The sequence below is a fragment of the Streptomyces hokutonensis genome (assembly GCF_000376565.1).
Taxonomy (GTDB): Bacteria; Actinomycetota; Actinomycetes; order Streptomycetales; family Streptomycetaceae; genus Streptomyces; species Streptomyces hokutonensis.
Window position 1 is genome coordinate 1 of sequence record NZ_BARG01000086.1, and the last position, 101243, is coordinate 101243.

Annotated in this window: 93 protein-coding genes and 4 pseudogenes; 57 read left to right on the forward strand and 40 right to left on the reverse strand. The window is 69.3% G+C overall.

The annotated features are described in order from the left end of the window. The first annotated feature begins 671 nt into the window (after positions 1-671). From SSP08S_RS43715 to SSP08S_RS43740, 6 genes and pseudogenes are all read left to right on the forward strand, one after another. Positions 672-1574 (forward strand): expansin EXLX1 family cellulose-binding protein, encoded by a 903-nt coding sequence (locus tag SSP08S_RS43715; RefSeq protein WP_086022063.1) that lies wholly within the window; start codon positions 672-674, stop codon positions 1572-1574. 272 nt (positions 1575-1846) lie between these two features. Beyond that, positions 1847-2124: pseudogene (locus SSP08S_RS63860) on the forward strand (helix-turn-helix transcriptional regulator); the annotation flags it as partial. Between the two features lie 205 nt (positions 2125-2329). Next, positions 2330-3619, forward strand: a complete 1290-nt coding sequence (locus tag SSP08S_RS43725) for a bifunctional glycosyltransferase family 2/GtrA family protein (RefSeq protein WP_019073977.1) — start codon at positions 2330-2332, stop codon at positions 3617-3619. A 17-nt stretch (positions 3620-3636) separates the two neighbouring features. Beyond that, positions 3637-5898, forward strand: a complete 2262-nt coding sequence (locus tag SSP08S_RS43730; protein WP_019073978.1) for an ArnT family glycosyltransferase — start codon at positions 3637-3639, stop codon at positions 5896-5898. A gap of 49 nt (positions 5899-5947) precedes the next feature. After that, the gene (locus SSP08S_RS43735) at positions 5948-6691 is read left to right on the forward strand and encodes a response regulator transcription factor (RefSeq protein ID WP_019073979.1); all 744 of its coding nucleotides are present in this window, start codon (positions 5948-5950) and stop codon (positions 6689-6691) included. After that, positions 6688-8208: a sensor histidine kinase gene (locus SSP08S_RS43740; RefSeq protein ID WP_019073980.1), complete on the forward strand. Its 1521-nt coding sequence runs from the start codon at positions 6688-6690 to the stop codon at positions 8206-8208. The genes SSP08S_RS43735 and SSP08S_RS43740 overlap by 4 nt, the downstream gene beginning before the upstream one ends. Before the next feature lie 28 nt (positions 8209-8236). On the opposite strand, the gene SSP08S_RS57060 is transcribed toward SSP08S_RS43740, so the two are convergent. From SSP08S_RS57060 to SSP08S_RS43770, 6 genes are all read right to left on the reverse strand, one after another. Further along, complete coding sequence (locus tag SSP08S_RS57060; RefSeq protein ID WP_019073981.1) at positions 8237-9841, reverse strand: sodium:solute symporter family transporter; 1605 nt, start codon at positions 9839-9841, stop codon at positions 8237-8239. Further along, positions 9838-10089, reverse strand: coding sequence for a hypothetical protein (locus SSP08S_RS43750; protein WP_019073982.1), 252 nt, complete (start codon positions 10087-10089; stop codon positions 9838-9840). Before SSP08S_RS43750 ends, SSP08S_RS57060 begins: the two co-directional genes overlap by 4 nt. Positions 10090-10527: 438 nt before the next feature. After that, positions 10528-11211: an NADPH-dependent FMN reductase gene (locus tag SSP08S_RS43755; RefSeq protein ID WP_019073983.1), complete on the reverse strand. Its 684-nt coding sequence runs from the start codon at positions 11209-11211 to the stop codon at positions 10528-10530. Next, a complete protein-coding gene (locus SSP08S_RS43760; protein WP_019073984.1) occupies positions 11208-11723 on the reverse strand; it encodes a nuclear transport factor 2 family protein in 516 nt (171 codons plus the stop codon). Before SSP08S_RS43760 ends, SSP08S_RS43755 begins: the two co-directional genes overlap by 4 nt. Then, on the reverse strand, positions 11720-13057 hold the full coding sequence (locus SSP08S_RS43765; RefSeq protein ID WP_245608074.1) for an acyl-CoA dehydrogenase family protein: 1338 nt from the start codon (positions 13055-13057) through the stop codon (positions 11720-11722). Before SSP08S_RS43765 ends, SSP08S_RS43760 begins: the two co-directional genes overlap by 4 nt. A gap of 259 nt (positions 13058-13316) precedes the next feature. After that, a complete protein-coding gene (locus tag SSP08S_RS43770; RefSeq protein WP_019073986.1) occupies positions 13317-14594 on the reverse strand; it encodes an acyl-CoA dehydrogenase family protein in 1278 nt (425 codons plus the stop codon). 429 nt (positions 14595-15023) lie between these two features. Here SSP08S_RS43770 and SSP08S_RS43775 point away from each other — a divergent pair, with 429 nt between their 5' ends. Next, positions 15024-15551 (forward strand): nuclear transport factor 2 family protein, encoded by a 528-nt coding sequence (locus SSP08S_RS43775; protein WP_019073987.1) that lies wholly within the window; start codon positions 15024-15026, stop codon positions 15549-15551. A gap of 315 nt (positions 15552-15866) precedes the next feature. On the opposite strand, the gene SSP08S_RS58475 is transcribed toward SSP08S_RS43775, so the two are convergent. Continuing rightward, positions 15867-17333 (reverse strand): helix-turn-helix domain-containing protein, encoded by a 1467-nt coding sequence (locus tag SSP08S_RS58475; protein ID WP_019073988.1) that lies wholly within the window; start codon positions 17331-17333, stop codon positions 15867-15869. 278 nt (positions 17334-17611) lie between these two features. Here SSP08S_RS58475 and SSP08S_RS43785 point away from each other — a divergent pair, with 278 nt between their 5' ends. After that, on the forward strand, positions 17612-19030 hold the full coding sequence (locus tag SSP08S_RS43785) for an MFS transporter (protein WP_019073989.1): 1419 nt from the start codon (positions 17612-17614) through the stop codon (positions 19028-19030). Positions 19031-19216: 186 nt separating this feature from the next. On the opposite strand, the gene SSP08S_RS43790 is transcribed toward SSP08S_RS43785, so the two are convergent. The 4 genes from SSP08S_RS43790 to SSP08S_RS43805 form a co-directional block, all read right to left on the reverse strand. After that, positions 19217-19648: a VOC family protein gene (locus tag SSP08S_RS43790; protein ID WP_019073990.1), complete on the reverse strand. Its 432-nt coding sequence runs from the start codon at positions 19646-19648 to the stop codon at positions 19217-19219. A 234-nt stretch (positions 19649-19882) separates the two neighbouring features. After that, positions 19883-20560, reverse strand: a complete 678-nt coding sequence (locus SSP08S_RS43795; protein WP_019073991.1) for a transposase family protein — start codon at positions 20558-20560, stop codon at positions 19883-19885. Positions 20561-20567: 7 nt separating this feature from the next. Then, positions 20568-20996 (reverse strand): hypothetical protein, encoded by a 429-nt coding sequence (locus tag SSP08S_RS57070; protein WP_019073992.1) that lies wholly within the window; start codon positions 20994-20996, stop codon positions 20568-20570. A gap of 244 nt (positions 20997-21240) precedes the next feature. Beyond that, positions 21241-22212, reverse strand: a complete 972-nt coding sequence (locus SSP08S_RS43805; RefSeq protein ID WP_019073993.1) for an aldo/keto reductase — start codon at positions 22210-22212, stop codon at positions 21241-21243. A 148-nt stretch (positions 22213-22360) separates the two neighbouring features. Here SSP08S_RS43805 and SSP08S_RS43810 point away from each other — a divergent pair, with 148 nt between their 5' ends. From SSP08S_RS43810 to SSP08S_RS63870, 4 genes and pseudogenes are all read left to right on the forward strand, one after another. Further along, positions 22361-22966 (forward strand): TetR/AcrR family transcriptional regulator, encoded by a 606-nt coding sequence (locus tag SSP08S_RS43810; RefSeq protein ID WP_019073994.1) that lies wholly within the window; start codon positions 22361-22363, stop codon positions 22964-22966. Between the two features lie 200 nt (positions 22967-23166). After that, positions 23167-23559, forward strand: a complete 393-nt coding sequence (locus SSP08S_RS43815) for an ester cyclase (RefSeq protein WP_019073995.1) — start codon at positions 23167-23169, stop codon at positions 23557-23559. Continuing rightward, positions 23552-23857, forward strand: a pseudogene (locus SSP08S_RS63865) (Gfo/Idh/MocA family oxidoreductase); the annotation flags it as partial. The gene SSP08S_RS43815 and the pseudogene SSP08S_RS63865, both read left to right, overlap by 8 nt. A 193-nt stretch (positions 23858-24050) precedes the next feature. Then, on the forward strand, positions 24051-24770 hold the full coding sequence (locus tag SSP08S_RS63870; RefSeq protein ID WP_245608075.1) for a Gfo/Idh/MocA family oxidoreductase: 720 nt from the start codon (positions 24051-24053) through the stop codon (positions 24768-24770). Positions 24771-24921: 151 nt separating this feature from the next. On the opposite strand, the gene SSP08S_RS57080 is transcribed toward SSP08S_RS63870, so the two are convergent. From SSP08S_RS57080 to SSP08S_RS43845, 5 genes are all read right to left on the reverse strand, one after another. After that, the gene (locus tag SSP08S_RS57080; protein WP_019073997.1) at positions 24922-26307 is read right to left on the reverse strand and encodes an MFS transporter; all 1386 of its coding nucleotides are present in this window, start codon (positions 26305-26307) and stop codon (positions 24922-24924) included. A gap of 285 nt (positions 26308-26592) precedes the next feature. After that, positions 26593-27297 carry a TetR/AcrR family transcriptional regulator gene (locus SSP08S_RS58480; RefSeq protein WP_019073998.1) on the reverse strand — a complete coding sequence of 235 codons (705 nt, stop codon included), beginning with the start codon at positions 27295-27297 and terminating at the stop codon, positions 26593-26595. A 154-nt stretch (positions 27298-27451) separates the two neighbouring features. Continuing rightward, positions 27452-28144 carry a 3-oxoacid CoA-transferase subunit B gene (locus SSP08S_RS43835; RefSeq protein ID WP_019073999.1) on the reverse strand — a complete coding sequence of 231 codons (693 nt, stop codon included), beginning with the start codon at positions 28142-28144 and terminating at the stop codon, positions 27452-27454. After that, the gene (locus SSP08S_RS43840) at positions 28141-28803 is read right to left on the reverse strand and encodes a 3-oxoacid CoA-transferase subunit A (protein WP_043260227.1); all 663 of its coding nucleotides are present in this window, start codon (positions 28801-28803) and stop codon (positions 28141-28143) included. Before SSP08S_RS43840 ends, SSP08S_RS43835 begins: the two co-directional genes overlap by 4 nt. 5 nt (positions 28804-28808) lie before the next feature. Then, on the reverse strand, positions 28809-29999 hold the full coding sequence (locus tag SSP08S_RS43845) for a thiolase family protein (RefSeq protein ID WP_019074001.1): 1191 nt from the start codon (positions 29997-29999) through the stop codon (positions 28809-28811). Positions 30000-30083: 84 nt separating this feature from the next. Here SSP08S_RS43845 and SSP08S_RS43850 point away from each other — a divergent pair, with 84 nt between their 5' ends. From SSP08S_RS43850 to SSP08S_RS43875, 6 genes are all read left to right on the forward strand, one after another. Then, the gene (locus tag SSP08S_RS43850) at positions 30084-30986 is read left to right on the forward strand and encodes a LysR family transcriptional regulator (RefSeq protein ID WP_019074002.1); all 903 of its coding nucleotides are present in this window, start codon (positions 30084-30086) and stop codon (positions 30984-30986) included. Between the two features lie 153 nt (positions 30987-31139). Next, positions 31140-32087, forward strand: a complete 948-nt coding sequence (locus tag SSP08S_RS43855; protein ID WP_019074003.1) for a helix-turn-helix domain-containing protein — start codon at positions 31140-31142, stop codon at positions 32085-32087. A gap of 128 nt (positions 32088-32215) precedes the next feature. After that, positions 32216-34009 (forward strand): FAD-dependent oxidoreductase, encoded by a 1794-nt coding sequence (locus SSP08S_RS43860; protein WP_019074004.1) that lies wholly within the window; start codon positions 32216-32218, stop codon positions 34007-34009. A 5-nt stretch (positions 34010-34014) separates the two neighbouring features. Then, entirely contained in the window at positions 34015-35070 is a 1056-nt protein-coding gene (locus SSP08S_RS43865; RefSeq protein WP_026179353.1) for a maleylacetate reductase, read from the forward strand. Then, positions 35067-35954: an intradiol ring-cleavage dioxygenase gene (locus tag SSP08S_RS43870; protein WP_019074006.1), complete on the forward strand. Its 888-nt coding sequence runs from the start codon at positions 35067-35069 to the stop codon at positions 35952-35954. Before SSP08S_RS43865 ends, SSP08S_RS43870 begins: the two co-directional genes overlap by 4 nt. 189 nt (positions 35955-36143) lie before the next feature. Further along, positions 36144-36935: an MHYT domain-containing protein gene (locus SSP08S_RS43875; protein ID WP_019074007.1), complete on the forward strand. Its 792-nt coding sequence runs from the start codon at positions 36144-36146 to the stop codon at positions 36933-36935. A gap of 81 nt (positions 36936-37016) precedes the next feature. Here the strand turns inward: SSP08S_RS43875 and SSP08S_RS43880 are convergent, their stop codons facing one another. Beyond that, on the reverse strand, positions 37017-37424 hold the full coding sequence (locus tag SSP08S_RS43880) for a RidA family protein (protein WP_019074008.1): 408 nt from the start codon (positions 37422-37424) through the stop codon (positions 37017-37019). Between the two features lie 141 nt (positions 37425-37565). On the opposite strand from SSP08S_RS43880, the gene SSP08S_RS43885 reads away from it, so the two are divergent. The 16 genes and pseudogenes from SSP08S_RS43885 to SSP08S_RS43960 all read left to right on the forward strand — a co-directional run bounded on the left by SSP08S_RS43885 (position 37566) and on the right by SSP08S_RS43960 (position 52817). Beyond that, positions 37566-37946 carry a winged helix-turn-helix transcriptional regulator gene (locus SSP08S_RS43885; RefSeq protein ID WP_019074009.1) on the forward strand — a complete coding sequence of 127 codons (381 nt, stop codon included), beginning with the start codon at positions 37566-37568 and terminating at the stop codon, positions 37944-37946. Positions 37947-38137: 191 nt separating this feature from the next. Further along, positions 38138-39561 (forward strand): annotated as a pseudogene (locus SSP08S_RS57090) (IS1182 family transposase). 394 nt (positions 39562-39955) lie between these two features. Then, positions 39956-41611: an FAD-dependent monooxygenase gene (locus SSP08S_RS57095; RefSeq protein ID WP_043260215.1), complete on the forward strand. Its 1656-nt coding sequence runs from the start codon at positions 39956-39958 to the stop codon at positions 41609-41611. A gap of 41 nt (positions 41612-41652) precedes the next feature. After that, positions 41653-42111 (forward strand): VOC family protein, encoded by a 459-nt coding sequence (locus SSP08S_RS57100; RefSeq protein WP_019074011.1) that lies wholly within the window; start codon positions 41653-41655, stop codon positions 42109-42111. Positions 42112-42154: 43 nt separating this feature from the next. Further along, positions 42155-42898, forward strand: a complete 744-nt coding sequence (locus tag SSP08S_RS43905; RefSeq protein ID WP_019074012.1) for a dienelactone hydrolase family protein — start codon at positions 42155-42157, stop codon at positions 42896-42898. 11 nt (positions 42899-42909) lie between these two features. Then, positions 42910-43221, forward strand: coding sequence for a DUF6295 family protein (locus SSP08S_RS43910; RefSeq protein WP_019074013.1), 312 nt, complete (start codon positions 42910-42912; stop codon positions 43219-43221). A gap of 134 nt (positions 43222-43355) precedes the next feature. Further along, the gene (locus SSP08S_RS43915; protein ID WP_019074014.1) at positions 43356-44684 is read left to right on the forward strand and encodes an ABC transporter substrate-binding protein; all 1329 of its coding nucleotides are present in this window, start codon (positions 43356-43358) and stop codon (positions 44682-44684) included. A gap of 94 nt (positions 44685-44778) precedes the next feature. Continuing rightward, positions 44779-46026, forward strand: coding sequence for an acyl-CoA dehydrogenase family protein (locus SSP08S_RS57105; RefSeq protein WP_019074015.1), 1248 nt, complete (start codon positions 44779-44781; stop codon positions 46024-46026). Between the two features lie 29 nt (positions 46027-46055). Further along, a complete protein-coding gene (locus SSP08S_RS43925; protein WP_019074016.1) occupies positions 46056-48044 on the forward strand; it encodes an ABC transporter permease in 1989 nt (662 codons plus the stop codon). A gap of 2 nt (positions 48045-48046) precedes the next feature. Beyond that, positions 48047-48823 (forward strand): ABC transporter ATP-binding protein, encoded by a 777-nt coding sequence (locus SSP08S_RS57110; protein ID WP_043260216.1) that lies wholly within the window; start codon positions 48047-48049, stop codon positions 48821-48823. Beyond that, positions 48820-49578: an ABC transporter ATP-binding protein gene (locus tag SSP08S_RS43935; protein ID WP_019074018.1), complete on the forward strand. Its 759-nt coding sequence runs from the start codon at positions 48820-48822 to the stop codon at positions 49576-49578. Before SSP08S_RS57110 ends, SSP08S_RS43935 begins: the two co-directional genes overlap by 4 nt. Further along, entirely contained in the window at positions 49575-50225 is a 651-nt protein-coding gene (locus SSP08S_RS43940; RefSeq protein WP_019074019.1) for an NADPH-dependent F420 reductase, read from the forward strand. The genes SSP08S_RS43935 and SSP08S_RS43940 overlap by 4 nt, the downstream gene beginning before the upstream one ends. Before the next feature lie 47 nt (positions 50226-50272). Beyond that, positions 50273-50689 (forward strand): SRPBCC family protein, encoded by a 417-nt coding sequence (locus SSP08S_RS43945; RefSeq protein WP_019074020.1) that lies wholly within the window; start codon positions 50273-50275, stop codon positions 50687-50689. After that, positions 50682-51389: an SDR family NAD(P)-dependent oxidoreductase gene (locus SSP08S_RS43950; RefSeq protein ID WP_019074021.1), complete on the forward strand. Its 708-nt coding sequence runs from the start codon at positions 50682-50684 to the stop codon at positions 51387-51389. The genes SSP08S_RS43945 and SSP08S_RS43950 overlap by 8 nt, the downstream gene beginning before the upstream one ends. Positions 51390-51417: 28 nt before the next feature. Continuing rightward, a complete protein-coding gene (locus tag SSP08S_RS43955; protein WP_019074022.1) occupies positions 51418-52152 on the forward strand; it encodes a CoA transferase subunit A in 735 nt (244 codons plus the stop codon). Positions 52153-52154: 2 nt separating this feature from the next. Beyond that, positions 52155-52817, forward strand: coding sequence for a 3-oxoacid CoA-transferase subunit B (locus SSP08S_RS43960; RefSeq protein ID WP_043260230.1), 663 nt, complete (start codon positions 52155-52157; stop codon positions 52815-52817). A gap of 190 nt (positions 52818-53007) precedes the next feature. On the opposite strand, the gene SSP08S_RS58490 is transcribed toward SSP08S_RS43960, so the two are convergent. The 3 genes from SSP08S_RS58490 to SSP08S_RS43975 are packed head-to-tail and all read right to left on the reverse strand — an operon-like array spanning position 53008 to position 55269. After that, entirely contained in the window at positions 53008-53745 is a 738-nt protein-coding gene (locus SSP08S_RS58490) for a cupin domain-containing protein (protein WP_158697293.1), read from the reverse strand. Between the two features lie 43 nt (positions 53746-53788). Continuing rightward, positions 53789-54724 carry a fumarylacetoacetate hydrolase family protein gene (locus SSP08S_RS43970; RefSeq protein WP_019074025.1) on the reverse strand — a complete coding sequence of 312 codons (936 nt, stop codon included), beginning with the start codon at positions 54722-54724 and terminating at the stop codon, positions 53789-53791. After that, complete coding sequence (locus SSP08S_RS43975) at positions 54721-55269, reverse strand: flavin reductase family protein (protein WP_019074026.1); 549 nt, start codon at positions 55267-55269, stop codon at positions 54721-54723. Before SSP08S_RS43975 ends, SSP08S_RS43970 begins: the two co-directional genes overlap by 4 nt. Positions 55270-55472: 203 nt before the next feature. On the opposite strand from SSP08S_RS43975, the gene SSP08S_RS43985 reads away from it, so the two are divergent. Beyond that, the gene (locus tag SSP08S_RS43985; protein ID WP_158697294.1) at positions 55473-56303 is read left to right on the forward strand and encodes an IclR family transcriptional regulator; all 831 of its coding nucleotides are present in this window, start codon (positions 55473-55475) and stop codon (positions 56301-56303) included. 61 nt (positions 56304-56364) lie between these two features. On the opposite strand, the gene SSP08S_RS43990 is transcribed toward SSP08S_RS43985, so the two are convergent. Further along, a complete protein-coding gene (locus SSP08S_RS43990) occupies positions 56365-58806 on the reverse strand; it encodes a SpoIIE family protein phosphatase (protein ID WP_019074029.1) in 2442 nt (813 codons plus the stop codon). A gap of 302 nt (positions 58807-59108) precedes the next feature. On the opposite strand from SSP08S_RS43990, the gene SSP08S_RS62155 reads away from it, so the two are divergent. Beyond that, positions 59109-59408, forward strand: coding sequence for a hypothetical protein (locus SSP08S_RS62155; protein ID WP_158697295.1), 300 nt, complete (start codon positions 59109-59111; stop codon positions 59406-59408). Then, positions 59402-60985 carry a sodium:solute symporter family transporter gene (locus SSP08S_RS57120; protein WP_019074030.1) on the forward strand — a complete coding sequence of 528 codons (1584 nt, stop codon included), beginning with the start codon at positions 59402-59404 and terminating at the stop codon, positions 60983-60985. The genes SSP08S_RS62155 and SSP08S_RS57120 overlap by 7 nt, the downstream gene beginning before the upstream one ends. Before the next feature lie 55 nt (positions 60986-61040). Here the strand turns inward: SSP08S_RS57120 and SSP08S_RS44000 are convergent, their stop codons facing one another. The 7 genes and pseudogenes from SSP08S_RS44000 to SSP08S_RS44025 all read right to left on the reverse strand — a co-directional run bounded on the left by SSP08S_RS44000 (position 61041) and on the right by SSP08S_RS44025 (position 67931). Then, complete coding sequence (locus SSP08S_RS44000) at positions 61041-61829, reverse strand: IclR family transcriptional regulator (protein ID WP_019074031.1); 789 nt, start codon at positions 61827-61829, stop codon at positions 61041-61043. Between the two features lie 42 nt (positions 61830-61871). Next, positions 61872-62726, reverse strand: a complete 855-nt coding sequence (locus SSP08S_RS44005) for a fumarylacetoacetate hydrolase family protein (protein ID WP_019074032.1) — start codon at positions 62724-62726, stop codon at positions 61872-61874. Continuing rightward, complete coding sequence (locus tag SSP08S_RS64885; RefSeq protein WP_500809287.1) at positions 62717-63346, reverse strand: hypothetical protein; 630 nt, start codon at positions 63344-63346, stop codon at positions 62717-62719. The genes SSP08S_RS44005 and SSP08S_RS64885 overlap by 10 nt, the downstream gene beginning before the upstream one ends. A 33-nt stretch (positions 63347-63379) precedes the next feature. Further along, positions 63380-64315: pseudogene (locus SSP08S_RS64890) on the reverse strand (FAD-dependent monooxygenase); the annotation flags it as partial. Continuing rightward, positions 64312-64806: a VOC family protein gene (locus SSP08S_RS44015; RefSeq protein ID WP_019074034.1), complete on the reverse strand. Its 495-nt coding sequence runs from the start codon at positions 64804-64806 to the stop codon at positions 64312-64314. The pseudogene SSP08S_RS64890 and the gene SSP08S_RS44015, both read right to left, overlap by 4 nt. 45 nt (positions 64807-64851) lie before the next feature. Then, positions 64852-66363 carry a carotenoid oxygenase family protein gene (locus tag SSP08S_RS44020; RefSeq protein WP_019074035.1) on the reverse strand — a complete coding sequence of 504 codons (1512 nt, stop codon included), beginning with the start codon at positions 66361-66363 and terminating at the stop codon, positions 64852-64854. 104 nt (positions 66364-66467) lie between these two features. Further along, positions 66468-67931, reverse strand: coding sequence for a benzaldehyde dehydrogenase (locus SSP08S_RS44025; RefSeq protein WP_019074036.1), 1464 nt, complete (start codon positions 67929-67931; stop codon positions 66468-66470). Positions 67932-68071: 140 nt separating this feature from the next. Here SSP08S_RS44025 and SSP08S_RS60130 point away from each other — a divergent pair, with 140 nt between their 5' ends. Continuing rightward, complete coding sequence (locus SSP08S_RS60130; protein WP_019074037.1) at positions 68072-68956, forward strand: nuclear transport factor 2 family protein; 885 nt, start codon at positions 68072-68074, stop codon at positions 68954-68956. 62 nt (positions 68957-69018) lie between these two features. After that, complete coding sequence (locus tag SSP08S_RS57135; protein WP_019074038.1) at positions 69019-69636, forward strand: NADPH-dependent FMN reductase; 618 nt, start codon at positions 69019-69021, stop codon at positions 69634-69636. 114 nt (positions 69637-69750) lie between these two features. On the opposite strand, the gene SSP08S_RS44040 is transcribed toward SSP08S_RS57135, so the two are convergent. Then, positions 69751-70635, reverse strand: a complete 885-nt coding sequence (locus SSP08S_RS44040) for an alpha/beta fold hydrolase (protein WP_019074039.1) — start codon at positions 70633-70635, stop codon at positions 69751-69753. A gap of 89 nt (positions 70636-70724) precedes the next feature. On the opposite strand from SSP08S_RS44040, the gene SSP08S_RS57140 reads away from it, so the two are divergent. Then, entirely contained in the window at positions 70725-71231 is a 507-nt protein-coding gene (locus SSP08S_RS57140; RefSeq protein WP_051106099.1) for a MarR family winged helix-turn-helix transcriptional regulator, read from the forward strand. 124 nt (positions 71232-71355) lie between these two features. On the opposite strand, the gene SSP08S_RS44050 is transcribed toward SSP08S_RS57140, so the two are convergent. Then, entirely contained in the window at positions 71356-71895 is a 540-nt protein-coding gene (locus SSP08S_RS44050; protein ID WP_019074041.1) for a YbhB/YbcL family Raf kinase inhibitor-like protein, read from the reverse strand. A 100-nt stretch (positions 71896-71995) separates the two neighbouring features. On the opposite strand from SSP08S_RS44050, the gene SSP08S_RS44055 reads away from it, so the two are divergent. Next, positions 71996-72703 (forward strand): GntR family transcriptional regulator, encoded by a 708-nt coding sequence (locus SSP08S_RS44055; RefSeq protein WP_043260239.1) that lies wholly within the window; start codon positions 71996-71998, stop codon positions 72701-72703. Positions 72704-72753: 50 nt separating this feature from the next. On the opposite strand, the gene SSP08S_RS44060 is transcribed toward SSP08S_RS44055, so the two are convergent. After that, complete coding sequence (locus SSP08S_RS44060) at positions 72754-73683, reverse strand: LysR family transcriptional regulator (protein ID WP_019074043.1); 930 nt, start codon at positions 73681-73683, stop codon at positions 72754-72756. 80 nt (positions 73684-73763) lie between these two features. Between SSP08S_RS44060 and SSP08S_RS57145 the strand changes: the two genes are divergently transcribed. Both SSP08S_RS57145 and SSP08S_RS44070 read left to right on the forward strand, forming a co-directional pair. Further along, positions 73764-74870, forward strand: a complete 1107-nt coding sequence (locus SSP08S_RS57145) for a carbon-nitrogen hydrolase family protein (protein WP_051106095.1) — start codon at positions 73764-73766, stop codon at positions 74868-74870. After that, positions 74867-75814: a serine/threonine dehydratase gene (locus SSP08S_RS44070; protein ID WP_019074045.1), complete on the forward strand. Its 948-nt coding sequence runs from the start codon at positions 74867-74869 to the stop codon at positions 75812-75814. Before SSP08S_RS57145 ends, SSP08S_RS44070 begins: the two co-directional genes overlap by 4 nt. A gap of 108 nt (positions 75815-75922) precedes the next feature. Here SSP08S_RS44070 and SSP08S_RS58495 read toward each other — a convergent pair whose 3' ends face one another. Next, positions 75923-76624 (reverse strand): TetR/AcrR family transcriptional regulator, encoded by a 702-nt coding sequence (locus tag SSP08S_RS58495; protein WP_019074046.1) that lies wholly within the window; start codon positions 76622-76624, stop codon positions 75923-75925. A gap of 127 nt (positions 76625-76751) precedes the next feature. Here SSP08S_RS58495 and SSP08S_RS44080 point away from each other — a divergent pair, with 127 nt between their 5' ends. The 12 genes from SSP08S_RS44080 to SSP08S_RS44135 all read left to right on the forward strand — a co-directional run bounded on the left by SSP08S_RS44080 (position 76752) and on the right by SSP08S_RS44135 (position 90415). Then, positions 76752-78041 carry an acyl-CoA dehydrogenase family protein gene (locus tag SSP08S_RS44080; protein ID WP_019074047.1) on the forward strand — a complete coding sequence of 430 codons (1290 nt, stop codon included), beginning with the start codon at positions 76752-76754 and terminating at the stop codon, positions 78039-78041. A 35-nt stretch (positions 78042-78076) separates the two neighbouring features. Next, complete coding sequence (locus SSP08S_RS44085; protein WP_102133533.1) at positions 78077-78652, forward strand: flavin reductase family protein; 576 nt, start codon at positions 78077-78079, stop codon at positions 78650-78652. Between the two features lie 121 nt (positions 78653-78773). Further along, the gene (locus SSP08S_RS57155) at positions 78774-80072 is read left to right on the forward strand and encodes an acyl-CoA dehydrogenase family protein (protein WP_019074049.1); all 1299 of its coding nucleotides are present in this window, start codon (positions 78774-78776) and stop codon (positions 80070-80072) included. A 109-nt stretch (positions 80073-80181) separates the two neighbouring features. Further along, entirely contained in the window at positions 80182-81537 is a 1356-nt protein-coding gene (locus SSP08S_RS44095; RefSeq protein ID WP_102133529.1) for an acyl-CoA dehydrogenase family protein, read from the forward strand. Next, positions 81534-82049 carry a nuclear transport factor 2 family protein gene (locus tag SSP08S_RS44100; RefSeq protein WP_019074051.1) on the forward strand — a complete coding sequence of 172 codons (516 nt, stop codon included), beginning with the start codon at positions 81534-81536 and terminating at the stop codon, positions 82047-82049. Before SSP08S_RS44095 ends, SSP08S_RS44100 begins: the two co-directional genes overlap by 4 nt. 267 nt (positions 82050-82316) lie before the next feature. Continuing rightward, positions 82317-83642 (forward strand): acyl-CoA dehydrogenase family protein, encoded by a 1326-nt coding sequence (locus SSP08S_RS57160; RefSeq protein ID WP_086022064.1) that lies wholly within the window; start codon positions 82317-82319, stop codon positions 83640-83642. A 333-nt stretch (positions 83643-83975) separates the two neighbouring features. Further along, a complete protein-coding gene (locus SSP08S_RS44110; protein ID WP_019074053.1) occupies positions 83976-85334 on the forward strand; it encodes an MFS transporter in 1359 nt (452 codons plus the stop codon). Positions 85335-85422: 88 nt separating this feature from the next. Beyond that, positions 85423-87024: an MDR family MFS transporter gene (locus SSP08S_RS44115; RefSeq protein WP_019074054.1), complete on the forward strand. Its 1602-nt coding sequence runs from the start codon at positions 85423-85425 to the stop codon at positions 87022-87024. 140 nt (positions 87025-87164) lie between these two features. Further along, positions 87165-87722 carry a TetR/AcrR family transcriptional regulator gene (locus SSP08S_RS44120; protein WP_019074055.1) on the forward strand — a complete coding sequence of 186 codons (558 nt, stop codon included), beginning with the start codon at positions 87165-87167 and terminating at the stop codon, positions 87720-87722. Continuing rightward, positions 87719-88612 carry an aldo/keto reductase gene (locus tag SSP08S_RS44125; protein ID WP_019074056.1) on the forward strand — a complete coding sequence of 298 codons (894 nt, stop codon included), beginning with the start codon at positions 87719-87721 and terminating at the stop codon, positions 88610-88612. The genes SSP08S_RS44120 and SSP08S_RS44125 overlap by 4 nt, the downstream gene beginning before the upstream one ends. Positions 88613-88714: 102 nt before the next feature. Beyond that, positions 88715-89734 carry an NADPH:quinone reductase gene (locus SSP08S_RS44130; RefSeq protein WP_019074057.1) on the forward strand — a complete coding sequence of 340 codons (1020 nt, stop codon included), beginning with the start codon at positions 88715-88717 and terminating at the stop codon, positions 89732-89734. Positions 89735-89791: 57 nt separating this feature from the next. Then, positions 89792-90415 (forward strand): alpha-L-rhamnosidase C-terminal domain-containing protein, encoded by a 624-nt coding sequence (locus SSP08S_RS44135; RefSeq protein WP_369407116.1) that lies wholly within the window; start codon positions 89792-89794, stop codon positions 90413-90415. A gap of 196 nt (positions 90416-90611) precedes the next feature. Here the strand turns inward: SSP08S_RS44135 and SSP08S_RS44140 are convergent, their stop codons facing one another. From SSP08S_RS44140 to SSP08S_RS44155, 4 genes are all read right to left on the reverse strand, one after another. Beyond that, positions 90612-91397: an IclR family transcriptional regulator gene (locus SSP08S_RS44140; protein WP_019074059.1), complete on the reverse strand. Its 786-nt coding sequence runs from the start codon at positions 91395-91397 to the stop codon at positions 90612-90614. 65 nt (positions 91398-91462) lie between these two features. Further along, positions 91463-92302 (reverse strand): fumarylacetoacetate hydrolase family protein, encoded by an 840-nt coding sequence (locus tag SSP08S_RS44145; RefSeq protein ID WP_019074060.1) that lies wholly within the window; start codon positions 92300-92302, stop codon positions 91463-91465. After that, a complete protein-coding gene (locus tag SSP08S_RS44150) occupies positions 92299-93990 on the reverse strand; it encodes a bifunctional 3-(3-hydroxy-phenyl)propionate/3-hydroxycinnamic acid hydroxylase (RefSeq protein WP_019074061.1) in 1692 nt (563 codons plus the stop codon). Before SSP08S_RS44150 ends, SSP08S_RS44145 begins: the two co-directional genes overlap by 4 nt. A gap of 28 nt (positions 93991-94018) precedes the next feature. Continuing rightward, entirely contained in the window at positions 94019-94513 is a 495-nt protein-coding gene (locus tag SSP08S_RS44155) for a VOC family protein (RefSeq protein WP_019074062.1), read from the reverse strand. Positions 94514-94736: 223 nt separating this feature from the next. Between SSP08S_RS44155 and SSP08S_RS44160 the strand changes: the two genes are divergently transcribed. Continuing rightward, the gene (locus SSP08S_RS44160) at positions 94737-96398 is read left to right on the forward strand and encodes an MFS transporter (protein ID WP_019074063.1); all 1662 of its coding nucleotides are present in this window, start codon (positions 94737-94739) and stop codon (positions 96396-96398) included. 186 nt (positions 96399-96584) lie between these two features. Next, positions 96585-97136 carry an aldehyde dehydrogenase family protein gene (locus tag SSP08S_RS64825; protein ID WP_439654600.1) on the forward strand — a complete coding sequence of 184 codons (552 nt, stop codon included), beginning with the start codon at positions 96585-96587 and terminating at the stop codon, positions 97134-97136. Positions 97137-97196: 60 nt separating this feature from the next. On the opposite strand, the gene SSP08S_RS44170 is transcribed toward SSP08S_RS64825, so the two are convergent. The 4 genes from SSP08S_RS44170 to SSP08S_RS44185 form a co-directional block, all read right to left on the reverse strand. Then, entirely contained in the window at positions 97197-98009 is an 813-nt protein-coding gene (locus SSP08S_RS44170) for an amidohydrolase family protein (RefSeq protein ID WP_019074064.1), read from the reverse strand. Positions 98010-98217: 208 nt separating this feature from the next. Next, on the reverse strand, positions 98218-99354 hold the full coding sequence (locus SSP08S_RS44175) for a glycoside hydrolase family 12 protein (RefSeq protein ID WP_019074065.1): 1137 nt from the start codon (positions 99352-99354) through the stop codon (positions 98218-98220). Between the two features lie 228 nt (positions 99355-99582). After that, positions 99583-100605, reverse strand: a complete 1023-nt coding sequence (locus tag SSP08S_RS44180) for a LacI family DNA-binding transcriptional regulator (protein WP_026179358.1) — start codon at positions 100603-100605, stop codon at positions 99583-99585. A gap of 241 nt (positions 100606-100846) precedes the next feature. Beyond that, positions 100847-101243, reverse strand: a 397-nt coding sequence (locus SSP08S_RS44185; protein WP_026179359.1) for a glycoside hydrolase family 48 protein, incomplete at its 5' end; no start/stop codon positions are given.

The window sequence follows — 101243 nt, forward strand, 5'->3', positions numbered from 1 at the left end:
TTGCCTCGGACCGCGCGAGCTACCTCACCGGTGCCACCCTCGCGGCCGACGGCGGACGTACCGCCGTCTAGTACCGCGGCTGCGGAGGTTCACCGGGCTGCTCCCCGCTTCTCTGGGGGGAGAGAGGGGACCCAGGTGCGTCGCCGCCGACCGTCGCTCTGTCGCGTCGGCCGGCGGCGGTGGCCGCTGAAGTCGACGGTTGGCCGCCTCGTAGCAGCAGGTGTCCCGTCCTGTTCATCGGCACCGGCCAGTCGTCAATGGCCGCAGTGGTTGAACGTCCTGGCGCCCGCTCACGCACGGTTGGAGAGTGTGCGAGGACGTCTGGAGCCCATTTGCGGGCCGTGACCGGTGCTATTGGCTCTGGCGGGGAGCGCCGCCTTGGTCGCTTTCTGTCGTGCGGCGGACGGAGGCTGCTCGGCGAGGTGAACGCGTCCCGGAACAAGGCCCGTTGGAGTGTCTGGTGTCGCCGCGCGGGGCGGTCCTTTGCCGCGGCGTGAGGCTCGTGCGCCGGCTGTCGACCACTGGAGATCGAACTCGATGGAAATCGACGGCAACCTTTTCGCCTCGCGCGGCCACTGAGGAGCGGAACACCGGATCGCTCTTCCGAACGGACGCACATGCAGGGAACAAGACAGGCCGCGCGACAGCGCAGACGTCGACGCGGACTGATGATGGCCACTACCGCGGTGCTGATCACCGCAGGCTTTCTGGTCTGCCTGGTCGTGGCAATGAAACCCGACCACAAGGCGGACGAGGGGCAGGCCCGCGCCACGTCCGTCGCCGAGTACAAGGGGACCGTGCCGCCTACGTCGCCAGGGCGGAAGCCGTCCACACCGTCCCCGTCCGCCGCCTCCCCGAGCGCCTCAAAGAGCTCTTCGGCCACGCCGACGACCTCCGCCACCGCACCGACGGCGCGGTCGTCGGCTCGGCCGCGGACGGCTCCCGCCACACCGTCCTTGGCCGGGCGAATCCGGCCCAGGACCACGTACCAGGGAGTCGCGACCGTCTACCAGGCCGGGGTGGGGGACGGCGCCTGCTCGTACGGGCCGAGCGCCGACATGATGATCGCGGCGATGAACACCACCGACTACGAGACGTCCAGAGCCTGCGGGGCATACGTGCTCGTTCGGACGGCGAGCGGTGCCTCCGTCACGGTCCGGATCACCAACGAATGTCCGCTGCCTTGTGCGCCCGGTCAACTCGACCTCAGCGAACAGGCCTTCGCCAAACTGGTCCCTGTCTCGACGGGCCGGATCGCGATCACCTGGAGCCTGTTGAGCCCCGCCACGGCGGGCACGCTGTCGATCCGCTACAAGACCGGATCCAGCCCCTACTGGTGCGGCATCCAGGCAATGGGCCACCGCAACCCGCTGGCTCGGCTGGAGGTCCGCGCAGGCGGTGGCTGGCGCCAACTCGTCCGCACCGACTACAACTACTTCCTTTCCCCCGACGGAAGCGGATGCGGCGGCGCGATCAGGCTCACCGACATCTACGGGGAACAACTGACCGTCAACGGGATCGCGCTGCGGCCTGAAGTCGTGCAGCCCACGCGGGTCCAGTTCGCCCGACACTGACTCGCCCGCCGATTCCGTCGGCCTTCGGTGTTCCGACGGGATCGGCGGGGGTTTCCGGCGCCGAGTTCGAGGATGAGCAGGCGGGCGCCGGCGGGGGAATCCGGCCAGTCCTGGAGGCGGCGGCCCGCGGGGAGACAGGGGTCGTCGACGCACTCGGGGCCGATACGGACGTTGATCTCGACCCGGCCGCCGCAGTTCGGGCGGGTGGGCAAGGGGCCGGTCGCGGCGCCGGTGGTCGGGTCGTACGAGGCAAGTAGGTGTGCGACGAGGCGACCACGCCCGCCGGCGGCCCCGCCCCCGAACCCGACGCCACCTACCTGCGCTTCCGTGACGCGGCGGAGAGGGACTTCGCCCGCACCCGCCGGGTCGAGGACTGCGCCGAAGCGCTCGGCTACTCGGCCCGCACCCTCGCCGCGGCCGGCCGGGGCGCCAAGGAGTTCATCGACCGTCGCGTCGTCCTCAAGCCAAGCGTCTCCTGGCCCACAAAGATCACAAGGGCCAGATCCCGATCGCGTTCCGTGACACGGTCCGCGGGCACGGCCCGAGTTGAGAGCCGCGAGAGGCCGTACCGGTGCGCCGTGGTGCAGCTGTGCCCCCAGCGAATCGTGGGAGCACTTTCGGTCATTGATCTGACTCCCCGTCAGTTCTCGGTATTCTCCCCCGGCCCCCACAGGCGAGGCGGCAACAGTGAGGCTCCGGCCCAGGACAAGGGCCCGTGAGCCGCAGTCTGCCGTCCCCTCATGCCTGAGGAAGCCATGACTCCCACCCCCCACCTCGCCGAACACGCCGCTCGTGTGGAGCGTCCCGCCCCCTTTCAGCCCGTCGAACACTCGCTTCTCGCGCACGCCGGGACCACGACGGTGGACATCGTGGTCCCGGTCTACAACGAGGAACGCGCCCTGCCCGGGTGCCTGCGTACCCTCCACGCCCGCCTGTCCCAGGGCTTCCCGTTTCCCTGGCGGATCACCGTCGCCGACAACGCGAGCACCGACGAAACCCTGGCCACCGCCCATCGTCTCGCGGACGAACTGCCCGGTGTCTGCGTCGTCCACCTGGACCGCAAGGGCCGGGGACTCGCGCTGCGCACGGTCTGGGGGGCCAGCGACGCGGACATCGTGGCGTACATGGACGTGGACCTCTCCACCGGCCTCGACGGGCTGCTCCCGCTGGTCGCGCCCCTGGCCAGCGGCCACTCGGACCTCGCGATCGGCTCCCGGCTGGCTCCCGGCGCACGTACGGTGCGCGGGCCGCGCCGCGAGTTCGTCTCCCGCTGCTACAACGGCATCATCCGGCTCACCCACGGTGTCCGCTTCACCGACGCCCAGTGCGGATTCAAGGCGGCCCGCACGGAGGTGCTCCGGCCGCTGCTGGAAGTGACCCGCGACGACGCGTGGTTCTTCGACACCGAACTGCTGCTGCTCGCCGAGCACAACGGACTGCGGATCCACGAGGTCCCGGTCGACTGGGTCGAGGACATCGACACCCGGGTGGACGTGGTGAGCACCGCCAGGCAGGACCTGCAGGGCCTGTGGCGCATGGCGCGGCTCAAGGCGTCCGGCGACGCCCGGGTCGAGGTGGTGCCGCGTCCCGAGCCGGCCGCGGAGCACCCCGACGCCGTCCTCGCACCCTCCACGGGACGCGGTGCGCTGTCGTGGGAGGTCGGCTGTTTCGTCGCGATCGGTGTCGTCTCCACGGCCGGACAGGCCTTGCTGTACTGGCTGCTGCGCGGCTGGTGGTCTCCGGCCGTCGCCAACCTGATCTCACTGTTCGTCCTCACCGTCCTGAACACCGAGGCGAACCGGCGCCTCACCTTCCGGCACTCCACCTCCCCGCCCGCCCGTGTGCACCTCGGCGCAGGGGGCCTGTTCGTGCTCGGCTACGTGGTCACGTCCGCGGCGGTGCTGTGGTTCAAGTGGCTCGATCCCGGCGCCTCACCGGCCACGGAGACCGCGGTCCTCACCACCGCCTCCGTAGCGGTCACCTGCGTCCGCTTCGCCGTTCTGCGACTGGCGGTCTTCGCCGCCCCCCGTAGCCGTAACCGTTGACGAGAGCGAATCCCCACATGAGCAACCACGCGCACATCAGGCCCGCACCGGCGGCGTCGGCACCCGACGAGAAGCGCGCGCATACGACTACGGCCGTCCGCCGGCTCCCCGGCTGGGCAGCACCCGCCGCGCTCGGAGCCGTCCTCGTCCTCGCGGCCGTTCTGTACGGCTGGGCGCTGAACTCCCTCGGCTGGGGGAACAGTTACTACTCGGCCGCCGTGAAGTCGATGGGTAAGAACTGGACCAACTTCCTCTTCGGCTCCTTCGATCCCGCGGGCGTGATCACGGTCGACAAACCGCCCGCCGCGCTGTGGCCGCAGGTGATCAGCAGCAAGATCTTCGGGATGCACGGCTGGGCGCTGATCCTCCCGCAACTCCTCGAAGGAGTGGCCGGGGTGCTGGTGCTGCACCGCACGGTGCGCCGCTGGGCGGGGGAGGCGGCGGCACTCGTCGCGGCCCTGGTGCTCACGCTGACGCCCATCACCGTGGCCATCAACCGGGACAACAACCCCGACACACTGTTGATACTCCTTCTGGTGTCGGCGGCGTACGCGCTCACCCGCGCGCTGCAGGCCGAGGGCAGGGCCGCGACCTGGTGGCTGTGCGCGAGCGGGTTTCTGATCGGGTGCGGATTCCTCACCAAAATGCTCGCCGCCTGGATGGTCGTTCCCGCGTTCGCCGTCGCCTGGCTCGTGGGAGGAAGCGGCGCCTGGATACCGCGAGTGCGGCGTCTGCTGGGCGCGGCGGCCATCCTGGCGGCGTCCTCCCTGTGGTGGGTCGCCATGGTCGACTGGTGGCCGGGCGACCGTCCCTACATCGGTGGCAGCAAGGACGGCTCGGCCTGGGACCTCGTGATCGGCTACAACGGGCTGGGGAGGGTCTTCGGTTCCAGCGACGGAACGCCCCAGGGGATGGGCGGATCAGGCGGCGGATTCGCCGGCGGATTCGGCGGCCAACCCGGCCTCAGCCGTCTGTTCGAGGCGCAAGTGGGCGGTCAGATCAGTTGGTTGCTGCCGGTCTGCGGGCTGGCTCTGGTCGTCGCCGTCGTCGGCGCGGTACTGCACCGACGCGGCAGGCTGTCGGACACGGCTGTACTGCCGGCCTCCGGCTGGCTGCTGTGGGGGACCTGGCTGGTGGTCTGCGCGGCCGTGTTCTCGACCCAGAAGGGCATCTTCCACCCCTACTACACCACTCAACTCGCCCCGGCGATCGCCGCGTTGTGCGGCGGACTGACGGCCGCCCTGGTCCGTGTCCACCGCGCCGGCCTGCGCTGGGCGCCTCCGGTCGGTGTGGCCGCGGTCGTGGTGAGCGTGGCCTGGGCCGTGGTGCTGATCCGCCGGGAGCCCGACTGGAACGGCTGGCTGGTGTGGCCCGTGCTGTTGATCGCCTGCGCCGCGGTCGTTCTGCTGGTGCTCTCACGACGCCGTGGCCGGCTGCTGACGGTCGCCGGCTGTGCCGCCGTCGCCTCGGTGCTGCTGGCGCCGGGAGCGTGGGCGGTGACCGTACCCGCCTCGACCGGCATGGGGGGTTCCAACCCGACGGCCGGTCCGACGACGCTCGGATTCGGCGGTGGCGGCGCCATGCCCCGGCAGAGCGGGAACAGCGGCGACCTTCCCTCGGGCATGCCGTCCGGGATGCCGTCGAACGTGCCGGGCCTCCCCGGCGGTGGTGCCTCTTCGGGACAGACCGCTGAACCCCCGTCCGGCGGAATGCCCTCCGGCATGCCCACCGGGGGAGGGAACGGCATACCCGGTGCACCCGGGGAAGCGGGCTCGAACGATCGCGGCACACCCTCGTTCCCGGGTGCCGGTTCGGGAACGGCCCCTGGTGGGGGCCGCGGCTTCGGCGATGGAGACCTCACCGCCGACCAGCGCAAGATCATCCGCTACGCCGTCGAGCAGGCACCTGACGCACGCATCAAGCTCGCCGTCGAGGGCGGTGCCCTCAGCGCCAGCGCCTTCATCCTCGGCACCGACGAGACCGTCATCGCCATGGGTGGCTTCACCAACAGCGACAACTCGCCGTCGGTGGCCGAGTTGGAGAAATGGACCAAGGACGGCGAACTACGCTACATCCTGGGTTCCAACACGAACGGCGGCAGCGCGCCGGGCCTGTCCGGCGGATACACGAAGCAGCGCTCCGACTGGATCGCCGAGAACTGCACCAAGGTTCCGGCGTCGGCATACGGCGGCACCTCCGACACGTCGGCGCAGAACAGCGGCGGTGGTGTGATGGGGTTCGGAGGAAGCAACGTGCTCTACGACTGCGCCGCCAAGTAGCCGTCGCCCGAGCGACGGCCGCCGCACGGCAGAACGGACCAGCAGACGCATGACCGAGCAGCTCACAGCAGCGCGGCCGCGACGTCGACTCCTCGTGGTCGAGGACGAGCCCAGCATCCGCACCCTGTTGGAGGCAACGCTCCGCCTGACCGGATACGAGGTGCGCAGCACCGACACCGGACAGGCGGCCCTCCTGGAGATCGAACGCCTGGAACCGCATCTGGTGCTGCTGGACGTGATGCTGCCCGACCTGGACGGCTTCGAGGTGACCCGCAGACTGCGGGCGGCGGGCAACGACTGTCCGATCCTGTTCCTGACCGCCCGCACCGGCACCGACGACCGCATCACCGGACTCAGTGCCGGCGGGGACGACTACGTCGCCAAACCCTTCAGCATCGAGGAGGTGCTGCTGCGCATCGAGGCCATCCTGCGCCGCACCGCGCCGGCCACCGAATGGCAGGCGGTGGAGAGCGTTCTGCGCTACGCCGACCTCGAACTCGACGAGGGCGCGCACGAGGTGCACCGCGCGGGGCAGTACATCGCCCTGTCGCCCACCGAGTTCAAACTCCTGGCCTACCTCCTGTCGAACGCGGGCCAGGTGGTGAGCAAGGTCCAGATCCTCGACCACGTCTGGAGCTACGACTTCGCGGGCGACTCCCGGATCATCGAGACGTACGTCAGGTACCTGCGCAGGAAGATCGACTGCTTCGAGCCGCCGCTGATCCACACCGTGCGCGGTGTCGGCTACTGTCTCCGGCGTCCCCGCGACCACGCAGGGGCGCCGGACCAGTGACCCGCTTCCTGCCCCGGCCGCCCAAGTCGGTGCGGCGGCGCCTGATCCTCGGCGCCACCCTGCTCGCCACCGTGGCGGTCCTGACCTCCCAGGCGATCGGCTACGTGGTCCTTCGCTCCTGGCTGCTGGACCGCGTCGACGCGCAGCTCGTCGAGTTCCATCCACCGGATCCCGCCTACTACGACGCGCTCCGGGACACGCTCCCGGCCCCGGGAGCACGGCAGGACGTGCTCCCCTCGGACTTCCACATCTACTTCTACGACTCCTCCGGGGCCCACCTGCACAACTCCCTGGGCTCCGCGACCAGGCCAGGACCTCGGCTGGCCGATCACGCGAAGGACCTCGGGCTGCGGGACGGGCACCCCGAGACCGTGTCCGCCGTCAGCGGTGACGGCCGCTGGCGGGTGCTGCTGAACCCTGGTCCGGACGGCATGAGCGCGGTGGTCGCCCTTCCGCTCGACACCGTCGACGGCGCCACCTCGAAACTCCTGTGGCTGAACGCCGTGTTACTGGCCGTCACGGTCGTCGCCCTGATCGCCCTGGGCCGATGGGTGGTTCGGCTGGGACTCCTGCCCCTGACCAGGATGGAACGGACGGCTCAGGACATCACCGCGGGCCGGCTCGATCTTCGGTTGGCCGACACCGACGCGCGTACCGAGATCGGACGGCTCGGACGGGTCCTGAACTCCATGCTCGACCGCCTGCAGAAGGCGCTGTTGGCGCGGGAGACCTCGGAGGCCCGCCTGCGCCGGTTCGTCGCCGATGCCGGACACGAGCTGCGCACTCCGCTCACCGCCATCCAGGGCTACGCCCAACTCGGCCTCCGACCGGAACCGCGTTCGGCCCGCGAACAGAACGAGGCCAACCGGTTCATCGCCCAGAACGCGGAACGCATGAGCCTGCTCGTCGACGACCTCCAGTTGCTCGCGACCCTGGACAAAGAACCCTCCTACCGCAGGGAGCGGGTCGACCTGCTGTCCCTCGCGGCGGACGCCGTCAGCGCCGCCGCCGTCCACAGCGAGTCCCATCCCGTCGGCCTCGGCCCGCTGCACACCCCGGCGGACCCCACCGGGGCGGAGGAACTCGACGTCGCGGAGACTGTCGGCGACCCGCACCGACTGGGTCAGATCGTGGAGAACCTGCTCTCCAACGCCCGTATCCACACCCCGCCGGGCACCCGCGTCCAGGTGCGCGTCGGCACGACCGAGGCGGGTCCCGGAACCGGCGGTACGGACCGGCCCGGACGCACCACCGCCTCGCGTCCCCTGCCGGAGGGGCTGCCGGTCAGCGTGATCGAGGTGGCGGACGACGGACCCGGCCTCGAACCCGTCGAAGCCAAGCTCGTTTTCGAGCGCTTCTACCGCGCCGACCCCGCCCGCTCCCGCATCCACGGCGGCAGCGGCCTCGGCCTGGCCATCGCCGCGACCATCGCCGAAGGACACGGCGGCCGTCTCGAACTCGACACGGCCCCCGGGCGGGGCTGCGTCTTCCGCCTGGTCCTGCCCGCGGTCGACTAACGACAGGGGGCGACAGAGACCGCTGCGGTCAGCGGAACTCAACGGGTATGCGCGGAAGGACACTTGGGGATGCCGGCCCATCGCGGCGCCGTCCCACCAGACTGCCCGCCCACCCCAGCAGGAAGGCCGCGGGTACGGAGATCGTGGCGGGGTTGCTCGGACCGAACCAGGCGAAGTCGGCCGACGGGAAAAGTGCCGTAGGACTGCCCGACACCGCCGAGGAGAACAGGTACAGGCCGATCGTCAGCGCTGTTCCGCCGTAGATCGTCCACAGCACACCCGTGCGGTTGAACCGGTTCCAGTAGAAGGTGTACACCAGGGCCGGTGCCGCGGTCGACGCGGCCGTGGTCGTGGCGAGTTGGGCCAGGAAGCCGACGGAGTGACCCTGGGCGATCACCGCGAGTGCGATGCCGGCGGCGCCGAAGAGCGCCACGGCGAGGCGGGCGGTCTTGAGTTCGTCCGACGGGTCCGGCTGCCTGTGCCGCGCGACGTAGTGGTAGGAGTCGCGGGCGAGGGCACTGGCAGCCGCCAGTGTGGTGCCGCCGACGACCGACAGAACGCACAGGAACAGGGCGCAGGCCACGGTGGCGAACATCAGGTTGCCGAGTCCGTTCGCCGTACCGCCTGTCAGGTTCCGTGCCAGGAGCATCAGCGCGCCGTCGGCATGCGCCTGCCCGCTGAAGATCTCACGAGTGCCGATCCGTGCCGAGGCCGTGAATCCCAGCAGTATCAGCGCGACGCACAGGAAAGCGACGACACCGGCCGCGTATCGGATGGAACGTCGTGCCGTGGCGGGGTCCTTCATCGCGTAGACCCGGCTGAGGACGTGCGGCATGCAGGCGCTGCCCAGGACGAGCGCCAACTGCCCTCCGGCGAAGTCGAGGCGTGTGGTGCTCCCGACGCCGATCGTGCCGCCGGGGGACAGGTACCGGCCCTGCTGGGTGCTGCCCTCCGAGGCGGCGCTGATCAGGGCGTCGACGTCGCCGTGGAACGCGCGGACGGCGTAGGCGCAGAGCACGAACATCGCTGTGCCGATCACCGTGACGGCCAGTACCTGCACGGAGGTGAGCCCCTTGGCGCCGCTGAGCACTCCGCAGGTGACGACCAGACAGCCGATCAGTACGGTGCACAGCTTCTGGACGCCGATCCCGGTGAAGCCGAGCAGGGAGGCGGTGATGCTCCCGGCGGCCATCAACTGCACGATCAGGAACGGTCCGGCCACGGCGAGCGTGGCCACCGCGGCGGCGATCCGGGGGGCCGTTCCGGACGCCCGTAGCGACAGGAGTTCGCCGAGAGTGCAGGCGCCGCTCAGCTGGATCGGCCGGGCGAGCAGCAGAAGCACGCCGAGAGCCAGGAAGATGCTGCCGGCCGTGGTGACGCCGTCGAAGCCCGCGGTCGCCACCACGCCGGTGACGGTGAGCAGCAGGGAGGTCGACGCGAAGCTCCCGGCCAGCGCGAGTCCGCTCCTCCACGCCGGCAACGTTCGGTCGCCGATGTAGAACTCTCGCGCGGAGTGCTCGTCCAGGCTGGAGAAGACCGTCAGGAAGAGCGTCAGCATCATGAACAGCATGAAGCCGATCAAGACATGATTCGGGCTGCCGGAAGCGGCCGCCTGCAAGGTCCCACCGGTCATCTCGCGTCCTCCGGCCGGCCGTCGGCCGCTCCCGCGCCGGATCCCGCGTACGTCTGCTGCCAGGGGTCCAGCAGGTGGGTGCAGCGACGGTCGAAGCGCCGGGCTGTCACCAGCAGCAGGGCCACTTGGGCCAGGTACAGCGCCAGCCCGACCGTCACCTGCGTGCCGGGCAGCTTGTGGGCCAGCAGATCGCCGGCCGTCGCGCCGAGAACCAGGGTGGCGGCGAGAGCGATCGCGTTGGACGTCACAAAGGACCGGTCCAGCCGCAAGGCCTGTTGCCGCACGTGTTGCGGAGCCGACGCATCGCTCAGCGGGTCGCGATGATCCGGGGGTACGGACGGGTGGGGTCTGTGACGCATGGGGTCTTCTCCTGGTGGGTGACTGAATCGCATCGCCGTTGCCCAGGCAGAACGACCGCGCGCTCTGTGTACGCGTCCTCGTCGTCGAGGGTCACACGACCACAAAGCAGTCCAACTGCCTGGCTACGGCGGGTCGTGGGGTTCGCAGCGGGCGGCGGAGTCGGGTTCCGCAGTTGTCATCGCGCGCGCCAGTGCGGGCCTCGTCGCAGAGGATCTGTACTTCGGATCAGGAAGTGGCGCGGGTCCGAGCGGTGGACCCGCGCTCCTTGGCAATGGCCTGCCCGGAAGGCGTGTTCGAACTACTTCACGTCTTGGCGGGCGCAGGCTTCATCTCCGGGGACCGGGACCGGGACCGGGGCCAGGGCCAGGGGTCGGGCCCGGGCCGGACATCGGTGCCGCGGGACCGGGCAGTCGCGGCGGGGGCGGGGGCGGACCCTGACGGAGGGGGCGGAGCACCTCCGCCCAGCGAGCCAGTTCCGAGAGCATGGGCGCGACGGAATCGGCGACCGGCGGAGGCGGGGTGAAGACCCCGTCCCGGACGTGCTGCATGACGAAGGGGACCGCGACCCCATCGGGGATGGGCATCATGCGCAGGGTCGTGACGATCTGCTTCATCACCTGTACGGAGCGCAGGCCGCCGGCGATGCCGCCGTAGCTGACGAAGCCGACCGGGGCGTACAGCCACTCGTTGTGGAGGTAGTCCACGGCGTTCAGCAGGCTGGGCGAGGGACCGTAGTTGTACTCGGGAGTCACGAAGACGAAGGCGTCCGCCTCCTTGATCTTCGCGCTCCAGCGCCGCGTGTGCTCGTGCTCGTAGCGGCCCATCCGAGGGGGACCGGGTTCATCGAGGAGCGGGAGGGCGTAGTCGGCGAGATCGACCAGCTCGACCTCGAAGCCGCCGTGCTTCTCGGCCGCTTCCACCGACCAGTCGGCGACCGGCCGCGCCAGCCGGCCCGGCCTGGTGCTGCCCACGATGACCTGGAGTTTCACGGTGCTGTCCGTGCTGCTCACACCGACTCCTTCCCTGGTGCGGACTTCTTGAGGGGGCCCCAGTGCTCGGTCAACCGGCCGTCGCCGATGCGGAAGACGGCGAGGCTGTACCAGTCGTAGGTGCTGCCGGGGATCAGCGGGTCCGGGGTGGGCTGCTGCGTCATCACGCTCGCGAGTTCGCCCTCGGCGATGATGTTGACCACGGCGGGTGGCGGCCCGGCGTCGAGCGGCGCACGGCGGAGGTACTCGATCAGCTTTTCGCGGCCGTTTCCGGGGGCGTTGGGGTCGTGCTGGACGTAGTCCTCGGCGACGAAGCGCTTCACGATGTCGTGGATGCGGTCCTCGGCGGCGTCGTCGCGGATCATCCGGGCCAGCTCGGCCACGAAATCGATCACGATCCGCTTGGTCGCGGCAACGTCCGGGTCGGAAGACGCCGCGACCGCGTCGATGTAGTCGGGGCGGTCCATCCACGTCTGGTGGAGCTCGGGGTCGTCGATCTCGGCGATGCCGTCCACGATGCTGAAACCGCTCATCGCACGGGCTCCTTTCCCGGTACGGGGTTGCCGCGTTGCGGTACGGCGGCGCCGATCATGGGGAAGGGCTCGATCCCGAGGATGCGTCGGCCGTTCTGCTCGGCGAGCGGGTCGACGCGGATCGCCCCGTGCGAGGTGACCACACGGACGTCGCGGACGAAGCGCTGGATCGGGTTGGACAGCGCGATGGTCGAGGAACCGAGCGTCTTCTGGAGGAGGTTGATGGCGTCCTCGCACAGGTTCGCCGCGTAGGCGAGCGCGAGGCTGATCTCGGATTCCTCCTCGTCGGTGAACTCCAGACCGGCCTGGGTGCGTGCGTCGACCTGGTCCGCGTAGCGTTCGATCGTCGAGCCGGCCAGGACGATCATCGCCTGCGCGCGCCCGGCGGCCACCTGGGCCGAGGCCATCTCGGCGACGCTCGGGTAGGGCAGGGTGAACGGCTTGCGCCTGCCCGCCTGTTCGGCGAAGCACGACAGCGTGCCGCGCGCCATGCCCAGGGCGATCGAGGTGTTGCTGAGCGCCACGGTCATCAGCAGTGCGCGGCCGCTCTGCTGGAAGGCGGCGCCGGTGTAGTGGTGTCGGATCTGGTCGAGCCTCGGCGGGAAGTCGCCGAGGTCGAGGAAGCGGTAGTCCGGGACGAAGATCTCGTCGGTGACCCGGAGGCTGTTGCTGGACGTTCCGGAGAGCCCCATGACGTGCCAGTCGTCGAGGATCTCGAACTGCTCCCGTTCCAGCACCACCACGCCTCGGCCGGTGCCGCCGGCTTCCGCGGGGTCGAAGGCGACCCCGACCATCGCCCAGCGGGCGTGCTTGCAGCCGCTGCCGAACGCCCAGCGTCCGCTGACCATCCAGCCGTCGTCGACCTTGCGGGCGTCGCCGACGGTGGTCGCGAACACGGAGGCGCCGACGAGCGCGGGGCCCACCCAGCCCTCGACGTCCTTGCGGATCTCCTCGATCAGCTCGGGCTGGAGCCCGAGGAAGTTGCGCAGCCCGACACCGACGAAGGCGCTCCAAGCCGCCGAGCCGTCCCCCTCACCGAGCGCCGCGACGACCTCGACCAGGTCCCGTGCGCCCAGAGCGGTGCCGCCCCACTCGACCGGCATCGTCATGCGGTAGATGCCGGCCTCGTCGAGCGCTTTCAGTACGTCGGGAGTCAGCGCCCCGATCCGCTCTCCCTCGCGGGCCTGCTCCCGGATCAGCGGCTTGAGGTCGCGGATCCGGTCACGCAGCTCACGTCCGGCATCGGTCAGATAGGGCGACTCGACGGCCCCGAACTCCGGGAGCGGGCCCGGCGGAGGCATCGGTGGCACCCGGCGGGCAGTGGGCTGAGACATGGATTCTCCTTGATGGGCAAGGCGGTGAATTAATTGAACTGTACCGTGCAGTTCAATATGTCTGTCAAGGTAACCGCCACGGTCAGGGCGATACGGTGGCCAGGACGGACGCGCGGGGGAGTGCGGTGACGTAGGTGCTCAGCGCACTGCTGTGCGGCGCGTGGATACAGCGGGCGGCCTCGGTCGCCGGGCGTCGGGCATGGGGAAGCCTTCGCACGCGCCGGCGTCGGTGGTGCGGCTGATCGAAACCGGGGCTTGTCTAGATCGGCATGTTCATGAACGGCTCAAGCCCCAGAATGTCTCGTCCGTTGATCTCCGCCATCGGCTCCAGCCGCAGCGCGCCGTGCGTCGCCAGCACGCGGATGTCGCGGACGTACCGCTGGATCGGGTTGGACAGGGCGACGGTGGACGAGCCGAGCGTCATCTGCAGCGCGTCGATCGCCTGCGCCAGCATGTTGATCGCCCAGATCAGGTCCATCGTGATCACGGGCTCGTCCGGCGGTACGAAGTCCTCGCCGCGCAGTGTGCGGCGGTCCAGTTCGTCGGCGTATCCGTGAATCGTGGCCCGGGCGACGTTGATGGCCGCGCGCGCCTTGCCTGCCGCCACCTGGACCGACGGCATGTCGGCCACGGTCGGGTAAGGCAGGTTGAAGGGCCTGCGGCGCTTGGCCTGCTCCGTGAAGGACTCCAGACAACCCTCCGCCATCCCGAGGGCCAACGCGGCGAAGTGGACCGGGACGAGCAGCATCTGCGCCACCATCCCGAATTTGAAGGCGAGTCCTTCGTACCGGCCGCGCAGGGCATCCAGCCTCGGCGGCATGTCGGCCAGGTCGAAGACCCGGTAGTCGGGAACGAAGCCTTCCTCCCCGAGCGTCGTGATGCTGTTGCTGGAGGTCCCCATCAGACCCATCACATGCCAGTCGTCGAGTACCCGGAACTCCTCGCGCGGGAGCAGCGCCATCGCCCGGCGCGGCTTTCCGTCCTCGCCGGTGTAGTCGAGGCCCACCGTGGCCCAGGCCGTGTGCCTCGCCCCGCTGCCGTAGGTCCACTTGCCGCTGATCATCCAGCCGCCGTCGACCTTCCGCGCCTTGCCGACCACGGGTGAGAGCAGCGAGGCACCGATGATGATCGGCCCCTCCCAGGTGGCGATGTCCCGGAAGACCTCGTCGACGAGCCGCTGCGGGTAGGCGAGGCTGTTGCGCGTCGCGGTGGAGACGACCGCCAGCCAGCCGGCCGCGGCATCCCCGGCGCCCAGAGCCGTGATGATCTCGGTGATGTCCCGGGCGCCGAGTGCCGTGCCGTCGTATTCGGCGGGCAGGGTGAGTTTGAAGATGCCGACGTCGCTGAGGGCCTTGAGCGTCGACGGGGTGAGCGCCCCGATTTTCTCACCGTCTCCCGCGTTCGCCCGCAGGGTCGGAATGAGCTCCCTGACCTCGTCGCGGATTCGTCGGCCGGTTTCACTCAGGAACTCCGACTCTCGCCGCGGCGGAGGCGGCGGCGCGGAGCCCGGGAAGGCGGTAACGCTCGATTGGCTCATCTTTTCCTCGAATCACTAGGCCACGATGCGGATCGGCGCGCGTCGAGCGCCCCATCACGTCGGGTTGTCGTCCAGGCAGCGATCGGCCGGCCTTGAGGCGGTATCCGGACCGTCGACAGGCGGACCGGGCGGATGTCGGTGCAGCCGAGAATTCGCCGTCGATTTCGACCGGTGAGCCGGTCGGCAGCGGCGGGACCTGCTGAGCACCAAATCATACTGGACGGTACAGTCCTGTCAAAGGTCGGCGCGAAGTCCGCAGGTGGGGGAGGTGTGCGCGGCTGAGGGTGGTGGTCGGCGGTGGAGTCGTAGGCGGTGTTCCGCTCGCGCGGTGCCGGATCGCTCCAGCTCGTTGACAACGCTCAACCGTGCGTATTGACTGCACTGGACCGTACAGTACGGAAACAGTGTTGAAATCCCCCGGAGGCAACGTTGCAGGAGTACACGATCGTCGGCGGGGTCGCGCAGATCCATGACCCCGCTTTTTTCGACGTATGGATGTACCGGGATGACTTCGCCGAGGCGCTGTCGAAGTCGCCGACAGTCGAGGTGACCACGATGAAGCGCCTGGTCATCGAGTTCGAGGCGGCTCTGGCCCGGATGATGCTGAGCGGGCGTGTCGATGAGCAGGTCGACGGCATCCTCGAGAAGTTCATCGTCGACGACTACATCCAGAACGATCCGAACGTGCCCGGCAACGGGCGTGCGTTCCTGGCGGACGGATTCCGGAAAATCCCTTTGACCGGGGACGCACCGCCCCCTCCCGTCGCGTTGATCGTCGAGGATGACCTCGTCTGTCTGCTGATGCAGAAGCCCTGGCCCGACCCGACGGCCCCCGGATCGACCTACGACTGGTTCATCCCCACCGTCTTCCGGATCAAGGACGGGAAGCTGGCCGAGCACTGGGGCTCGTACAAGAAGGGTGGTCACGACGCCGGGCCCGGGCCGGCACCGGAGTAGGCACCGCCGCGCTCCGGGCTCGGGAAGTCCCTCGCCACGGTGCGCCCAGCAGCTGACGGTTTCGCCCGCGGGCAGTCCGAGGCCGTCAGCGGCGCCGTCGACGACTTGCGCGGAGTCGATCGCGGCGACCTCGGTCCTCCGCGTGTGTCGGGCGGTATCGGACCCGGGCCCGACGCTGACGAGTGGGACGTGGAGATCGCCGTACCACCTCTCGACCTGGCTCGTCCAGGAGCGGCCGGTCGGGGCGAAGCGGACGTGGACGCGGGCACGTCCGCCCGGCCGCGCCCTGCTCTCGGCGGTGCCGAACGCCGCGCACTACGTGTCCGCGACAAGCGGGTCGCCGGATGGTTCGGCCCCGTTGGTCCGGTGGGGTTCGAGGCCGAATTCCTTCCAGATCCGCCCGACGCTCGACGGTGACACCCCGGACTTCTTCGCCATCGAGGCGCGGGACCAGCGGGCGGCGTCTTCCGGGGCGGATTTCGACGTGGACACCAGTACGTCCTCCACCTGATCCCACGTGATCGAGGCGGGCCTGCCCGGGCGGTCCTGATCGGCCAGTCCATCCAGGCGGTCCGCTAGGAACCGAGCGCGCCACTTGCTCACCGTCGCTGCGGAACAACGCAATTCGGCAGCGGCCGTTTTGTTGTCCGCGCCGTCCGCGCACGCCAGGACGATCTTCGAGCGCAGCGCCGACGTGTGCGAGGCCGCGTCCCTTGCCCGGCGGGTCAGTTCGGCGCGTTCGCCCGGACTGAGCACCAGGTCCGTCGTGGGCCGTCCTGGCCGGGGCATGTCGAGCAGACCTGCCAGCCGATGCTCGGCGAACCGAGCCCGCCACTTGGCGACCGTCATCCCGCCCGTTCCGCACCGGGACGCGACCGCGGCATCGGACAGGCCCTCCCCGCACGCCAACACGACCTTCGCCCGGTTGGCCAGCCGGGGCGCGACCTCGCCACGCGCCCACCTGCGCAGCTCGGCACGCTCCTCATCGGACAGCACGATCTCCACGGCGCGGGGTCCCGGACCCGACGCGCCGACCTCGTCGGAATTTATTGAGTCAATTTCAGGCGCGGCGCCCGAAGCGGGTTCAGGGTGCGGCGACGGCCTCGTGTGCGCGACGTGGACGTCTGGCAGCTTTCCGGCGTCCCGGTTGCGCAGGGCCCGCAGGAAGATGTTCGTCGTCAGCTCGGCCTGGGCCTGGAGGAAGGCCGTGTCACGGTCGCGGCCCACGTCCACGAGCGCGTCGATGTGAACGGCCGACGAGGCCATCCGGATGAACAGCCCGGCGTAGGCCTCCGGATCGGGCAGGACGTATCCGTGCAGGTCCGCGTCTTCGCGGAGTGTCCTGGCGGCCAGTTCGACGATGTGGGGAACGCCGAGGGACCGGACGACCTTGGTCAGCTCCGGGCGGCGGACCGCTTCGGTGACCATGACCCGCGAGAAGGCGAGGAACTGCTGGGTTGTGGTGGCCTCGAGAACCTTGAACACGATCTGGGTGAGGCGCTGCTCAGGGTCATGGGTGGCGGCGAGCATGGCCTTGTCGAGGTCCAGGTCCACCGCGGCGCCACCACGTTCGGTCGCGGCGCAGAAGAGCTCGACCTTGTCACCGAAATGTGCGTATACGGTCGTCTTGGCGACGCCTGCGTGGGCGGCGACCGCATCCATGGAGGTTCCGTCGAAGCCGCCGGCCAGGAACAGCTCTACCGCCGCGTCGAGCACGGCCTCGCGTTTGGCCTGGGATGCCGCCCCGCGAGGGGCCTCCCTGGTCGTCTCGCTCGTCGTCACAGCCCACTCCTCCACCCTCTTGACGCGACCTGAACCCTACCGTACCGTCCAGATCACACTGGACGGTACAGTTCAGTTGATCGCGAACCCGTCCGAGACGGGAACAGCGCGCCTGGAGCCGCCGCGACAGCCCTCCCCATCAGCAGCACACACAACTGAATAACGCGGTCGTCAAAGCCGACGCCCGCTTCTACCGAGTTCAAGGAGTTCCGATGTCTCCAACGACGAATCCATCGGAAACACCGGGGTCTCCCCCCACGCTCGTCCCGCCCGTACCGATGTCGACGCGTGAAAGTGCTCCGCCGAAGACAAGCTGGAAACGCTATGCCGCGGACTTCATCAAGGCACCCCGTCAGGCCAAGGCGGCGCTCATAGGCAGTCTGCTGCTCGTGGCGGTCAGCCCGTCCGCCTTCTCGGCGCTCACCCCGTACGTCGCACCGGCGTACGCCATGAAAACCGGCACGACACCGTCGGACGCGATTCTTCTCTTCGTCACCGTGCCGCTCGTCATCGGCCCGCTCCTCCTGCCGGTCGTCGGACGCTGGGTGGACCGACGGGGTGCTCGGCGCGTCGCGATTCCGGCGGTGGTCCTTTACGCGATCACCACGGCGGCCATCCCGCTCGGCGCGGGGAGGGTCTGGCTGCTGGAGACACTCCTCATCGTCGCGTCGGTCTTTGGATTCGCCGCGAGCCTCGGGGTCGTCTTCAAGATCATCTCGACGTGGTTTCCCGGGCACCGCGGAATCGGGTTCGGACTCGTCGGAGTGACGTCGAGTGTGGCCGGCGCTGTCCTCTCACCGGTGTTCCAGTGGCTCGTGAACGGTGACACTCCTGCGGTTTCCTCGGCGGTGTCCGCCCACCCCGCGGGAAAGCCGAGCGGGCCGCCGCCGGTCTCCGCCGCCGACCCCGGGGTGTTCACGGGACTCGGCTGGGACGGCGTGTACTACGTGGCCGCGCTCGCGATCGCCGTCGTCGGCATCCCGGCCGTCCTCTGGCTCGTCTCCGAACCGAAGGTCACTCCGACGACCGGACCGAAGCTCCTTGAGGCCAATCTGCCAGGTGTGCCGTTCCGGCAGGCGATTCGAACCCGTGCCTGGATCTTCATCGTCCTGCTCCTCACGTTCGTCTCCACCGGCCCGGTGTCGATACGCCAGAACGCCGTGGATTTCTTCGGCCAGAACGGCATCGACTCCGCAACCGTGTCGCTCGGACTCTCCGTGCTCTTCAGCGCGTCGGTCGTGGGGCTCCTCGTCGCCGGAACCGTCCTCGACCGAGCGCGCCGTCCGTGGATCGTGGCGGTGCTGATCGCGACGGTCCCGGTCGGGCTGGCGCTCGCGCTCATCAACGGCGGCTCCCTCGCGCTCTTCTACGTCGCCATGGCACTTCTCGGCTTCGCGACCGGCGCGGAATCGGCCCTCGGCCCGGCGCTGATCGCCAAGTACCTCGGGCTGAAGTCCTTCGGATCGATGCAGGGGCTGACCCTCGCGATCACGGGTTCGGCGCTGGCGCTCGCCCCGTATGCGGTGAGTGCGATCCAGGCAAGTTCCGGTAGTTACACCCCGGCCCTTCTGATGCTCGTCGGGCTCACTGGCATCGCGGTCGTTCTGGCCGCTCTGCTTCCGAAATACCCGCGGCCGTGGGTGATGCCGGCGCCGGCCGGGGACGACGTGCCCAGTCGGCCGACGCCCGCCTCGTAGCCCCACCGCCGGCGCGCCGATGGTCGCAGCCGACGAGGCGCCTGGCCGATCTCGGCTTCCGCCCTCTTCGGCTGCATCGGCATCATGGTCCTGAATTGCGGGGCCGGATCCGCAAGGCCGTCGCCGAGTGGTTTTCCGCCACCGGGGGATCGGCCGTTGTCGCGCACACGCGACGCTGATGACGCGTCAATCGGCCGCGACGGACATTCCGCCCCACTCCTCCGGGGCGACGTCGGCGAGCGTCTCCGAGAACGTCCATTGATGGCCCGCGAGGTCCTCGACGCTGTACTGCCGTTCGCCGTACTCGAAATCGGTCGGCTCCATGACGACGCGTGCGCCGTGCGCCAGGGACCGCTCGTAGTGGGCGTCGACGTTCTCCACTCGTACCGTCACCGAGTGCGTGACCTCGCCGGGGCGTGGCGGGCGGCGATCATGCCGTACGTCTCCGACGATCACGGCACCGTCGCCGAAACCGAGCTGTGCGCGGTGGCTCTCGCCGATCCGCACCCGTTCGGCGAACCCGAAGGCCGCGCCGAGCCAGGCGACCGCCTCGCGCACATCGGGATAGATCAGGACGGGGATGACCGTCGACGCCGGAATGGAGCGGTTCGGCTTCATGGCTGACTCCAGGCGCTTGGGCTGAGCCACGCGACTCAAGAGCGTACCCGCCGGCCGGCGCCAGGGCTGCTCGTCACCGGAGACCCTCGCGGTCGCGGAGAGAAGGCCGTCCGGTCTCAGCGTCAATTCAATGAGCACTGTGCATCGTGAACTTGCTGGTCACGGGGCTGGTGTGCGTGCGGTTCCGGATGCTCGTGCTGGTCGTGGGTGGATGACTTCGGTGAAGGTCGTCGGTCACCGGGACACTTCGCGGTTCGTGAGGACGAGCAGGGCCCTGACCAGGGTGGTCGCCCAGGCCGGGTCGGTGCGGACTGTGACGAGCACGCGCCAGTTTTCGAGGTGGGCGAAGCCGTGCTCCACCGGTGCCCGGACCGCTGCCAGTGCGGTGTTCGACAGCTTCTGTCCTCGCGTCAGAGGCCGGTTCCGGGCGGCCTTGTAATCGGCGATCGCCCCGAGACCGGCCGCCCGCAGTTTGGCGCTGAGCTGGCCGTGTCGACAGGCGGTGATCTCCGAAATCCGTCCGGGACCGGCCGCCGAGACCCGGAGCAGCCGGCCGCGATCGTCGGTGAGCGCGATCACGAGCAGGCCATGGCATTTGCTCTTGCCGGAGTGGTTCTTCCGGTTCTCTTTGCCGGAGCGCCGGCGGGTGCGGATCGGCGTGCCGTCCAGCAGCACCATCCCGCCACCCTTGCGGGCGATCTTTTTGAGGGCGCGATCCAGGCGCGGGGCGCGGGCGGCCCGCACGAGGGCGGCGATCCGTCCCGGAGGCAGGGCCCGCCACAGTGACCTGATCTTCTTCAGGTGGCCGCGGATCAGGCCGGCGAGCCGGTTCAGGGTGGCACTCGACAGCGGCAGGCGGGCAGTGCGGACAAGGCCGTCAGGGCCCTCGACGGGATGGTTGTCTTTCTGCACACCAAACTCAACTGCCGTCGGGGGACCGCCAGTTGTGCCTCGTCGGCCGCCCGCCTCTCTTCGCCCGGGAGCGTGCGGCGTACCTGCCGTCAGGACGCTTGTGCAGCCGGCCGCGGTCGGCGAGCTTGGTCATCTTCGCCCGCAACGGTTGCAGCTTTCCGCGCGCCGTCACCTCAAGGCCCAGCTCCTCGCCGACGGCCCTGACCTGCACCGGGCCGTCGGCAGCCCGCACGATCGCCAGGATCTTGCGGTAGTCGGCGGGCGGCGCGGCCGCCACAGCCCGGTGCTGTTCGGCCGGCCGGTGCAGGACCCGCTCGGCGATCACCAACTCCTCCCGCTCGGCCTGGACTTCCGTCAGTTGCTTGGCCAACTCCTCGGCGAGCGTGTCCAGTTCATTCCGGCGAGCCGTGATCCGCTCCAGCTCCAGCATCGCCATGCCCTCCCCGCGCCCTCCCTGCACCGGCCCGGTCAGGGACCGCAGGAGGGGCACGGCGGTCGGCCGGCAACGGCCTTGGTGACAGGTCGGATGAACTTCACCATGGACACCCGCCGACGACCAGCGCGAGTACCCCGCACACCAGACCCGTGACCTGTGTACTTCATGTTGCACAGTCTCATCGGGAAGGCGGCACTCATCGCCCGGATGCCGGTGCGCGGCGTGTGTGGTGGTGCGTCTTCGATCAGCGGTCGATGGCGGCCATGTTGTCCGCGTCGTAGCGCTCGCCGGAGGCCCGGGGCAGGTCGTTCAGGCGGGCGGCGTGGCCGGCTGTGAGCTCGATGTGGTCGGCGGCGGCGTTCTCCTCCAGCCGGGCGACTCGCTTGGTGCCGGGGATGGGCGCGATGTCGTCACCCTGGGCGAGCAGCCAGGCCAGGGCGACCTGTGCGGGCGTGCTGTCGATCTCGGCGGCTACGGCCCGGACCTCGTCGACGATTCGCAGGTTGCGTTCCAGGTTGCCGTCGGCGAAGCGGTGGTTGGTGCGGCGCCAGTCGTCGGAGTCAAGATCGTTCAGGGAGCGGATGTTGCCGGTCAGGAAGCCACGGCCGAGCGGGGAGTACGGCACGAAGCCGATACCCAGTTCGCGCAGGACGGGGAGGATCTCGGCCTCCGGGTCGCGGGTCCACAGGGAGTATTCGGACTGGACCGCGGTGATCGGATGCACGGCGTGAGCGCGGCGGATCGTGGCGGGGCCGGCCTCGGACAGGCCGATGTGGCGGATCTTGCCTTCGGTCACCAGTTCGGCCAGCGCGCCAATGGTCTCTTCGATGGGCGTGCCGGGGTCCACCCGGTGCTGGTAGTAGAGATCGATGTAGTCGGTGCCCAGGCGCTCCAGTGATCCCTCCACGGCCAGGCGGATGTTGGCCGGGGTGCTGTCGGGAGCCGAGCCACCGGTGTGGGAGAGCAGTCCGAACTTGGTGGCCAGCACGACCTCGTCCCGGTGCCCCCGCACGGCGCGGCCGACCAGCTCCTCGTTGATGAAGGGGCCGTACCCCTCAGCGGTGTCGATATGGGTGACCCCGAGGTCCAGAGCGCGATGGATCGTGCGGATCGACTCGTCGTCGAACTGGCCGGCGCCGGTGTAGAACGCCGACATTCCCATGGCTCCGAGACCGATGCGCGAGACCTTGAGGCTGCCGAGCGAAATGGTTTTCATGGCGCGGACTTCCCTTCCCATTGGTTCAGTACCGATCGGTGCAGAACGGTAGCACATCAAGACCGAACGGTACTGAACTATGTTTGCCGCCTTGCGGGGACGAAGCTGCTGGTCAACTGGGATCTGTACCGAGTGGTACGCTTGTGGCATGGGTGACTCGCGCAAGGCCGTCATGGGTCGGCCCCGAGGATTCGACATCGACCAGGCGCTGGAACGGGCGATGCGGGTGTTCTGGGCGCGAGGTTACGAAGGTGCAAGCCTCGCTGAGCTGACCGGCGCCATGGGGATCACCAAGACGAGCATGTATGCGGCCTTCGGCAACAAGGAGCAGTTGTTCTGCAAGGCCCTCCAGCGCTACGGCGCGGGGCCGGCCGCCTACGCCACGCGCGCCTTGGAGGAGCCCACCGCGCGGGCTGTCGCCTTGGCGTTCCTCCGTGGAGCGGTCTGCACCACGACCCCTCCCGACGGCCCCTCCGGGTGCCTGACCGTGCAGGGTGCGCTGGCGGCGAGCGACGAGAGCCGGGCCGTCCACGACCTGCTCGTCGACTGGCGCAACGACGCGGGGGTCCGCCTCGAGGAGCGCTTCCGGCGCGCCGTCGACGAGGGTGATCTGCCGCGCAGTGCCGATCCTCGGCGTCTTGCCCGGTTCGTCATGACGATGGGGTTCGGCATCGCAGTGCAGGCCGCCAACGGCCTCGGTCCTGCTGAGCTCGATGAGATCGTCGACACGGCGTTGCTCGGCTGGCCCGCGTAGCGGCTGCACTCCTTCGCTCGCCCCGGTGAGACATGCTCCGCGCATGACGGCCGTGACGGTGCGGCAAAACTTCGGTACCGTCCGGGACGGAAGTTAGAGCAGTGGTTCCTCCCTGCCGGCGATCACCGGGACGAAGCCCGTCAGGGGCCGTCGGGAAACACCGAGCATGACCTCCGCTGCGGGAGCCGAAGAAGGGGATCATGTCCGACACCGACCTGCGCGAGTTCTACCTTCGCTACATCGAGGCGCTCAACGCCCACGAGATCTGCCGCATGGACGAGTTCATCAACGACGAGACCACCCTGAACGGCGAGCCGGGCACTCGGGACCAGGTCATCGCTGTGCTGAACGGCGACATCGACGCGGTCCCGGATTTCCACTGGAAGCCTCAGGAGATCGCGGTCGATGGTGATCGCCTGGCCGCCCGTCTGACCAACACGGGCACGCCCGCCAAGGAGTGGCTCGGCGTGGCTCCCACCGGCGCCTCGTTCGAGATCGTCGAGTACGCCATCTATCAGATTCGTGACGGGCGGTTCGTGCACATGACGGCCCTGCACGACGCCGAGACCCTGAGGCGGCAGCTCGGTGCCTGACCCCCGTAAGCCGATCGGCGTCGGCGTCGGTGTCGTCGGCCTGAGCGCCACGGGAGGCTGGGCGGCCGGGGCCCACCTGCCCGCGCTGAGAGCCGTCGACGGGATCGAGCTTCGCGCGCCGGCGGCGAGCTCCGAAGCCTCGGCCCGGGCCGCGGGAGCGGCGTATGGCGTACCCGCGTACACGTCGGTCGAGCAGCTCGCCGGCGACGAGAACGTCGACCTCGTCGTTGTCGCCGTCAAAGTGCCCCAGCATCGCGAACTCGTGTTGCCCGTGCTGAAGGCGGGAGTGCCGGTGCTCTCCGAGTGGCCGCTCGCCGTCGACCTGCGCGAGGCCGAGGAGATGGAGCGTGCCGCCGGGGCGACGCGCACCTTCGTCGGTCTTCAGGGACGCTCCTCGCCTACCTTCCGCCGGCTGGCCGACCTCGTGTCCGGAGGTAGGGGAAGTGCTCTCCGCCACCGTCGTGGAGTCTTCGACCGAATGGGGCACTCCGGTGTCTCCGAACATGGTCTATACGCTCGACCGCAAGCTCGGGGCCACGATGCTGACCATCGCGTTCGGACGCGCGATCGACCTGGTGTCGATGGTCGTCGGCGAGCTTCAGGAAGTGGTCACCACGACCGCGACCCGGCGCCGCCAGGTTCCCCTCGGACGCACCGGGCAGGTCGTTCCGATGACCGCCGAGGACCAGATCGCGATCTCGGGCACCGTGGCGGGCGGGGCGATCCTGTCCGTCCACCACCGTGGAGGCGCGGCATCGAGTGCAGGGTTCTCTCTGGTCATCGACGGCACGGAGGGGAGACTCGAGATCACCGCCGCCGAGTTCCCGCACATCGGTCCGGTCACGGTGCGTGGCACACGCGGCGGCGGTCGGCCTACGAAGGTCACGCTGCCCAGCGGCTACGACGACTGTCCCGGCCTGGCCGGAACAGTGATCCACAGCCTGGCGCGCGCCTACGCCGCGATTCGGGACGACCTCATCCACGGAACGGCTGTCGCCCCGGACTTCACCCACGCCGTCAGGCGCCACCGACTCCTTGACGCGATCGTACGGTCCGCCGCCACAGGCCGACGAAAAGCCCTCCGTCCTTGGGTGCGCGGCCAGTCGATTTCGACACTGCCCGACATCACTTCGCCACATCGGCCCCTGCCATGTGTGCCGGCATACTCAGCCGCGCGCCGACCGATCGAGAACGGACGCGAGCGACCCTGACCTGCGTACTTCATGTTGCACAGGTCTCAATGGCAGAGCCGACGGGTGCCGCGCGGGCGGGTCCGGATGCGGCCGGCGATCCGCCGCAGAGCACAAGTCTGGTCACGACCGTTCGTCGACCGTCGTGACCAGCACTTGTATGCAGGGCGCCCTAGTTGCCTATGCGCTCACCGGCGTTGCTGGGTTCCGGCTCGTCGACGGCCGGGCTCTCGGCGGGTTTCGGATAGCGGGGGAGGAAGATCGCCAGGGCGAGGACGATGAGGCTTCCGGCGGTGAGGGCGATGAGGGTCGCGGTGTATCCGCCGGTGCTCTCCGCGACTCCTTCCGCCACGACGGGGAAGAGTCCGATGCCGACGAGGCTGACGATGCCGAGGGTGATGCCCTGGATCTGGGCGAAGGCCCGCATGCCGAAGTAACAGCCGACGAAGTAGGGCCCGGTGGTGGATTCCGCGCCGGTCACGACGCCGAGCAGGGCCATGGTGAGGATCAGGGCCCACATGCCTCCCGTGGCCGCGAAGACCATGAGCATGCCGAGCACCAGGCACACCATGAAGGGTACGAAGGCGCGCGGGGTGCGCCACCGGTCGAGGGCGATGCCCGCGAAGATCTGTCCGGCGACGGAGGCCACCAGCATGACCGACACCGACAGCGACACCTCGGTGGCGGAATAGCCCCGGTCGCCGAAGAGGGACACCGCGTTGAGGCGCACGCTCATCGCCACGCCGGCCGCCACGGTCAGTACCAGCACCATGTACCACCAGGCCCGGGTCCTGAGGGCCCGGCCCAGGGGCAGGCCGGGCAACTCCTTGTGCGCCAGGCGGCTCTTTCCTGTCTGCGGAAGGGCGTCCCCGCCGGTGAGCGGTGCCGATGCGGGTTCGTACATCAGGAAGTACTGGGCAGGGAAGACGATCAGCAGGACGCATCCGCCGATCAGCAGGTAGGTCGTCCGCCAGCCGAAGTGGTCGATGGACAGCTGGCTCAGGGGCGAGAGTGCGGCACCGGCGAGGCTGGAGGTCGCGCCGATGAGCAGGGAGTAGCCCAGCCCGCGGTGGTGGGGGAACCACTCGGAGACGACCTTGTACACCACGCCGAGGATGGAGGTGTAGCCCAGGGCCGTGCTCACCAGCAGGATCGCCGTCAGTTCGACACCGTTCGCGCCCACGAGCGCCACCGCGGCCGTCGAGAGCGCGTAGAGGGCGGTGCCCGGAACGGCGACCGCCCGGGCGCCCCAGCGGTCGACCAGACGGCCGGCCAGGGGCAGCACGAAGGGGGCGGCCACGGTGGGGATGTTGAAGACGGTCAGCGTTTCCGAGTGGGACCAGCCGAAGTCCTTCGCGACCGGGTCGATGAGGAAGGTGACGGCGGTGACGAGAGCGGGGGGACTGAAAGCCATGGCGAGCACGCAGGCGATCGCCGCTTTCCAGGCCGGTGTGGGATAGGCGCGCAGCGCGGACAAGGACTCCCGCAGGGAGACGGTGGCAGGGGCATCCGGCTGGCCGGGTGGAGCGAATTCCGGTGGGGACTGGGGCGCGGACATCGTCGTCCTTCCTCGCGCAAGGAGATGGCGACCGCCGGCTGAGCGGGCGGGGCGGTCTCGTGCGGCCAATGGCTCGCTGAGGCGTCGAGCGCCGAGCGGCACTCCGATTAGTGCACTGTACGGTTCAGTGCATTCGATCGGTCAAGAGGGCTGCACGAAATCGAGTCGTCTTCGCCGCCCGAAGGGAGGCCGCAAGGAGGTCGGAGGGTGCGGTGTCCGGCGTCCCTCAGGGGCGCTCGGGAAGGCCGCGGCGCGGGAGGTCCCGTCTCCCGCGCCGCGGCTGCGTCAGGAGTTCGCGCGCGACATCCAGGGGAAGACCTGGCTCATCGCGGAATCGGGTACATCCGGCCGGTCGGCGGCGCTCAGGCCCCGCAGGAAGATGGCCGTCGTCCATCGGGCGTACGCCTCGAGGCGGGCCGGGTCGCGGTCGGCGTCCAGATCCAGCAGCGCGTCCATCTGCGGTCCGGCCGCCGTCATGCGTACGAAGAGTCCGGCGTAGGACTCCGCGTCGGAGAGGGTGTAGCCGTGCTGCCGTGCGTCCTCGCGGAGCGCCACGGCCACCAGATCGACGACATGGGGCACACCGAGAGACCGAAGTGTGTCGGTCAGCTCGGGGCGGCGGGCCGCCTCGACGGTCAGAACGCGGATGAAGGCCAGGTAGTTCGGGGCGGTCGTGGCCTGGAGGAGCTTCAGGGCGATGCGTGCCAGTCTCTCCTGGGGGTCGTCGACGGAGTCGAGCATCGTCTGGTCCAGATCGAAGTCGAGGGAGGCTCCGCCGCGGGCGATCACCGCCCGGAACAGCTCCAGCTTGTCGCCGAAGTGCGCGTAGACGGTGGTCTTCGAGACGCCGGCCTCCGCCGCCACGGCATCCATCGAGGTTTGATCGAAACCGAGTTCCAGGAACAGCTCGACGGCCGCGTCGAGAATGGATTCCCGCTTGCTCTGCCGCCGACTCGTGCCCGCGCGCTGGGGGCGCTCCTGCTCAGCCATCTCACTCCTCGCCGAATCCCGGCCCTGGTGGGAGCCGGTACACGTCTCATCACTTGACCTTCAGTGAACCCTACCGTACGGTACAAAGTTACTGAACGGTGCAGTACAGGTGTGAGTGGCGACGAAAGACCGCCGGCCCCGGATTCGGGAGCGCTCAGGTCCAGTCCTGGCGAGACAGGGCGACGCCGAGGCGGTGTGCGAGGTCGTCGTACGGAATGCCGAAGGTCTCCAGGACGGTGGCGCCTCCGGGACCGATCTGGAACGTCGCGACGTCGGTGTAGACGCGGTCGACGCAGCCGACGCCGGTGAGCGGGTAGGTGCACTCCGGGACCAGTTTGGGCGCGCCCTGCTTGGTGAACAGCGTCATCATCACGAACACCCGCTTGGCGCCGATCGCCAGGTCCATCGCTCCGCCGACGGCCGGGACGGCGTCGGGGGCGCCGGTGTGCCAGTTGGCGAGGTCGCCGGCCGCGGACACCTGGAAGGCGCCCAGTACGCAGATGTCGAGGTGACCGCCGCGCATCATGGCGAAGGAGTCGGCGTGGTGGAAGTAGGCGGCTCCGGGCAGTTCGGTGACCGGGATCTTGCCCGCGTTGATGAGGTCGGGATCGATCTGCCCGTCCTGGGCCGCCGGTCCCATGTTGAGCATGCCGTTCTCGGTGTGCAGTACCACCCCCGCCCCGTCCGGAAGGTGGTCGGCCACCAGGGTCGGCCGGCCGATGCCCAGGTTGACGTAGGAGCCGTGCGGGATGTCACGCGCCACCCGCGCGGCCATCTCGTGCTCGGTCAGCGGCCCCCGGTCGAGGTGCTCCACGAGGGGCGGGGGTGAGCTCGTCGGATTCGTCATGCTGCGGGCACCACCTGTACGACTCGGTCGATGTAGATGCCGGGGGTCACCACGGCCTCGGGGTCGAGTGCGCCGATATCGACGATCTCGCGCACCTGGGCCACCACCGTGGTCGCCGCCGTGGCCATGACCGGCCCGAAGTTGCGGGCGGTCCTGCGGTAGACGAGGTTGCCCATCCGGTCGGCCCGGTGGGCGCTGATCAGGGCGACGTCCCCCTTGATCGGGTACTCCAGCACATGCGTCCGGCCCGCTATCTCCCGGGTCTCCTTGCCCTCGGCGAGCAGGGTGCCGGCTCCGGTGGGGGAGTAGAACGCGCCGATCCCGGCACCGGCCGCGCGCAGCCGCTCGGCGAGCGTGCCCTGCGGGACCAGCTCCAGTTCGACGCGTCCCTCGCGGTACAGCCGGTCGAAGACCCACGAGTCGGACTGCCGGGGGAAGGAGCACACCATCCGCCGCACCCGCCCCTTGTCCAGCAGGGCCGCGAGTCCGGTGTCGCCGTTTCCGGCGTTGTTCGACACCACCGTCAGCCCGGTCGCGCCCTGCCGGACGAGCGCCTCGATCAGGTCGGCCGGCATGCCGGCCGTGCCGAACCCGCCCACCAGCACGGTCGAGCCGTCCTCGATGCCGGCGACGGCCTCGTCGGGATCCCCGCACGTCATGACGTTCACACCGCACTCTCCAGGACCACGGCCAACGCCTGTCCGACGCCGATGCAGATCGCGGCGACGCCCCACCGCTGTCCCGACGCGCGCAGACGCGCGGCCAGCGTGCCGAGGATCCGGCCGCCCGAGGCCCCGAGCGGATGGCCGACGGCGATGGCGCCCCCCTTGGTGTTGACGATCGCCGGGTCGATCTTCCAGGCGTCCACGCAGGCCAGCGACTGCACGGCGAAGGCCTCGTTCAGCTCGACCGCCGACACGTCGGCCCAGGAGATCCCGGCCCGCTTCAGCGCCCGCTCGGCCGCCTCGACCGGCGCGAACCCGAACATCTGCGGGTCGAGCGCCGACACCCCGCGCCCGGCGATGCGGGCCAGCGGCGCGCTGCCGATCCGGGAGGCCGCCGCTTCCGAGCCGATCAGCACGGCGGACGCGCCGTCGCTGAGCGGCGAGGCGTTGCCCGCCGTGATGCGGCCGTCGGGCCGGAAGGACGGCTTGAGGCCGGCCAGCTTCTGCGGCGTGGATCCGGGCCTGATCCCCTCGTCACGGGAGAGGACGGCCTCGCCGTCCACCACGACCGGTACCACCAGGTCGTCGTAGAAGCCCTCCTCCCAGGCGGCGTGCGCGAGGGTGTGGGAGCGGGCGGCGAACTCGTCCTGGCGCTCCCTGGAGATCTCGAACCGGTCGTTGAGCTGCTCGTTGGCCTCGCCGAGGGAGACGGTCCACTCCTTCGGCATGCGTTCGTTGACCTGTCGCCAGCCCAGGGTGGTCGACAGGGCGGTCACATGGCCCGCGGGGAAGGCCCGGGACGGCTTGGGCAGCGCCCACGGAGCCCGGGTCATCGACTCCACGCCGCCGGTCAGGACGATGTCGGCGTCGCCGCTCTCCACGGCGCGCGAGCCGATGATCGCCGCGTCGAGGGAGGAGCCGCAGAGCCGGTTCACGGTCTCCGCCGGCACCGTCGTCGGCAGCCCCGCCAGGAGGACCGCCATCCTGCCGACGTTGCGGTTGTCCTCGCCCGCACCGTTGACGTTGCCCCAGACCACGTCATCGAGGGCGGCGGGATCGAGCGTGGGCACCTTGCCCAGCACCGCCGTGACCGCCGTTGCGGCGAGGTCGTCGGGCCTGATCTCGGCGAGCGCCCCGCCGTAGCGGCCGAAGGGCGTGCGCACTGCGCTGTAAACGAAGCTGGCAACCATGGACGCGACGCTAGGTCCCTTCCATTAATCACGTCCAATACCTATTGGCGCATGATTTATCACCGAAACAGATAAGCTGCGGTCATGGAGCTCCGCCAGATCCGCTACGTCCTGGCACTCGCCGAGGAGTGCCACTTCGGCCGTGCCGCCGAGCGCCTCCACGTGGCCCAGTCCGCCCTCTCCCAGCAGCTGAAGCAGTTGGAGCGCGAACTGGGCACGACGCTGTTCACCCGGTCGACCAGGCGGGTCGAACTCACCGAGGCCGGCCGTCAGCTGGTCATCTACGGACGGTCGATCGTGGCCGAGGTCGGACGGGCCGAGGAGCAGATGGCGCTGCTCGCCACCGGCCGGGCGGGGCGGGTGTCCATCGGCTTCGTCGGCACCGCCACGTACGACGTCCTGCCGCAGATCGCCCGGCGGGTACGGGAGCAGCTCCCGAACGTGGCCCTCGAACTGCACGGCGAACTGCTCAACCCCACGCTGGTCGAAGGCCTCCGCGAGGGCGTCTACGACCTCGCCCTGCTGCGCTCCGACGCCCTGCCGGACGTCGGCCTGAGCTTCACCGCCCTGCGGTCCGAACGGCTGGTGGCCGCCCTGCCCGCCGGGCACCGGCTCGCCGACCGGAGCCGGGTCTCCCTCGCGGAACTCGCCGACGAGTCCTTCGTCGTCCACCCTTCCCAGGGCCGGTCCTCCATGCACGGCCGGGTCCTCGCGGCCTGCGCCCGTGCCGGCTTCGTACCCTCACCGCTGACGGAGGTGGGCGAGACCTCCACCCTGGTCGTCTTCGTCGCGGCCGGCCACGGCGTCGCGCTGGTCCCGGAATCGGTACAGAGCCTCCGCCTCGACAGGGTCGTCTACGTCCCGCTCGCCGAGACCGAGACCGTCACCCTCGGGCTCGCACGCCGACAACTGCGGAACTCGCGGGCCACCGAACGGATTGCGGCGATGATCGAGCAGCACATGTCGAGCAGTGCCGAACAGCGGTAGGCGACACGGCGGGGGACCGGTGACGGGGAGTCGTTGGGCGCCCTGTGCGCGCCCCGGCGCGCTCGGAGCCGGTGGTGCCGTCTCGACCCTTGGCCTACACGTTCCCCGGACGCACACTGTGGTGGTGTTGGTATCGAGCCAGGCAGGTGCAGCTTGATCGGCTCCGTCAGGATTCCCCGAGCCCATCGCTTCGCCACCGCGCAGATCGAGCCGGACCGTCAGGTGGAGCTCTGGGAGCGGCACAACGCGGAGTCCTTGATCGCCCTCGCCTGCCGACCGCCGGTCGCCGGGTCGTTCTCGGCCGCAGAGGTGAACCTCCAGCTCGAGCGGGTCCATCTCGCCCGGGTCCGTGGCACCCGACACGTGGTCGAGCGCTCGTCCGAGCTGGTCGAGGCCAAACCGACCGGGGCGATCGTCGTCTACATGGCCATCACGGGAGAGGCGGTCTTCGAGCAGAACGGACACCGTCGCGTGCTGCGGCCCGGGCAGCTCCTGGTCTGCGACGCCGACCGCCCCTTTGTCCGTGGGTTCGGCCACGGGCTGGAGGAACTGGCGGTGAAGGTTCCCCGTGCGGAGTTCTCCGCGCTCACCGGCCTGCCGAGCCTGCCCACCCCCGTCGTCGTCGACGTGGGCGTCGGCGAGAACCCGCACGGACGGGCCCTGGCCCGGCTCGCGGGACGGGCGGTCCGCCGCGACCGCCCGGTGCCGGCCGACGAGCAGGCGATCGTCGAACTCGTGTCGGTGCTCGCCGCCTGTGACCATGTCGGGCTGCCCGTGGCCCACAGGGCGGCGGCCCGGATGTTCATCGAGGAGAACTTCACCGACCCGTCGCTCCGCGCGGCCGACATCGCGTCCGCCACCGGGATCAGCGAGCGGCATCTGTCGCGTCTGTTCGCGGCCGCCGGCACCAGCGTGCCCGCCCACATCCTCTCGCGCCGGCTGGACACGGCGTACAGCATGCTGACCTCCGGCTCCGCGAGCGGCCTGCGCACGTCGGACGTGGCGGCACGGTGCGGCTTCACGTCGCTCGCGTACTTCTCCCGCACCTTCCACGAGCGGTTCGGCATCACGGCGGGCGAGGTTCGCGCCGGGTCCGTCTGATCGATCCGCGGCGCGCCATCCTCATTTCCGCCATCTCGGCCCGGATCGTTGGAGCCGCCGGGGTGTGACCGCCGACACTCGACGCACCAGCCCGGTGCCCCTGACCGGGACGAAGAAAGGTGTGTCACATGCCCGTGTTCGACGATGGCCAACCCGAGACCCGTCCGCCCGCGTCATCGGTGGTCGAGACCGACGTCCTCATCGTCGGCTCAGGACCGGCCGGCGCGTCGGCGGCGTTGTTCCTGTCGACCCTGGGCGTCGACAACATGGTGATCACGAAGTACCGGTGGACGGCGAACACCCCGAGGGCCCACATCACCAACCAACGGGCGATGGAGATCTTCCGGGACATGGGCATCGAGGACCAGGTCCTCGCCGATTCCACACCCCATCACCTGGTCGGCGACACGGTGTTCTGCACGTCGATCGCCGGCGAGGAGATCGGGCGCATCCACACCTGGGGGACCCACCCGGCCCGCGAAGCCGACTACCAGTTGGCGTCGCCCTGCCTCGTGGTGGACATCCCGCAGACCTATCTCGAACCGATCCTGGTCAAGAACGCGACCGTACGTGGCACCCAGACGCGGTTCTCCACGGAGTACGTCTCGCACGTGCAGGACGCGGACGGCGTGGACGTCCTGGCCCGGGACCGGCTGACCGGGGCGGAGTACACCATCCGGGCCAAGTACCTGATCGGCGCCGACGGTGCCCGCTCCAAGGTCGCCGCGGACATCGGCCTGCGCTACGAGGGCGCGATGGACATCGCCGGGTCGATGAACATCACGTTCAAGGCCGACATCGAGGCCTACGTCGGTCACCGGCCGTCGGTCCTCTACTGGGTCATCCAGCCGGGGGCGAACGTCGGAGGCATCGGGGCCGGCCTGGTGCGCATGGTGCGGCCGTGGAACGAGTGGCTGATCGTCTGGGGCTACGACATCAACGACGAGCCCCCCGTCGTCGACGAGGCCTCCGCGACGCAGATCGTGCGCGACCTCCTCGGCATGCCCGACATCGACGTCGAGATCACCGGCACCAGCCTGTGGGGCAACAACGAGATGTACGCCGAGCACCTCCAGAAGGGCCGCGTCTTCTGTGCCGGGGACGCGATCCACCGGCACCCGCCGAGCAACGGTCTGGGCTCCAACACCTCGATCCAGGACTCCTACAACCTGGCCTGGAAGCTCGCCCTCGTGCTGCGCGGCCAGGCCGACCCGAGCCTGCTCGACACCTACTCGGCCGAGCGGGCGCCGGTGGCCGAGCGCATCGTCCGGCGGGCGAACCGGTCCAGCCGTGAGTTCGTGCAGTTCTTCGAGGTGCTCGGACTGCTCGACGCCACGACCGAGGACGAGATGGTCGCGGCGATCGAGGAGCGGAAGGCCAACACGCCCGAGGGCGCGGCCAAGCGCGCCGCCCTGGTCGACGCGATGGAGCTGAAGAACTACGAGTTCAACGCCCACGGAGTGGACCTCGGACAGCACTACGAGTCGGCCGCGGTCGTCTCCGACGGATCCTCGCTGCCCGAGCCCAGTCGCGATCCCGACCTGTACTACGAGATGTCCACCGTGCCCGGCGCGCACCTGCCGCACGCCTGGGTCGGCGACACCATGGAGCGGAAGGCGATGATGGACCTCGCCCCCTACGACCGGTTCACCCTCGTCACCGGCATCGCCGGCGAAGCCTGGGCCTCGGTGGCCGAAAAGGTCCAGCACGAACTCCGGATTCCGCTGGAGACCGTCGTCATCGGGCCAGGTCAGGAGGTCACGGACCTCTACTACGACTGGGCGAAGCTGCGCGAGGTCGCCGAGAGCGGCGCCCTACTGGTGCGACCCGACAAGCACATCGCCTGGCGCTCGATGACGATGCCCGATGATCCCGAGGGTGCTCTGCGCACGGCGCTGCTCCAGATTCTGGGGAGGGCGTGAACAGCATGCGGTTCGCCCACGACACACTCGCGCAGCGTGTCCTGTTCGTCTCCGCTGCGGCAGCGGAGAATCTGGTCGCCGAGATCAAGGAACTCGGTGCGTCGCGGGTCATGGTGATCGCCGGGGAGGCCGAGCGCGAACTCGCCCAAGAGGTCGCCGCAGACCTGCCCGTGGCGCACTGGCACCACGAGGTGGCCATGCACGTGCCGGTCGAGGTCGCCGAACGGGCCAGAGAACAGGCCGAGGCCCATCGCGTCGACGCCCTCGTCTGTATCGGCGGCGGCTCGACGACCGGCCTGGCCAAGGCCGTGGCGCTCACCACCGGTCTGCCCATCGTGGCGGTGCCGACCACCTACGCGGGCTCGGAGGCCACCAACGTCTGGGGACTCACCGAGCACGCCCGCAAGACCACCGGCACCGACCCCCGGGTGCTTCCGCGAACGATCGTCTACGACGCGACGCTCATGCTCACCCTGCCGGTCGACCTGAGCGTGGCGTCCGGGCTCAACGCCCTGGCCCACTGCGTCGATTCGATGTGGGCGCCACGGGCCGACCCGATCGACCGGGCACTGGCCGGCGAGGGCATCCGGGCCCTGAACGTCGGACTGCCGCTGGTCGTCTCCGAGCCGGGCGGCCTCGACGGGCGTGAACACGCCCTGTACGGCGCCTATCTCTCCGCGGTGGCGTTCGCCTCGGCGGGCTCGGGGCTGCACCACAAGATCTGTCACGTGCTCGGCGGCATGTTCGACCTTCCGCACGCCCAGACCCATGCCGTCGTCCTGCCCCATGTACTCGCCTTCAACGTGCCGTCGGCACCGGACGCCGAGCGACGTATCGCCGCCGCCTTCGACGTCGGGTCGGCGACCGACGGGCTCGCCCGGCTGCGCACCCGGCTCGACGCGCCCCGGGCTCTTCGGGACTACGGCATGCCGGAATCCGGCATCGGCCCCGCCGCGGAGGCGATCCTCGCCGCTGTGCCGCCGGGCAATCCGACCCCCGTGACCGTCGACAACATCACCGGGCTGCTGCACGCGGCCTGGGAAGGAGCAGAGCCCCGATGACCGACACCGTCTCCGCAGAACAGGAGCGTCGCGAGGCGGACCTGGTCGAGCGTGTCGTCCGTTCGTTCGACGGCTGTTCCGACCCGCGGCTCAAGCAGCTGATGACCTCGCTCGTGCACCATCTGCACGCCTTCGCCCGCGAGGTCCGTCTGACCGAGGAGGAGTGGACCAAGGGCATCGAGTTCCTGACCGCCGCCGGCCACATGACGGACGACAAGCGCCAGGAATTCATCCTGCTCTCCGACGTACTCGGACTGTCGATGCAGACCATCGGCATCAACAACGAGGCGTACGGCGACGCGACCGAGGCGACCGTCTTCGGACCGTTCTTCGTCGAGAACAGCCCTGAGATCGCCCCAGGCGGCTCCATCTCCGGCGTCGCGTCCGGGGAACCGTGCTGGGTGGAGGGCACCGTCTCCGACAGTGACGGCGCGCCGGTCGCCGGTGCGCGCATCGAGGTCTGGGAGGCCGACGCCGAGGGCCTCTACGACGTCCAGCACGACGACGGCCGGACCGCGGCCCGCGGCCATCTCTTCTCCGACGCCGAGGGACGCTATTCGTTCTGGGGCGTCACACCGACGCCGTACCCCATTCCCCACGACGGCCCCGTGGGGAAGATGCTCGCGGCCGTCGGCCGATCCCCGATGCGGGCCTCGCATCTGCACTTCATGGTCAGTGCCGCGGGGCAGCGCACGCTGGTCACCCACATCTTCGTCAGTGGCGACGAACTGCTCGACGCGGACACGGTGTTCGGGGTCAAGGAGTCCCTGGTGAAGAAGTTCGAGCGCCAGGCTCCCGGCTCCCCGACGCCGGACGGCCGCGCGGTGGACGACTCATGGTCACGAGTCTCCTTCGACATCGTGCTGGCCCCGGCCGGTACGTGATCGTTCGGCACGGGCCGAGGGGGTCGGGCCGCTCGACGCGGTGAGCGCGTGCGCCCGGCCCCCTGGGCAGCAGTGCCCTCCACCCCAGCCGGTACGGGTCTCCCGAACGCGTGCGGCCGGGACCGGGCCCGGCGGCGTCCGGCCGCCGCGCCCGTGGCAATCCCGCCTTCCCGCACGGAGGAGAACCGTATGACGGGCACCGTCACCAACTTCAGTTACGGCGCCGTGACGCCGATCGCCGCCTACCTGATGGCCACGGTCGGGTCGGCACTCGGGCTGAGGTGTACGACACGGTCACTGCGCCGTCCACATCACAGAGGCAGATGGCTGGCTCTGGGCTCCATATCATTCGGCTGCGGTATCTGGGCCATGCACTTCACCGCCATGATCGGCTTCGACATCGAGGGTGTGGCGGTTCGCTACGACCGCGACCAGGTGTTCGTCAGCCTCGCGGTCGTCATCGTCTGCGTCGCCGCCGGCATGTTCCTCGCCGGCTACCGGGGCCGGTCCGCGGTGATCCTGACACTGGCGGGCATCATCACCGGCAACGGGGTGGTGACCATGCAGGGCCTCGGTATGAGTGCCATCAAGATCGACGGCAGCCTCCACTACGACGGCACCATCGTGATTCTCACCTTCGTCTTCACCCTCGTCATCACCACGGTGGCGCTGTGGGGAGCGGTCTCCATCCACGCCCTGTGGTCCAGCATGGGCGCGAGCCTGATCATGGGCGTGGCGGTGACCGGCATGCACTACATCGGCATGACCGCCCTCACCATCCGGCTCAACGGCCACACCACGATCGACGAGTCGACGAGCAATCTGGGGTTCCTCATGGTCATGCTCGCCGGCCCGCTCCTGGTCCTCCTGGTCGCCACGACCATCGTCATGTTCGACCCCGACATGCTGGACGCCGAGGGCGACGTGGACTGGGCGGCGCACGCGCCGCGCGGGTCCGGCTCCGCCCACCCCGTGCGCTAGGAGCGTGGGTCAGTAACTGTGACTGAGCACGCTGGTTGGCCGCTGAGCGCCGTAGTTGGCTCAGTGGCAAAGAGCGCCTGTTCAGTCGAGGACCGCGGTGGCTTCGATCTCGACCAGATGGTCGGGAACGTCCAGTGCCGCAACGCCTATCAGCGTGGTCGGCGGGGCCGGGGTGATCCCCAGCTGCGCGGCTGCCCGGGAGATCCCTTCCAGGAGCGGGGGCATCTTGGCGGGGGTCCAGTCGACGACGTAGAAGGTCAGCTTCGCCACGTCGTCGAAGGAGCCACCGACCTCGGCCAGGGCGGTGCCGACGTTGAGATAGCTCTGCTCGACCTGGGCGGCGAGGTCGCCTTCGCCGATCGTGACTCCCTCGGCGTCCCAGGCGACCTGCCCGGCGACAAAGACCAGCCTCGACCCGGATGCGATCGACACCTGCCGGTAGACGTCGATCTTGGGCAATCCGCTGGGGTTCATAAAGGTGATGGCCATGCTGCCTGTCTCCTCGTCCTGAGCGCCTGTGGGCTCGCGTCCGCGCCGACCAAGACGCTCACTCTCTTGTGGTTACTCAGGAACTGTAAGAGAGTGGCAGCTGACGTGGAAGAACGCACTTTTCAGTGACTGGAGAACCTTATGGTGACCAAGCAGTTCACAGGCTCGCCCGAGGATGCAGACCTGGCGCGTGCGGGCTCCTTGGCGCGGGAGATCTTCTCCGACGTCGCCAACAAGTGGGCCTTCCTCATCGTCGAGGGTCTCGGTGATCGCACCCTGCGCTTCAGCGAGCTGCGGAACGAGATCGAGGGCATCAGCCACAAGATGCTCACCCAGAACCTGCGCATGCTGGAGCGCAACGGCCTGGTCGAGCGCACCGTGCACCCCACCGTCCCACCGCGGGTCGAATACACCCTCACCGAGCCGGGTCAAGCCCTGCGCGCAACGGTCGACGGAATGTGCGGCTGGACCCACCAGTACTTCGGTCACATCGAGGCCGCCCGCCGCCGCTTCGACGCCTGACGGCTGGCGCACGCGCCGGCGGCCGGCTGCAATGCTCAGAGCGGCCAACCAGCGTGCTCAGTCACAGTAACCGGCAACCCGCGCGCGTCTGGTGATCACTTGTGCGGGATGATCCCGGTATGCGTGACCAGGAGGGGCTGTTCGAGGTCGAGCCAGCCGAGGGCAAACGGCCGCCACGTCGTGCGGCGGCGGTGGACAAGCGATTCAGGGCGTTCGACCCGCACCAGGTCCTGCTGCTGCCGCCGTCGCTGGACGACTGGCTGCCCCGGGATCATCTGGCCCGCTTCGTCGCCGAGCTGGTCGACGACGTTCTTGACCTCGGACCGGTCCTGGCTGACTACACCGAGAAGCGGGGCTACCCGCCCTACGACCCGCGGCTGATGGTGCGGCTGCTGATCTACGGCTACACCACCGGCGTCCGCTCGTCCCGGGCGATCGAGCGCAAGTGCGTGGACGATGTCGCATTCCGGTTCCTGGCCGCCAACCAGGCACCGGACTTCCGGTCTATCGCCCGGTTCCGCCGCCGCCACTTGGACGCTCTCGCCGACCTGTTCACCCAGTCCCTGCACCTCGCGCAGAAGCTGGGCATGGTCAAGATGGGCCGCGTCGCCCTGGACGGCACCAAACTCGAAGCCACTGCCTCCAAGCACAAGGCGATGAGCTACGGCCGCCTGGTCACCAAAGAAGAGCGCGTCGAAGCCGAGATCGCCGACCTGGAGGCCAAGACCCGGGCTCTGCTGGCCGACGCCGAGGCCACTGATGCGGCCGAGGACCAGGCATTCGGCCCCGACGGCAAAGACGTGGACCTCCCCGCCGAACTCGACCGCCGCGAGAAGCGCCTGGCCAGGATGCAGGCCGCTCGCGCCCAGATCGAGGCCGAGGCCGCCGACAAGACCCGCCGCCACGCGCAGGACACCGAACGCCGCCGCCAAGAACGAGCCGGTACCGGCGACGAGCAGGCCGTCACCGACGCCGGCGAGAAGGCCGCCGCCAAGGCCAGGCCCAAGCCGAAGGCCCAGGCCAACTTCACCGACCCCGACTCGCGGATCATGAAGAACAGCGACGGCGCCTACATCCAGGCCTACAACGCCCAGGCCGTCGTCGACGAGGCCCACCAGGTCATCACCGCCGCCGACGTGACCTGCAATCCCTCCGGCGCGCTGAACTACACCGCGATGCTCGACCAGTCCGCGGCCAACACTGGCGCCCACCCCGAGCAGGCCCTCGTCGACGCCGGATACTGCTCCGAGGCCAACCTGGAAGCCGCCAAGGACCGGCAATTGGCCTGCGGCACCGACACGTTCATGGCCACCGGCCGACTCGCCCACGACGAGCACGTCCCGCCCGCACCTCGCGGACGCATCCCCAAGGACGCCACGCTGAGCGCATGGCACGCAAACTGCGGACCAAGCCCGGCCGCATGGCCTACAGCCGCCGCAAGGCCATCGTCGAACCCGTCTTCGGCCAGATCATGACCTGCCAGAACGGACGCCAGCTCCTCCTACGCGGTGAAGACGGCGCCCGAGGCGAGTGGCGCCTGCTGGCCGCCTGCCACAACCTCCGCAAGATCTTCCGGCACGTCGGAAGCGCCGGCATCACCGCAGCGATTGCCTGACCAGCCGGGCCGACCGGCCCCAAGCACCGAAATCCCAGGACCGCCGCCCCACTCACCAGTCCCGAAGCCACTCACCAGGCGACCGCAGTGAACCGCCGACCGGTTGCCCGTTACTGACCCACGCTCCTAGGCGCCCCGTCGCGCCGTGTGCAAGTGCGTGCGCGCGCTGCCTGTCGTACCTCTCCACCGAGCAACGAGAACGCGGTCGCCGAGCACTCGCCCGGCGGCCGCGTCGTGGTTTGGCGGGTCCGTCGGTTCCTGGTCCGTGCACTCCTCCCCGGCGAAGTAACCCTCGCGACACACGGACGAAAGAACTGCCCGCCGAACGCTCGACATGGCGTGAGCTGAGGTCTATTTTGGAATCAGATTTCACCTGACGGAATGGAGGTCAAGTGTGAGCAGGGCACCTATAGAGGGGTCGGCCTCGGTGGCGATCGCCGGCGGTGGGCCCGTTGGCATGGCGCTCGCCATCGACCTTGCACAGCGCGGCGTGGCAAGCGTGGTCTTCGAAAGCCGTGCGGAAGCAGACCGCTTCTCGGCGCGCACCAACATGACAAATGTCCGTTCGATGGAGCATTTCCGCCGTTGGGGGATAGCCGACGCGCTGCGGGAGAACGACCCCGTGAGCCCGCGGATCCAGCGGGACGTGGCCTTCGTGACGCGGCTGAACGGGCATCTGATCCAGCACTTCCCCCGGGCCTACGAGTGGTCCGAGCGGCTGCCGATCGCCTCGGAGGTCGCCGAGTGGGCGCCAAACGAGGCCATCGAGAAGACCCTTCGAGCCCGGGCCGCGGAACTCCCGCTGATCGACGTGCGCTTCGGGCACACGGTCGAGTCGTTCGAGCAGGACGACGACGGCGTCACCGTGCACGTGACCGCACCCGACGGGCCGCAGGTGTTCCGCAGCGACTACCTCGTGGCCGCGGACGGCAGCCGGTCGCGGCTGCGCAGCCGGATTCTCAATGTGCGGTTGGAGGGCAAGGCCAACCTGGCGCGGAGCTTCCTCTGGCATCTGCGTGCCCCCGGGCTCGCCGAGCACTGGAAGGCCTCGCCCATGGTGTCGATGACGCTCTTCTACAACGAGGACCGCTACTGCGACAGCCTGGTACCGCAGTCCGGCGAGGACCAGTGGGCGTACTTCTGTTCTCCGGTGCCCAGTCACATAGACGGCGACGACTGGGAGGCGTGCCGCGACATGCTCTTCCGGTCGGTCGGCGCCGAGTTCGAGGTCGAGCCGATGGAGGGCGGAACGTTCATCACCCACTCGATGCAGGCGCCGCGCTACGACTTCGGCCGGGTACTGCTGGCGGGAGACGCCGCCCACCTGGTCTCCCCGATGGGCGGGTTCGGTATGAACATCGGCATCGGGGACGCGGCCGACCTCGGATGGAAGCTGGCAGCGCTCGTCCAGGGATGGGGCGGCCCCCTGCTCCTGGCGAGCTACAGCATCGAGCGGGGCGAAGCGGCCCGGTTCATCCTCGACGGCTGCGAGCGCAATCAGGCCGTGGGCGCGTCGCAGCTGGTGCGCGACGGTATAGAGGACCCCGGCCCTGAGGGCGACGCGGTGCGTGCCCAGGTCGCCGAAGACATCCAGGTGCAGAAGGCGCGACAGTTCAAGCGCATGGGCGGCCAGTTGGGCTACCGGTACTCCAGCTCGCCGATCGTCCTGCGCGACGGCGTCGACGAGCCGCCGGCCAACTTCGAGGACTACGTCCCCTCGGCGGCTCCGGGCAACCGGGCTCCCCACCACTGGCTCAAGGACGGCTCCTCCCTCTACGACCACATCGGCCCGGGGTTCACCCTCCTGGTACTGGACGAGATCGACACCGAACCGCTGCGCCGAGCGGCCGCGGCACGCGGCGTCCCCCTCGACGTGGTCACCCCCGGCGAGCCCGACCGGGCCGCCCTGCACGACCTGTACCTGGCACCCGCGACGCTGCTCCGCTCGGATCACCACGTCGCCTGGCGAGGCCACGCGTTCGACGACGTCGACCGGCTGCTGGACGTCGTCACCGGTTCGTCGGCCTGGCCGACGACCGTCACCCCCTGAATCGCGCCCCTCGGCGCCCCACCACACAAAGGACTGTCACCATGCCCAAGGTCACCCGTCTCGGCCACGTCGGCCTGTTCGTCACCGACCCGGAGGTCATGCTCGAGTTCTACTCGGGCTTTCTCGGTATGACCGTGACCGACCGCGACGAGCGGCGCGTCTTCCTCAGCTCGCGCCCCGGCGAGGAGCACCACGAACTGCTCCTGGCAAAGAACGCGGACCGGCACACCGACCCGCAGCAACTGTCCTTCGTGGTCGAGTCGTTGTCGGACCTGCGGGAGTTCTACGCGCAGATCGTCGAGCGGAAGTACTCGATCGACCACATCAACAACCACGGCAACGCGATCGGCTGCTACTTCCGCGACCCGGAGGACAACCGCGTCGAGGTCTATTGGCACACGGGCATCGACTGGCCGCAGCCGTTCAGTGAGGCGATCGACCTGTCCCTGAGCGAGGCGGAGCTGCTCGGCCTGCTGGACGAGATGCGGGCGTCCGCGTGATCGCGTCCGTACTCCTGAGGGGGGAACGTCCTTGAAGGAAGCCATGTTTGCCGAGGTCGTCGGATTCGCCGGCCATCTGGGCACTCCCATAGAGGGCTACCTCGCCCGGCCCGTGACCACCGAGCCGACCCCCGGAGTCGTGGTGCTCCACCACGCTCCCGGACTCGACCCGTGGTGCAAGGATGTGGTGCGGAACTTCGCGGCCCGGGGCTACACGGCCGTTTCTCCGCATCTCTATCACCGGCGCGGTCCCGGGCACTGGGCGGACGTCGCCGCCGCCGCACGTGCGGAGGGGCTCGCCAAGGCGATGCCCAACGACCAGGTGATGGGCGACATCGCGGGTGCCGCAGCGTACTTGCGGGCGCAACCGGGCGCCAACGGGAAGGTCGGAGTGATCGGCTTCTGCTCCGGCGGCCGGCAGGCGTTCCTTGCGGCCTGCGACGTGCCCTCGCTCGACGCGGCGGTGGATTGCTGGGGCGGGAGCATCCTCCCGCAACCCCCCGATCCCGGTCGCCCGGGTCCGGCGCCGAAGGGCGTCATCCACAGGGCGCCGGACATGTCGATGCCGCTCCTGGGGATCTTCGGCAACGACGATCTCAACCCCACCCCGGACCAGGTCGACGAGATCGAACGCGTGCTGACCAAGCACGGGAAGTCGTTCAGGTTCTTCCGCTACGACGGCGCCGGCCACGCGTTCTTCGCCTCGGACAAGCCCAACTACCGGCAGGAGCAGGCCGTGGACGGGTGGGAGCGGGTCTTCGAGTTCTACGACGAACACCTGCGCTGAAGGAGGATGTTATGTGCACGTGGATGACCGAGCAGATCGGTATCGCCGGTGCCGCGCGGGGAGTGCCGGACTGGCTGAAGGTGACGCGGGCCAACGTCTTCTACGACCACCCCGTCAGCGCTCCGTACGACCACGCGTTGATCATCGATTTCGTCAACCCTGACGCCGGAGTGGGTGCTCGGGTCGGGATCGAGCTCAGCGCCGCCTCGGCGCGGGAACTGGTGCGAGCCATCACGGCAGCACTCGAAAGCCCGGAAGCCCAGGCGGACCTCGCGGCCCAGTCGCGTGTCCTGCCGGGTTCGGAGCAGGAAACCGTGTCGTAACTCTTGTGTGGGTTCGGGCACACTGCTACGTTCACCGAATTCCATCTAGCGGAATGTGATTCCGAATCCAATCTCCGCCTTGAAGGCCTCAAGGGCCGCCCCCGGATGGATCTGCGGGAAACAAGGAGTCGCACATGCACAAGGACGTGTTTGCAGACATTCCGGTCGGTCGACGCACGAGGACCGCCGTCGTCGGACTGAGCGTGGTGCTCGGTCTGACGGCCGCCGGCTGCGCCACCTCGGACAGCACCGCCACAACCCAAGGGGCCACCTCTCCCCGTAGTTCCAGCTCCGCCGACCCCTGGGCGGTGACGGATCTGGCCGGCTACACCGGCGGCAAGTCGGGGGCGGCCGACACCGGCCTCGCACCGGTGAAGATCGGGTGGGTCAACCAGCAGGGCGGCTCGCTGGAATACCCGAACGCCACGCTCGGGGCCCGGGCGGCGGTGAAGTACGTCAACGAGAAACTCGGCGGGATCGACGGTCATCCGCTCGAACTGAGCACCTGTTACGTGGTGGACAGCGAGCAGGAGGGCAACTCCTGCGGGCTGAAGATGGCCAACGACAACGACATCAAGACCGTCCTCGTCGGCACACTGATCAACGGCGGCCAGTCCATGCGGGCGGTCGTCCAGGGAAGCAAGCCCATCCTGATGTCGAACTCGATCAGCGCGCCGGACGCCACCGGCAAGAACGTCTTCATCTTCAACGGCAACCCGGACTCGATCTTCGGAGGGCTGGCGACCTACCTCGACGACAAGGTCAAGGCCAAGAGCGTGGCCGTCATCTACCCGCAGGACGCCCAGAGCATCGGCGGCGTGGACGTGATCCGCAAGGACCTCAAGAAGCTCGGCATCAAGCTCAAGGCGGTCGGGTTCGACCCGTCGACGACCAACCTCACCGCGGCCGCGGTCGCCGCCGGCGTCCAGACGGCCGACGCCGTCGTACCGCTGGTGTCGTCGCCACCGAACTGCGTCTCGGCGGCCAAGGCGCTGGACTCCCTGGCGGTCAAGGCGCCGATCGTGTCGACCGGTTCCTTCTGCTTCTCCAAGGCAGTCGCCCAGGGGTTGGGCGGCGAAGCGCCCAAGTGGCTGCAACTGTCGACGCAGACCAACGTCGCCGACACCTCCCTCACCGATGTGCGGGCCTACCTCAAGCAGTCGCAAGCGGCCTCGCTGAGCGCCGGCGCCCAGACCGACTCCGACGCGACGCTCGCCTGGAGCCTGGTCATGACAGCGACGAAGTTCCTCAACGCGGCCGGTGGCGCGGACGCGACCACGAAGACCGTGGCGAAGGCCGCCCAGTCGTTCCACGGCCCGATGCTCCTGGGCAGCGAGACGGTCAAGTGCGGTGCCTACAGCGACCAGCCGGGACTCTGCGGCGCCCAGAGCCGGGTCTTCGAGCACACCGGCGGCAACACCTTCTCCGCGGCCACCGACTGGATCACCCCGTCCGGGCTCTGACGGCGACCACACGTCGTACACCCACCGCGATCTCGATCAACCCTTTGCAACGACCCGTCCCCGCGACCGCGGCGGACGAAGACGAGGAGACACCATGAGCGCCCCAGCGAGCGCCACGATCCGGCCCCGTGAGCCGAACCCGCGTCCCGAGGACCTGGTGCAGCACGCGGCGGCCTTCCGAGACCGACTGCGGGACGAGCAGGAAGCCACGGAGGAGCGGGGCGCCTACTCGCCCGAGACCCACGAGCTCTTCCGGCAGGCCGGCTTCTACCGGACCCTCCTGCCCCGACGCTACGGCGGCTACGAATTCGACGTACCCACTTTCCTGCAGGTGATCGTCGAGATAGCCCGCGGATGTCCCGGGACCGGCTGGGGCCTGTGCCTCGCGGCCGGGCACGGCCTGCAGATCGGCGGGCTCTACGGCGAGGCCGCCCAGGCCGGTGCCATAGGACCCGACGGGGACTTCGCCGCACCCATGCGCGGTATCCCGATGGGCACGGCCACCCGAACCGAGCAGGGCGCGTGGCGGATCGCGGGGACCTGGGACTACTGCTCGGGATCGCCGTACTCCACCCACGCGATGCTCGCGGTCCGCCTCGACGAGGGCGACGGTCCGGCCGGCGGCCAGGGCCTGGCGTTGGTGCCGCGCTCGGACTGGACGCTGATGGACGACTGGCGGCACCGCTCCTTCGGGATGCGGGGGAGCGGATCCAACAGCATCCAGGTCGACGGAGCTGTGGTCCCCGACGAGTTCGTCGTCCGCGGCAACCCGCTGGGGTTCGGCGGGAAGCCGACGACACCCGGTTACCGGCTGCACGGCAATCCCATGTACGCCGGCCACTCGATGGGCTACCTGCAACTGGAGATCACGTCGGTGCTGGTGGGCTGCGCCTACGCGGCCCTGGACGAGTACGAGCGGATCATCCGCGCCAAGAAGACTCCCGGACCCCACGGCGTCCCGCGGTTCCAGACGGCCGACTACCAGCGCCACTGGGGTGTGGCCAGCGGCAAGGCCAGCGCGGCGGAGGACGTTCTTCTGCGCAGCAGCGAGTTCTACATGGAGCTCTGCCGGGAGGCCGTTGTCGACGACAAGGGGTTCGCCCCGGAGCAGTTGATGCGGATCCACGCCAGCACCCACCACGCCGTCAACCTCGCGTGGGAAGCGGTCGAGTTGTTGTTCCGCACCTCGGGAACCAGCGAAGGCGGGAGCAACGGCTCGCGCATGCAGCGGTACTACCGGGACATCTCCACGGCACGGACCAACGTCGGGCTGCAGTGGGAGACCTTCGCCACCGCGCTGGCCAAGGAGCACTTCGGTCTGAAGGCCGACGGACTCGTCTGAGCCGGCGGCACGGCCGAAGGAGAAAGCTCATGGAGACACTTGTTCTTTTCGCGCTGCTGGGGCTCGGTTCGGGCGCGGTCATCGCCGGCATCGCGCTGGGTGTGGTGCTCAGCTGGCGCGGCAGCGGCACGATCAACCTGGCCGCGGGCGCGACGGTCATGGTCGCCGGCTACGTGTTCTGGGCGCTGCGCACCGGGTTCTTCGGGTTCGCGCTGCAGACCGTCCCGGCGATCGTCCTGACCCTGCTGTTCATGGCCCTCTACGCCGTGGTCGTGGAGTTGGTCGCCGTCAGACCACTGCGCAGCGCCTCCCCGCTCGCCAAGCTCGTGGCGTCGTTGGGCGTGCTGCTGCTGACACAGGCGTTGGTCCTGCTGATCTTCGGCAGCGCGCCCCGGAACAGCCCGTCGGTGCTCACCGGCGACGTGGTGTCCGTCTTCGGTGTGGCGGTGCCCGAAGCACAGTTCATCCTGGCCGGCATCGTGGTGGCGCTGGCGGGCGGTCTCGCCGCTCTCTACCGCTTCACCCGGTTCGGGCTCGCCACACGGGCCGCCTCGGAGAGCGAGCGGTCCGCCGCTCTCGCCGGACTGTCGCCGAACGTCATCTCGCTGGGCAACTCCGTCCTCGGGCATGTGGCCACCGGGTTCGTGGGCGTGCTGGCCGCGTCGATCGTCGGACTGAGCGCCACGACACTGCCTCTGCTGATCATCCCGGCGCTGGCCGCGGCACTGTTCGCGCGCTTCACCTCGTTCGGTGTCGCGTGTGCCGTCAGCCTGCTCATCGGGATCAGCGAGTCACTGCTCTACCAGGCATCCAACGAGTCGTGGTTCCCCACCCAGAACGGCTCCGCCATCCCGGGTGTGCAGCAGGTGGTCGAGTTCCTCCTCATCGTCATCGCCCTGTGGTGGCGGGGCTCCAGCCTTCCCCTCCGTGGCGACCTGGTGGAACGGTCCCTGCCGATGGTGCCCGACCAGGACCGGCTCGCCGCGCGGGTCGCCCCGGTGGCCATCGCGTGCGCCGTGGCACTCGTGGTGCTCCCCTCCGACTTCCGACAGGCCGTCGCGACCGGCCTGGTGGCCACCGTCCTGTGCCTCTCCTTCGTTGTGATCATGGGGTACGTCGGTCAGCTGTCGGTGGTCCAGTTGGCGCTGGCCGGAGTCGCCGGATTCGTGCTCTCGCACCTCGAGGCCGCGTACGGTATCGGCTTTCCGCTGGCCCCGATCCTGGCGATCGCCGCGGCGACCGTGCTGGGGGTGCTCATCGGCGCCAGTGCGCTGAGGGTGCGGGGAGTCACGCTGGTCGTGGTGACGCTGGCTGCCGCGATCGCGATCGAACAGTTCATCTTCGCCAACCCGGACTGGGGTGGTGGCCAGACAGGGGCTCCTGTCGAGTCACCGAAGCTGTTCGGTCTCAACCTCGGTGCCGACGCGTCCTTCCGTGGCCTGGACGGGTCACTGCCCAGTCCGGTCTTCGGCCTGCTGGCGCTGGTGGTGACCGTGGTGCTCTACCTGTTCGTGGCGAATCTGCGCAGGGGAGACCTGGGCCGCCGCATGCTGGCCGTGCGCTCGAACGAACGGGCTGCCGCGGCGGCGGGCGTCAACGTACGAGCCGTCAAGATCCAGGGCTTCGCCATCGCGTCCTTCCTGGCCAGCATCGCCGGCGTGATGTACGCCTACGACTTCCGCACGGTGTCGGCGAACAGCTACGGCACCATGAGCGCCCTCTCCCTGGTCGCGAGTGTCTACGTCCTGGGAGTGACGCTGGTCCAGGGCGGGGTGCTGGCGGGATTCGGCGCCGCCGGCGCGGTGATCCCGCTCATCCTCCAGACCTGGGTCCTGCCGGAGAGCCGGGTCTCCATCTACATGCAGCTCATCATCGGAGCCGGTCTGCTCATCCAGCTGCGGTTCTGCCCCGACGGGCTGCTGGTGGCCTCGGCGACGAAGCGGGAGCGACGCGCGCGTGCATCCCGCGCCGGCAAGGCGTTGACCGCGGTGGGCGCCAAGCCGCAGGGAGGTGTGTGAGGATGCCGAGTCCTGTGCTGTCCGCACGCGGTATCAGTGTCCGGTACGGCGGGGTGCAGGCGCTCTCCGGCGTCGACATCGAGGTGCGTCCCGGCCAGATCGTGGGACTGATCGGCCCCAACGGGGCGGGGAAGACCACGTTCATCGACGCCGTGACCGGCTTCGCGCGGTGCACGGGCAGCGTCGAGGTGGCCGGCCGCGACATCGGGCGGATGCGCCCGCACGCCCGGGTGCAGGCGGGCCTCGGCCGGACGTGGCAGGCCGTGGAGCTCTTCGATGCCCTCACGGTGGCGGAGAACCTGGCCGTCGCCGCCCGTCGGCCGGCGTTGTGGACGACGATCCGCGAGCTGCTGACCAACGCCGAGGCGACCAGGCCCCCGGTGGGCCACGCCCTGGAGGCGCTCGGCATCGAGGGCCTCGCCGAGGCGATGCCCGGCGAGCTGTCGGAGGGCCAGCGCAAGCTGGTCGGCATGGCCCGGGCCTTCGTAGGTGACCCGAAGGTGGTGCTCCTGGACGAGCCGGCCGCCGGCCTGGACACCGACGAGAGCGCGGAGCTCGGCAAACACCTGCGACGGCTGGGTGACCAAGGCACCCCGATGCTGCTCATCGACCACGACATCAATCTCGTGTTCGCGACCTGCGATCACGTGGTCGTCCTCGAGTTCGGCCAGGTCATCGCCACCGGGCGCCCGGCGGACGTGCGCCGTGACCCCAGGGTGATCTCCGCCTATCTGGGATCGGCGGCCTCTGACGACATCAAGGTCGGGGAGGAATCATGACCCAACCAGTACTGCGCATCGAGGGCCTGACGGCCGGTTACGGCACCGTCGACGTCGTTCGCGACGTCCATCTGGAGGTCGGCAAGGGCGAGGTGGTGGCCCTGCTGGGCCCCAACGGGGCCGGCAAGACCACGACGCTGCGCGCGCTCTCCGGCCTGGTGAAGGTCTCGGCGGGTTCGATATCGATGCGCGGCCAGGACCTGACCGGACTGACCCCCGCCGCACGAGCGCGGTGCGCCATCGCCCACGTCCCGGAGGACCGCGGCCTGTTCAGGGGACTGACCGTGGCCGAACACCTCAGGCTCGGGCCGCGCGGCGAACGACTGGAGGCGGACCTGGCCTACCGGTACTTCCCGGCACTGCCGGCCATCGCCGACCGGCGCGCGGGGGTCCTGTCCGGCGGCGAGCAGCAGATGCTCGCGGTCGGACGCGCGCTGGCCCGCAGACCCTCGCTGCTGGTGCTCGACGAGCTCAGTCTCGGACTGGCCCCCGTGATCGTCGAGCAGTTGCTGCCCGTGATCCGGGCCTACGCGGACGAGAGCGGCTGCGCCGTTCTGCTGGTCGAGCAGCACGTGCACCTCGCCCTGGAGATCTCCGACCGGGCCTATCTGATGGCCCACGGCGTCGGCAGCGACAGCCATGACGCCGCGGTGCTACGGCGGGACCGCAGCGTGATCCAGGCCAGCTACCTCGGGGGACAGGAGTGGACACCCACTGCTGATCGTGAAAAGGAACGAGACGGAGACACGCAATGAGGATCGGAATCATCGGGGCCGGCCGAATGGGCCAGGCACTCACGGGTCTGTTCGTGGAGGCCGGCCACGACGTCGTGCTCGCGAACTCGCGAGGTCCGCAGTCGCTGGCCGCCTTGACCACCCAGTTCGGTGAACACGCCAGCGCGGCCGACGTCCCGGGTGCTGTGAAGGGGAGTGACCTCGTCATTCTGGCCACGCCCTGGGGCAGGACCGCGGAGGCGGTGTCGGCGGTCGAGGACTGGTCCGGCGTGGTGGTGGTCGACACCACCAACAACCGCAGCAAGCCCGGCCCTGACGGCCTCATCGACATCGGGGACCGCATATCGAGCGAGGTCGTCGCCGAGTTCATGCCCGGCGCCCGACTGGTCAAGGCCTTCAACACCACGCCCATCCCGTTCCTGGTCAAGGGGCTGGGAGCGGCGGCTGGCGAGGACAACGCCGTGTACATGGCCGGGGACGACTCCGACGCCAAGGCGCTCGTCGGGGCGCTCATCGCCAGTGTCGGCGGGGAGGCCGTCGACACCGGCGACCTGCACACCGGCGGTTGGCTGCAGGGCATGTCCGGCCCGTTGGCCGGGACCCTGGAAATGCTCACCCCGACGGATGCCCGCAACCGGCTGGCAAAGGCCCTTGAACTGGTGCGCTAGCACCCCACCAACCAAGCACACCCCTTCACTAGGAAAGCGAGAACACCATGGCCATTGTCAACGTCAGCAAGTCCGTAGCGCTCAAGGCCCCGGCCGACCAGGTGTGGGCGTTCGTGAGTGACTTCGGTGGCTACGCCGCGTGGCAGCCGCACATCGCCTCGGTCGAACTGCGCCCCGACGGCGACCGCCTGGTCAACTTCACTCGCGGAGACTCGGTGTTCGACCGGATCTCCGCCAAGGACGACGCGGCACGCACCCTCACCTACGGGCTCGTCCCCGGTCAGAAGACGCCGATGACGAAGCTCGAAGCGACGTTCACGGTCACCGGGTCCGGCGCCGGCAGCGACGTCGAGTACGCCATCGAGGTCGACGTGCCCGACCAGATGCAGGACGCCGCACGCGCCGGGATCGGGGCCGACATCGACGGAGCGCTGGCCGGTCTCGACGCCAAGTTCAATGGGTGACGCCGACGACGGGGCGCCCGTCGCCCTCGTCACCGGAGGCGCCGGTTTCATCGGCAGTGCGATCGTCAAGGCGCTGATCGCACGGGGCCACCGTGTCGTCGTGCTGGATCGAGCCGGGCACGACGCCGTCGACCTCGCGGACGAGCAGCAGGTCCGTGCGGCGGCCCGCACGGTGCTGGAGCGGTACGGCCGCTGTGACGTGCTGGTCCACGCCGGTGTCAACTTCGAGCGAGCAGGCCTCCTCGACCTCGACACCGCACTCCTGCGCCGGATGATGACCGTCAACGTCGAGGCCCCGCTCTGGCTCCTGCAGGAGTTGACGCCGAGCATGGCCGAGCACCACTTCGGCCGGGTCGTGATGGTCGTGTCGGACACGTTCTTCGATCCGCCGCCGGTGCCGGACATGCTCCCGTACATCATGACCAAGGGCGCCCTGATCGGTGCCGCGCGGGCTCTGGCCCGTTCCCTGGGCGCGGACGGCATCACCGTCAACTGCGTCGCACCAGGCATGACACCCCCACCGGCGTCCGAACCCGGACTCGGCTCCGAGGTGGCCGAGAGAGTGCGGTCGCGACAGGCACTCCCACGGACCCTCGTCCCCGAGGACGTGGCCGAGGTCGTGGGCTTCCTCGCCTCGCGGGAGGCCGAGGCCCTCACCGGGCAGACCATCTGCCCGGACGGGGGACTGGTACTGCGGTGAAGGACCGCATGAGGAGACAGAGCACGTCGTGGACAAAGTAGTCGAGAGCGCCGCCGCGGCCGTCCGGGACATCGCTGACGGAGCCAGCATCGCGGTGGGCGGGTTCGGGACGGCAGGGGTTCCCTGGGAGCTGGTGGCGGCGCTCCTCGACCAGGGCGCGAAGGACCTCACCGTCGTGACCAACAACTGTGGCGTCAACGGCGTCGGGCTGGTGCGGCTGCTCCAGGAGCACCGCATCAGCAAGGTCATCGCGTCCTACTTCGGCCAGAACCTGGAGTTCGCCCGCCAGTACCTGACCGGCGAGATCGAGGTCGAACTGACGCCCCAGGGCACGCTGGCCGAGCGCCTGCGTGCCGGCGGTGCGGGGATCGCGGCCTTCTTCACTCCGACCGGAGTGGGCACGGTGGTGGCCGAGGGAGGACTCCCTCGGCGCTACGGCGCGGACGGCGTGGTCGCCGTCGCGTCGCCGCCGAAGGAGGTCCGCACTTTCACGGTGAGGGGTCGTGCCAGGGACTGCGTTCTGGAGGAGAGCATCGTCACCGACTACGCCTTCGTCAGGGCGGCGGTCGCGGACCGTCATGGCAACGCCGTCTTCCATGCCGCGGCGATGAACTTCAATCCGGACGTGGCGATGGCAGGGCGCGTCACGGTCGTCGAGGCGGAACGGGTGGTGGAAGCCGGCGAGATCGATCCCGACGCTGTGCACCTTCCGGGTGTCTTCGTCCAGACCGTGATTGCCGCGGACGCCGGGAGGACCGAGTGAGGATCGGCTGGACGCGCCAGGAGATGGCCGCGCGGGCCGCGCAGGAGCTGCGCGACGGCGAATGCGTCAACCTCGGTATCGGGCTGCCCACCCAGGTACCCCAGTTCCTGGAGCCGGGCGTCCATGTAGTGGTCCACAGCGAGAACGGCGTCCTGGCCGTCGGGCCGTATCCCGAGCACGGCCAGGGCGACCCGGAAGTGATCAACGCCGGCACCGAGCAGGTGACGACGTTGCCGGGCGCGGCGTTCTTCTCCTCCTCGATGTCGTTCGCCATGATCCGCGGGGGCCACGTGAACACCACGATCCTTGGCGGAATGCAGGTCTCGGCCACCGGCGATCTCGCCAACTGGATGGTCCCGGGCCTCATGGTGAAGGGGATGGGCGGGGCGATGGACCTGGTGAACGGCGCCGGTCGTGTCATCGTCCTCATGGAGCACGTGGCCAAGGACGGTTCGCCCAAGCTGCTGCCCCGGTGCACCCTCCCGCTCACAGGGCGAGGAGTGGTCGACCGGATCATCACCGATCTCGGTGTGCTGGACGTGACAGCGCAGGGGCTGCGGTTGGTCGAGCTGGCTCCGGGCGTCGACCTCGGCTACGTGCTCGGCGTCACCGCGGCTCCGGTGATCGTGGCCCCGCAGCTCGCCGACAGCCGTGAGGGGGTCTAGCTCGGAACCGGAGCCGTGTCACACCATCTGTCGGGTGTGACACGGCTCCGCTGTCTTCCTGGGCAGCCCGGCTGTCTCAGGTGGTGACGTGTCTCGTTGTGGCGGCTCGCGGTGAGGTGGCCGACGCGTCGGCACTGTGCGGTCGGTGGCGCGTGAGACGGCCGACCGGTGCCTCGATGGTGCGGGGCGTTCAGGCTTCCGGGGCGAGTTCGATCAGGTCGCCGGGAGCGACTGTCACGAACATCATCCATCTGTCTCCGCGGCCCCGGGTGACATGGCCGGCTCCGGTCACGTCGTCGATGAGCGCGACGTCACCGGTCACCGGGTGGGTGAGGGTGCCGTCGCCGGTCTCGTTCTCACCGCTGCCGTTCAGGGTGATGCCGAACTGCCGGCGCGGACCGTTGTGCCACACGCCCGGAGTGCGGCCGTCCAGTCCGTAGTCGCGTCGGGTGACAAAGGCTCCGATCGACGTCGGCCACTTGTCGACCGGCGGTACCGAACCGAGGGACCACGGCCACCGCAAGGGCTCGGAGCGTGAGCGCCCGCCGTCGTCGTATATCCACGTCAGAAGGGGGCGGCCGGGCCGAGGGTCCTGGTCGGAGCTGACCTCGATGAGCCCTGGTTCCGGCACCCATCCCGGAGTGGCGACGAAGAACAGCCAGGCGTCGTCCGGCCACGTGAGACTGACGCTGTCGGCAGCGTCGACATCGAAGCACACGACGTCGCCGGCACCGAGTTCGGTGACAGGATGCCCGGCGACGGACAGCTCGATGTGGCCGGACAGCACCACGACCAGGTGGCAGCCGAGTGCCGGCAGCGCGGGCATGTCGTCCGCCCGAAGCCGGGCGAGCCAGAAGCGCGATGCCGGGATGACGTCGTACGGACCCTTGTCCCTGGCATCGCGGTAGGGGAGAAGCACCTGACGCACATCCGCGGCTCCGGAGACGTCAGTGACGTGCAGTACGCGCACTTCAGGCCTGGACCGTTACGGGCGTGTACTTGCCGCTGAGCTGTGGCGGAGTGCCTTGGAGGCCGGCCAGGGCACGGTCGTGACGCGTCTCGCGCTTCCAGGTGCGCTTGAGGTCGTCCTGGACGTCGATGCGCAGCCGGCCAAGGTTGCCGACCTCCAGTTCGACGAGGTCACCGTCCATGAGCGGGTGCAGGCCGCCATGGGTGGTTCCGGTGGCCACCAGGTCACCGGGTTCGAGGGTGTGCAGCGAGGAGACGAACGCGATCGACTCGGCGATGCTGTAGGCCATGTCGTCGGTGTTGAAGTCCTGCATCAGTCTGCCGTTGGTCCACAGGCGCACCGGCAGGTTCTGCGGGTCCGGCACCTCGTCGGCGGTCACCAAGAAGGGACCGATCGGGCAGAAGGTCTCCCGGGACTTCATCTGGTAGAAGGCGTTCTGGCGGGGCGGGATGCCTCGGGCGGAACCGTCGATGAGGTTGGTGTACCCGAAGACGTAGGTCATCGCTTCGTCGACGGAGACATTGTGGGCTCGTCGCCCGATGACGACGGCGAGCTCGGCCTCGCCCTCGAATACCGTCGCGGGGATGTCGGGAAGCACCATCCGGTCGCCGTGCCCGACGATCGAGTGGGGTGTCTTGGCGAAACCGTTGATGGGGGGCCGTTCGGTGGCTCCTTCTATGTAGTTGCGTGCCATGCAGTCGATGTTCAGCGGCCTCGGGACCGGGGGGCGGACGCGGACGGAGTCCAGTGGGACGCCAGTACCTTGTTCGGCCGCCTCCCGGATCTTGTCCTGGAACTCCGACCACCGGGTGATGACGGTCGTCAGCAGTTCCTGCGGGTGAGCCGGTGACAGATCGGCGACAGCGCCGCTTACGTCGACGACGGAGTCGCCGTCGAATACGCCGAGCCGGAAGTCGTTGAAGAACAGGAGCTTCACGCGTTGTCCCTTCGGGGTTGGTCGAGGTCGGTGGGGACGAACCGGCCGTACTGGCCTCGGAAGAAGACCAGAGCCCGTCCGTCCTGTGCGGAGGCGAGATCCAGCACCCGTGCGACCGCGATGGTGTGGTCGCCGGCGTCGTGCTCGGTGACCAGCTCGCAGTCGAGCCAGGCGATCGCGTCGTCGAGCGCCGGCCCGGCGTCGCGGTGGTGCCAGCTGATTCCGGCGAATCGATCCGTGCCGGCTCGCGAGAACTGCCGTGAGATCTGTTCGTGATGCGATGCCAGCACGCTGACGCAGAAGCGCTGCTCGCGTCGGATCTGCGGCCAGGTGCTCGATGTGCGAGCGGCACACACCGCGATCAAGGGCGGGTCGAGCGAGACGGAGGTGATCGAGTTGGCCGCCATCCCCACGGGCTGACCGGGGGTGTCGGCTGCGAGCACCACCACCCCCGTGGGGAGATGGCCGAGCACGGTGCGGAACTCGCTCGGGTCGATGGTCCTGGAGGCTGAGAAGTTGGCGACTCGTTCACTTTGCGGTGACATGTCTGTATTCCATCTGCCGGAATCTGATTCCAAAAAGATTAGTGACGTGTTTCATGGCCGTCAAGGGTGGCGGGGGATCGCCGCGTGGAGGTGGGCGCGACAAGGCGGCTCCTCGACGAGGAACCGATCCAGGACACGATGGTCCGCACCAGGTGCTACGAGGGCGGCGCCGGGTCAGTATCCTGTGGTGGATCGGAGGTCATGTGAAGGAAGAAGGCTCGTCTTCGGCTGGTTCGCCCGGCGAGGGTCGGGATGTCGGGCATGTGCGGGCGGTGCAGCGGGCGGCTCGGATCATGACGGCGCTGACTGAGCATCCGTACCCGTTGGGCATAGTGGAGTTGGCGAAGTTCGTGGGGCTGTCCCCGGGCAGCGTTCACCGGTTGCTGGCGACGTTGGTCAGTGTGGGGTGGGTGGAGCAGAACTCGCGGACCAGCAAGTATCGGCTGGGGATGGGCGCTGTGGGCATCGGCAGTGTTGCGCTGGTCAGCAACCCTGTCGTGCAGGACAGCCGCGGGCATCTGGCGCGGGTCGCTCAGTGGTCCGGTCATGACGCGGTGCTGAGCACGCTCGTCGGTGGCAAGACGGTGCAGTTGGCGCGTTCGGCCGGTGTGAACACGGAGCTCATCGAGTTCGAGCCGGGGCACCCGCAGCCTGCTCATGCGATGGCCGACGGGAAGCTGTTGCTGGCGTACCTGCCGGAGGACGAGGTCCGTGATGCCGTCGGGACCGAGGAGTGGCGGCGTTTCACCCGGAACACGATCACCGATCTCGACCGGATGCGGCGTGAGTTCGAGGAGATCCGGGCGCAGGGGTACGCGGTCGACAATTTCGAGAGGTTCGACACCGGGCGGGGGATCGCTGTTCCGGTGGTGGATTCGGGTGGGCGTCCGCTGGCGGCCATGATGTGTCTGGGCAAGCTGGATCCGGCTCAGGACGCGGAGTTGGTGCAGCAACTGCAGTCGGTGGCGCGTGAGATGTCCGACCGTTTGAACGCGACCGGAGACCTGCCCTCGTCATCGCTGGAACCGACCTAGCCCGCGGCAGGGACCGGCTGCTGAGCGAGCGTCTCTCCTGCCGGCATGCGGCGAACGCGGCCTACAGGGTCGCGTTGTCCCACAATGCGGCAAAGGCGGCTTCTGGTGCCGGAAGGGCCGTGATCGATTCTTCCGCCCAGATGGTCTTGCCCGTCTGGTGGTAGCGGCTTCCCCACCGTTTGGAGAGCTGGGCCACCAGGAACAGGCCGCGGCCACCCTCGTCGCCGGCGCGCGCCCGCCGTAGCCGGGGCTGGGTGTTGCTGCTGTCGGTGACCTCGCACACCAGCGTCGCGTCGTCGTGGAACAGGCGCAGGCCGATGGTGCCGCCCGCGTAGCGAATCGCGTTGGTGACCAGCTCACTGACGATCAGTTCGGTGCTGAAGGCCATGTGGTCGAGCTCCCACGCGGCCAGTTGTCCGGTGACGGCCTTGCGCGCGTCGGTGACCACGGCGGGATCGTCGGGAAAGGTCCAGTCGGCGATGGCGGACGCGGGGATCCTCCGGGTGCGGGCCAGGAGGAGCGCCATGTCGTCACGGGACGGCGTCTCGGTGAGCTCGTCCAGCACAGCCTGGCCGATGTCCTTCAATGCCCCGTCTTCGCGGCACAGCGACGAAAGCCGGTCCAGAAGGTCTTGGGTGCCCCGGTCGATGTCGTCGGACCGGGCACGGACCAGGCCGTCGGTGTAGAGCGCCAGCGTGCTGTCGGGTTCCAGGTCGACCGCGGTCTCCTCGAAAGGCATGCCGCCCACTCCGAGCGGCGGCCCCGGGGAGACTGTGATCAGGCGGCCCGTTCCGTCGGGCCGGATCACGGCAGGGGGCGGATGCCCCGCAGAGGCGACGGAACAGGCGCCGGTGACCGGGTCGTACAGCGCGTACAGACAGGTGGCGCCGATGGAGTCCTTGAGCTGAGGGTCTACTTCGTCGGCGAGTTGCTGGACGAGATCGTCGAGATGGCTGAGGAGCTCGCCGGGTGGGAACTCCAGGTCGGCCAGAGTGTGGATCGCGGTCCGCAAGCGGCCCATGGTGGCAGCGGCGTGCAGTCCGTGCCCCGTGACGTCGCCGACGACGAACGCCACCCGCAGGGACGGCAGCGGGACGACGTCGAACCAGTCGCCGCTGATGTCCGCCCCACCGCCCGCGGGTACGTAGCGGCCGGCCGACTCCGCCGTCGTCGTCCGCGTGACGGCCCTGGGCAGCAACCGCTGTTGCAACGCGACCGCGGCCCGATGCTCACGGGTGTATCGGCGGGCGTTGTCCAGACTCAGCGCGGCACGTGCGGCGATGTCGAACAGGAGGTCCGCGTCCTCCTGCTGAAAAGGCTCGGGCCGGACGGTCCGCCAGACCGCGACGACGCCCAGAAAATGGCCCCGCGCGAACAGCGGGGCGATGACGGCCGAGTGTCCCTTCGCGGGCAGCATCGACCGGATCAGTTGCGGGTCCTCGAGGAGGTCCGCCATCTCCTGCCGCGTGGCGTTGAAGACCTTGTCGCCGTGCAGGGCCGCTCGGCGGACGTGGGCCGTGTCCGGGAGGTTCGGGATCACGCCGCCCACGGGGATGAGCTCGTCGGGCCAGGAGCCGTCGGACGAGGCCACGGCGACCCGGCGCAGGGACCAAGGGCCGCCGGGGAGAAGCCCCTTGGGGGTCTCGTCGCCGTTGAGCACCGAGTCGACTATCTCCACCGCGGCCAGGTCCCCGAGGGCCGGTACGAGCACGCTCGCGATGTCCTGGGCGGTCCGCGTCACGTCCAGTGAAGCGCCGATGCTGTTCGACGCCTGATGACTCACCTCGGTACGGCGCCGGGCACGTTGCTGTTCGGTGTTGTCGATGAAGAGCGCGGCGACTCCGGTCGGCCGGGCGTACCCGTCCTCCAGGCGGAACGCGGAGAGGGAGAAGGATCGCTCCCCCTTGGACGTGTCGCCCGCACGCATGCGCTGCTCTCCCGCGACCTGCGCCACCCCGGTCTCCAGTACCCGGCGCAGCCGCGTCTCGACCTCGTGCGCGTCGTCCGCGCAGATCACGTCCGCCAGGTGCTCGCCCGCGTGCAGGGGAGGCCACGCGAACATCCCCGGGGTGCCGTTGGTGCGGACGACCTTCAGCCCGGTGTCGAAGAGGGCGATCCCCAGCTGCTTCTGGGCGAGCAGGGCATGCAGGAAGGCCGAGCCCTGTTCCCGCGCCTCTGCTTCCGCCGGGGGCGTCATGACCAGGGCGATCTCGGAGGAGTCGCCCAGAGGGACTTGGGTGACCGTCAGTTCGACCGGTTCTGCGGAGCCGTGCCGGAAGAGGGTCGTGCCGCGGCTCGTGAGGGGGAGGCTCCCCTCCGCCACGTCGCGGGTCGGTCGGGAGGGATCTTCGAGCAGCGTGGCGATCGGCCGCCCGCACACCTCCGCGACCGCGGACCCCAGCAGCTCGGCGGCCGTACCCGAGCACCGCCGCACGACTCCCGCGCGGTCGAGCAGGATGACGCCCACCTCGCCGGCCGTGCCCCGCTCACTCAGGTTCGCCATGGGCCACCTCACCTGCGGCAGGCGCCGCAGCATCCATCCAAGTATGTATCGGTGGCCGCGAGGCCCGCCAGCGAACCGCATCTGTGCCCCGCCGCACATCAAGGGGCATGCGGGTTCCGTCCCCACGATTCCCCGCTGTTTTGTTAAGCAGAACGGTAGTCCCGACAACGAGGACAGGTTCGGGTTTTGGGGGTATCGTCATCGCTCGCACCAGCAGACTGAGCGGACACTGTGGGCGCAACGCCGCTCCCCGGGCGTCTGCCGCCGGCTGTGCTCGCCATATCCCCGCGTGGAGACATCCCATGCACGAAGGCATTTACCTGCAGCCGGCGCAGGAAAATTCAGGACCGAAACATTCATCCGGCGGCCACGGAGTTCCTCGCAGGAAGCGGCACCTGGAGACCAGATACCTGGCTCCCAACATCGCGCTCCTCGGGATCGAGATCATCTTCGGTACGTCCAGGAGTCTGTCAGGCAACCGCGTCTTCGGCGCATCGGGCATTCCCCTGGGGATCCTCCTGTGCCTGACTCAGGTGGCGACTCTCCTGGTCACCCTGCATCGCCTGGACAGAAGAAGCAGACGCGAGGAAACGACATGGTGAGCAGTCCGGATCTCGTTCTGGCGGCAGATCTTCGGGAAAATTCCCCCATCGTGCTCGTGTTTCTGTTGTTCGTCGCGGTCGTCCTTTTCCTCTCGGTCTTTTCCGGCCTTGAATCGGACACTCCGAAGGAGTTCTACGTCGGAGGCGGCAAACGCTCGCCGCTGGTGGGCGGCCTGGCGATAGCGGGCAGCTTCGTGTCGGCGCCGCTGCTGCTGAACAGCACCGCGACGGTGGCGACGTTCGGTTTCGACGGAATGATGGACGCGACGAACGTCCTGCTGTCCTTCGGGCTGCTCATCGTGCTGGCCGGGCCCATACGACTGCGCAACGCTCAGACTCTCGGAGACATCTTCTCGGTTCGGGCCCCGGGCGCCGCACCGCGCATTGCCGCGGCCGTGACCACCTTGGCCATCGCCGGCCCGTTTCTGGTCGTGCAGCTCATCGCGGCGGGCAGCGTGACCGCTGACCTGCTCGGGCTCGAAGGAACGGGAGCGCAGCAGGTCTGCACGGTGATCATCGGTGGTTTGATGGTGACCTGTGTGATGCTCAGCGGAATCAAGGGACTCACGGCCGTACAGGTCCTCGCCGCAGTCGTGGTTCTCCTGGCCATGGCGGTGACCGCTCTGGCGGTGGTCGCCAAGGTCCACGGGAACCTCGGGTCTCTGCTTTCGCAGGCTGACTCCGGCAGTGCCAGGCCCGGTAGCTATTTCAACTCGGGCACGATGAACGGGACGGGAACAGCGGCGCATCTCAATTGGCTCGGGGAGCGATTCATCCTCATCCTCGGCAGCGCATGCATGCCGCACGTCCTGGTCAGAATTCACGGTGCAAAAGACCCCGCCACCGCGCGTCGATCAGTCAAGTACGCGACGTTTCTCATCGCCCTGCTGTCCTTGGCCATCGCCATTGTCGGCATGGGGGCTTCCGCCCTGGTGGGTACAGGAAGGATCGCGTCCGGGAACGGAGAGGGAGACGGCGCCCTGATGCTCCTGGCGCACAGCCTGGACGGTGGGCGCACGCTGTTCACCGCGGTCGCCTGCGCGGTTTTCCTCAGCGTGCTCGCCGTCGTCGGTGGGAGTACGGTCGCTGCGGCCGGTGCGATAGCCAAGGACATCTACAGCAATTTCGGAAAAGACGACGAAGGGCATTCCGGGAAGGAGATGTTGGCGGCTCGCGCCAGCGTCTTCGTCTTCGGTACTGCTGGAATTGCGACGGCAGTGATGTGGCAGGGCCACTCTGCGGTGTTTCTGGGCGCCGTCAGTGCCGCGACAGCCGCATCCGCCGTGGCTCCGGCTCTTCTGTACAGCTTCTTCTGGAAGGGTTACAACCGCACGGGGCTGCTGTGGACACTGTACGGAGGGACGGGTCTCACGGTGTTCCTCTACATGATGTCGCCTTCGTTCTCCGGAATCCCCGCAGCGCTCTTCCCCGGTGTCGATTTCACGCGTCTCGACCAGATCGGCCCGGCCCTCATCGCCGTTCCCGGCACCTTCTTCCTGGGATGGGCGTCCAGCGTGGCGGGACGCCGTCGCAGTGCCGGTCACTCGGAGACAGCGCCCATGCAGCCAGTTTCCTGAAGGGCACGTCCATCACCTCGCCCGAGCGGAGGCTCAGAGCGTCGGAGTGCCGCTCTCACCCACCGACGACGGTCAGACGGTCAGTGATCTTCCGGGCCGTGGCCAGCACCTTCTGCGCCAGCTCCGCCTCCGCCTCGGGAAACACCCTGGAGGCGAGCGCGGCGACGCTCACGGCGGCGACCACCCGCTCCTCGGCGTCCCGGATCGGCGCGGCCACGCCCGTCACATCGGGGTCCAACTCGCCGCGGGTGACGGAGTACCCGGCGCGACGGATGTTCGCGAGCCGGTCCATGAGCGTGTCCACGTCGGTGAGCGTGGCCGGTGTGAATCGCCTCAACTCGGCTGTCTCCAGCAGTCGGCGCGCCTCGTCCTGCGGGATCCAGGCCAGCAGGACGAGCGCGGAGGCGCCGGCGTTGAGGGGGAGCGTGCTGCCACGCTCGTAGGAGATGCGTACGGCCCGTGCGGCGGCCTCGGCGCGGTCGACGCAGACGACCAGTTCCCCGGAACGACGGGTCAACAGCACCGTCTCGCGCACGTCCTCGGACAGTTCGGTCATTGCCGGAAGGGCGATGTCGGAGAGTCCGTAGCTGCGCCGGGCCAGCCGGCCGATTTCCAGAACGCGCAGCCCGAGCCGGAAGCCGCCGCCTGGCGCCTCCTCCAGGAACCTGCTGCTCACCAGGGACTGCAGGTATCGGTAGGCGGTCGAACGGGCGACCCCCAGGCGCTCGGCGACGGCGCTGCCGGAGATGACGAGATGGGTGTCGTCGAACATCATCAGGATGTCCAGGGCCCGGTCGGCCGTGGAGTTGCGTTCGCGATAGCTGGGGGACGCTGATCCTGACATAGGGGACACCCTACCGTGCGGGTGTCTCCCGCCCGCCTCGGGTCACAACCGGTCCTTGACGACGGTGTTGCGCAGCTCGCCCACGCCCTCGACGAATGTGACCAGCTCCTGCCCGGGGCGCAGGAAGACCTTGGGGTCGCGTCCCGCCCCCACTCCGCCCGGTGTGCCGGTGGCGATCAGATCACCGGGCACGAGCGTGATGATGGTGCTGACGTAGGCGATGATCGCGGCGACGTCGAAGAGCAGGTCGGACGTGTTGGACTTCTGCATGGTGTGGCCGTCCACGCTGCAGCCGACAGTCAACCCCGAAGCGCCCGGGGGGAGTTCGTCCGGAGTCACGAGCGCGGGACCGACCGGGGTCGTCGCCTCGAACGTCTTCCCGGAGAGGAACTCCCGGGTGCGGTGCTGCCAGTCCCGTACGGTCACGTCGTTGACGACGGTGTAGCCGCCCACGTAGGCGAGCGCGTCGTCCCGGGTGACGCGCCTGGCCCGGCGTCCGATCACGACACCGAGCTCCGCCTCCCAGTCGAGGTCGTCGCTGACGGACGGCATGTGCACGTCGTCGTGGGCACCGACCAGGGAGCCGTCGTACTTGGCGAAGAGGGTGGGGTGAGTGGGTGTGGGGCGGCCCATCTCCTTGATGTGCGTGGCGTAGTTCAGGCCGAGGCACACGATCTTGTTGGGATGCGGGACGACGGGAGCGAAGGACGCCCCGTCCAGTGCCATCCGCTTGCCGTCGGCCACTGCGGCGCGATGGTGCCAGTCCTCTCCGCTCGCCAGCAGGGCGCCGATGTCCTCGTACGGCAGCACGACCAGTTCGTCGCCGTCATGACGGGCGGCGGCGGTGGACGGCGCGTCGGAGTCGGGGGAGGGCAGACGGACGGTGCTCAGTCGCATGACAGTTCTCCTGGGGGAGGGGGTGAAATGACGGCAAGGGTCGGTGCCGCCGTTGAACTCGCGGGCGTTTCAACGCTGTTGGGGAGGGCTTGAAGAACGAAGCGCTCCAGGTGGCGCGCAACGCCTTCGGCGTCGGCGGCGTCGAAGACCGCGGCCACCAGCCGGTCCGGCCGGACCAGGACGAAGTGTCCGGAGAGCCGGGCGAACAGGGCATCGGCGCGGCCGTCCGCGGCTGCGATTCCGATACACCCGGGGTGGTCCCTCGGCGCACGGTCGCCGACGGCCACGTCCGCGAGGCGATCCGCCGGCAGCCGTGCTTCCTCGACGGTTGCCCAGTCGTCCTGCGAGACACCTACTCCGAGCAGGCTCCAGCCGGGACCGAGGACGTCGTCGAGCCGAGCGATCGGGCGTGCGGTGCCGTGCAGAACCTGAGCTCGGGGTAGCTCCGTACCCACCAGTGGATCGGTGCGATCGCCCAGCGAGGGGACGAAAGCGCCGGTGCGGACCGGTGCCTCCGGACGGTAACGCGCACTCCCGAAGCAGTGACGCCCCCAAGAGGTTCGCAGGGCCGTACGCACGCAGAGGTCGCGCAGGCGGGCGCGTGCCGTGCCGGTGGTCATCGCGGTGCCGCCGAGTCGGACGGACCGATCCACCACGGCCTGAAGGCGCGGCCTGCGTTCCGTGTCGTAGGTGTCCAGCAGCGGGTCTCCGCCACGCCCTGTCAGCACCTCGGCCAGCTTCCAGTACAGGTTGGCGGCGTCCAGGAGGCCGGAGCCGAGTCCCTGGCCGGCGAAGGGCGGCATCAGGTGTGCGGCATCGCCGAGCAGGAAGCAGCGTCCCTCGCGCAACCGGTCCGCGAGCAGTGCGTGCGAAGTGGACGCCACGACGTGCTCCACTTGGGCGGGCGTGATCTCGCGGTACGGGCGCAGCAGTTCACGCACCAGAGCGAAGGGCGGAGACGACCCGGGGGCGCATTCTGCGCGCGGAAGCCTGAACGCGTACCGGCAACGGCCGTCACTGCCCGGTACCACGACGGCGGGGTGGCGCGGGCCCTCGTGATGCATGGCGTAGAGCTGGTCGCCGGAGTCGTCGAGCGTGTCGACCACCAGCCAGACATCGGGAAAACTGTGGCCCTGCATGGGGATGCCCAGAAGCTCACGCACGGTGCTCCGGTCACCGTCGCAGCCCAGGACGTACGGCACGTCGAGGTCTGTCGCAGCCTCCCCGCCGAGGGTCGGTCCGAGCCAGGCGCGTACATGGTCGGTGTACTGCTGCAGGGAGAACAGACGGGTGCCGAAACGGGTCTCGACGGTGGGAGACCGCACCAGTTCGGCGAGCAGGACGTGTTCCAGGTGGATCGCCTCGTCCACGCCTGCGCGCCGCAACATGCGCAGGCACTCGGCGCCCAGGCCGGCCGCCCCGGCGTGCTCGCCGACGTCCGCGTTCCGCTCGACGAGCAGAACGCGGACACCGGCAGAGCCGAGAAGGTGCGCCGTGGTGAGTCCGACGGGACCGGCCCCGACGACGAGGACCTGCGGCCGAGCACCGGGATCCCGGCGCCCGCGGCGTCCCGAGGACGCCACCGTCATTGAACCGGCTGGTAGGCGGCGCCACCGTCGGAGAGGAGGCGTTCGGCCTCGGCGAGCACGGCGGCGGGATCCTGGTCGAGGTCGATGGTCTTGCGGAACGGCTGACGTACGTCGCGGTCGATCCGCAGGTAGACCTCGTTGCGGTTGCCCTCGGGATCGAAGAAGTAGATGCCGATGGCGTTTCCGTGCGTGACCTCCTGCTGCACCTCGATGCCTTCGGCACGGAACCGATGGTGGAAGTCGATGATCGTCTCCAGCGAGTCGACCCGCCACGACACCTGGTGGGTCAGCCTGGACCCCGGCGGTGCGGTCCGGCCCCGCTGGAGCACGAACTCGTGGTGCTCCTCGTCGGGCCGCGAGGAGAAGAACACGATGCCGAGCTCCGTGTCCTCGTCGGTCACGGTCAACCCCATGACACGGGTGTAGAAGTCACGCATCGTCTCCAGGTCGTCCACCCAGAAACCGGTGTGTCCCAGGCCGGTGATAGCCATGGACGTCTCCTTTCAAAACGTCGAACGCGCAGTGCGGTGGGCGGGTCAGTTCGCGTCGCCGCGGGCGGCCACGGCCTGGTCGAGCGTGGACTGGTCGGCCCAGTTGCCGTGGAAGCCGAAGGGCACCCGGCTGGGCAGCTTCACCCGGGCCAGCGGGGTGCGTCGCAGGTCGGCGGCATCGTGGACGAGGAGTTCGCTCAGGCCTGTCTCGCGGTTCCACCACAGGGTGAGCAGGTAGCCGTCGTCCTCGGCGGTGGCGTTCTCGCGGGCGACGAAGACCGGCTCGCCCGGGCTGGTGAGGTGGTCCGGTCCCTCGACGATCGTGGTGGAGTCGCGCAGGTGGTCGTGTTTGGCGAGACCGTCGCTCATGATGTCGTCGACCAGGTAGCGGGTGGTGACGAAGTATCCGTAGCGGTGGGGGCGGCCGGTGTAGGCGTCGTTGATCCTCGGGAACTCCCCGGCGACGCCGCCGACCATCTCCTCCGTCGCCCGCCCGGTCGTCAGGTCCACGCGCCAGCGGTGGGGGATCGAGGGAGGGAACCAGGAGTGGGACGTCACCGGAGTCTCCAGCCGGTCGGCCGGCGTGCCCAGGCGGGTGATGCGGTGCCCGTCGATGACGACCTGGCCGTTCTCCTCGTAGGCGTTGTAGAAGTGGGAGTTGGCCCACTGGCCGCCCACCTCGTGCCAACTGACGGCGTGTGTCCGCCGGTTCATGAGCACGATCTGCACGCCGTGCGGCAGTGACGCCTCGTCCCAGACCACGCCCGGCTCGCCCCGCATGATGTGGTCGAGGCGGAACTGGGCCGGTGTGACGAAGAAGATCGCGTAGTTGTCGCTGACGGCGAAGTCGTGCATCAGCACCGGCACCTTGATGTCGAAGCTGTGGCTGTCGACGACGTGCCCGGTCTTCACGTCCGCCCGGTACCAGGTGATGGTCGGCCCGGTGGCGGCGAAGAAGAGCATGTCGCCGCTGTCGGGGTCCATCTTGTAGTGGGCGGTGCACAGGACGTCGATGCCGCCGTGGAAGTCGTGCGTGCCGTACGTCTCCAGGGTTTCGGGGTGCATCGAGTACGGCAGGCCGCCCTCGAAGTAGACCAGCAGGTGGTCGTCGAAGATGCCGACGTTGGTGTTGGCGACGTTCTTCGCGGGCGGGGCGCCCTGGGGGAGCGGCGCCGTACTCCCGCCGTTGGCGAAGCCGCTGTAGACCGCCTCGCCCTGTTCGACCTCGAACTTCATGGAGTCGGTCATCACCCAGCGGGTGCGGTAGGCGGCGCGCCCGTCGCGCAGGTAGATCCCGCAGACCATGCCGTCGCCCTCCCACCAGTGGTAGCGGTCGGGATCGCGCGGTGTGAAGCGGGGGTTGGAGGAGATACGGAACAGCGCCCCGGCGAGGTCCTCGGGGATCCGGCCGTCCACCTCCAGGTCGAAGGCCGCGTCCTCCTCCGTCCAGGGAGTGAACGGGCCTTCCAGGAACTTGTTGCCGGGCGCCCAGTCGGCTGCGTCCTGGGCGAGCCGCGGGGTCGGGGGTTGTGCGGTGACGCGTGGCGCGATCGTCATGGGATCGGGCAGGGACGGGCCTGGTCGTGGAGGAGGGGTCATCGGGATGCTCCAAGTGCGGGTGAAGCGGGGGTGGGGTGCCGGGACGGAGGATCGGCGCGGGGTCAGAAGGGGTAGTCGGGGATCTCGCCGCGGACGGTGACCCACTGCTGTTCGGTGAAGGCTTCGAGGTTGGCGACGCTGCCTCCGTGACGGGAGCCGTTGCCGGACTCGCCGACACCGCCGAACGGGACGGTCGCCTCGTCGTTCACGGTCTGGTCGTTGATGTGGACAAGACCGGTGGGGATCCGGTCGGCGAGCGCGAGGCCCTTGGCCACGTCCCGGGTCAGGATGCCCAGCGACAGTCCGTACTCGGTGTCGGTGGCAAGCCGGACGGCTTCGTCGAGATCCTGGAAGGGCACGACCGGGGCGACCGGACCGAAGATCTCCTCCGTGAAGGCACGGGCTTCCAGCGGTACGTCGGCCAGCACCGTCGGCCGGTAGAACAGGCCCTCGTAGGTGCCGCCGGCCGCCAGCCGGGCACCGGTCGCCACGCTGTCGGTGACGATGGCGTGGGCCGCCTGCAGCTGCCGGTCGTCGATCATCGGGCCCAACGCGACCTGCCCGGTGGCCGGGTCCCCGACCGGGGCGGCGTTCGCGTGCTGGGCCAGCAGCTCGGCGTACTCCCCGGCGATCGAGGCGTGCACCAGGTGGCGGCTGGAGGCCATGCACACCTGTCCGGCGTGGTGGAACGAGCCGAACGCACCGGCCGAGACGGCCTTTTCCAGGTCCGCGTCGTCGAGGACGATCAGCGCCGAGTTGCCGCCGAGCTCCAGGTGGACCCGCTTCAGCCGCTGTGCCGCCGCGGTGGCGATCGCCTTTCCGGCCCGCGTGGAGCCGGTGAACGCGATGACGGGCACGCGCGGGTTGTCCACCAGCGCGGCGCCGACGTCGGCGCCGCCGGGCAGCATGTGCAGCACGCCGGCGGGCAGGCCCGCTTCCTCGAAGACGCGGGCGATGGTGACGCCGCCGCAGATGGCGGTGCGCGGGTCGGGCTTGAGTATGACGGCGTTGCCCAGCGCCAGGGCGGGAGCGACGGCGCGCATGGCCAGCACCATCGGCGCGTTGAACGGGGAGATCACTCCGACCACGCCCACCGGGCGCCGCCGCGACAACGACAGCCGGTCCTCGATGGACCGCAGCACCTCTCCGTACGGGGCGGCCGCCAGGGCCGCGGACTCGTAGCACTCCTCGGCCGCGCCGTTGGAGGTCTGGAAGTCGGCGAACGGCCTCAGCGCACCGGACTCCCGCACGATCCATTCCGCGATCTCGGCGTGGTGCTCCTCGAACAGGCGCGCCGCCCGCCGCAGCACCTGGGCGCGCTCGATGTAGGGCCGCGCCGCCCAGTCGCGCTGGGCCTGTACGGCGCGTTCCACCGCGCGCTCCAGGTCGTAGGGCGTGGCGGAGGCGACTCGGCCCAGGGTCTTGCCGGTCGCCGGCTCGGTGGAGTCGTACGACTCCCCGGTCGCCTTGGTCCATTCTCCCGAGAAGATCCGCTCCTGCCAGACGTCGGCATCCAGAAAAGTCATGGGGTCTCCTTCTCCGCAGGACACCTACCGGTGTCCTGTATTTCCGAACAGATGAGTCAACTTATAGGACACTCTCGCTCGCGGGGAAAGTGTCGGGGCTCAGGTTGACGTGAACTGTACGGTACAGTTTAGTGGCTCGTATGGCTACATCACTCGAGCAACAGCCACGCATCAACAAGCTTCTGGTCGGCCGGTTCCTCGCCGACGTCCTCGGCGCGAGGAACGCCGACGCGGTCACCGACTACGTCGCCCCGGACCTGGTTCAGCACGGTGCCGACGCCCCTGACGGAGCGCGGGCGTTCGCCGAGCTCCTGCGCCGCGAGTTCGACGGTGGACCGACGGCGGACCAGGGTGTGGCCGATGTCTCCGAGCCGCGGGACCCGGTGTTCGTCATCGGGGAGAACGACCTGGTCTGCGTCTGCGACTACCTGCCGCAACCGGACCCGGACGCCCCCGGCACCACCTTCGACCACTACGCGTTCACCACCTACCGGATCCGCGACGGCCGGATCACCGAGCGGTGGCCGTCCCTCAACAAGATCGCCCCACCGCGGCCCCCCGCACCGGGTACGCCGACGCGGACGACCACCGTGTCGTCGTCCCCGTCGACGGACATCGAGGCCAACAAGCGCCTGGTCGTGGACTTCTACCGCTGCGTCTTCGACGCCCAGAACCCCGATGCGGTCAAGGAGTTCGTCGCCGACGACTACGTCCAGCACGTGTCCCACTACCCGCCCGGCCGGGCGGGACTGGAGGAGTTCGTCCGCAGCCGATTCCCGAACGGCCCCCTCCCGCCGCCCGACGAGCCCCTCATCCCGCCGGCGCTGATCGTCGCCGAGGGCGACATCGTCGTCATCGCCGCACTGCTTCCCCAGGCCGAACCCGACGGAAGCGGCGCGCTCTACCCGTACTACGTGTACGACGCCTACCGCGTGCGCGGGCAACAGCTCGTCGAGCACTGGAGCGGCATCAACAAGTCCGCCCCGCCCAAGCCTCCCGGCCCTCCGCCGACCGGCCGGCCCTGACCGGTCGTCGGCCCCTCGGCCTGTTCCCCCTCGAACACGGACATACTCAGAAAGGCTCAACCATGCCGAAGTTGCATGTTGTCGTCGGAAGCACCCGTCCCGGCCGGCTGGGACTACCCATCGGCCAGTGGGCGGCCCAGGCGGCGAAGGAGCACGGGGGCTTCGACGTCGAACTCGTCGATCTCGCCGAGATCGGCCTGCCGCTCCTGGACGAGCCCGGTCATCCGCGTGCGGGTCTGTACGCCCACGAGCACACGCGCAGGTGGAGCGCGACGGTGGACGAGGCCGACGCTTTCGTGTTCGTCACGCCCGAATACAACTCCGGCCCTCCCGCCGCGCTGCTGAACGCCCTTTCCTTCCTGTACGGGGAGTGGCTCTACAAGCCCGTGGGCTTTGTCAGTTACGGGGGTGTCGCGGGCGGCCTGCGTTCCGTGCAGGTGCTCAAGCAGGTCGCGACGGCGCTCAAGATGATGCCGGTTCCCGAGTCCGTGGCCATACCGTTCGTCTTCAAGCACATGGGCGAGGGCGGCTTCCGGTCCGAGGCGCCGATGGACGCCGCGGCCACGATGATGCTCGACGAACTGCTGCGCTGGAGCGAGGCGCTGCGTCCCCTGCGCCTGAATCCGCCGCCGGCCCCTGCCGGGCCGCCGGTGCCGGGACCTCCTGTGGCGCGTGTCTAGTGGTGTGACCGCTCAGGTTCGCCGGGGCGGGGTCGCGGCAGGTGAATGTGCTGTGACATCCGACCCGGCCGCTGGAGGCGCTGTGGCCGAGCCCATCCATGTGCGCTGCCCGCGTCACCCTGCGTTGTCGAGCTTCTCGTAAAAGGACAGGAGGCCGTCGGCGAGCCTGTCGGGGGCTTCCATCGCCGCATAGTGGCCGATCCTCTCGAGGGAGAGGACGCTGACGTCCTCGGCGACCTGGCGCATTGTCGTCGGGGTGAACTCGCCCGATCTGCCGCCGACGGCGAGCACGGGTGTGGTGAGTTTCCGGGATGACAGTCGGCGGATTTCGGCGCCCTCACGGAGCATCGATCGATACAGCCCGGCCGCGCCGTTGAATCCCTCGGGCCGCGCGTACGAGCGGGCGAGTTCGTCGATGTCGTCGTCGGTGAACGCGTCGGGGGTCGCGCAGAGCGAGGGGATCGCGTATTGCGCGAGGAATGCCCGTTCCCGTCCGGCGAGCAGCAACTCGGGGATGCCCGGAGCTGCGAGCACGCCGATGTGCCAGGCGCCGCCGGAGGTGACGTCCGCGAGCTTTTCGACACCGAACCCGGGCAGCCCGGTCTCGATCGCCGTATGGCTTCGCACCAGGTCGGGGCGCGTGGCGGCGACGCGGAACGTGGTGGGGCCGCTGATGTCCTGGCCCGTGAGGTGGACAGGGCCCGCGTCGAGCCGCGCGATCAGCTCACTCAGGTCCCGGGCCGCGGTCGTACTGTCGTGGGCCGCGGTCGCGGGGGCGGAGTCGCCGAAGCCGCGAAGGTCGGGGGCGAATACGCGGTGGTGCTCGCTGAGCAGGGGGATCAGTTTGCGGAAGACCCACCAGGTCTCGGGGAAGCCGTGGACCAGCATGACGGGAGAGCCGGCGGTCCCGGCCGATATGTAGTGCAGTTCGGTCCCGTTCAGGCTGACCTGGTGGTGTTCGACGCCAGGGATGGTGGCGCCGCCGGTAACGGGGTTCATCGTTCTCCTGGACTCGATCGACAACATGGTTGTCAACCTACAGGTCGACAACCATGTTGTCGACCTTCGCTTCTCGTATGCTTCGTCGCATGGCACGTTCACCGGGCGCTGAACTAGCGCTGCTTCTTCTCGGCGGCTTCCAGGCGATGGTGGACGACGTGCACGGCGAGTTGGCGCACCGCGGGCACCCCGGCGTGCGCGCAGGGCATGAGTTCGCCCTGCGCGCCATCGACGGGGGAGCGGACACAGCCTCGGAACTTGGCCGCCGGCTCTCGGTCTCCAAGCAGGGTGCCGCCAAGACGATCACGTCACTGGAGAAGCTCGGATACGTCGAGCGGGAGCCCGACCCGGTCGATGGTCGCCTCAAGCGGCTGCGGGTCACCGACCGCGGTCACGACATGATGACGCTGGGCGCCTCGCTCTTCGACGACGTGCGCGAGCGCTGGGCGGCTCAGATGGGCCCTGGGCAACTCGAAGCTCTTGAAGGCCACCTGGCCCGGTTTGCAGCGAGTCGGCTGTCGGGCGTTGAACCCGCCGCACGGCTCGTAGACGATTTTCAACCCGGCTCGTCGAGTGGTCCTGGGACCGGCTGGTGAGTGCATTCGGTGCTCGGAACGCACTCACCCTCGACGAGGTCCCGTCAGGCCGGGGAGAGTTCGGCGGTCTCCCCGCCGTTGCCGACCACCACCGTGGTGTAAATGAGCCGACCCATGTCGATCCTCAGGCGGAGGTCTCGGCGGTGGCGGTCAGGACCGCGCGGCCGAGTATGTGTCCGGCCATGGTGAAGCCGAGGACGGCCGGTGTGGCGTCGGCCGTGACGCCGATGGACTCGACGCCGAGGGCGTGCACCACGACGAAGTAGCGGTGCGGGCCGTGCCCGGCCGGCGGGGCGGCGCCTATGAAGCGGGCGGCGCCGGCGTCCCCCCGCAGCTGAAAGGCGCCCTGGGGCAGGCCCGAGCCGGTGTCGTCGCCGGCGCCCTCGGGCAGATCGGTGACGGTGGCGGGGATGTCGGCGACCGCCCAGTGCCAGAACCCGGACCCGGTGGGGGCGTCGGGGTCATAGACGGTGACGGCGTAGCTCTTGGTGCCTTCCGGGGCGCCGCTCCAGGACAGCTGGGGCGAGACGTCCTTCCCGCCGGGCACGCCGAAGATGCCGGAGAACTGTTCGGGCGACCAGGCGGAACCGTCCGTGACGGTGGTGCTGGTGACGGTGAAGGAGGGCACCTCGGGGAGGCGGGCAAAGGGGTCGTTGGCACTCATCGTGTCGTTCCTTTCGGGGGCACGGCTGGGGTTGCGCCAGCACTGAATCGACGATAACACAGATAATCGATTATCTTTTGGATCGTCTATGCTGACAGGCATGACCGAGACGGCCCAGACCTCGACCTCGCAGCCGGGGAAGCAGATGCTCTCCGAGCAGGTCTACGCGCACCTGCGGGACGCGATCCTGCGCGGAGACCACGCCCCCGGTGACGCCCTCAAGCCGCAGGACCTCGCCAAGGAACAGGGCGTGAGCCTGGCCGTCGTGCGCGAGGCGCTCGTACGGGTGGTCGGCGAAGGCCTCGCCGACCGGCTGCCCAACCGCGGCTTCGCCGTTCCCACCGTCTCCGACCGCCGCTGGCAGGAGATCACGGAGGCCCGCCGGACCATCGAACCCGTCCTGCTGCGCATGTCCGTCGAGCGCGGCGACGTCGACTGGGAAGCACGCGTACGAGCCGCCCACCACCGTCTGGCCCGCACCCCGGCGTACGAACCTGGAGAGGGCGAGTACTACAGCAGCACTTGGTCCGAAGCCCACCGGGTCTTCCACCGCACTCTGCTGGACGGGTGCGGCAACCCTGTTCTGCTGGAGACCTTCGACCGGATGTGGACCGCGAGCGAGCTGGCTCGTCGCTGGTCGGCGCACCACAACCCCGACCGGGACGCCATCGGTGAGCACCGCCGTCTGGAGGAGGCGGTGCTCGCGCGCGACGCCGACACGGCGGCCGAGGTACTGACCCGGCACCTCACCCAGACCGCGGCCGTACTGACTGGCCGCACCCAGGACGAACCCTCCAAGAAAGCCTGATGCGCCTCGCCGACACCTCACTCGCGTCGGCGACTTCCACAGCTTCGATGTCAGTGATCAGGTGCAGTCGTCCGGCCGCCGACGTCTCGGCTCCGGATCGTCGCGGCCGCACGGTGCAGTTCTGTGAGCACCATCCGTACGGCTCGCCGTGCGGCACGTTCGGGGCGGTGGAGCACATCGATATGGCGTCGGGTGGACACGCCACTGAGCGGTCTGAGGATCACCGCGGGGTGCGGGCGTGCGGTCCAGCGGGGCATCAGGGCGAGGCCGCCTCCGGCGGCCACGACCTCGGCGGCCACCGCGAAGTCGTTGATGCGATGGACGATGTCGAGCCGCCGGTTCGCGGCGGTCGCGATGGCGTCGACGGTGGCCATCAGCGGGAAGCCGTCGTCGACGGTGATCCAGGGTTGATCCGCGACGTCTTGCGGGGTGAGGCGTCGCTCGGCGGCCAAGGGGTGGTCGGCCGGCAGCGCGATGTCGAGCGGTTCACGCAGCAGGGTGCTGGCGGTGACCGTGGTCGGCCACGGCGGCGCTTGGCCGAGACGGTGGGCGAGTACGAGGTCGTAGTCCCGGGTCAGTCGCGGGAATTGGTCTTGCGCGACGTCCTCGTCGGCGAGCGAGATCTGTGGGCGTCCAGGGCCGGCCTGGGCGAGCAGCAGTGGGAAGAATGCGGCGGCGGCGCTGTGGAAAGCCGCTACCGACACATCCGCGTCCGGCCGGTCGACGAACTCCTCAATGGTGTGCCGCGCCCTGGCCAGTGCCGTCTCCACCTCGATCGCCGCCCTGGCCAGGGCTTGCCCGGCATCGGTGAGCACCAACCGCCGTCCGTCACGCTCGGTGAGTGGGACCGGGATCGAGCGTTGCAGCAGCCGTAGCTGTTGGGAGATCGCCGAGGGAGTCATCAGCAGCGCCTCGGCGGTCGCGGTGACGCTGCCCAGTTCGCCGAGTTCCCGCAAGATCTGCAACTGCCGTTCGTTCATCGTCTCAATGTAGTGATGCTTCAGGATTGTTGAAGAACCTCGTCCTTGGCTTCAGGGTGAAAGCGGCGCAGCGTGGAGGCATGACCAGTGACAACAGCACGTGCGGCGGCCCGGACACAGGTCCCGGCCGGGCGGGAGTCGTTCGGGCCGGCGTAGTGCAGGCCGCCCCGGTTCCGTTCGATCCGGTGGCCACCCTGCGTGTGGTGGAACGGTGGCTGCTTGAGGCGGCCGAGCGGAACCTGGATCTCGTGGTGTTCCCCGAGGCGTTCGTCGGCGGGTACCCCAAGGGATCGGCGTTCGGGGGAGTGGTGGGCGACCGGACCCCTGCCGGACGAGAGGAGTTCGCCCGGTACTGGAACGGCGCCGTGGAGGTGCCGGGACCCGTCACGGACCGCCTGGGCGAACTGGCGGCCGACGCACGCGCGCACCTGGTCATCGGCGTCGTCGAACGGGAACACGGCACGCTCTACTGCACGGTCCTGTTCTTCTCCGACACCGGAGCCTTCCTCGGGAAGCGGCGCAAGCTCATGCCCACCGGCGCCGAGCGGATGATCTGGGGATTCGGCGACGGCTCGACCCTTGAGGTGCACCCCACGAAGCTCGGCCGGCTCGGAGCCGTGATCTGCTGGGAGAACCTCATGCCCGCGACGCGGATGGCCATGTACGCGCAAGGCATCGAGCTGTACTGTGCGCCGACGGCGGACAGCAGGGAAAGCCACCACGCGACCATGCGCCACATCGCCATGGAAGGCCGATGCTTCGTACTGGCGGCGAACCAGTGCCTGCGCACGAGGGACTTCCCGGCCGATCACCCCACGCCGTACGGCGACGACCCGGAGCACCTCATCTCCCGGGGTGGCAGCAGCATCATCGGCCCGCTGGGCGAGGTGCTGGCCGGCCCCGTCCTGGATCAAGAGGCCTTGCTGACCGCGGACCTCGACATGGCCCAGATCCCACGCGCTCGCTACGACTTCGACCCCGTCGGCCACTACGCGCGGCCCGACATCTTCCGCCTCCACGTGGACACCACCGTCCGCCGCGCCGTACAGACCGACGACAGTCCGAGCGAATCCCCCCGGGTCGGCCTGCCCGCCCCCTTCACCTCGCCGCGCGCCACGCCTGACGACGCGCCCGACAGGTCCCTCCTCGCTCAGAGGTATCCCGACTCCCTTGGACAACGCCCATGAACGCACAGCCCGTCGGCATGCCCTCCCTGGACGACATCGCGTCTGCGGCCGGACGGATCCGCGACGTGGTGCGCCGTACACCGGTGATACGGGTGGCGGCCGGGGAACTGGGCGTACCCGTCCCCGTCATTCTGAAGCTGGAGTTCCTCCAGCACACCGGCTCCTTCAAAGTCCGCGGCGCATCCAACGCCCTCGCTTTCCTGCGCGCCGCGGAAGGCGGCGTCCCGACCGCCGGCGTGTGCTGCGCGTCGGGAGGCAACCACGGGGCGGCCGTGGCCTGGGCGGCGCGCGCAGTGGGCGTGCCCGCCACCGTGTTCGTGCCCGACTTCTCACCCAAGGCCAAGACCGACGTCATCGAGTCCTTCGGCGCACGCCTGCGCCGGGTCGAAGGCTTCTACGCCGACGCGCTGGCGGCCAGCCAGGACCATGCCCGGCACGAGGGCGCCTTCCACGTCGACGCCTACGACGACCCGCAGACGGTGGCGGGGCAGGGCACGCTCGGCCTGGAGCTCGCCGAGCAGATACCGGAGGGACAGCCCGTGCTGGTCGGGTGCGGTGGAGGAGGCCTGTACGCAGGGGTCGCCCTGGCGCTGGACGGACGCAACCGCGTGACCGCAGCCGAACCGTCCTCGGCGCCCTCGCTCACCGCGGCGCTGGAGGCAGGAAGACCTGTGGACGTGGAGGTCGGCGGTATCGCGGTGGACAGCTTGGGTGCTCGTCGGGCGGGCCGCATCGCCACCGCTGTCGGCCTCTCGCTCGGCATGAAGACCCTCACCGTCGAGGACGATGACATCGCCGACGCCCGCACACTCCTCTGGCAGCGGCTACGCATCGTCGCCGAACCCGGCGGAGCCACCGCCCTCGCGGCGCTGCTCACTCACCCCGAACACTTCCCGGACGGGGCCACCGTCGTCGTCTCAGGGGCCAACACGGCACCCGCGTAGGGCATCGCTTGGGCGGTGACCGTCACAGGCCCGCCGTGCGGTCATCGACAGGCGTGCTCAAGGACGCCGTGGCGCAGAAGGTCATGCCCGCCGCGCCACGGCGATAGGTCAGGCGGTTGCCCGGGACAGGCGGGGGAAGACCTGACCCTTCGCGGAATCCGGGGCGTTCGGAAGGCCGCCGGCACGCAGGCCCTGCAAGAAGATCGCTGTTGCCCATCGGGCGTACGCGTCGAAGTGGACCGGGTCGCGGTCGGCCTCCGGATCCTGCAGCGCGTCCATCTGCGGTCCGGCCGCGGTCATGCGCACGAACAGTCCCGCGTATGCCTCCGGGTCGGGAAGGACGTAGCCGCGCTGTCGTGCGTCGTCGCGGAGCGCCACGGCCACCAGATCGATGACATGAGGCACTCCGAGGGACCGAATCGCCTCGGTCAGCTCGGTGCGCCGGCCCGCTTCGACGGTCAGGACGCGGATGAAGGCCAGGTAGGTGGTGGTCGTCGTGGCCTGGAGGAGCTTCAGGACGATCCGTGCCAGCCTCTCCTGCGGATCGTCGACGGAGGCGAGCATCGTCTGGTTCAGGTCGAAGTCGAGGGAGGCTCCGCCGCGGGCGATCACCGCGCGGAACAGCTCCAGTTTGTCGCCGAAGTGGGCGTAGACGGTGGTTTTCGAGACGCCGGCCTTCGCTGCCACGGCGTCCATCGAGGTTTGATCGAAACCGAGTTCGAGGAACAGCCCGACGGCCGCGTCGAGAATGGGTGCCCGCTTGCTTCGCCCGTTCGAGCCTGCGCGCTGGGGGTGGTCCCGCTCAGCCATCTCACTCCTTGCCGAATCCGGCCCTGTGGGAGCCGATACGCGTCTCATCGCTTGACCTTTCGCTGAACTCTACCGTACAGTCCAACTGAACTGAACGGTGCAGTTCAGTAAGAAAGGAAGGCGCTCCATGAGCAAGCCACCCTCTCCAGCCGTTTCCGGAGCCGACGTCACCGCGTCGGCGGAGCAGTCTCCCCGCCTCAGTGACCGTGGTCGGCAGATCCGGGACCGGACGCGTGCCCTCACCGCTCTGCTGCGGGAGGAAGCGCAGGAAGGAGAGCAACTCGGCGCCCTGCCTCCCGAGACGCTCAGAGCGATACACGAAGCGGGTGTCTTCAAGATCGCCCTCCCCGGCGAACTGGGTGGTTATGCCCTCGGCGCGCGAGACACCGTGGAGATCATCACGGCACTCGGCGAAGGGGACGGGTCCGCCGCGTGGACGGTCTTCGTGGCCGGCGGCATCCGCAACGTCCTCGGCTTCCCGCAGCAGACCGTCGACGAGGTCTTCAAGGAGATCGACACCTGGATAGGCCCCCTGGTCGTCGGCGCCTCCGTGTTCTCCACGAGCGTGGGATCGGCACGGCGTACGGACGGCGGGTGGCTGGTCTCCGGCAAGTGGGCGTTCGGCAGCGGGTGCAAGCACGCGGCATGGGCGGCAGTGGGCGTCACCTACGAGGACGCGGAAGGCCGCCCGCACCGGGGGATGGCCCTGCTGAGCCGCGAGCAGTACACGATCCTGGACGACTGGAAGGTCATGGGCCTGAAGGCCACCTCCAGCAACAGCATCACCGCCCAGGAGGAGGCGTTCGTCCCCGACCACCGCTTCGTCGACCTGGCCGACTTCCCCGCGGTCATGGACAGCGTGCGGGAGCGCTACGCCGGCCTCGGGTTCCGCAACGACACGCGCGCGCTCATGCTGACCACCTGCCTCAGCAACGTGGCCGTCGCGCTCGGCATGGCCCGCGGCACCCTGGACTGCTTCGTCGAGCAGGCGAAGGTCCGCAAGCCGTTCAACCTGCCCTACCCCACGGTGGCGGACATGCCGTCGACCCAGGTGGCAGCCGGCACGGCCCGAGCGATAGTCAACGCCGCGCAGGCGACGATCTTCGGCCACGCCGACGAGGTGGACCGCCGCGCCCTGGCCGGGATCGAGTTCACGGGCGCCGAGGAGTCCGAGATCACGATGGACCTGGTCTACGCGGTGCGGCTGTGCGCGGACGCCATCGACAAGCTCCAACTGGCCATCGGTTCCTCCACGGTGAGCCTCAAGAACCCGATCCAGCGCTTCGCGCGTGACGTGCGCGTGCTGGCCACTCACGGCGCCATCCGCTTCGACCCGTTGGCCGAACTCAGTGGCCGCCAACTCCTTGGACTCGAACCGTTTCCCATGTTCGCAGGCGGCGTGCCCCAAGTGGGCTGAGCCGACCGCCGCACAGGAAGAAAGAACTGATGACCATGTCGATCAATGAGCCCCGGTCCCATGAGCCCACGGGGGTGGGCTTCGGTCTCGAGCCGCGGCCCACCCCCGTGGCACCCACGGACGCGCGGGCCCTGCGGGAAGCGTTCGGCCATTTCCCGAGCGGGGTGATCGCGGTGTGCGGAATGGTGGACGACCGCCCTGTCGGAATGGCGGTCAGCTCCTTCACGTCCGTATCGCTGGCCCCGCCGCTCGTCTCGGTGTGCCTTCAGACCTCGTCGCGCACCTGGCCCAAACTCAAGCAGCTGCCGTGGCTGGGCCTGAGCGTGCTGGGCGAGCAGCAGGGTGAGGTGTGCCGCGCGCTGGCAGGTGCGGAGGAGACCCGGTTCGCCGACGTGCACTGGGAGTCGACCGGAGAAGGAGCGGTCGTCCTTCCCGGGGCGGTCACCTGGTACACCTGCACGCTTCGGGCCGAACTCCCGGCGGGCGATCACATCATCGCCCTGCTGGAGATAGATCGACTCTGGACGCTGCCGTCGGCCGAGCCCCTGGTGTTCCACGGAAGCCGCTTCCGGCGGCTCCAGGACAGCGACAGGTCGGCTGTTCCCGCCTGAGCCGGCCGGCTGTCCCCCGCCGGAGCCGACTGGCTGCCCCCGCTGGAGCAAGACCGCTGTCAACTCACCCACCCCTGCTGATGAGTTCGTCGTTGTCGCTGAATCTCAATGAGGAGATCCGATGCCCAAGCACATCGCCCCGGAGGTCAGGGCCGTCGAGTCGCCGTGGTTGACCGACGCCGGACGTGAGCTTCGTGACTGGGTCCGGGACCTTGCCCCTCTCATCCGTTCGCAGGCGCGTGAAGGGGAACGGATCGGGGCGTTGACCCCCGACGTGCTCCAGGCGCTGGACGAGGTGGGCGTCTACCGCGTGACGATGCCCGTCGAATGGGGCGGCAGCGCGTTGGGCGCCCGTGACCTCGTCGAGGTCGTCGCGGCCCTGGGCGAGGCGGACGGCTCGGCCGCCTGGAGTGCCTTCGTCGGTGTCGGGCTGCGCAACTTCCTCGCCCTGCAACCGCAGGTGGTCGAGGAGATCCGCAAGGATGTCGAGGGCTGGGTGGGTCCGGCGCTCGTCGGCGCCTCCGTGTTCGCGACCACCGTCGGGAACGCCCGCAAGGTCGACGACGGTTGGATGGTCAACGGTCGCTGGGCGTTCGGCAGCGGTTGCAAGCACGCCCGCTGGGCGCTGGTGGGAGTCGCCTTCGACCCCGCGGAAGCCGGCGGCACCGGTCGCGGTGTCGTGGTGCTGGAGCGGGAGCAGTTCGAGATCCTCGACGACTGGCATGTCATGGGGCTCTCCGGAACGTCCAGCAACAGCCTGCGAGTTGTCGAGGACATCTTCGTCCCGGACCACCGCTTCATCGACCTCGCCGAGTTCCCGCCGAGGCTCGACCAGATCCGACACCATTACAGCGGCGCCGCCTTCCGGCAGAGCGGCCGGGCGCTCCTGATGACGGTGGCGCTCAGCAGTACCGCGATCACGCTGGGCATGGCACGTGGCGCGCTGTCGTGCTTCGCCGAACAGGCGATCAGGCGCAAGCCGTTCACCCTGCCCTACCCGAGCGTCGCCGAGATGGCTTCCGCGCAGGTGGCCGCCGGGCGCGCGCAGGCGATGATCGTCCTGGCCGGCTCGACGATCGAACGTTATGCGGACCAGGTCGACGCACGTACCGACGCGGGCCTCGAATTCGGCGACGACGAGGAGTCGGAGATCAGCCTCGCGCTCGCGTACGCGGCGAACCTGTGCGAGGACGCCATCAATCTGCTGCAGAAGACGCTCGGTTCCTCGACCGTCTCGCTGTCGAATCCGATCCAGCGCTTCGTCCGCGACGCGCGCGTGGTCACCTCGCACGGAGCGATCCGCGTCGACCCGCTCGCCGAGCAGAACGGCCGACGCATCCTCGGACTCAAGCCGTTCCCGATGGTCGGCGCCGCGGTGCCGCAGCGCGGCGCCGACACCCCGCCCTCCCCACTGGGTTGAGCCGACGCCTCCTGGCGATCTCGTGCTCCATCTTCCCGTCCTGTCCACGTTCACATCTACAGAATGCACTGAACTGTTCAGTACATGTAAGAGAAATCATGGTGTTTCGATGACTGCAACCCCCCCACCGCCCGCCTTTGACGGCCAACTGCCGCCGATGCCGCCCCCGCCGCCCGCCTCACCCGTGGTCTCCCCGTGGATCACCGATGAGGGCCGCCGGATCCGTGACCGCGTGCGCGGGCTCATCCCGCTGATCCGCTCCCAGGCCCGCGAGGGAGAGAAGATCGGGGCACTCACCCCCGAGGTGCTCGAAGCGCTCAACGACGCCGGTGTCTTTCGGATGTCCATGCCCGTCGAGTGGGGCGGGTACGGGCTCGGCGCACGGGACCTGGTCGAGGTGATCGCCGCGCTGAGCGAGGGCGACGGCTCCGCCGGGTGGGCCGGGTTCGTCGGCGTGGGCGTGAAGAACGTGCTTGCGATGGATGCGCAGGTGGTCGACGAGGTGCGCGCCGAGACGGCGGACTGGGTCGGGCCGGCCGTCGTGGGCGCGTCCGTCTTCGCGACCAAGGTCGGCTCTGCCCGGGCCGTCGACGGCGGCTGGATGGTGCAGGGCAAGTGGGCGTTCGGCAGCTGCTGCAAGCACGCGAGCTGGGCCCTGGTCGGCATCGAGTACGACCCCGCCGAAGCCGGAGGGAGCGGACGCGGCATGGTCGCGCTCCGCCGTGAGCAGTACGAGATCCTCGACGACTGGGACGTCATGGGCCTGTCGGGATCGTCCAGCAACAGCCTGCGCGTGCAGGACGAGGTGTTCGTCCCGGCGCACCGCTTCATCGACCTCGGTGAGTTCCCGCTACGGCTGCAGCAGTTGCACGACCGCTACACGGGCTTCGGCTACGGGCAGCGCGGCCTGGCACTGCTGCTCTGCGCGACGCTCGCGAACCTCGCGATCACCCTGGGCATGGCCCGGGGCGCGCTCGACTGCTTCACCGAGCAGGCGAACAAGCGCAAGCCCTTCACCCTGCCCTACCCCACGATCGGCGACATGGCGTCCGCCCAGGTCGCGGCGGGCAAGGCCCTCGCGATGATCAACGTGGCCGCCGCGACGATCGAGGGCGCGGCCGACCAGATCGACGCGCGGACCGCCGAAGGACTCGACTTCACCCCGCCGGAGGAGTCCGAGATCAGCCTCTCCATCGCCTACGCGGCGAACCTGTGCGAGGACGCGATCAACCTCCTGCAGAAGACGATCGGTTCGTCCACGGTGAGCCTGTCCAACCCGATCCAGCGGTTCGTCCGCGATGCCCGCGTGCTCACCTCGCACGGCGCGATCCGCATCGACCCGCTGGCGGAGCAGAACGGACGCCGGCTCCTCGGCCTGGCCCCCTTCGCCATGATCGGCGGCGCCGTCCCCGAGCGCCGCGCCTCGACAGACCCGTCCCGAGACAAGGAGCCCATCCGCGCATGAACGACTTCAGCATCATCGACGGCGTCGCGCACATCAACGACCCCGCGTTGTACGAGACCTGGATCGACCGCGAGGACTACAAGGCGGCCGTCGCCCAGGCGGACACCCCCGAGCGGACCGCCGTCAAGCGTCTGCTGGTCGACTTCGAGGCGGACCTCGGACGCATGGTGCGCGACGGCACCGTGCAGGAGAACGTCGTCGACGTGATGAAGCGGTACATCGTCGAGGACTACGTCCAGCACGACCCGAACGCCCCGGGCAACGGCCGGGACAACATCATCGAGCACTTCCGCCACGTCCCGACCGGCGCCGGCACTCCGCCGCCGGTGGTGAGCGTGGTCCTGGACGGCGAACTGGCCTGCGTGATGATGAAGCAGCCGACGCCGGACCCGGAAAGCCCCGGCAAGACCTACGACTGGTACATCGTCACGGTGTTCCGCGTGCGTGACGGCAAGCTCGCCGAGCACTGGAGCGCCTTCCGCAAGATGGCCGCGCCGCTGCCGGGGACCTGAGAGGCGAATCCGGCACCGTCACAGATCGTCGCCGTGGCACCCGCTCCCGCCGCGCCGCCCACGCCCCGTCCGCGCGGCGGAGGTGCAACCGCGCGGTGACGCATGGCGGGTCCGAGATCGACCTGGCCGATCTCGGACCCGCCCCCGACCGGCGATCGACTCCGCCGAACCGAGGCGCTCCCGACCCCGCATCGCCATCCGCCGCCCGTGCGCGGTGATGAACGCCTCCGCGATGCCCCAAGGATGAAGAAAGAGCACGAGATGACCATGACGTTGCCCAAAGTGAGCAGGTTTCCCGAGTCGTCCTATCTGAGTGAGGAGGGTCGGCGCATGCGGGACGCGGTGCGTGCTGCGGCGCCCGGCCTCGCCGAACGCGCCCGGGAGGGGGAGTTGCTGGGCGCTCTCACCCCTGAGACGGTCTCGGTGCTGCATGAGATAGGGGTGTTCCGTATCACCGTCCCGGTAGAACTCGGCGGGTTCGCACTCGGCGCACGCGACACTGCGGAGGTCGTGCGTGAACTCGGACGAGTCGACGCGTCGGCCGGCTGGACGGTGATCGTCTCCAGCGCCGCCCGAGGCGCGCTCGCCCTCGGTGACCAGGTGAAGAACGAGGTCTTCGCCGACATCGACACCTGGCAGGGACCGCTCATCTTCGGCGCCACCGTCTTCGCACCGAAGGTCGGTGACGGACGCAAGGTCGAGGGCGGCTGGATGGTGAAGGGCCGCTGGGCGTTCGGCAGCAGCTGCAAGATCGCGAAGTGGGGATCGGTCGGATTCGAGTACGACGACCCCGACACCGGAGAACGGCGTCGCGCGATGGGACTCCTCACCCAGGACCAGTACACGATCGTCGACGACTGGCAGGTCATGGGCCTGAGCGCCACGTCGAGCAACAGCGTGCGGGCCGACGAGGAGGTGTTCGTCCCCGAGTACCGGGTCATCCACACCATGGACATGCCCGCTCGCATGGACGCCCTGCGCGGCAAGTACCAGGGACTCGGATTCATGCACTCCGCGACCGGAACCATGGTCGCCACGACGACGGCCTTCGCGGCACTCGCCCTGGGCATGGCCGAGGGCGCGCTCGCCGCCTTCGTCGAGCAGGCCAAAAAGCGGCCGCCGTTCAACCTGCCGTATCCGAACATGGCCGACATGGCCTCGACGCAGGTCGTGGCGGGTAAGGCGCGGGCCGTCATCAACACGGCCGCGGCGGTGATCGAGCGGCAGGCGGACGAGGTCGACCGGCGTGCGCTGGCGGGCGAGGACTTCCACCCGTGGGACGAGCCGGAGATCACGATGGACCTCGTCCATCAGATCCACGCGTGTCTCCAGGTGATCGACGGGCTGCAGCTGGCACTCGGTTCCTCGACCGTCGGCCTGGCCAACCCGATCCAGCGTTTCGTGCGGGACGTGCACGTGCTGGCGACCCACGGCGCGTTCCGGATCGACCCGATGGCGGAGATCAACGGGCGGGACATCTTCGGAATGGAGCCGTTCCCGATGATGGCCGCCCTCAGCTCGCCCCCTCCCGGGAAGATGCCCCCGCACGCGGCCAACGGCAACGCCCCGGGCCCGGTGCCGCACCCGGCGTGAACCGACCGCCTCGGGGAGCCCTCGACCCGGCTCCCCGTCTGCGGCCCGATCCAGGACGAGGCCGTGCACCGGCGCGGACCCGGGCACCGCTCCAGCCGGCCCGGTGCCGGTGCGCGGCTTGGCCCAACGCAACGGCGCGGGGCCGCAGTTGACGTCGGCCGCACGCGGGTGAACAACCCGACCGCCGCAGGCACCCATCACCGGAACAGCTCCGCAGCAGGCCGGAAACGAAGCGTTCCACAGCGTCACACCAGCCCATGACCGATTGAGCCGCCCTCTGAATAGCTCGCCGCGCCAATGAGGCCGCGGCGCATCCGTAACGGAGGCTTTCCCATGACCACTTCCGTGCCGACGGGCGACACCGTCCCGTCCTCGTCCGACGAAGGCTGGAAGTCCTACCTCGCCGACCTCTGGAAGGCACCACCGGGCGCCAAGGCCGCGCTGGCCGGCTGTCTGCTCCTCATTCTGGTGAGTCCCTCCGGACTCTCCGCGATGACCACGTTCATCGTGCCGTCGTTCTCCCACGACACGGGCACCGCCAAGGCCGCCGGCATTCTTCTGTTCGTCTCGCTCCCACTGTTCATCGGCCCGATCGTCCTGCCGTTCGCGGGCCGTTGGGTGGATCGACTGGGCGCACGCAGGGTCGCGATTCCCTCCGCCGTCCTCTATGCCGCGATGACCGCTCTCATACCGCTGTGCGGGTCCAGCGTCCCCCTGTTGGCGATCGTGCTGATCCTGGCGGCCGTGTTCGGCTTCATGTCGAGCCTGGCCGTCGTCTTCAAAGTCGTCTCGACCTGGCTGCCGCAGCACAGGGGCGTCGGATTCGCTCTCATCGGGATCGCCTCCAGCGTGGCCGCCGCCGTGCTCTCGCCGGTGTTCCAGTGGCTGATCAGCGGCAGCGCGGGTCTCGGGTGGAAGGGCACTTACCTCATCGTGGGTGCGGTGATCACCCTCGTGGCGATCCCGACGGCCGTCCTCCTCATCTCGGAGCCGACGGAGCCGACGGAGCTGCGGGAGCCGGTGGGACCTCCTGTGAAGGGACCTGGAGTCGAGCTGCCCCGCCTGCCGGGCATCCCGCTGCGCAAGGCGGTCCGGACACGGATCTGGATATCCATCACCGTCTCACTCGCCTTCGCGGCGGCCGGCCCGATGACCGTGCGGCAGAACGCGGTCGACTTCTTCGGCGAGCGCGGCTTCGGCGAGGCGACGGTCTCGCTGTCCCTGTCCGCGCTGTTCGCCGCGTCGGTCGTCGGCCTTCTCGCCGGTGGGATGATCCTGGACCGGACCGACCGGCCCCGAGTGGTCGTCCCGATGCTCGCGGCGGTGCCGGTCGGCCTTCTGATCGCACTCGTGAACCACGGTTCGGCGCCCCTGCTGTTCATCGCGATGATCCTCCTCGGCTTCGCCACCGGAGCCGAGTCGTCGCTCGGTCCCTACCTCATCGCGCGGTACTTCGGCCTCGCCTCGTTCGCGCAACTGCAGGGACTGACGCTGGCCATCTCCACCCTGTCACTCGGCATCTCGCCGTTCCTGGTCAGCGCGGTGCAGACCGCGACCGGAAGCTACACCGTGCCGGTCCTCACGCTCACCGCCCTGACGATGGTCGCCGTCGCCCTGGCGGCGGCACTGCCCAAGTTCCCGGCGCCGTGGACGATCGAGAAGTTCCCCGACAACACCGCCGAGCCGGCATGACGGCGTGAGGACTCCTCTGGCGGCCTGATGCCCTGTCAGCCATCAGGCCCCCGGCCCCTGTTCGCCTCCCCCTCACCCCGGAGAACCGATGAGTGACTTCCTCTCCATGGCGCGCTCGCCGGAGGAAAAGCGGCACTCCTCCGACGGTCGGAGCCGGTTCGGACTCATATACGCCGGCCTGATGGCCGTGATGCTGCTCGCCTCGCTCGACCAGACGATCGTCAGCACCGCACTGCCCACCGTCGTGGGCGAACTGCACGGTGTGACCCACATGGCGTGGGTGACCACGGCCTACATCCTCGCCGCCACCGTGGTGATGCCCGTGTACGGACGCCTCGGTGATCTGCTCGGCCGCAGGAGGCTCTACCTCGGCGGAATCATCCTCTTCCTGGCGGGCTCCGCGATCGCCGGGTCCGCTCAGGACATGGCGATGCTGATCATCGGCCGGGCCGTCCAGGGCCTGGGCGGCGGCGGACTGATGATCACCTCGCAGGCGATCGTCGCCGACCTGGTACCGCCACGCCAGCGCGCGAAGTACATGGCTCCGATCGGCGTCATCTTCGGGCTGTCATCGGTCGTCGGCCCGCTGCTGGGCGGTTGGTTCACCGACAGCATCGGCTGGCGCTGGTGCTTCTGGATCAACCTGCCGGTCGGCCTGCTCGCACTCGCCGTGTGTGCCGTCGCGCTCCACCTGCCGCGCAAGGCGCTCAAGGCCACGATCGACTACATCGGCATCACCCTCATGACGGCGGCCGTCACCTGCACCGTGCTGGTCGCGGACTGGGGCGGCACCGACTACGCCTGGAGCGACCCGCTCGTCCTCGGCCTGATCGGGGCGGGCGCGGGAACCTGGGTCCTGTTCTTCTACTCGCAGAGCCGAGTGGCCGAACCGATCATCCCGCTGCGCCTGTTCCGCAGCTCCATCTTCGACATCGCCACCCTGATCGGCATGATCGTGACCGGTGTCGGCATGTTCGCGGTCGTCAGCTACATGCCCACCTACTTGCAGATGGTCTACGGCGTCACCGCCGCGCAGTCCGGCTGGTTGCTGCTGCCGATGGTGGTCGGCCTGATGGGCGCGAGCCTGCCCGTCGGCCTGCGGATGAGCCGGACCGGCCGCTACCGGATCTATCCGATCGCCGGTTCGATCGTCATCGCCGTAACAGCCCTGATGCTCTCCACCATCGAGGTGGACACCCCTCTCGTCCTGCTCTGCGGATACCTCTTCCTGATGGGCGTGGGTATCGGGCTCATGTCGCAGACCCTCGTCCTGGCCGTCCAGAACGCGTTCCCCGCCGACGACGTGGGCACCGCGACCTCCGCCAACAACTTCTTCCGGGAGATCGGCGCGACGGTCGGGACCGCCGCGGTCGGCGCGATCTTCACCAGCCGGCTGGCCGACCAGCTCGACAGCCGGCTGTCCACGGCCGGCCTCAAGACGGTCGGCGACACGGACTCCCTGACTCCCGCACTCGTCCATGCCCTGCCGACTCGGCTCCAGGACGACGTGGTTGCGGCCTACCAGCATGCCCTGACGCCGGTCTTCGCCTACCTGGTCCCGCTGTTCCTCGCCGGTGTCGTGCTGGCCGTCGTACTTCCCGAGAAGAGACTCGCAGGGGACGACGCCGACGGGCCGGGCACGGAGACACCGGGGAGTGCGCCCAACGGGCCCCAGGCAAAGGCGAGTTGAACGCGCGGACGACACGACAACGGGCTCTCTCCGCGGTCGGACGCCGTACGGCGTGACGGGCCGCCAACGTAAAAAGAACGGCCATACTGCTTGTAGAGTTCGACAAGCAGTATGGCCGTTCTTTTTGAGGGAGGTTCGTCATGCCCCGGCTCACCGACGCGCGCAAGGAACTGAGGCGCGCTCAGATCACGGAGGCCGCCTTGCGCTGCTTCGGCCGCAACGGTCTGGAGCGGACCTCGATCGCCGACATCACCGCCGAGTCCGGTCTCTCGGCCGGCTCCATCTACGCCCACTACCGCGACAAGGCCGACCTGGTGCAGTCCTCCGCCCGCGAGGTGCTCGCCGAGCGCGCCAAGGTCCTCAGCGAGTACGCCGCGAGCGATACCCCGCCCGACCCCGACGACCTGCTCGGCCGGCTGACTGCCGCGATCGATCCCGTGGCCGCCAGGGTCGGCGTGCAGACCTGGGGCGAGGCGACCACCAACCCGGCCATCCGCGGCATCGTCGTCGACATGACCGACCGGATGCGCGCGATGCTGCACGACTGCGTCACGGCATGGCTGGTCAAGGTCGAACACCACGAACCGGACCGGGCCCGGGAGAGCGCCGCCCCGATCGCTCACCGGGTGATGGCGCTCTATCAGGCCCAACTGCTGTACACCGCCTTGCAGTCACCGCCCGAGGAGACAGCGTCATGACCACTCCGACCGCTTCGTTCGCCGGCCGGACCGTGTTCCGGATCGGCTATGGCGCGTTGCAGCTCGAGCGCCTTCACGACCGCCGCGGCGAGGCCGTCGCGCTGCTGCGCCGCGCGGTCGAGTTGGGCGTCGGCCATGTCGACACCGCCGAGTTCTACGGCTTCGGGTTCGCCAACGACGTGATCCGCGAAGCCCTGCGCCCCGAGGACGGCGTCCTGGTGGTCACGAAGGTCGGCGCCGACCCCAACCCCGGCGGGAATCCGCCGTTGCGTCTGGCGCAGCGGCCCGAGCAGTTGCGCGCGAGTGTCGAGGACAACCTGCGCGGCCTCGGCGTCGACCGGCTGCCGGTGGTCAACCTCCGCCGCCTGGACTCCGGCCCCGGACTGCGTCCGGAAGGCGACCAAGTGGTCGGCCTCGACGACCAGCTCGCGGTGATGACCGCCCTGCGCGACGAAGGCAAGATCGGCGCGATCGGCCTGAGCAGCGTCACCCTCGACGGGCTTCGCCGCGCCCTGCCGGCCGGTATCGCCTGCGTACAGAACGCCTACAGTCTCGTCTCGCGCGACGACGAGGACATCCTCGAACTGTGCGCGGCCCAGGGCATCGCCTGGGTGCCGTTCTTCCCGCTCGGCGGGGCCTTTCCGGGCTTGCCCAAAGTGACCGACGAGCCGGCGGTGCAGGCCGTGGCCGAGTCCCTGGGGGCCACGGCCTCCCAGGTCGGCCTCGCCTGGCTGCTGCACCACGCCCCGAACGTGCTGCTCATCCCCGGCACCGCCGACGCCGCCCACCTCCAGGCCAACATGGCGGTCGGCGAGATCACCCTGGACACCGCGTCGCTGGCCACCCTCGATGCCGTCGAGTCCCGCTCCAACGACGTCCCCATCGGCTGAACAGGACCCAACACGACCCGGGCCGCGGCCACATGCCGGACACCTTGTCCGGACGCCCGGCCCTGCCGGAACACCCTTCCTCACCGGCTCCAAGGACGGATCATGAAAGCCATCATCTACAGCGACAACGGCGGCCCCGACGTTCTTCGGCTCGTCGACCGTGACCTCCCCACGCCCGGCCCCGGCGAGGTGCGTGTGCGTGTCGCCGTGTCGGGAGTCAACCCGACCGACTGGCAGGCCCGTTCAGGCCCCGCCCACCCCAAGCACTTCTCCGAGGTCACCCCTCACCTCGACGGCGCAGGCACGATCGACGCCGTCGGAGAAGGGGTCGATCAGAGCCGGGTCGGCCGGCGGGTCTGGCTGTTCATGGCCGCCGCGGGTCGATCCACCGGTACCGCCGCCGAGTTCACCGTCGTGCCCGCCGACCTGGCCGTGCCGCTGCCTGACGACATCGGGTTCGATATCGGTGCCTCACTCGGCGTCCCCGCGCTCACCGCGCACCGCGCGCTCACCGTCGCCGAGGACGGGCCACGCCGTCTGCGGCCCGGGGCTCTCGACGGCCAGGTGGTGCTCGCCGCAGGTGGAGCCGGGGCGGTAGGGCACGCGGTGATCCAGCTCGCCCGATGGGCCGGAGCCACCGTGATCACCACGGTCAGCGGCCCGGAGAAGGCCCGGCTGGCCACCGCGGCAGGGGCCCATCACGTGATCAACTATCGCGAGGGCGACCCGGCCGCCGAGATCCGCAAGGCCGCCCCGGACGGTGTCGACATCGTTGCCGAAGTGGCGCTGGGCGCGAACCTCGCACTGGACCTGGCCGTGCTGCGGACCTGCGGCACGATCGCCACCTACGCCAACGACGGTGGCAAGCCCGTCGAGTTGAACGTGCTGCAGAACATGGTGCTCAACACGCGCTTCCAATTCCTGGTGCTCTACACGGCCGGACCGCAGGCGCGCGCCGCAGCCGCCGAGGACGTCGCTGCGGCGGTCCAAGACGGCGCCCTGCCGGTCGGCGAGGAGCACGGCCTGCCGCTGGTCCGCTTCCCACTCGACCGCACCGCCGACGCGCACCGGGCGGTGGAGAACGGCGCAGTCGGCAAGGTCTTGGTGGACGTCCTGTCGTGATGCCTGGCCTGTCGGTCGGGGGTTGCTGGGACCCTCCGAAAACGCCGCCCGACCACCATCTGGGAGCGCTGGGACAGCCTGCTGCCCGACGGGACGGTCAACCCGAGCGGGATGACCTCCTTCAACCACTACGCCCTCGGCGCCGTCGCCTACTGGCTGCACGGCACGGTCGCCGGACTCGCCCCCACGGAGCCCGGCTACCGCCGCCTGAGGGTGGAGCCGCGACCGGGCGGCGGCCTCACCCACGCGAGGGCGAGACTGCACACGCCGTACGGTCTTGCGGAGGTGTCCTGGACCTTGGACGGTACGGAGCTGACGGTCGACGCGCTCGTGCCGCCGAACACGACCGCCGAGGTCGTCCTGCCGGACAGCGGCGGCGACGCCGTCGAGGTCGGATCGGGCCGGTACAGATGGACGGTTCCGTACGCGTCGGCGGATGCCGAACTGGCCCCGCTGTCCGTCGACATGAGCATCGACGCCCTGCTGGACCGCGAAGAGGCCGCCCGCGTCTTCAAGGACCTGTTGATCGCGTACATCCCGGAGGCCACCGCCTTCATCGACAGCGGGTCAGGTGCTCCGGCCGGCACGACTGTGCGGGCGATCGCGGGGATGATCCCTGACGGCGAGACCTTCCTGTCCGACCTGGAAGCGAGGTTCGCCGAGCTTGAGGACCGCGTCTGATGGGCGTGTTCCCAGGGCCTGGCGGCACACCCCGTCTGCTCTACGACGTCAGGCACGCTCCCTCATTGTCTGCCGCAACGGCGTGGGAGCCTTCCCCATGAACGCCGTCGAGGCCGTCCCGCGCGCTGCTCTGGCGCGGGCAGGAGACGTCGTGGCGGGGATTCCTCCGACGCGGTCAGGTTGTCCGCCGGTGAGGTCATCCCGCCACGACCGCCATCCGGTGGCTGATCTCGCCTGCTGTGGCGAGTACCTTCTGGGCGATCTCCGTTTCGGCCTCCGGGCGGATCCGGGAGGCGAGGGCGGCGATGCCGACCGCCGCGACCACCTGCTGGTCGGCGTCCCGGATCGGTGCGGAGATGCCCACCACGTCGGAGTCGAGTTCGCTGCGGGTCACTGAGTAACCGAGGCGGCGGATCCGGGCCAGGCGTTCCAACAGGGCGTCGACGTCGGTGAGGGTGGCCGGGGTGAAGCGGCGCAGTTCGGCGGACTCCAACAGCCGGCGGGCCTCGTCGTCCGGGCTCCAGGCGAGCAGAACGAGGGCGGAGGCGCCGGCGTTGATCGGCAGGGCGCTGCCGCGCTCGTAGGAGATCCGTACGGCGCGGGTGCTCTCCGCGCGGTCCACGCAGACCACGAGGTTCCCGGTGCGCCGGGTCAGCAGCACGGTCTCGTGCACGTCCTCGGCGAGCGCCTGCATCGACGGCAGCGCGACCTCGGACAGGCCGTAGCTGCGGCGGGCCAGCCGGGCGATCTCCAGTACGCGCAGGCCGAGCCGGAAGCCGCCGCCGGGAGCTTCTTCGAGGAAGCGCCCGGCGACGAGGCTCTGCAGGTAACGGTAGGCGGTGGAGCGTGCCACGCCGAGGCGCTCGGCGACAGCGGATCCGGAGACGACGAGCTGGATGTCGTCGAACATGGTCAGGATGTCGAGCGCGCGGTCGGCCGTGGAGTTGCGGTCCCGGTAATTGGAGGACGTATCTCCTGACATGCGAGACGCTGCAGCGGGCGGGCCAGGGCCGGGGGAGGCCGCGCCCGGCTGCCCGCTTGGCCTGTCTACAGCCGGTCCTTGACGACGGTGTTGCGCAGTTCTCCGATGCCCTCGACCGTGGTGACGAGTTCCTGCCCCGGCCGCAGGAACACCTTCGGGTCGCGGCCGGCGCCCACTCCTCCCGGGGTCCCGGTGAGGATCAGGTCGCCGGGCAGCAGCGTGATGATGGTGCTGATGTAGGCGATGGTGTGGGCCACGTCGAAGAGCAGGTCGGCGGTGTTGGATTTCTGCATGGTGTGGCCGTCGACGCTGCAGGAGATGGTCAGTTCCGAGGCGCCGGGCGGGAGTTCGTCGGGGGTGACGAGAGCGGGCCCGACCGGAGTGGTGGCCTCGAAGGTCTTGCCGGAGAGGAACTCGCGGGTGCGGTGCTGCCAGTCTCGTACGGTGACGTCGTTGGCGACGGTGTAGCCGGCGACGTGATCCAGGGCCCGCTCACGCGGCACATTGCGGCCGGGGCGTCCGACGACGACCCCCAATTCGGCCTCCCAGTCGAGGTCGTCGCTGATCGGCGGCATGTGGATGTCGTCGTGTGCGCCGATCAGGGAACCGTCGAACTTGGCGAACAGGGTCGGATGCGCGGGGGTCGGGCGGCCCATCTCCTTGATGTGGGTGGCGTAGTTGAGGCCCAGGCAGATGATCTTGTTGGGGTGGGGGACGAGCGGGGCGAGGGACGCCTCGGCCAGGGGCAGTCGTTCGCCGTCCGCTGAGCCGGCCCGTTCCTGCCAGTCGTCGCCGGAGGCGAGCAGGGCGCGGATGTCGGAGTAGGGCAGCAGTACCAGTTCGTCGCCTTCCTGCCGGGCGGCGGCGGTCCGGTGGTCGGCGACACGGACGGTGCTGAGTCTCATCGGGGTACTCCTGGGGATTCGTGCTGGATCTCGGGGACCGGCTCGGGGGCGGGGGTGGACGGCATGCCGGGCACGGTCGGGCTGTCGGCGCTGAAGTGCCCGAGCTTGCCGCCGACGTATGCGGCCTGGTCGGGGGTGAACACGGCGGCCACCAGACGGTCGGGACGCACGAGCACGAAGCATCCGGTCAGTCGGGTGAAGAGGGCGTCCAGCCGGCCGTCGGCGTCGGCGATCCCCGTCCGGCCGGCACGGTCACGCGGTGCGTGGTCGTCCAGGAAGACGTCCACCGCGGCGGACTCCGGGAGGCCGCCCCGTGCGGCGGCGGCCCAGTCGGCGTCGGTCACATCGATCCCGAGGAGGCTCCAGCCCTGTCCGAGGACGGAGTCGAGCCGGGTGGGACGGTGGTGCGGTCCGTGCAGCACCCGGGGCTGTGGCAGCATCGCGCCGACGAGCTCACGTCCCCGGCAGTCGGAAGGGACGACGGCGCCCGCCCGTACCCGGGCGTCGGGGCGGTAGCGCATCTCGGTGAGATAGCGGCGTCCCGGCGGGATGCGCATGGCCGTGCGCACCAGCACATCGCGGAGCAGGGCGCGGGGGCGGCTGGTGGTCATGACGATCCGGCCGAGCCGTACGGAGAGGTCGATCACGGCCCGGGCGTGGGGGCGCCGTTCGGTGTCGTAGGTGTCGAGCAGCGCGTCGCCGGCCCGTCCCGCCATGACCTCGGCGACCTTCCAGCACAGGTTGGCCGCGTCCCGGACACCGGAGTTGAGGCCCTGGCCGGCGAACGGCGGCATCATGTGCGCGGCGTCGCCGAGCAGGAAGCAGCGGCCGTCGCGCAGGCGGTCGGCCAGCAGTGCGTGGAAGCTGTAGGCGACCGCGCGTTCGACCTGCGCTGCCGTGATCTCCCGGTACGGCCGCAGGAGTTGGCGCACCAGTGTGAACGGGGGAGGGGCGCCCGCTTCGCACTCACCCGGCTTCAGGCGGAACTCGTAGCGGCAACGGCCCTCCCGCCCGGCAACGATGACGACGGGTCGCTCCGGGTCGCCGTGGTGCATGCCGTAGCGCTGGTCGTGTGTGTCCTGGAGGGTGTCGACCACCAGCCACACGTCCGGGAAGCTTCGCCCTTGCATGGGGATGGACAGCAGGTCGCGTACGGTGCTGCGGCCGCCGTCGCAGCCGAGGACGTACCGGACGTCCAGTTCCTCGACCGGCCCGTCCTGGCCGCCTGTTCGCAACGACGCGCGCACCCGGTCGGGGTGCTGGGTGAGGAGGGCCGTCAGCCGGGTGTCGAAGCGGACGTCGACGCTGGGGTGGCGTCGCAGTTGCTCACGCAGCACGCGCTCCAGGTCGGGCTGGGCGAACGGGTTCTTGAACGGATGGCCGAAACGCTGGTCGCCGGTGCCCCGGGCGTGCAGGAGAGTCCGACCGCCGATGCCGAAGTACCTCGTCCCGGTGCCCGGCACGAGGATCGGGTAGACCGCTTCGTCGAGGCCGTCGGCCGACTGGAGCGTGCGCAGCGACTCGTCGTCGAGGCTGATCGCCTTGGCGTCGTCGCTGGTGGTGGCGTTGCGTTCCACCAGCAGCACCCGTACGCCCCGCGAGCCCAGGAGATGGGCGGCCGTCAGCCCGGTCGGGCCGGCGCCGACGATGAGTACATCGGGCCACGTCGCCGGTGGTGGGTGCGTCATGAAGGGCCTTCCGTCGTCGGATCGCTGGTTACTGGACCGGCTGGTAGGCGGGGCCGCCCTCGGTCAGCAGCCGTTGGGCCTCGGCGAGCACGTCCGCCGGGTCCTGGTCGAGGTCGATGGTCTTGCGGAACGGCTGGCGCACATCGCGTTCGATGCGCAGGTAGACCTCGTTGCGGTTGCCCTCGGGGTCGAAGAAGTAGATCCCGATCGCGTTGCCGTGGGTCACTTCCTGCTGGACCTCGATCCCTTCGGCGCGGAACCGGTGGTGGAAGTCGATGATCGTCTCGAGGGAGTCGACGCGCCACGACACCTGGTGGGTGAGCTTGGCGCCGGGAGGGGCGGTGCGGCCCCGCTGGAGGACGAACTCGTGATGCTCCAGCTCGGGGCGCGAGGAGAAGAACACGATGCCCCGCTCCTCGTCCTCGTCGGTGACGGTCAGTCCCAGGACGCGGGAGTAGAAGTCGCGCATCGTCTCCAGGTCGTCGACCCAGAAGCCGGTGTGACCAAGTCCCGTAATGGCCATGCTCGTGTCTCCTTAATCAGGATTCCAGTTTCGTTTAACAGGACACTAGGGCGCTGGGTATCTCGACGTCAACAGGAAATTGCTCGACTCCCGCCCCTTGACGATTCAAGCAGTGCAGGTGCAGCGTCCTGTCGTACGCAACAAAGGTCCGAATATGCGGGACAGCTGTCCTGGCTTTGCTGAGCCACCGGGGACCGCCCGCGCCGCCACTGGAGGCAACCCCATGACTCGTTCCGATGCCGGGAGAACCGCTGCCCCGGCCGCCGCCGAAGGCCCGTCGCCGCTGGGCCGTGCCACCCTGATCGCCGCCTGCCTGGCCATCTGTGCGGCCCAGATCGGCATCCCGCTCGCGTCCCCGATCATCGGAGTGATCCAGCGGGACTTCGGGGCGTCGGCCGCCGCGCTCGCCTGGATCCCCGCGGCGTTCATCCTGCCGACGGCCATCCTGGAGCTGAACTTCGGCGTCCTCGGCGACCTCTTCGGACGCAAGCGCCTCCTTGTTCTGGGCGGACTGCTGATCACGGTCGGCTGTCTGATCGTCGCCACCTCGGGCTCGCTGACCCAGCTCATCGCCGGCCAGGCGATCGCCGGACTCGGAGCCGCCGCGGTCTTCCCCTCGTCGCTGGCGGTGGTCGTCGCGGGAACCCCGGAGCCCGCCGCCCGCGCCCGGGCCCTGTCGTACTGGGCTCTCAGTCTGGCGTTCGGCGCCATGATCGGGCCGCTGATCAGCGGGTTCACCGCTGAGCACGCCGACTGGCACTGGGCCTACGTACCGCTCGCAGTACTCGGCCTGGTCACCGCGGCCGTCAGCGCCCGCTGGATCGTCGACTCCCGCGAGCCGGCCGGGCGCGGACTCGACCGGCCGGGCCAGCTCACGGTCGCCGTGTCTCTGCTGGCACTGCTCTACGCCGTCATCGAGGGCGCCAACGACGGCTACACCTCGGCGCACATCGTGCTCGCCTTTGCCATCGCCCTCGCCGCCTTCGTGGGATTCCTCGTCGCGGAGCGGAAGTCGCGGACGCCGATGCTGCGGCTTGAGCTCTTCCGTATCCCTTCCTTCGCCGCGGCCGCCGCCATCGGACTGCTCGCCATGTTCGGCTTCATCGGCACCGCCTACGCGCTGAGCATCAAGCTGGAGACCGTCTACCACCTCTCCCCGCTCCAGGCCGCCCTGCCCTTCGCGCTCATCCAGGCGGTCCCCCTGCTGCTCACCCCCGTCCTGCCGAAACTGCTGCAACGTGTGCACCCCCGGGTACTGCTCGTCGGCGGTCTGCTCGCACTCGCCGCGGGTGAGATCTGGATGGCCCAGCTGGCGGGCGACACCACCGATCTGGCGTCGATGGCCGGACCGATCCTGCTGCTGGGGGTCGGCTTCATCACGATGTTCTCCGCGCTGACGGCCGTCGCGGTCGGCACCGTCGACATCCGGCACGCCGGTATGGCCAGCGCGGTCACCAGCCTGGTTCGCGAGACCGGGCAGGCGCTGGGCCCCGCGATCGTCAGCGCCGTCGCCCTCGGTACGGCGACCGGCGCCCTCGCCACGAAGCTCGGCACCGCCCAGCTGCCCGCCCAGGCCAAGGGCGTCGCCAGTGCCGTCAACGCGGACGGGGGCGCGATCGCGGTCGCCAACGCCGACCTGGGCGAACTGTCGCGCACACTGGTCCCGCTGGCACGTCAGGCCGTCGAAGAGGGCCTTGATCTCGGCCTGTATGTCTGCGCCGGTGCCAGTCTGGTGGCCGGACTCATCGCCGTGCTCGCTCTGCGGGGCAGTGCCACCGCAGGCGCGCCGGTCGGCCTGGACCATGAGCAAACGGGCGACACCTCCGTGACACCCGAAGCCGCGGACGCCGCAGCCCCGAGGGCCCAGGCGCTGCCCAGTAACTGACCCGCGGTGCGCAAGCCCTTCGGCGGCCGACTCCCTGCTCGGAAGGGCGGGGACCAGAGCTCCTGCCGAACCCTTCACGGCCGGACCGTCCACAGTACGAAACCTGGATAAATGGGAATGATCAGAACATCTCGCTACCTTCGCGACACAACGCATAACGTTCGCACCATCACGGTGGAGCGGACCGTGCCGGCCCAGCGGGAGTGGGCAGCTCGGCCGTACTCCGACCGGGCCGCCGTGCTGCGCCGCGCCGCGCGCCTGTTCGAGGAACATCAGCAGGAGATCGAGACCTGGGTGGTCCGGGAGTCCGGTGCGATGCGGCCGTTCGCCGCCCTACAGGTCGCCGGCGGTGGTGCGGAGGAGTGCCACGAGGCCGCCGCCCTCGCCGGGGCCTACGGTGAGCTGCTGCGCTCCGGGCAGGAGCGGCTGTCGTTCGCCCGCCGCAGGCCCGTCGGGGTGGTCGGCGTCATCGCTCCGTTCAACGTGCCGATCACGCTGGCCATTCGCGGCGGGACCGACCCACGCCTTCGGGGAGACCAGACGCCTTCTGCGCTCGTGGCAGACGACCCGAGAACGGACAGGCCGCGAGGAATCCCGTGTGATCGCCGAGGCGATGGGCCGGCCCGAGGCCACGGCACTCGTCGACGCCTTCGTGTCCGGGGCAGGGCGGGCGTGAAGGGAACATCGGAGACCGACCGCCCGGGTGTCGCGCCGGAACGGACGAACGGACCGTCGTGATGAACCCGGTGGCCGCCGTCAAGGAGGCAGACGCCGTCGTTCAGAGCTCACCCGGTGGGCTCAGAGGCTGAAGATCCGTCGAGCGTTGCCGGACAGGAACAGTTCGGTCGCCTCGTCGTCCAGGCCCAGTTCACCAAAGTGCTCCAGGGCCTTTACCGGAGTGATCATGGGGTAGTTGGTGCCGAACAGCACCTTCCCGCGTCCCCGGCCGCGCAAATAGTCGACCAGCTCGCGGGGGTAACGGCGGGCGGTGTAGGCGCTGGTGTCGATGTACACGTTGGCGTGCTTGTCGGCCACCGCGATCATTTCCGTGGTCCACGGATACCCGATGTGCCCGCACACGATGGTCAGTTCGGGGAAGTCGAGGGCGACCTGGTCGACGTAGGGGATGGGGCGGCCCGTTTCGGACGGCCGCAGCGGGCCGGTGTGCCCGACCTGGGTGCAGAAGGGGATGCCGAGGTCGACGCAGGCGGCGTACAGCGGGTAGTACAGCCGGTCGGTGGGCGGGAGTTGCCACAGCCAGGGCACGATGCGCAGGGCCACGAAGCCGAGTTCCTCCACGGCACGGCGGAGTTCCCGTACCGCCCGGACCGGGCGGGTGAGGTCCGCGCCGGCCACCCCACGCAGCCGCCCTTGGGACTGGACGACGAACTCGGCCACCTCATCGTTGCTGATCAATGGCCCCTGGGGTCCGTACCAGGCCGCCGACAGGCCGATCTCGACATCCGCCGCGGCCATCGCGGCCACCGTGGCCTTCACCGGCAACGGCTCGTCCAGCAGACCTCCTCCCGTCCACCGGCGCAACGACTCGAACATCTCGTGGTTGGAGTGACGGAGGGTGGGGTGCTGCATCCATGCGTCGATGACCGCCATCAGACTCCCTGTCTCTCCCGGCGCCGCCGACCGCGCTGCTCCCGAAGGGCTAAGCGGTCGCTTACCGAGACCCTAACCTCCGAGTGGCGCGCACAACCAGCCCTCTCCCATGGGGTGTCCGATCTGAGTCAGCGTGCGGTTCCCATCAGGCTTCCAGGGCCCGCCGGTCCGTGCGGCGGACAGACGAGCCCCGGAGAGTGAACGTGTGTCAGACGGCGGTGCAGGCCGTCCCGTTCAGGTTGTAGCCGGAGGGCTTGGCGAAGGCTCCGTCGGTTGTGCCCTGGAACCCGAACGACACCTGGCCGCCGGCCGCGATCTGGGCGTTGTGGCTCATGTTGCTCGCTGTGACGGCTCCCGAGAACGAGGACAGGTTCGCGTTCCAGGCGTTGGTGATCCGCTGCCCGGAGGGGAGGGTGAACGCGAGCTGCCAGCCGCTGACGGGGGAGGAGCCGGTGTTGGTGATGGTGACGTCGGCGGTGAAGCCGCCCTGCCAGACGTTCGTCGCGTACGCCACCTTGCAGGCCGTGGAGCCGCCGGGGTTGCCGGGGTTGCCACCACCGGAGGAACCGGTGTTCACGGCGGAGGAGAACGAGTTCACGGCGAGACCGGCGCCGTTCTGCCAGGGCTCGAACCCGGCCTGAACACTCGTCAGGTACCAGTTGTTCTGGGCCAGTCCGCGCGACACGGCCTGCCGGGCGAAGTCCATGACGTCGAAGGACCAGCTGGTGACCGCCGACGGTGCGACGAACGACAGCACGTCGTTCGAGCCGTTGTTCCCGGACCACACCTGCCAGTCACGCCCGCCCACGCTGGCGTTGCTGACAGGGGAGCCGATCGGCTGGATGGATCCGACCTTGTTGAACCAGATCATGATCTCGGTCCTGTTGACGCCGTCGGTGCGTGGCGTGGGGTCGAGCCAGATGTCGTACGCGGCGTCGTACACCGCGTCGTTCACATAGCTGTAGGAGATGCTCGAAGGTGCGGTGGAGACAGCGCTGAGCTGGGCGGGAAGGTTGGTACCCGGCGAGCAGTTGGTGTAGTGGCAGCCGTTGTAGACGGACGGATACGACTTCGGAGCGCCGTTCGTGGGGACGGATCCGTCGGCCTGGGTGATCCTGAACCCCGAGTCCGTCGCGGTGATGCACTGGGCGGCACTGGTGCCCCAGCGGTTGTTCTGGACCACGTACCGGCCCTGGATGGTCGTAGTACCGAAGGGCTGGCAGATCGTGGTGTCGGCCTGTGCCGCCGACGCCGTGGTCAGAAGTGCGGCCAGTGAGACGAGCGAGGTGAGCAGCGCGCCGAGCAGGCCACGCGCGCTGCGGGCATGGTGCGGTGAAGGACGCATGCGGATCCTCTTCAGAGGGATGGGGGGTAGTGGGGTGGTGCTCCCGCGACTATCTGAATGGGAGCGCTCCCAAACCTTGGCTCGGCAGGACTGTAGGGATGGTCCAGGTCCATGACAAGACTGTGGGCATGAACCCGTTGAACCGATTTCGGAGGTGCAGGTCGGACGCGGGGACAAGACACGGCGCGCCGGCCTGAGGTGCTTTCCCCGCGGATGTGGCGACGGACGTCAGGTGGAGTCGCGAACCACGAGCTCGGTACGGAGGATGACGTGACGCCAGGCCACGGCGCCCTCTTCCATCTCCTCCAGGAGCAGCCGGATCATGGCCCGCCCGATCTCCTCGATCGGCTGACGCACCGTCGTCAGTCGTGGTTCGGTCTGCTGGGCCAGCGGAAAGTCGTCGAAGCCGATGACGGCGACGTCCTCGGGTACCCGGCGTCCGGCCGCGCGCAGGGCCTCCAGAGCGCCCGCTGCCGTGGTGTCCGACGCGGCGAGGACGCCGTCGATGTCCGGATGCCGATCGAGGAGCTCGGCCATGGCGCGGCGCCCGCTGTCCGCCGTGAAGTCGCTTTCGGCGGCAAGGGTCGGCTCGCCCTTCAGCCCCGCGAGCTTGAGTGCTTCCTCGTAGCCGCGCAGCCGGCACTGGGCGGCGTACAGGTCGAGCGGCCCCGTGATGGTGGCGATGACTCTGCGGCCTCGTTGGACGAGATGGGAGACGGCGCTGCGTGCGCCGCCGATGTTGTCCGCGTCGACGTAGCTGACGTACTCCTCTCCGGAACGGCGCCCCAGCAGCACGGTCGGCAGCCGGGCCTCGGCGAGCATGTCCGGCAGGGGGTCGTCGGCGTGCACGGACATCAGCAGGACACCGTCCACCCGGCCGCCGCGCGCGTACTCGAGGAAGCGCTGCCGCTCGGTGTCCGAGCGGACCAGGGTCAGCAGCAGTTGCATTCCGGTGTCTGTCAGCGCGTTCCCGAGCGAGTTGACGATCTCGGAGAAGAAGGGTTCGGCGAACTGCCGCCAGTCCGGCTCCGTCATGACCAGGGCGACGGCGTCGGCCCGCCGGCCCGCCAGGGAACGGGCCGCGAGATTGGGCACGTAACCCAGTTCCTCGATGGCCTGCTGAACCGCCCGGCGCGTCGAATCCTTCACGCCCGCCGCGTTGTTGATGACGCGGGAGACCGTGCCCCGCCCCACCCGCGCGTGGGCGGCCACCTCTTCCAGCGTCGGTGCCCCCGGGCGTCGCCTGCCCATGACCACCTCCCCCAAGAGATCACCGATCTTACCGGCCGGAGGGGGACGAGCACACGAATTCACCGCTGGCATAGTTGCGCGCGGGGTTGGCCTGCCTTCATGGATTGGGAGCGCTCCCGATTTGTGGGTGGCCCGAGCTTGTCCTGGGATGGCCGGGCAGTCCCCTGCGCGGGAGGGGACCGCCCGGCCGGTGACCCCGTCGTCAGGTGACGGGGTCCGTACGCGGAGCGCCGGCGGGGGGCTACTCAAGCAGCTCCGCGTACGAGCCCATGGCCAGGGCGATGTCCGCCTGGGCCCAGAATCGGTGGTAGGTGAAGACGGGCGCGGCGCCGCCCTTGAGATAGGCCTCGACCTTCGACCAGGCCGGGTCGTTCTTGTAGAAGGCCCGGATGGAGGCGAACGTCGAGGACGAGTTGATCGCTTCGCCGTTCGGCATCTTGCCGGTCCAGCCGCTGGGCACGTAGACCGGGTCGTTGAACCGGCTGTAGTCGGTGCGGGTCTCCGGAACGGCGATACCGAGGCTGTCCTGGTAGTTGCCCCACATCCCGTCCAGCAGCGCCTTCGCTGTCGACTTCGCCTTCGCGTCACCGGACTTGGCGCCGTAGTACGTCAGGGTCTTGGCGTACGCGGCGGCCACG

Coding starts and splice junctions, on each gene's coding strand:
- SSP08S_RS43715 (WP_086022063.1), top strand. CDS start 672: ATGGCCACTACCGCGGTGCTGATCACCGCAGGCTTTCTGGTCTGCCTG.
- SSP08S_RS43725 (WP_019073977.1), top strand. CDS start 2,330: ATGACTCCCACCCCCCACCTCGCCGAACACGCCGCTCGTGTGGAGCGT.
- SSP08S_RS43730 (WP_019073978.1), top strand. CDS start 3,637: ATGAGCAACCACGCGCACATCAGGCCCGCACCGGCGGCGTCGGCACCC.
- SSP08S_RS43735 (WP_019073979.1), top strand. CDS start 5,948: ATGACCGAGCAGCTCACAGCAGCGCGGCCGCGACGTCGACTCCTCGTG.
- SSP08S_RS57060 (WP_019073981.1), bottom strand. CDS start 9,841: ATGACCGGTGGGACCTTGCAGGCGGCCGCTTCCGGCAGCCCGAATCAT.
- SSP08S_RS43760 (WP_019073984.1), bottom strand. CDS start 11,723: ATGAGCGGTTTCAGCATCGTGGACGGCATCGCCGAGATCGACGACCCC.
- SSP08S_RS43765 (WP_245608074.1), bottom strand. CDS start 13,057: ATGTCTCAGCCCACTGCCCGCCGGGTGCCACCGATGCCTCCGCCGGGC.
- SSP08S_RS43770 (WP_019073986.1), bottom strand. CDS start 14,594: ATGAGCCAATCGAGCGTTACCGCCTTCCCGGGCTCCGCGCCGCCGCCT.
- SSP08S_RS43785 (WP_019073989.1), top strand. CDS start 17,612: ATGTCGACGCGTGAAAGTGCTCCGCCGAAGACAAGCTGGAAACGCTAT.
- SSP08S_RS43790 (WP_019073990.1), bottom strand. CDS start 19,648: ATGAAGCCGAACCGCTCCATTCCGGCGTCGACGGTCATCCCCGTCCTG.
- SSP08S_RS57070 (WP_019073992.1), bottom strand. CDS start 20,996: ATGGCGATGCTGGAGCTGGAGCGGATCACGGCTCGCCGGAATGAACTG.
- SSP08S_RS43805 (WP_019073993.1), bottom strand. CDS start 22,212: ATGAAAACCATTTCGCTCGGCAGCCTCAAGGTCTCGCGCATCGGTCTC.
- SSP08S_RS43810 (WP_019073994.1), top strand. CDS start 22,361: ATGGGTGACTCGCGCAAGGCCGTCATGGGTCGGCCCCGAGGATTCGAC.
- SSP08S_RS43815 (WP_019073995.1), top strand. CDS start 23,167: ATGTCCGACACCGACCTGCGCGAGTTCTACCTTCGCTACATCGAGGCG.
- SSP08S_RS57080 (WP_019073997.1), bottom strand. CDS start 26,307: ATGTCCGCGCCCCAGTCCCCACCGGAATTCGCTCCACCCGGCCAGCCG.
- SSP08S_RS58480 (WP_019073998.1), bottom strand. CDS start 27,297: ATGGCTGAGCAGGAGCGCCCCCAGCGCGCGGGCACGAGTCGGCGGCAG.
- SSP08S_RS43835 (WP_019073999.1), bottom strand. CDS start 28,144: ATGACGAATCCGACGAGCTCACCCCCGCCCCTCGTGGAGCACCTCGAC.
- SSP08S_RS43840 (WP_043260227.1), bottom strand. CDS start 28,803: ATGACGTGCGGGGATCCCGACGAGGCCGTCGCCGGCATCGAGGACGGC.
- SSP08S_RS43845 (WP_019074001.1), bottom strand. CDS start 29,999: ATGGTTGCCAGCTTCGTTTACAGCGCAGTGCGCACGCCCTTCGGCCGC.
- SSP08S_RS43850 (WP_019074002.1), top strand. CDS start 30,084: ATGGAGCTCCGCCAGATCCGCTACGTCCTGGCACTCGCCGAGGAGTGC.
- SSP08S_RS43860 (WP_019074004.1), top strand. CDS start 32,216: ATGCCCGTGTTCGACGATGGCCAACCCGAGACCCGTCCGCCCGCGTCA.
- SSP08S_RS43865 (WP_026179353.1), top strand. CDS start 34,015: ATGCGGTTCGCCCACGACACACTCGCGCAGCGTGTCCTGTTCGTCTCC.
- SSP08S_RS43870 (WP_019074006.1), top strand. CDS start 35,067: ATGACCGACACCGTCTCCGCAGAACAGGAGCGTCGCGAGGCGGACCTG.
- SSP08S_RS43875 (WP_019074007.1), top strand. CDS start 36,144: ATGACGGGCACCGTCACCAACTTCAGTTACGGCGCCGTGACGCCGATC.
- SSP08S_RS43880 (WP_019074008.1), bottom strand. CDS start 37,424: ATGGCCATCACCTTTATGAACCCCAGCGGATTGCCCAAGATCGACGTC.
- SSP08S_RS43885 (WP_019074009.1), top strand. CDS start 37,566: ATGGTGACCAAGCAGTTCACAGGCTCGCCCGAGGATGCAGACCTGGCG.
- SSP08S_RS57100 (WP_019074011.1), top strand. CDS start 41,653: ATGCCCAAGGTCACCCGTCTCGGCCACGTCGGCCTGTTCGTCACCGAC.
- SSP08S_RS43905 (WP_019074012.1), top strand. CDS start 42,155: ATGTTTGCCGAGGTCGTCGGATTCGCCGGCCATCTGGGCACTCCCATA.
- SSP08S_RS43910 (WP_019074013.1), top strand. CDS start 42,910: ATGTGCACGTGGATGACCGAGCAGATCGGTATCGCCGGTGCCGCGCGG.
- SSP08S_RS43915 (WP_019074014.1), top strand. CDS start 43,356: ATGCACAAGGACGTGTTTGCAGACATTCCGGTCGGTCGACGCACGAGG.
- SSP08S_RS57105 (WP_019074015.1), top strand. CDS start 44,779: ATGAGCGCCCCAGCGAGCGCCACGATCCGGCCCCGTGAGCCGAACCCG.
- SSP08S_RS43925 (WP_019074016.1), top strand. CDS start 46,056: ATGGAGACACTTGTTCTTTTCGCGCTGCTGGGGCTCGGTTCGGGCGCG.
- SSP08S_RS57110 (WP_043260216.1), top strand. CDS start 48,047: ATGCCGAGTCCTGTGCTGTCCGCACGCGGTATCAGTGTCCGGTACGGC.
- SSP08S_RS43935 (WP_019074018.1), top strand. CDS start 48,820: ATGACCCAACCAGTACTGCGCATCGAGGGCCTGACGGCCGGTTACGGC.
- SSP08S_RS43940 (WP_019074019.1), top strand. CDS start 49,575: ATGAGGATCGGAATCATCGGGGCCGGCCGAATGGGCCAGGCACTCACG.
- SSP08S_RS43945 (WP_019074020.1), top strand. CDS start 50,273: ATGGCCATTGTCAACGTCAGCAAGTCCGTAGCGCTCAAGGCCCCGGCC.
- SSP08S_RS43950 (WP_019074021.1), top strand. CDS start 50,682: ATGGGTGACGCCGACGACGGGGCGCCCGTCGCCCTCGTCACCGGAGGC.
- SSP08S_RS43975 (WP_019074026.1), bottom strand. CDS start 55,269: ATGTCACCGCAAAGTGAACGAGTCGCCAACTTCTCAGCCTCCAGGACC.
- SSP08S_RS43990 (WP_019074029.1), bottom strand. CDS start 58,806: ATGGCGAACCTGAGTGAGCGGGGCACGGCCGGCGAGGTGGGCGTCATC.
- SSP08S_RS62155 (WP_158697295.1), top strand. CDS start 59,109: ATGCACGAAGGCATTTACCTGCAGCCGGCGCAGGAAAATTCAGGACCG.
- SSP08S_RS57120 (WP_019074030.1), top strand. CDS start 59,402: ATGGTGAGCAGTCCGGATCTCGTTCTGGCGGCAGATCTTCGGGAAAAT.
- SSP08S_RS44000 (WP_019074031.1), bottom strand. CDS start 61,829: ATGTCAGGATCAGCGTCCCCCAGCTATCGCGAACGCAACTCCACGGCC.
- SSP08S_RS44005 (WP_019074032.1), bottom strand. CDS start 62,726: ATGCGACTGAGCACCGTCCGTCTGCCCTCCCCCGACTCCGACGCGCCG.
- SSP08S_RS64885 (WP_500809287.1), bottom strand. CDS start 63,346: ATGACCACCGGCACGGCACGCGCCCGCCTGCGCGACCTCTGCGTGCGT.
- SSP08S_RS44015 (WP_019074034.1), bottom strand. CDS start 64,806: ATGGCTATCACCGGCCTGGGACACACCGGTTTCTGGGTGGACGACCTG.
- SSP08S_RS44020 (WP_019074035.1), bottom strand. CDS start 66,363: ATGACGATCGCGCCACGCGTCACCGCACAACCCCCGACCCCGCGGCTC.
- SSP08S_RS44025 (WP_019074036.1), bottom strand. CDS start 67,931: ATGACTTTTCTGGATGCCGACGTCTGGCAGGAGCGGATCTTCTCGGGA.
- SSP08S_RS60130 (WP_019074037.1), top strand. CDS start 68,072: ATGGCTACATCACTCGAGCAACAGCCACGCATCAACAAGCTTCTGGTC.
- SSP08S_RS57135 (WP_019074038.1), top strand. CDS start 69,019: ATGCCGAAGTTGCATGTTGTCGTCGGAAGCACCCGTCCCGGCCGGCTG.
- SSP08S_RS44040 (WP_019074039.1), bottom strand. CDS start 70,635: ATGAACCCCGTTACCGGCGGCGCCACCATCCCTGGCGTCGAACACCAC.
- SSP08S_RS57140 (WP_051106099.1), top strand. CDS start 70,725: ATGGCACGTTCACCGGGCGCTGAACTAGCGCTGCTTCTTCTCGGCGGC.
- SSP08S_RS44050 (WP_019074041.1), bottom strand. CDS start 71,895: ATGAGTGCCAACGACCCCTTTGCCCGCCTCCCCGAGGTGCCCTCCTTC.
- SSP08S_RS44055 (WP_043260239.1), top strand. CDS start 71,996: ATGACCGAGACGGCCCAGACCTCGACCTCGCAGCCGGGGAAGCAGATG.
- SSP08S_RS44060 (WP_019074043.1), bottom strand. CDS start 73,683: ATGAACGAACGGCAGTTGCAGATCTTGCGGGAACTCGGCGAACTGGGC.
- SSP08S_RS57145 (WP_051106095.1), top strand. CDS start 73,764: ATGACCAGTGACAACAGCACGTGCGGCGGCCCGGACACAGGTCCCGGC.
- SSP08S_RS44070 (WP_019074045.1), top strand. CDS start 74,867: ATGAACGCACAGCCCGTCGGCATGCCCTCCCTGGACGACATCGCGTCT.
- SSP08S_RS58495 (WP_019074046.1), bottom strand. CDS start 76,624: ATGGCTGAGCGGGACCACCCCCAGCGCGCAGGCTCGAACGGGCGAAGC.
- SSP08S_RS44080 (WP_019074047.1), top strand. CDS start 76,752: ATGAGCAAGCCACCCTCTCCAGCCGTTTCCGGAGCCGACGTCACCGCG.
- SSP08S_RS44085 (WP_102133533.1), top strand. CDS start 78,077: ATGTCGATCAATGAGCCCCGGTCCCATGAGCCCACGGGGGTGGGCTTC.
- SSP08S_RS57155 (WP_019074049.1), top strand. CDS start 78,774: ATGCCCAAGCACATCGCCCCGGAGGTCAGGGCCGTCGAGTCGCCGTGG.
- SSP08S_RS44095 (WP_102133529.1), top strand. CDS start 80,182: ATGACTGCAACCCCCCCACCGCCCGCCTTTGACGGCCAACTGCCGCCG.
- SSP08S_RS44100 (WP_019074051.1), top strand. CDS start 81,534: ATGAACGACTTCAGCATCATCGACGGCGTCGCGCACATCAACGACCCC.
- SSP08S_RS57160 (WP_086022064.1), top strand. CDS start 82,317: ATGACGTTGCCCAAAGTGAGCAGGTTTCCCGAGTCGTCCTATCTGAGT.
- SSP08S_RS44110 (WP_019074053.1), top strand. CDS start 83,976: ATGACCACTTCCGTGCCGACGGGCGACACCGTCCCGTCCTCGTCCGAC.
- SSP08S_RS44115 (WP_019074054.1), top strand. CDS start 85,423: ATGAGTGACTTCCTCTCCATGGCGCGCTCGCCGGAGGAAAAGCGGCAC.
- SSP08S_RS44120 (WP_019074055.1), top strand. CDS start 87,165: ATGCCCCGGCTCACCGACGCGCGCAAGGAACTGAGGCGCGCTCAGATC.
- SSP08S_RS44125 (WP_019074056.1), top strand. CDS start 87,719: ATGACCACTCCGACCGCTTCGTTCGCCGGCCGGACCGTGTTCCGGATC.
- SSP08S_RS44130 (WP_019074057.1), top strand. CDS start 88,715: ATGAAAGCCATCATCTACAGCGACAACGGCGGCCCCGACGTTCTTCGG.
- SSP08S_RS44140 (WP_019074059.1), bottom strand. CDS start 91,397: ATGTCAGGAGATACGTCCTCCAATTACCGGGACCGCAACTCCACGGCC.
- SSP08S_RS44145 (WP_019074060.1), bottom strand. CDS start 92,302: ATGAGACTCAGCACCGTCCGTGTCGCCGACCACCGGACCGCCGCCGCC.
- SSP08S_RS44150 (WP_019074061.1), bottom strand. CDS start 93,990: ATGACGCACCCACCACCGGCGACGTGGCCCGATGTACTCATCGTCGGC.
- SSP08S_RS44155 (WP_019074062.1), bottom strand. CDS start 94,513: ATGGCCATTACGGGACTTGGTCACACCGGCTTCTGGGTCGACGACCTG.
- SSP08S_RS44160 (WP_019074063.1), top strand. CDS start 94,737: ATGACTCGTTCCGATGCCGGGAGAACCGCTGCCCCGGCCGCCGCCGAA.
- SSP08S_RS44170 (WP_019074064.1), bottom strand. CDS start 98,009: ATGGCGGTCATCGACGCATGGATGCAGCACCCCACCCTCCGTCACTCC.
- SSP08S_RS44175 (WP_019074065.1), bottom strand. CDS start 99,354: ATGCGTCCTTCACCGCACCATGCCCGCAGCGCGCGTGGCCTGCTCGGC.
- SSP08S_RS44180 (WP_026179358.1), bottom strand. CDS start 100,605: ATGGGCAGGCGACGCCCGGGGGCACCGACGCTGGAAGAGGTGGCCGCC.